The organism is Pantoea eucrina, assembly GCF_001691555.1.
Lineage (GTDB): Bacteria > Pseudomonadota > Gammaproteobacteria > Enterobacterales > Enterobacteriaceae > Pantoea > Pantoea borealis.
The window spans coordinates 1,232,682-1,348,024 of sequence record NZ_MAYN01000008.1; the positions used below are offsets into that span (position 1 = coordinate 1,232,682).

The 115,343-nt window shown below is 60.2% G+C and carries 99 protein-coding genes and 1 pseudogene (1 of these 100 only partly in view); 41 read left to right on the forward strand and 59 right to left on the reverse strand.

Annotated features, from left to right (window positions below; all coding sequences use genetic code 11):
- A pseudogene (locus BBA90_RS11960) lies at nt 1–718 on the forward strand (M20 peptidase family dipeptidase); the annotation flags it as partial.
- Complete coding sequence (locus BBA90_RS11965) at nt 715–1,989, forward strand: MFS transporter (protein ID WP_065649333.1); 1,275 nt, start codon at nt 715–717, stop codon at nt 1,987–1,989. The pseudogene BBA90_RS11960 and the gene BBA90_RS11965, both read left to right, overlap by 4 nt.
- Before the next feature lie 50 nt (nt 1,990–2,039).
- On the opposite strand, the gene BBA90_RS19175 is transcribed toward BBA90_RS11965, so the two are convergent.
- The 5 genes from BBA90_RS19175 to BBA90_RS11985 all read right to left on the reverse strand — a co-directional run bounded on the left by BBA90_RS19175 (nt 2,040) and on the right by BBA90_RS11985 (nt 5,662).
- Entirely contained in the window at nt 2,040–2,138 is a 99-nt protein-coding gene (locus BBA90_RS19175) for a YoaK family small membrane protein (protein ID WP_139074195.1), read from the reverse strand.
- 12 nt (nt 2,139–2,150) lie between these two features.
- Entirely contained in the window at nt 2,151–2,474 is a 324-nt protein-coding gene (locus tag BBA90_RS11970; protein ID WP_065649334.1) for a hypothetical protein, read from the reverse strand.
- A 118-nt stretch (nt 2,475–2,592) separates the two neighbouring features.
- Nucleotides 2,593–3,777, reverse strand: coding sequence for a sugar transporter (locus BBA90_RS11975; RefSeq protein ID WP_065650469.1), 1,185 nt, complete (start codon nt 3,775–3,777; stop codon nt 2,593–2,595).
- A 244-nt stretch (nt 3,778–4,021) separates the two neighbouring features.
- The gene (locus BBA90_RS11980) at nt 4,022–4,273 is read right to left on the reverse strand and encodes a hypothetical protein (protein ID WP_065649335.1); all 252 of its coding nucleotides are present in this window, start codon (nt 4,271–4,273) and stop codon (nt 4,022–4,024) included.
- Between the two features lie 147 nt (nt 4,274–4,420).
- Entirely contained in the window at nt 4,421–5,662 is a 1,242-nt protein-coding gene (locus tag BBA90_RS11985; RefSeq protein ID WP_065649336.1) for an MFS transporter, read from the reverse strand.
- Between the two features lie 92 nt (nt 5,663–5,754).
- On the opposite strand from BBA90_RS11985, the gene BBA90_RS11990 reads away from it, so the two are divergent.
- The 3 genes from BBA90_RS11990 to bioD all read left to right on the forward strand — a co-directional run bounded on the left by BBA90_RS11990 (nt 5,755) and on the right by bioD (nt 8,817).
- Nucleotides 5,755–6,651, forward strand: coding sequence for a LysR family transcriptional regulator (locus BBA90_RS11990; RefSeq protein ID WP_065649337.1), 897 nt, complete (start codon nt 5,755–5,757; stop codon nt 6,649–6,651).
- Nucleotides 6,652–6,786: 135 nt separating this feature from the next.
- Complete coding sequence (mlc, locus tag BBA90_RS11995) at nt 6,787–8,004, forward strand: sugar metabolism global transcriptional regulator Mlc (protein WP_065649338.1); 1,218 nt, start codon at nt 6,787–6,789, stop codon at nt 8,002–8,004.
- 108 nt (nt 8,005–8,112) lie between these two features.
- Nucleotides 8,113–8,817 carry a dethiobiotin synthase gene (gene bioD, locus BBA90_RS12000; RefSeq protein ID WP_065649339.1) on the forward strand — a complete coding sequence of 235 codons (705 nt, stop codon included), beginning with the start codon at nt 8,113–8,115 and terminating at the stop codon, nt 8,815–8,817.
- Between the two features lie 117 nt (nt 8,818–8,934).
- Here bioD and osmV read toward each other — a convergent pair whose 3' ends face one another.
- From osmV to BBA90_RS12020, 4 genes are read right to left on the reverse strand one after another with little or no spacing between them, the layout of a single operon-like run.
- Complete coding sequence (gene osmV, locus BBA90_RS12005; protein ID WP_065649340.1) at nt 8,935–10,071, reverse strand: osmoprotectant ABC transporter ATP-binding protein OsmV; 1,137 nt, start codon at nt 10,069–10,071, stop codon at nt 8,935–8,937.
- Nucleotides 10,068–10,718, reverse strand: coding sequence for an osmoprotectant ABC transporter permease OsmW (gene osmW / locus BBA90_RS12010; RefSeq protein WP_065649341.1), 651 nt, complete (start codon nt 10,716–10,718; stop codon nt 10,068–10,070). The genes osmV and osmW overlap by 4 nt, the downstream gene beginning before the upstream one ends.
- Before the next feature lie 9 nt (nt 10,719–10,727).
- On the reverse strand, nt 10,728–11,654 hold the full coding sequence (locus tag BBA90_RS12015) for a glycine betaine ABC transporter substrate-binding protein (RefSeq protein WP_065649342.1): 927 nt from the start codon (nt 11,652–11,654) through the stop codon (nt 10,728–10,730).
- An 18-nt stretch (nt 11,655–11,672) separates the two neighbouring features.
- Entirely contained in the window at nt 11,673–12,389 is a 717-nt protein-coding gene (locus BBA90_RS12020) for an ABC transporter permease (RefSeq protein ID WP_065649343.1), read from the reverse strand.
- A 364-nt stretch (nt 12,390–12,753) separates the two neighbouring features.
- Here BBA90_RS12020 and BBA90_RS12025 point away from each other — a divergent pair, with 364 nt between their 5' ends.
- Nucleotides 12,754–14,214: an MDR family MFS transporter gene (locus tag BBA90_RS12025; RefSeq protein WP_065649344.1), complete on the forward strand. Its 1,461-nt coding sequence runs from the start codon at nt 12,754–12,756 to the stop codon at nt 14,212–14,214.
- Nucleotides 14,215–14,252: 38 nt separating this feature from the next.
- Here the strand turns inward: BBA90_RS12025 and BBA90_RS12030 are convergent, their stop codons facing one another.
- Nucleotides 14,253–14,549, reverse strand: a complete 297-nt coding sequence (locus tag BBA90_RS12030; protein WP_065649345.1) for a DUF1161 domain-containing protein — start codon at nt 14,547–14,549, stop codon at nt 14,253–14,255.
- Nucleotides 14,550–14,600: 51 nt separating this feature from the next.
- Nucleotides 14,601–14,936 carry a DUF1283 family protein gene (locus tag BBA90_RS12035; RefSeq protein WP_065649346.1) on the reverse strand — a complete coding sequence of 112 codons (336 nt, stop codon included), beginning with the start codon at nt 14,934–14,936 and terminating at the stop codon, nt 14,601–14,603.
- A gap of 127 nt (nt 14,937–15,063) precedes the next feature.
- Here BBA90_RS12035 and BBA90_RS12040 point away from each other — a divergent pair, with 127 nt between their 5' ends.
- A complete protein-coding gene (locus BBA90_RS12040; protein ID WP_075050743.1) occupies nt 15,064–15,393 on the forward strand; it encodes a YnfA family protein in 330 nt (109 codons plus the stop codon).
- Nucleotides 15,394–15,434: 41 nt separating this feature from the next.
- On the opposite strand, the gene ydfG is transcribed toward BBA90_RS12040, so the two are convergent.
- Nucleotides 15,435–16,184: a bifunctional NADP-dependent 3-hydroxy acid dehydrogenase/3-hydroxypropionate dehydrogenase YdfG gene (gene ydfG / locus BBA90_RS12045; protein WP_065649347.1), complete on the reverse strand. Its 750-nt coding sequence runs from the start codon at nt 16,182–16,184 to the stop codon at nt 15,435–15,437.
- Nucleotides 16,185–16,484: 300 nt separating this feature from the next.
- Here ydfG and guaD point away from each other — a divergent pair, with 300 nt between their 5' ends.
- Together guaD and dcp are read left to right on the forward strand one after the other, a co-directional pair.
- Nucleotides 16,485–17,843, forward strand: coding sequence for a guanine deaminase (guaD, locus tag BBA90_RS12055; protein ID WP_065649349.1), 1,359 nt, complete (start codon nt 16,485–16,487; stop codon nt 17,841–17,843).
- 50 nt (nt 17,844–17,893) lie between these two features.
- Nucleotides 17,894–19,945 (forward strand): peptidyl-dipeptidase Dcp, encoded by a 2,052-nt coding sequence (gene dcp / locus BBA90_RS12060; protein ID WP_065649350.1) that lies wholly within the window; start codon nt 17,894–17,896, stop codon nt 19,943–19,945.
- A gap of 18 nt (nt 19,946–19,963) precedes the next feature.
- Here the strand turns inward: dcp and hpxO are convergent, their stop codons facing one another.
- Complete coding sequence (gene hpxO, locus BBA90_RS12065; RefSeq protein WP_065649351.1) at nt 19,964–21,121, reverse strand: FAD-dependent urate hydroxylase HpxO; 1,158 nt, start codon at nt 21,119–21,121, stop codon at nt 19,964–19,966.
- A gap of 228 nt (nt 21,122–21,349) precedes the next feature.
- On the opposite strand from hpxO, the gene BBA90_RS12070 reads away from it, so the two are divergent.
- A complete protein-coding gene (locus tag BBA90_RS12070; protein ID WP_240484891.1) occupies nt 21,350–21,592 on the forward strand; it encodes a hypothetical protein in 243 nt (80 codons plus the stop codon).
- Between the two features lie 3 nt (nt 21,593–21,595).
- Here BBA90_RS12070 and BBA90_RS12075 read toward each other — a convergent pair whose 3' ends face one another.
- Genes BBA90_RS12075 through BBA90_RS12085 form a run of 3 tightly spaced genes read right to left on the reverse strand, consistent with a single transcriptional unit; the run spans nt 21,596 to nt 25,712 of the window.
- Nucleotides 21,596–23,080, reverse strand: coding sequence for an FGGY-family carbohydrate kinase (locus BBA90_RS12075; protein WP_065649352.1), 1,485 nt, complete (start codon nt 23,078–23,080; stop codon nt 21,596–21,598).
- Between the two features lie 51 nt (nt 23,081–23,131).
- Entirely contained in the window at nt 23,132–23,977 is an 846-nt protein-coding gene (locus BBA90_RS12080; RefSeq protein ID WP_065649353.1) for a class I fructose-bisphosphate aldolase, read from the reverse strand.
- Nucleotides 23,961–25,712 (reverse strand): glycerol-3-phosphate dehydrogenase/oxidase, encoded by a 1,752-nt coding sequence (locus BBA90_RS12085; RefSeq protein ID WP_065649354.1) that lies wholly within the window; start codon nt 25,710–25,712, stop codon nt 23,961–23,963. The genes BBA90_RS12080 and BBA90_RS12085 overlap by 17 nt, the downstream gene beginning before the upstream one ends.
- Nucleotides 25,713–25,893: 181 nt before the next feature.
- Here BBA90_RS12085 and ampC point away from each other — a divergent pair, with 181 nt between their 5' ends.
- From ampC to BBA90_RS12105, 4 genes are all read left to right on the forward strand, one after another.
- Complete coding sequence (gene ampC, locus BBA90_RS12090; protein ID WP_065649355.1) at nt 25,894–27,009, forward strand: class C beta-lactamase; 1,116 nt, start codon at nt 25,894–25,896, stop codon at nt 27,007–27,009.
- Nucleotides 27,010–27,018: 9 nt separating this feature from the next.
- Nucleotides 27,019–27,462, forward strand: a complete 444-nt coding sequence (locus tag BBA90_RS12095; protein ID WP_065649356.1) for a GNAT family N-acetyltransferase — start codon at nt 27,019–27,021, stop codon at nt 27,460–27,462.
- A gap of 254 nt (nt 27,463–27,716) precedes the next feature.
- The gene (locus BBA90_RS12100) at nt 27,717–28,982 is read left to right on the forward strand and encodes a YbiU family protein (protein ID WP_065650472.1); all 1,266 of its coding nucleotides are present in this window, start codon (nt 27,717–27,719) and stop codon (nt 28,980–28,982) included.
- A gap of 12 nt (nt 28,983–28,994) precedes the next feature.
- Nucleotides 28,995–29,735, forward strand: coding sequence for a DNA-binding transcriptional regulator YciT (locus BBA90_RS12105; RefSeq protein ID WP_065649357.1), 741 nt, complete (start codon nt 28,995–28,997; stop codon nt 29,733–29,735).
- Nucleotides 29,736–29,775: 40 nt separating this feature from the next.
- Here BBA90_RS12105 and BBA90_RS12110 read toward each other — a convergent pair whose 3' ends face one another.
- The 4 genes from BBA90_RS12110 to BBA90_RS12125 are packed head-to-tail and all read right to left on the reverse strand — an operon-like array spanning nt 29,776 to nt 34,839.
- The gene (locus tag BBA90_RS12110) at nt 29,776–30,726 is read right to left on the reverse strand and encodes a sugar-binding transcriptional regulator (RefSeq protein WP_065650473.1); all 951 of its coding nucleotides are present in this window, start codon (nt 30,724–30,726) and stop codon (nt 29,776–29,778) included.
- 49 nt (nt 30,727–30,775) lie between these two features.
- Entirely contained in the window at nt 30,776–31,738 is a 963-nt protein-coding gene (locus BBA90_RS12115; RefSeq protein WP_065649358.1) for a sugar phosphate isomerase/epimerase family protein, read from the reverse strand.
- A 1-nt stretch (nt 31,739) separates the two neighbouring features.
- Nucleotides 31,740–33,278, reverse strand: coding sequence for a glycerol-3-phosphate dehydrogenase (locus BBA90_RS12120; RefSeq protein ID WP_065649359.1), 1,539 nt, complete (start codon nt 33,276–33,278; stop codon nt 31,740–31,742).
- Nucleotides 33,271–34,839: an FGGY-family carbohydrate kinase gene (locus BBA90_RS12125; protein WP_065649360.1), complete on the reverse strand. Its 1,569-nt coding sequence runs from the start codon at nt 34,837–34,839 to the stop codon at nt 33,271–33,273. The genes BBA90_RS12120 and BBA90_RS12125 overlap by 8 nt, the downstream gene beginning before the upstream one ends.
- Nucleotides 34,840–35,260: 421 nt before the next feature.
- Here BBA90_RS12125 and BBA90_RS12130 point away from each other — a divergent pair, with 421 nt between their 5' ends.
- The 5 genes from BBA90_RS12130 (at nt 35,261) to BBA90_RS12150 (ending at nt 40,519) form a co-directional block, all read left to right on the forward strand.
- A complete protein-coding gene (locus tag BBA90_RS12130; protein WP_065649361.1) occupies nt 35,261–35,911 on the forward strand; it encodes a DUF2291 family protein in 651 nt (216 codons plus the stop codon).
- Nucleotides 35,908–37,446 carry a sugar ABC transporter ATP-binding protein gene (locus tag BBA90_RS12135; RefSeq protein ID WP_065649362.1) on the forward strand — a complete coding sequence of 513 codons (1,539 nt, stop codon included), beginning with the start codon at nt 35,908–35,910 and terminating at the stop codon, nt 37,444–37,446. Before BBA90_RS12130 ends, BBA90_RS12135 begins: the two co-directional genes overlap by 4 nt.
- Nucleotides 37,447–37,468: 22 nt before the next feature.
- Nucleotides 37,469–38,524: an ABC transporter permease gene (locus tag BBA90_RS12140; protein ID WP_065650474.1), complete on the forward strand. Its 1,056-nt coding sequence runs from the start codon at nt 37,469–37,471 to the stop codon at nt 38,522–38,524.
- Between the two features lie 69 nt (nt 38,525–38,593).
- Nucleotides 38,594–39,538 carry a D-ribose ABC transporter substrate-binding protein gene (locus BBA90_RS12145; RefSeq protein ID WP_065649363.1) on the forward strand — a complete coding sequence of 315 codons (945 nt, stop codon included), beginning with the start codon at nt 38,594–38,596 and terminating at the stop codon, nt 39,536–39,538.
- 120 nt (nt 39,539–39,658) lie between these two features.
- A complete protein-coding gene (locus tag BBA90_RS12150) occupies nt 39,659–40,519 on the forward strand; it encodes a DeoR/GlpR family DNA-binding transcription regulator (protein WP_065649364.1) in 861 nt (286 codons plus the stop codon).
- A gap of 11 nt (nt 40,520–40,530) precedes the next feature.
- On the opposite strand, the gene BBA90_RS12155 is transcribed toward BBA90_RS12150, so the two are convergent.
- From BBA90_RS12155 to BBA90_RS12175, 6 genes are all read right to left on the reverse strand, one after another.
- Nucleotides 40,531–41,181 (reverse strand): RES family NAD+ phosphorylase, encoded by a 651-nt coding sequence (locus BBA90_RS12155; RefSeq protein ID WP_065649365.1) that lies wholly within the window; start codon nt 41,179–41,181, stop codon nt 40,531–40,533.
- A complete protein-coding gene (locus BBA90_RS12160; protein ID WP_065649366.1) occupies nt 41,174–41,854 on the reverse strand; it encodes a hypothetical protein in 681 nt (226 codons plus the stop codon). Before BBA90_RS12160 ends, BBA90_RS12155 begins: the two co-directional genes overlap by 8 nt.
- Before the next feature lie 100 nt (nt 41,855–41,954).
- Complete coding sequence (locus BBA90_RS12165) at nt 41,955–43,028, reverse strand: acyltransferase family protein (protein ID WP_065649367.1); 1,074 nt, start codon at nt 43,026–43,028, stop codon at nt 41,955–41,957.
- 208 nt (nt 43,029–43,236) lie between these two features.
- Nucleotides 43,237–44,202 carry a hypothetical protein gene (locus BBA90_RS19440; protein ID WP_065649368.1) on the reverse strand — a complete coding sequence of 322 codons (966 nt, stop codon included), beginning with the start codon at nt 44,200–44,202 and terminating at the stop codon, nt 43,237–43,239.
- Nucleotides 44,203–44,249: 47 nt separating this feature from the next.
- Complete coding sequence (locus BBA90_RS19365) at nt 44,250–44,405, reverse strand: hypothetical protein (RefSeq protein ID WP_167350677.1); 156 nt, start codon at nt 44,403–44,405, stop codon at nt 44,250–44,252.
- A 75-nt stretch (nt 44,406–44,480) separates the two neighbouring features.
- Nucleotides 44,481–45,023, reverse strand: coding sequence for a hypothetical protein (locus tag BBA90_RS12175; RefSeq protein WP_065649369.1), 543 nt, complete (start codon nt 45,021–45,023; stop codon nt 44,481–44,483).
- Between the two features lie 178 nt (nt 45,024–45,201).
- On the opposite strand from BBA90_RS12175, the gene BBA90_RS12180 reads away from it, so the two are divergent.
- Complete coding sequence (locus BBA90_RS12180) at nt 45,202–46,380, forward strand: alpha/beta hydrolase (RefSeq protein WP_084798765.1); 1,179 nt, start codon at nt 45,202–45,204, stop codon at nt 46,378–46,380.
- Here BBA90_RS12180 and BBA90_RS12185 read toward each other — a convergent pair.
- The 5 genes from BBA90_RS12185 to opgC are packed head-to-tail and all read right to left on the reverse strand — an operon-like array spanning nt 46,366 to nt 50,524.
- Nucleotides 46,366–46,800, reverse strand: a complete 435-nt coding sequence (locus BBA90_RS12185) for an ATP-binding protein (protein ID WP_065649371.1) — start codon at nt 46,798–46,800, stop codon at nt 46,366–46,368. The genes BBA90_RS12180 and BBA90_RS12185 overlap by 15 nt on opposite strands.
- A gap of 10 nt (nt 46,801–46,810) precedes the next feature.
- The gene (locus BBA90_RS12190; protein ID WP_065649372.1) at nt 46,811–47,143 is read right to left on the reverse strand and encodes an STAS domain-containing protein; all 333 of its coding nucleotides are present in this window, start codon (nt 47,141–47,143) and stop codon (nt 46,811–46,813) included.
- Nucleotides 47,133–48,371 carry a PP2C family protein-serine/threonine phosphatase gene (locus tag BBA90_RS12195; RefSeq protein WP_065649373.1) on the reverse strand — a complete coding sequence of 413 codons (1,239 nt, stop codon included), beginning with the start codon at nt 48,369–48,371 and terminating at the stop codon, nt 47,133–47,135. The genes BBA90_RS12190 and BBA90_RS12195 overlap by 11 nt, the downstream gene beginning before the upstream one ends.
- 10 nt (nt 48,372–48,381) lie before the next feature.
- Nucleotides 48,382–49,254, reverse strand: coding sequence for a hypothetical protein (locus tag BBA90_RS12200; protein WP_065649374.1), 873 nt, complete (start codon nt 49,252–49,254; stop codon nt 48,382–48,384).
- Between the two features lie 55 nt (nt 49,255–49,309).
- A complete protein-coding gene (gene opgC, locus BBA90_RS12205) occupies nt 49,310–50,524 on the reverse strand; it encodes an OpgC domain-containing protein (protein WP_065649375.1) in 1,215 nt (404 codons plus the stop codon).
- Nucleotides 50,525–50,837: 313 nt separating this feature from the next.
- On the opposite strand from opgC, the gene BBA90_RS12210 reads away from it, so the two are divergent.
- From BBA90_RS12210 to BBA90_RS12235, 6 genes are read left to right on the forward strand one after another with little or no spacing between them, the layout of a single operon-like run.
- Nucleotides 50,838–52,661, forward strand: coding sequence for a glycosyltransferase (locus tag BBA90_RS12210; protein ID WP_065649376.1), 1,824 nt, complete (start codon nt 50,838–50,840; stop codon nt 52,659–52,661).
- Nucleotides 52,651–53,994 (forward strand): DUF3131 domain-containing protein, encoded by a 1,344-nt coding sequence (locus BBA90_RS12215; RefSeq protein ID WP_065649377.1) that lies wholly within the window; start codon nt 52,651–52,653, stop codon nt 53,992–53,994. The genes BBA90_RS12210 and BBA90_RS12215 overlap by 11 nt, the downstream gene beginning before the upstream one ends.
- Nucleotides 53,991–55,541 carry a DUF3131 domain-containing protein gene (locus BBA90_RS12220; RefSeq protein ID WP_065649378.1) on the forward strand — a complete coding sequence of 517 codons (1,551 nt, stop codon included), beginning with the start codon at nt 53,991–53,993 and terminating at the stop codon, nt 55,539–55,541. Before BBA90_RS12215 ends, BBA90_RS12220 begins: the two co-directional genes overlap by 4 nt.
- On the forward strand, nt 55,526–56,923 hold the full coding sequence (locus BBA90_RS12225; protein ID WP_065649379.1) for a DUF3131 domain-containing protein: 1,398 nt from the start codon (nt 55,526–55,528) through the stop codon (nt 56,921–56,923). Before BBA90_RS12220 ends, BBA90_RS12225 begins: the two co-directional genes overlap by 16 nt.
- Nucleotides 56,924–56,933: 10 nt before the next feature.
- On the forward strand, nt 56,934–59,630 hold the full coding sequence (locus BBA90_RS12230) for a response regulator (protein WP_065649380.1): 2,697 nt from the start codon (nt 56,934–56,936) through the stop codon (nt 59,628–59,630).
- Nucleotides 59,630–61,834, forward strand: a complete 2,205-nt coding sequence (locus BBA90_RS12235; RefSeq protein ID WP_065649381.1) for a glycoside hydrolase family 2 protein — start codon at nt 59,630–59,632, stop codon at nt 61,832–61,834. Before BBA90_RS12230 ends, BBA90_RS12235 begins: the two co-directional genes overlap by 1 nt.
- Nucleotides 61,835–61,867: 33 nt before the next feature.
- On the opposite strand, the gene BBA90_RS12240 is transcribed toward BBA90_RS12235, so the two are convergent.
- Nucleotides 61,868–62,419 carry a YbhB/YbcL family Raf kinase inhibitor-like protein gene (locus tag BBA90_RS12240; protein ID WP_065649382.1) on the reverse strand — a complete coding sequence of 184 codons (552 nt, stop codon included), beginning with the start codon at nt 62,417–62,419 and terminating at the stop codon, nt 61,868–61,870.
- 106 nt (nt 62,420–62,525) lie between these two features.
- On the opposite strand from BBA90_RS12240, the gene BBA90_RS12245 reads away from it, so the two are divergent.
- Complete coding sequence (locus BBA90_RS12245) at nt 62,526–66,935, forward strand: ATP-dependent helicase (protein WP_065649383.1); 4,410 nt, start codon at nt 62,526–62,528, stop codon at nt 66,933–66,935.
- A gap of 38 nt (nt 66,936–66,973) precedes the next feature.
- Here BBA90_RS12245 and BBA90_RS12250 read toward each other — a convergent pair whose 3' ends face one another.
- Complete coding sequence (locus BBA90_RS12250; RefSeq protein ID WP_065649384.1) at nt 66,974–69,028, reverse strand: FUSC family protein; 2,055 nt, start codon at nt 69,026–69,028, stop codon at nt 66,974–66,976.
- Nucleotides 69,029–69,330: 302 nt separating this feature from the next.
- The gene (locus BBA90_RS12255; protein WP_065649385.1) at nt 69,331–70,443 is read right to left on the reverse strand and encodes a lactonase family protein; all 1,113 of its coding nucleotides are present in this window, start codon (nt 70,441–70,443) and stop codon (nt 69,331–69,333) included.
- 201 nt (nt 70,444–70,644) lie between these two features.
- Between BBA90_RS12255 and BBA90_RS12260 the strand changes: the two genes are divergently transcribed.
- Both BBA90_RS12260 and BBA90_RS12265 read left to right on the forward strand, forming a co-directional pair.
- On the forward strand, nt 70,645–71,670 hold the full coding sequence (locus BBA90_RS12260; RefSeq protein WP_065649386.1) for an NADP-dependent oxidoreductase: 1,026 nt from the start codon (nt 70,645–70,647) through the stop codon (nt 71,668–71,670).
- Nucleotides 71,671–71,796: 126 nt separating this feature from the next.
- Nucleotides 71,797–72,537, forward strand: coding sequence for a nitroreductase family protein (locus BBA90_RS12265; protein WP_065649387.1), 741 nt, complete (start codon nt 71,797–71,799; stop codon nt 72,535–72,537).
- Nucleotides 72,538–72,577: 40 nt separating this feature from the next.
- Here BBA90_RS12265 and rluF read toward each other — a convergent pair whose 3' ends face one another.
- Complete coding sequence (gene rluF, locus BBA90_RS12270) at nt 72,578–73,459, reverse strand: 23S rRNA pseudouridine(2604) synthase RluF (RefSeq protein ID WP_065649388.1); 882 nt, start codon at nt 73,457–73,459, stop codon at nt 72,578–72,580.
- Nucleotides 73,460–73,624: 165 nt separating this feature from the next.
- Here rluF and BBA90_RS12275 point away from each other — a divergent pair, with 165 nt between their 5' ends.
- A complete protein-coding gene (locus tag BBA90_RS12275) occupies nt 73,625–74,350 on the forward strand; it encodes an HPP family protein (protein WP_065649389.1) in 726 nt (241 codons plus the stop codon).
- An 8-nt stretch (nt 74,351–74,358) separates the two neighbouring features.
- On the opposite strand, the gene BBA90_RS12280 is transcribed toward BBA90_RS12275, so the two are convergent.
- Together BBA90_RS12280 and BBA90_RS12285 are read right to left on the reverse strand one after the other, a co-directional pair.
- Nucleotides 74,359–75,330 (reverse strand): sugar-binding transcriptional regulator, encoded by a 972-nt coding sequence (locus BBA90_RS12280; RefSeq protein WP_039384324.1) that lies wholly within the window; start codon nt 75,328–75,330, stop codon nt 74,359–74,361.
- Between the two features lie 74 nt (nt 75,331–75,404).
- The gene (locus tag BBA90_RS12285; RefSeq protein ID WP_065649390.1) at nt 75,405–76,172 is read right to left on the reverse strand and encodes a triose-phosphate isomerase family protein; all 768 of its coding nucleotides are present in this window, start codon (nt 76,170–76,172) and stop codon (nt 75,405–75,407) included.
- Nucleotides 76,173–76,454: 282 nt separating this feature from the next.
- Between BBA90_RS12285 and BBA90_RS12290 the strand changes: the two genes are divergently transcribed.
- Complete coding sequence (locus BBA90_RS12290) at nt 76,455–76,910, forward strand: RpiB/LacA/LacB family sugar-phosphate isomerase (protein ID WP_065649391.1); 456 nt, start codon at nt 76,455–76,457, stop codon at nt 76,908–76,910.
- Between the two features lie 139 nt (nt 76,911–77,049).
- The gene (locus BBA90_RS12295; protein WP_065649392.1) at nt 77,050–78,516 is read left to right on the forward strand and encodes a catalase; all 1,467 of its coding nucleotides are present in this window, start codon (nt 77,050–77,052) and stop codon (nt 78,514–78,516) included.
- Nucleotides 78,517–78,580: 64 nt separating this feature from the next.
- Here BBA90_RS12295 and BBA90_RS12300 read toward each other — a convergent pair whose 3' ends face one another.
- A complete protein-coding gene (locus tag BBA90_RS12300) occupies nt 78,581–80,935 on the reverse strand; it encodes a membrane-bound PQQ-dependent dehydrogenase, glucose/quinate/shikimate family (RefSeq protein WP_065649393.1) in 2,355 nt (784 codons plus the stop codon).
- A 615-nt stretch (nt 80,936–81,550) separates the two neighbouring features.
- Here BBA90_RS12300 and BBA90_RS12305 point away from each other — a divergent pair.
- Together BBA90_RS12305 and BBA90_RS12310 are read left to right on the forward strand one after the other, a co-directional pair.
- Complete coding sequence (locus BBA90_RS12305; RefSeq protein WP_065649394.1) at nt 81,551–82,519, forward strand: GT-D fold domain-containing glycosyltransferase; 969 nt, start codon at nt 81,551–81,553, stop codon at nt 82,517–82,519.
- Nucleotides 82,520–82,705: 186 nt separating this feature from the next.
- Nucleotides 82,706–84,034, forward strand: a complete 1,329-nt coding sequence (locus tag BBA90_RS12310) for an MFS transporter (RefSeq protein WP_065649395.1) — start codon at nt 82,706–82,708, stop codon at nt 84,032–84,034.
- Between the two features lie 703 nt (nt 84,035–84,737).
- Here BBA90_RS12310 and BBA90_RS12315 read toward each other — a convergent pair.
- The 14 genes from BBA90_RS12315 to BBA90_RS12375 all read right to left on the reverse strand — a co-directional run bounded on the left by BBA90_RS12315 (nt 84,738) and on the right by BBA90_RS12375 (nt 98,096).
- Nucleotides 84,738–86,033, reverse strand: coding sequence for a PQQ-dependent sugar dehydrogenase (locus BBA90_RS12315; RefSeq protein ID WP_065649396.1), 1,296 nt, complete (start codon nt 86,031–86,033; stop codon nt 84,738–84,740).
- The gene (locus BBA90_RS12320) at nt 86,030–86,452 is read right to left on the reverse strand and encodes a DUF2231 domain-containing protein (protein WP_065649397.1); all 423 of its coding nucleotides are present in this window, start codon (nt 86,450–86,452) and stop codon (nt 86,030–86,032) included. Before BBA90_RS12320 ends, BBA90_RS12315 begins: the two co-directional genes overlap by 4 nt.
- Nucleotides 86,453–86,563: 111 nt before the next feature.
- Nucleotides 86,564–87,400, reverse strand: a complete 837-nt coding sequence (locus tag BBA90_RS12325; protein WP_065649398.1) for an MBL fold metallo-hydrolase — start codon at nt 87,398–87,400, stop codon at nt 86,564–86,566.
- Between the two features lie 256 nt (nt 87,401–87,656).
- Entirely contained in the window at nt 87,657–88,163 is a 507-nt protein-coding gene (locus BBA90_RS12330) for a protein disulfide oxidoreductase (protein WP_065649399.1), read from the reverse strand.
- Complete coding sequence (locus BBA90_RS12335) at nt 88,160–88,882, reverse strand: DsbA family protein (RefSeq protein ID WP_065649400.1); 723 nt, start codon at nt 88,880–88,882, stop codon at nt 88,160–88,162. Before BBA90_RS12335 ends, BBA90_RS12330 begins: the two co-directional genes overlap by 4 nt.
- Nucleotides 88,879–90,882, reverse strand: a complete 2,004-nt coding sequence (locus BBA90_RS12340; RefSeq protein WP_084798767.1) for a protein-disulfide reductase DsbD family protein — start codon at nt 90,880–90,882, stop codon at nt 88,879–88,881. The genes BBA90_RS12335 and BBA90_RS12340 overlap by 4 nt, the downstream gene beginning before the upstream one ends.
- A gap of 49 nt (nt 90,883–90,931) precedes the next feature.
- Complete coding sequence (locus BBA90_RS12345) at nt 90,932–91,291, reverse strand: hypothetical protein (protein ID WP_065649401.1); 360 nt, start codon at nt 91,289–91,291, stop codon at nt 90,932–90,934.
- Nucleotides 91,292–91,401: 110 nt separating this feature from the next.
- Nucleotides 91,402–93,720, reverse strand: a complete 2,319-nt coding sequence (gene pqqF / locus BBA90_RS12350) for a pyrroloquinoline quinone biosynthesis protein PqqF (protein WP_065649402.1) — start codon at nt 93,718–93,720, stop codon at nt 91,402–91,404.
- Entirely contained in the window at nt 93,720–94,859 is a 1,140-nt protein-coding gene (pqqE, locus tag BBA90_RS12355) for a pyrroloquinoline quinone biosynthesis protein PqqE (RefSeq protein ID WP_065649403.1), read from the reverse strand. Before pqqE ends, pqqF begins: the two co-directional genes overlap by 1 nt.
- Nucleotides 94,846–95,124: a pyrroloquinoline quinone biosynthesis peptide chaperone PqqD gene (pqqD, locus tag BBA90_RS12360; protein WP_065649404.1), complete on the reverse strand. Its 279-nt coding sequence runs from the start codon at nt 95,122–95,124 to the stop codon at nt 94,846–94,848. Before pqqD ends, pqqE begins: the two co-directional genes overlap by 14 nt.
- A 4-nt stretch (nt 95,125–95,128) precedes the next feature.
- Complete coding sequence (pqqC, locus tag BBA90_RS12365) at nt 95,129–95,884, reverse strand: pyrroloquinoline-quinone synthase PqqC (protein WP_065649405.1); 756 nt, start codon at nt 95,882–95,884, stop codon at nt 95,129–95,131.
- Nucleotides 95,878–96,804: a pyrroloquinoline quinone biosynthesis protein PqqB gene (gene pqqB / locus BBA90_RS12370; RefSeq protein WP_065649406.1), complete on the reverse strand. Its 927-nt coding sequence runs from the start codon at nt 96,802–96,804 to the stop codon at nt 95,878–95,880. The genes pqqC and pqqB overlap by 7 nt, the downstream gene beginning before the upstream one ends.
- Before the next feature lie 55 nt (nt 96,805–96,859).
- Nucleotides 96,860–96,931, reverse strand: a complete 72-nt coding sequence (pqqA, locus tag BBA90_RS18835; RefSeq protein WP_010617686.1) for a pyrroloquinoline quinone precursor peptide PqqA — start codon at nt 96,929–96,931, stop codon at nt 96,860–96,862.
- A gap of 139 nt (nt 96,932–97,070) precedes the next feature.
- The gene (locus BBA90_RS12375) at nt 97,071–98,096 is read right to left on the reverse strand and encodes a dipeptidase (protein WP_065649407.1); all 1,026 of its coding nucleotides are present in this window, start codon (nt 98,094–98,096) and stop codon (nt 97,071–97,073) included.
- A 150-nt stretch (nt 98,097–98,246) separates the two neighbouring features.
- Between BBA90_RS12375 and leuA the strand changes: the two genes are divergently transcribed.
- Nucleotides 98,247–99,959: a 2-isopropylmalate synthase gene (leuA, locus tag BBA90_RS12380; RefSeq protein ID WP_065649408.1), complete on the forward strand. Its 1,713-nt coding sequence runs from the start codon at nt 98,247–98,249 to the stop codon at nt 99,957–99,959.
- Here the strand turns inward: leuA and BBA90_RS12385 are convergent.
- Together BBA90_RS12385 and BBA90_RS12390 are read right to left on the reverse strand one after the other, a co-directional pair.
- The gene (locus BBA90_RS12385; RefSeq protein ID WP_065649409.1) at nt 99,880–100,662 is read right to left on the reverse strand and encodes an AraC family transcriptional regulator; all 783 of its coding nucleotides are present in this window, start codon (nt 100,660–100,662) and stop codon (nt 99,880–99,882) included. The two genes, leuA and BBA90_RS12385, sit on opposite strands and share 80 nt — an antisense overlap.
- Nucleotides 100,655–101,527 carry an NAD(P)-dependent oxidoreductase gene (locus BBA90_RS12390; RefSeq protein WP_065649410.1) on the reverse strand — a complete coding sequence of 291 codons (873 nt, stop codon included), beginning with the start codon at nt 101,525–101,527 and terminating at the stop codon, nt 100,655–100,657. Before BBA90_RS12390 ends, BBA90_RS12385 begins: the two co-directional genes overlap by 8 nt.
- Before the next feature lie 206 nt (nt 101,528–101,733).
- On the opposite strand from BBA90_RS12390, the gene pqqU reads away from it, so the two are divergent.
- Nucleotides 101,734–103,842 (forward strand): TonB-dependent receptor PqqU, encoded by a 2,109-nt coding sequence (gene pqqU / locus BBA90_RS12395; RefSeq protein WP_206099898.1) that lies wholly within the window; start codon nt 101,734–101,736, stop codon nt 103,840–103,842.
- Between the two features lie 37 nt (nt 103,843–103,879).
- Here pqqU and BBA90_RS12400 read toward each other — a convergent pair whose 3' ends face one another.
- Together BBA90_RS12400 and BBA90_RS12405 are read right to left on the reverse strand one after the other, a co-directional pair.
- Complete coding sequence (locus tag BBA90_RS12400) at nt 103,880–104,437, reverse strand: isochorismatase family protein (protein ID WP_065649411.1); 558 nt, start codon at nt 104,435–104,437, stop codon at nt 103,880–103,882.
- Nucleotides 104,418–104,999 carry a helix-turn-helix domain-containing protein gene (locus tag BBA90_RS12405; protein WP_065649412.1) on the reverse strand — a complete coding sequence of 194 codons (582 nt, stop codon included), beginning with the start codon at nt 104,997–104,999 and terminating at the stop codon, nt 104,418–104,420. The genes BBA90_RS12400 and BBA90_RS12405 overlap by 20 nt, the downstream gene beginning before the upstream one ends.
- 95 nt (nt 105,000–105,094) lie before the next feature.
- Between BBA90_RS12405 and BBA90_RS12410 the strand changes: the two genes are divergently transcribed.
- The 4 genes from BBA90_RS12410 to BBA90_RS12425 all read left to right on the forward strand — a co-directional run bounded on the left by BBA90_RS12410 (nt 105,095) and on the right by BBA90_RS12425 (nt 113,069).
- On the forward strand, nt 105,095–106,273 hold the full coding sequence (locus BBA90_RS12410) for a benzoate/H(+) symporter BenE family transporter (protein ID WP_065649413.1): 1,179 nt from the start codon (nt 105,095–105,097) through the stop codon (nt 106,271–106,273).
- A 150-nt stretch (nt 106,274–106,423) separates the two neighbouring features.
- Complete coding sequence (locus BBA90_RS12415; protein WP_065649414.1) at nt 106,424–107,761, forward strand: SrfA family protein; 1,338 nt, start codon at nt 106,424–106,426, stop codon at nt 107,759–107,761.
- Between the two features lie 2 nt (nt 107,762–107,763).
- Nucleotides 107,764–110,709 carry a virulence factor SrfB gene (locus BBA90_RS12420; protein WP_065649415.1) on the forward strand — a complete coding sequence of 982 codons (2,946 nt, stop codon included), beginning with the start codon at nt 107,764–107,766 and terminating at the stop codon, nt 110,707–110,709.
- Nucleotides 110,706–113,069 (forward strand): virulence factor SrfC family protein, encoded by a 2,364-nt coding sequence (locus BBA90_RS12425; protein ID WP_065649416.1) that lies wholly within the window; start codon nt 110,706–110,708, stop codon nt 113,067–113,069. Before BBA90_RS12420 ends, BBA90_RS12425 begins: the two co-directional genes overlap by 4 nt.
- On the opposite strand, the gene BBA90_RS12430 is transcribed toward BBA90_RS12425, so the two are convergent.
- From BBA90_RS12430 to BBA90_RS12440, 3 genes are all read right to left on the reverse strand, one after another.
- Nucleotides 113,070–113,339: a barstar family protein gene (locus tag BBA90_RS12430; protein ID WP_430914190.1), complete on the reverse strand. Its 270-nt coding sequence runs from the start codon at nt 113,337–113,339 to the stop codon at nt 113,070–113,072.
- 2 nt (nt 113,340–113,341) lie between these two features.
- Nucleotides 113,342–113,803 carry a ribonuclease domain-containing protein gene (locus BBA90_RS12435; RefSeq protein ID WP_065649417.1) on the reverse strand — a complete coding sequence of 154 codons (462 nt, stop codon included), beginning with the start codon at nt 113,801–113,803 and terminating at the stop codon, nt 113,342–113,344.
- An 88-nt stretch (nt 113,804–113,891) separates the two neighbouring features.
- Complete coding sequence (locus BBA90_RS12440; protein WP_039384236.1) at nt 113,892–114,239, reverse strand: helix-turn-helix domain-containing protein; 348 nt, start codon at nt 114,237–114,239, stop codon at nt 113,892–113,894.
- A 289-nt stretch (nt 114,240–114,528) separates the two neighbouring features.
- Between BBA90_RS12440 and BBA90_RS12445 the strand changes: the two genes are divergently transcribed.
- Nucleotides 114,529–115,343, forward strand: partial view of an efflux RND transporter periplasmic adaptor subunit gene (locus tag BBA90_RS12445; RefSeq protein WP_065649418.1) — the 5' portion only. Its footprint extends 340 nt past the window's final position; only the first 815 of its 1,155 coding nucleotides appear in the window; its start codon is at nt 114,529–114,531; its stop codon lies off the right edge, out of view.

The following is a 115,343-nucleotide window of genomic DNA, read 5'->3' on the forward strand; positions in this document are numbered from 1 at the left end:
CCGACTGGCCCATGCGATTGCCGCGCTGATCGGCGCCAGAGGCGAGCTGCAGGTCGCCGCGCTGAAGCCTGATTCGCTGACGCCAGAAGTGCGTGCGATCCTGAGCAGCATCCGCGTGGGCGGCATGCCGGGCGATCCGGCGCTGGCGCGCGACTGGGGGGAACCGGGGCTGACGCCTGCCGAGCGCCTCTATGGCTGGAACACGATGGAGGTGCTGACCTTTATCACCGGCAACCCGGCGCGGCCGATGAATGCCATTCCCGCCAGCGCCACTGCGGTGTGCCAGCTACGCTTCGTGGTGGGTACCGACTGGCAGCGGCTGGGGGAGCATGTGACTGCCCATCTCGCCGCCGCCGGATTTACCGACGTTGAGGTTGAGGTGCTGCACGGATCGCCTGCGACCCGGTTTGATCCGACCGATCCGCTGGTGGAGTGGGTGCTGGACACGATGGCGACGCTGTGTGAACAGCCTCCGGCATTGCTGCCGAACCTGGGCGGATCGCTGCCCAATGATGTGTTTGCAGATATTCTGGGTTTGCCGACGCTCTGGGTGCCGCACTCCTATCCGGCCTGCGGACAGCATGGCGTCAATGAGCATCTGCTGACGCCAGTCGCGCGTGAAGGGTTGCAGATCATGACCGCGCTGCTGTGGGATCTGGGCGAGCGGGGCGACGCACTCATCGCCCGGGATCGTGCCAGAGCAGGAGAAGCGCAATGAGCAGCCTGAACCCGGCCGTAACGCTTGCGGAGAGCAAACCTGCGCTGCATAAAACGCTGTTTGCCACCTGCATCGGCAATGCACTGGAGTGGTTTGATATTGCGGTGTATGGATTTTTTGCGAGCTATATCGCCCATACCTTTTTTCCGGTCAGCGATCCGGCGGTTTCGCTGCTGCTGACCTTTGGCAGTTTTGGCGTCTCCTTTCTGATCCGCCCGCTGGGGGCAATCGTGCTGGGTAACTACGCCGATCGTCACGGACGCAAGCGGGCGCTGCTGCTCTCAATTAATCTGATGATGCTGGGCGGGGCGATCATTACTTTTATGCCGGGCTACGCGCACATCGGGTTGCTGGCCCCGCTGCTGATCCTGGCCGCGCGGCTGATTCAGGGATTCTCAGCTGGCGGCGAATTTGGCAGCTCAACGGCCTTTCTGGTTGAGCACTATCCTGAGCGTAAAGCCTTTATCGCCAGCTGGCAGTTCGCAACCCAGGGAGCCAGTACGCTGATGGCCTCGGCGTTTGGTCTGGGTCTGACGCAGCTGCTGACCGAAAGTGAAATGCAGGCGTGGGGCTGGCGTATTCCGTTTGCCTTTGGGCTGCTGATTGGCCCGCTGGGCCTTTATATCCGACGCCATGTGCATGAACCCGCAAGCTTTGCTGACCGCCCGCCGGAGCCCGCACCGCTGAAACGCCTGTTCGGGCGTCAGAAGCAGCTGATGCTGCTGGCCATTGGCCTGATGGTGATCTCAACTGCGGTCAACTACATGCTGAACTATGTGCCGACCTGGGCGACGAAAAATCTGCATCTGTCAGGCACCGTGGCCTTCACCGCTACGCTGCTGGGCGGGGTGATCCTGACGCTGATGACACCGCTGATGGGGCTATGGGCCGAGCGCATTGGCCGGGCGCCGCTGATGTGGGGATCGCTGATACTGTTAATGGTCACTATCTGGCCGGCGTTCCGGCTGTTAGCGAACCATACCACGCCGGTCACGCTGATTCTGCTGGTCTGCTGGATGGCGCTGCTGAAGTCGGTCTACTTCTCTGTGGTGCCCTCGGTGATGGCCGATCTCTTTCCTGCGGGCACGCGCGCCAGCGGTATGGCGATCAGCTATAACATTGCCGTTACGGTTTTTGGCGGCTTCGCGCCACTGATCTGTACTTTGCTGATCAGCTGGACGGGAACCAGCCTGGCACCGGGCTATTATCTGATGGCGATGTCGCTGCTGAGCGGGGCAGCCTTACTCTTCAGCCAGAAGCATATACGTTAACGCCGTTGCCACATTTTTGCCTGGCTTTGCCCGCGGCGCCGCAGTGTCGTTTACGATCCCGGCATGGCTGCGCCGCTGGCGATAAACCAGGCCAGAAACGTTACGCCGGCAACGATAATAGCAATGGGAAACAGTAAACCAATCTTCATAGCCAATCCTTATTAAGCGAGCCTGAGCAGCGCGCGATGCGTTTTCATTATGCTGAACAGTTCAAACTGCGTGGCACCCGCGATCTGCCGCAGGCGATCGCCTTTATAGTAATCGATGTGCTGAATGTGCCCGAGCTGACGCCAGACCACAATCGCAGATGCCAGCAGCGCACAGTTCTCTTCGTTCTGAAGGCAATCAACCGTTGCATAGCGGGTGTCATCCAGCGTATTGATAAAAACGCTCAGCGCAGCGGCTGGCACAATCGCCCGGATATCATCCAGCATGACCTGGCTGACGGCGCGCGACAGAACCAGCGTTAATCGTTTACTGTTCATAACCGTCCCTGCGAAGAGCGTCAGCCCGATTATAAAGGGCAAAACGGACAGGATGCGAGGCGTGATGTATAAAAGCGGGATCCGGCAGCGTGCGTCCCTGCTGCTGCCGGTCAGTCAGCTAGCCATTTGAGCGTAACTGCGGATAGCGGCGGAAAATCGCCACGCACCAGAACAGCGAGAAGAGCCCTATCAGCGCTCCGACGTTGCCCACATCCGAAAGCTGCAGATGCTGGCTGACCTGGTTGCCGAGCAGCGCACCGGCTCCGATACCGATATTATAAATTCCGGAGAAGAGCGACATCGCGACATCAGTGGCGTCCGGGGCCAGTGACAACACGCGAACCTGCATCGCCAGACCGATCATCATCATCGCCATGCCCCAGATAATACAGAGGGTAATAATGGCGGTCGGGCGCACCGCAGCAAAGATCAGCAGCCCCATACACAGCGTGATCAGCGCAATGGCAGCGATTAACAGCGCGGAGGGGAAGCGGTTACCCAGCGTACTGAACAGAATACTGCCGAGAATACCCGCAGAGCCGAACAGCAGCAGCAGCAGGGTGGTAAAATTGGCATCTGCGTTCGCCACGACCTGCATAAAGGGCTCAATATAGCTGTAAGCGGTGTAATGTGCCGTGACCACCAGCGTCACCAGCAGATACATCGTGACCAGCGCCGGACGGCGGAACAGCATTGGCACGCTGCTGAGTGAGCCGGTATGTTCGCTTGGCAGACGCGGTAATACGCGCACCAGCAGGATCATCAGTACCAGTGCCGAGAGGCCAATCATGCCAAATGTTGTGCGCCAGCCGAGGTACTGTCCGATCACGCGCCCGATGGGAACCCCCAGCACCATTGCCAGTGCGGTTCCGGTCGCAAGCATACTGAGCGCCTGCGTTTTCTTACCTGCCGGGGCCACCCGGATGGCAAGCGAGGCGGTGATCGACCAGAACACAGCGTGCGACAGCGCAATGCCGATACGGGAAACCACCAGAGAGCGGAAGTCCCATGCAAATGCAGAAAGCACATGGCTGCCGGTAAAGAGAATAAACAGAACCGCCAGCAGCAGACGCCGCTCAACGTTACGCGTCAGCAGCATCAGCGGCAGCGACAGCAGCGCCACTACCCAAGCATAAATGGTGAGCATGATACCCACATCGGCCGTTTTCATCGAAAAGCTTGCTGCAATATCGGAAAGCAGGCCCACCGGGACAAATTCAGTGGTGTTAAAGACAAACGCCGCAATGGCCAGCAGGACAACGCGTAGCCAGGCTGTTTTACGGGAAACGGTAGAAGTTTGCATGAAGTTTAAATTAGTCAGACAGCAGGTTAACGGGAGCAGAGACGCCTCGAAGGTGATCTGCGTCACAAATTAACTCTATTGTGGCTGATGAACCGGCAGATGGAAACCTGCTAAGGCTTTTTTATTCCTCTGTTTACAACCGGCATCAGCCGCAGGCGGGAAAGTGAGCGTGGCGCAGGGCTGCCAGAGCGACGGCATAACGCTCTTTTCATGGCAGCATCACTTCAGACCAGAATTATCAGAGTCACACCATATGTTTCAGGGCCACGCTATTGCAGTGATTCAGGTTTTTTTTTACGCCCACCGGACAGCACTGCTCGCAGCCCATGGCGCCCGGGTAAAATTTACGCGCCTGCTGAATGGCGGCGTTCGGGGCATAAAAGGTGCCAAGAAAGCGCCGGGCAGGGTCGGCTGGCAGGAACGGGCAGCCTTTTGCGTGCACCACATGATTGTCGTTATAACCGGCATGTTTATCGACATAATAAAAAAGCGCCATTAACCACCTCATTGCTGTAAAAAAAAACGTCTTACTATTATTGGAATAGAAAAGATTATAACGATGAATTGCAGTTTTGTTTCAGGTGGACCTGGAGAAAGGCGGTAAAAACGGAGCCGGGACGCTTCGCCCGGCTATAAAAGCGGATCAGAGACGGCGACGCAACAGCAGATAGCCGGTGAGCAGCGCCAGAAGTAATAGCAGCGTAATAAACAGCGTGACGCCCGGCCAGCCGTAACGATGCCAGAACAGGCCGCCGGCCGTACCGGCCAGACTGGATCCCGCATAGTAGCTGAACAGATAAAGCGAAGAGGCCTGGCCTCTGGCGCGCCGGGCACGCGTGCCCACCCAGCCGCTGGCCACGGCGTGTGCGGCAAAAAAACCGGCGGTAAAGAGCATCATACCAGGAATGATTATCCATAAGGCGGGTGCCAGCGTCAGCAGCAGCCCGGCCAGCATAATGGCGATAGCGCTCAGCATGACCGGCCCGCGCCCAAAGCGGCTGGTCATGGCCCCTGCTTTGGGGGAACTCCAGGAGCCGGTGAGATAAACCAGCGACAGTAATCCCACTACCGCCTGGCTGAGAGCCCACGGTGCTCCCAGCAGCCGGTAGCCAATATAGTTAAACAGGGTGACAAACGCGCCCATCAGCAGAAACGCTTCTGCAAACAGCAGCGGCAGCCCGCCGTCGCGCCAGTGCAGGCGGAAGTTGATCATCAGATGACGCGGACGGAGCGAGGCGGGGCGAAAGTGACGTGAAGCGGGCAGGATTTTCCAGAACATCAGTGCCGCCGCCAGCGAGCAGCAACCCACGACACCAATGGCGATACGCCATGAATAAAAATCGGTGATGACCCCGGTGAGCAGGCGCCCGCTCATGCCGCCAATAGAGTTACCGCTGATATAGAGCCCCATAGAAAAAGCCACCACCCGGGGGTGCATCTCTTCACTGAGGTAAGTCATACCGACGGCGGCCACGCCGCTGAGCGACAGGCCGATCAGCGCACGCATCAGCAGAATGGCGTGCCAGCTGTGCATCATGGCCGATAACAGCGTACATAATGCCCCCAGCATCAGCGCCGTCACCATTACCGGCTTACGACCGATAGCGTCTGAGAGCGGACCGGTAAACAGCAGACCCAGCGCCATTAAACCGGTAGAGAGCGACAGCGAAATACTGCTTTGTGCCGGCGTGATGCCGAATTGCTGAGACAGAACCGGCAGAATAGGCTGAACACAATAGAGCAGCGCAAAGGTGGCCAGGCCGGCAGAAAACAGCGCCAGCGTTACCGGCAGGAACTGCGGTGATTCACGCCCGATGCGGGAGGTGGCGGCGCCGGCAGTGAAATCGGGATTGTCACGCACGAACAGCGAGGTAAGGCGGCTCACAGGGTGTCCTTGTTCAGAGAGAATACCTTACTGTAAGAAGCGGTGAATGAGATGTACAATATATTAATCATCTCAACTGATATGTTAAAAATATGAATATTGAGCTGCGTCACCTGCGTTATTTTATCGCTGTTGCTGAGGAGCTGCATTTTGGCCGCGCGGCACGACGTCTCAATATTTCTCAGCCACCGCTCAGCCAGCAGATCCAGCAGCTGGAGCAGAGCATTCAGGCCCGTCTGCTGGTGCGCACCAATCGCAGCGTACAGCTGACGCCCGCCGGTGCCGCTTTCCTGCAGGATGCGCGCGCTATTCTGCTGCAGGTGAACCAGAGTGCGGACCGGGCTGCACGCATTCATCAGGGCCAGCAGGGCGAGCTGCGCATCGGTTTTACCTCATCCGCGCCTTTTACCGGGCTGGTTTCAGACGCGCTGTTTCGTTTTCGCCAGCGCTGGCCGGAAGTGCATATTCATATGCAGGAGTACAACACCCGCCAGCAGCTGACGCCGCTGCTTGATGGCCAGCTCGATCTTGGTGTGATGCGTAATACGCCGCTGCCGGCAGATCTGCATTACCAGCTGCTGCTGCGCGAGCCATTGTATGCCGTGATGCACCGCGATCATGCGCTGGCGAAACACCGCAGTCTCTCCGTACGCGCCCTGGCCGGGGAGCCGTTTATTTTCTTTGACGCGCAAAGCGGTACGGCGCTCTACGGTGACATTCTGGCGCTGCTGCATCGCTATCACGTCAGCCCGGTTGTTACGCAGGAGGCCGGTGAGGCGATGACAATTCTGGGCCTGGTCGCAACCGGGCTGGGGATCTCTGTCTTGCCCGCCGCTTTTGCCCGGGCCCGTCTGGCCGATCTGGTCTGGATCCCGCTGGAGGAGCATGATGCGCGCTCGGAAGTCTGGCTGGTCTGGCCGGCGCTGCGGGAACCCTCCGCGCAGATGCGCAATATGCAGGCGCTGATGCTGGAAAACGCTGAAATCTGACGCAATGCCGGCAGACTGGTTATGGCAATCTGTGCGACCAGTCACATTTTCAGCCAAATAGTTAACGCTCTCCGGCAAAGTACCTCACCATAGCGAATGTTTATTTAGAAGCGCGAAAATATCCGGGAGCAGGGTGTGAATCGGGAGAGTCAGCCGGGTCATATTGACCACATCAAACAGACTAATGCAGGCGTAGTCTATCGTCTGATTGACCAGTATGGGCCGATATCACGTATTGAACTCTCGAAGCGGGCGCAGCTGGCTCCCGCCAGCATCACCAAAATTGTACGTGAAATGCTGGATGCGCATCTGGTACAGGAAACGGAGTTTCAGGAGCCAGGCAGTCGCGGCCGCCCGGCGATCGGCCTCGTACTGGATACGCTGGCGTGGCACTACCTGGCGATACGCATTCAGCCCGGCGTGGTGACGCTGACGCTGCGCGATTTAAGCAGCCGCGCGCTGGAAGAGGATCGTCTGCCGCTGCCCGTGGTCTCTGACGTGCCGCTGCTGCAGACGCTGCAGACGCTGGTGGATGCGTTCTTTATCCGTCATCAGCAGCGGCTGGAGCGTCTGACGGCTATCGCTATCACTGCCCCTGGTCTGATTAATGCGGCTTCCGGCGTGGTCCATCGCATGCCGGGCTATGACGTACAGGATATGCCGCTTGGTGAAACGCTGGCGCAGCGCTCCGGCCTGCCGGTGTTTGTGCAGCATGACATTTCAGCGTGGACGCTGGCAGAGGCGCTGTTTGGCGCGTCGCGCGGCGCGCAGGATGTCATTCAGATTGTGATTGATGAGACCGTAGGCGCAGGCGTTATCAGCGGCGGTCAGCTGCTGCACAAAAGCGGTCGGGCGCTGGTAGAGATAGGGCATACGCAGATCGATCCGTGGGGCCAGCAGTGCTACTGCGGCAACCACGGCTGTCTGGAGACGGTAGCCAGCACCGCCAGCCTGCTGCAGCTGGTCCGGCAGCGACTCGCTCTGCAGTCTGACAGCCCGCTGCATCAGCAGCCGCTGACGCTGGAAAACCTCTGCCGTGCTGCGCAGCAGGGAGACCGGCTGGCACATGATGCGATTGCCGGCGTCGGCCATCACGTCGGACGCATGCTGGCGATGATGGTGAATATTTTCAACCCGCAAAAAATTCTTATCGGTTCACCACTCAATCAGGCCGCAGATGTCCTTTTTCCTGCTGTAAGCAGCACTATCCGCCAGCAGGCGCTGCCCGCTTACAGCCGCGATCTTGAGCTGGTGCCTGCGTTAATGGACGATCCCGGTACGCTGGGAGCTGCAGCGCTCATCAAAGATGCTCTTTATAACGGTCATCTGCTGATCAAACTGCTGCAGGGATAACTGCAGCTCACCTTAAGTTTGCGCTAACGCAAACTGCCTGCTGCGTCAATTATCTACACTGCCTTCTTCGCAGGCTACCCAGGCTGCTTACTGGAAGGAGTGGAACAGGTGAACACGTTATTTGTCACGGCTACGGATACCGGAGCAGGAAAAACGGTCGTTGCATGCGCGCTGCTGCAATCGCTGGCGCAGGCAAACATCTGCGCCGCAGGTTTTAAACCTGTGGCAAAAGAGGCGCGCGCCACGCCGGAAGGATTGCGTAACCGCGATGCAGAACTGCTGCAGCAGGCGTCAGGGCTGACGCTGAGCTATCCGGCTGTTAATCCGGTTATACTGACGGAAAATGAGGCCGGCGCGGGCATCCTGCAGCCCGTCGACTACGCGTTGCTTGACCGGCGTCTGGCAGAGCTGCAGGCGCAGGCCGGATATGTGATCGTTGAGGGCACAGGCGGCTGGCGCAGCCTGATGAACGATCGGCAGCCACTCGCCAGCTGGGTACAGCAACAGCAGCTGCCGGTCGTGCTGGTCGTAGGGATCAAAACGGGGTGCATCAATCATGCGCTGCTGACGGCGGAGGCGATTGTGCATGACGGGCTGACGCTGGCAGGCTGGGTCGCAAACCGTATTAATCCGGGCCTTGCCCATTACGCTGAGATTGTCAGCGTGCTGAGCGACCGGCTCAAGGCGCCGCTACTGGGAGAGCTGCCTTATCTCCCGCGCGCTGAACAGCGCGATCTGACCCGTTATATCAATCCCGGCGCGTTAATCGGGCCGTCGGTGCACTCAGCCAGTGCACACAGCGCCGCCGTATAAAACAACATGCGTATCCAGCTCTGCAGACTCTCCCTGCTGCGTCTGCTTCTGCCGGCAAATTTGCAGCGGGCAGAAGGGCGGAACAGGGCGCGTGCGCCGGTTCAGGCGCACGCCACGTCAGGGATTAAGGCGGCGGCGGGTCCGGCCTGAACTAAGATAGTCCGCGATATAATCCTGTGAGATTTCGCCGCTGTAGCGGCCATTCTCATCGACAATCGGCATCCAGACGGTGTTATGCTCATACAGTTTTGACAGCACCACGCGCAGGTTCTCTTCAGCTTTGCCGGTGACGCGAAAGTGGTGCAGCCTCTCCCCGCAGTGGCCGGCGGCACCGCGCGCCTCGCGACGCTTCACAAAACCAAGCGGCCTGTCATCCTCATCGACCACGGTGACTGAACGCATATCGTTGTCATCCATGGTGGTAAATGCCTCCATAAGCGGCGTGCTGCGGCGTACGGTAATGGCAGGCTGCTGGTCGGTAACGTCGCCTGCCTGTACCAGCAGCAGGCGTTTAAGGGTGCGATCCTGACCGACAAAGGATCCGACAAAGTCGTTTGCGGGTTTTGCCAGCAGCTCATCCGGGCTGGCGCACTGCACGATTTTTCCCTGACCAAATACCGCAATGCGATCGCCGAGCTTTAACGCTTCATCGATATCGTGGCTGACCAGCATGACCGTTTTTTTCAGCTGGCGCTGCATCTCAAGAAACTCATTCTGGATCGCTTCACGGTTTATCGGGTCGACGGCGCCAAAAGGCTCATCCATCAGCAGCACCGGTGGATCGGCAGCCAGTGCCCGGATAACGCCAATGCGCTGCTGCTGACCGCCGGACATTTCACGCGGGTAGCGATGTAAAAACTTAGTCGGGTCCAGCGCCACCATGCTCATCAGCTCCGTGGCTCTTTCGCGGCAGCGCTTTTTATCCCAGCCCAGCATGCGGGGCACCACCGTAATATTCTCCTCAATCGTCATGTTCGGGAACAAACCAATCTGCTGGATCACATAGCCAATATTACGCCGCAGCGTCACCGTGTCCTGACCGCTGGTATCCTCTCCGTTGATATAAATCCGGCCGCCGCTGGCCGGTATCAGGCGGTTGATCATCTTCAGCGTGGTGGTTTTGCCACAGCCGGAAGGGCCCAGCAGCACGCACATTTCGCCTGCCGGTACGTGCAGGCTGACGTTATCTACCGCATTAAAGGCCGTGCCATTTTTCTGCGTAAAAGTTTTCGTCAGGTTTTCCAGTTTAATCATTCGCGAATCCCCTTTGGGGTCAGGGCCAGCTGCAGCCGGTGCAGCAGCCAGTCAAGAAAGATAGCCAGCAGGCAGATCATCAGCGCGCCGGCAATCAGCATGCGCACATCGCTACCGCCGATGCCATCCAGCAGCTGCAATCCGAGACCACCCGCACCGATAACGGCGGCGATCGCCATGACGCCAACGTTCATGACCACCGCCGTACGGATACCGCCAAAAATCACCGGCAGCGCCATCGGGATCTCTACCCAGCGCAGCCGCTGCCAGAAGGTCATACCGATACCGCGTCCCGCTTCGCGCAGCCCGGAGGGCAGATTTTCCAGCGCCGTGTGGGTATTACGCACAATAGGCAGCAGCGAATAGAGAAACACAGCCGTAATCGCAGGCAGGGCGCCGATGCCCTGGCCGATCAGTGAAAAAAGCGGGATCATTAGCCCGAACAGCGCGATGGTAGGGATAGTCAGCACAATAGTGGCAATGCCCAGCACCGGCGTCGCCAGCCATTTAACGCGTACAATCAAAATGCCCAGCGGCACGCCAGCGAGGATGGCAAAGCCAACCGCCACCAGCACCAGCCAGGTGTGCTGCCACGTCAGGCCCAGCAGCATCTGCCAGTTGTCAGTGATGTAATACAGGGTATCCATGGTGTCTCCTTACAGCATGTTGCGGGACTGGAGAAAATCGCGGGCAACCTGAGCGGGTGACTGATGGTCGATATCCACTCGCTTATTCATTTCTGAGATGGCGTCATCAGTGATTAAGGCTGAAAGCTGATTCAGCGCTTTCTCCAGGCCCGGATGGGCAGCGAGCACCTCTTCACGCACCACGGGCGTGACGTTGTAACTGGGAAAGAAGTGCTTATCATCCTGTAATACCAGCAGGTCAAAGCCCTTCACCCGGCCATCGGTGGTGTAGATCAGACCAGCGTCCACAAACCCGTCACGCACTGCGTTATAGACCAGTCCGGGGTCCATCTGGCGAATTTGCGGACGATCCAGCGGTAGCTGATAAACTTTTTGCAACGGCTTCAGTCCATCGGAGCGGCCCGCAAATTCCAGATCCAGCCCCAGCCGCCAGTTATGCTCCGGATCGTTCCTGCGCACCTGTTCCATTTTGCTGACCAGCTGCGACAGGGTGGTAATACCCTCCTGCTCTGCGCGACATCGCTGCATGGCGAAAGCGTAGGTATTGTTCATGGGTGCCGGTTTAAGCCAGACCAGCCCCTGTTTTGCATCGAGCTTTTTCACTGTCGCCCACGCCTGCTCAGGGGACATGGGCTTACTGATATGGTTAAAAATAATGAGCGAGGTGCCGGTATATTCCCATGTCATATCAATCTGTTTATTGATCATGGCATTACGGCTGATGGTGGTGGCAATATTGGTCTTTGGGATGATCTTAAATCCGTTTTTCTGCAGCCATAAAACGGTCAGGGCAGACAAAATATGTTGTTCAGTAAAGCTTTTGGTGGAGAGCGTAACGGGCGCAGCAGCCATTGCTGACTGAGTCAGCAGCAGCGCAGTGCTCAGCGCCAGCACAGCATTGCGCAGCCAGCGGGAAAGCGGCCTGGTGAGGATCATCAAAACGTGCTCCATGGGTTAAGTTGCAGCGTGTGGCGAAAGAATGCGGCCCAGCGCGGCCAGCAGCATATCCAGGATCAGGGCTATCAGCGCGGTGGCGGCCGCGCCCAGAATCAGCGTCGGGAAATCGTTCAGATAAATTCCGGGGAAAATCAGTTCGCCGTAGCTGCTCGCGCCTATCAAAAAGGCCAGCGGCGCGGTGCCGACGTTAATCGCTGTGGCGATGCGCACCCCGGCCAATATCACCGGCAGCGCGTCCGGCAGCTCAACCTGGCGCAGCCGCTGCAGGCGGGTCATGCCAATGCCTTTTGCCGCTTCAATCAGCGCAGGGGGGACCGCGCACAGGCCGGCATAGGTATTGCGCACAATGGGCAGCAGCGAGGCGAGGAACAGGGCAATCAGCGCCGGCTGTTCACCGATGCCCACAACCACCATGGCCAGCGCCAGCACGGCCAGAGGCGGGAGGGTATTGCCTACGTTGAATATCTGCATAACATATTCAGCCCGGCGTCGTGCAAAAGGACGGCTCAGCACAATCCCGGAAGGGATCCCCACCAGCAGTGCGCAGAGCATGGACCAGAAAACCAGCCAGAGATGCTGCTGACCGAGATAAATCAGATCGGTCTGGCGGGCACGCAGCGTATCCGGACCGAGTCCCCAGACCAGCAGCGCGACGAGTACTAAAAGTGTGAGAAGAGCCAATCCGGTGCGCCGGATCAGCGATGCGTGAGGCATAACCGTTTTCTCCCTGAATAAATACAACAATCAGCTATGATTGCTCTGCTGAGCGGCAGGATAAGGGGCCGCGTTCGATAGCAAAATTTTATGGTTAAAAGGCAGATTGACCGCGCTAAAGCTTCGTAAATTCACATGTAATTAACCGTACGGCTAAAAATCTATAGCAATCTCTGATCGGCAAAGCCAGCATTTAGCGCAAAAAACAGCGGGTAGGGTGCGGGCAAAACGGCATGCAGCCCGCGCGGGATATGGGATGCTATGACAATAAAAAAAACTCATCGAAAAAGGTTACCCTGTCACATAAACGCTGGCTGGCGCATTGTGTGGCTGAACCAAAAGATTAACCGGTATAAGGAGCGTTATGTCAGAGCACGCTGAAGTTTTGCGCAGCCATCGTCCATGGATCCTGTTTGCCTGTATGCTGGCGATGTTTATGGCCGCGATTGAGGTCACTATTGTCGCCACGGCCATGCCCACGATAATTGCCGATCTTGGCGGCTTTGCGCAGTTTGGCTGGGTGTTTTCTATTTATCTGCTGACACAGGCGGTCAGCGTGCCGCTTTATGGGCGTTTAGCCGATATATGGGGACGTAAGCGGCTCTTTTTTGTCGGAGTGTCGCTGTTTTTGTTCGGCTCAGTGCTGTGCGGCTTTGCCCATACCATGACATGGCTCATTCTGTTTCGCGCGTTTCAGGGGCTGGGGGCAGGCGCAATCATGCCGCTGACCACCACTATTGTGGCGGATATCTATTCCCCGCGTGAACGCGCCACTGTGCAGGGCTGGCTCTCCAGCGTCTGGGGCGTGGCGGCGATTATCGGGCCGCTTAGCGGCGCGTGGCTGGTGCAGCATTTCAGCTGGGCGGTGATATTCTGGGTCAATGTACCGGTAGGCCTGATCTCAATGCTGCTGCTGGCGCGCTTCCTTCCCGCACGCCAGGCCTCTGTGTCAGGTGCGCTGAATATCACCGGCAGCTGCTGGCTGATGATCAGCGTCACCGCGCTGCTGGTGGCGCTGCTGCAGGCGGAAGCGCTCGGCTACTGGCTGCTGCTCTTCCTGCTGCTGGCAGGCGTGGCTGGCTGGCGTCTTAAACGGCACGAGCAGCAGACGGCGGCGCCGCTCTTCCCGCTCGCGCTGTGGCGCAGCCGCCTGATTGTGGCGGGCAATGCCGGTAACCTGATTATTGGTGCAACCATGATGGGTATCAGCGCGTTTCTGCCAACCTGGATCCAGGGGATCACCGGCGGCACGCCGCTGCAGGCGGGTAGTGCGCTGGCGATGATGTCAATCGGCTGGCCGATTGCCAGTACGCTGAGCGGTCGCCTGATGCTCGTAACCTCTTACCGCTTTACCGCTCAGCTCGGCGCACTGTTACTGATTGCCGGCAGCGCGTTGCTGCTGCTGCTCCATGCAGACAGCTCCGTACTGCAGGCGGGCTTCACGGCCTTTGTTATCGGCACCGGCATGGGCATGACCAGCACCACATTTCTGGTCTCCGTACAAAACCATGCGCAATATGAGATCCGCGGTATCTGCACTGCTTCCATTATGTTCAGCCGGATGCTGGGTTCGGCGCTGGGAACCGCTCTGATGGGGGCGGTTTTAAATATCAACCTGGCGCAGCGGCTGCCGCAGGCGAACGATCCCATGCAAAAAATCATGTCGCCGGAGAGTCGTGAGGCGCTGCCGGTGGCAGAACTGCAGCTCTGGACAACTGAGATTGCAGCCTCGCTGCACTGGGTATTTATCGTGGCCTTGCTGATTGCGCTGCTGACGGTGTGGATCGCCTGGCTGATGCCGCGTCAGCGGCCGGAGACGGAATAACAGGTGAAAAACCGGGGCAGACGCTGCCCCGGTTGCGGTTACTGCGCTGACATATCCTGCGAGCTGCCGGCGCTGTCGGGCGCGCTGCCGTCTGCATCCCGCATATTCTTTTTATAAACAATTTTTTGCGTATCGTTTTCACAGTGGCCGACCACCTGACCACCCGCCTGATCGGCCTGATCGTTTGGCACGATGTCCAGCGTAAAATCTGACTCCGCCACGCCGTTGCTGACAATTTTTTTGCTGATATCGGCACGAACGCTGTCGCAGGAGGCCTGAGCCATCAGCGGCAGCGTCATAGCACCCAGCAGCAGTACCAGAGAACCCTTTTTCATCGCTAACTCCTTGTTGACTGTCTCTCTGAACACTATAGCAGCACAGCTGCGTTACGGCGCGACCGGGCGACCGGTCCGGCGATCAAGGCAGCGCAGGGTATTCTCTTCCCAGTAAGCGTTAACGTTATAGCTCTTGTCGCAGGCGTCGCGGGTATCAAACGCGCGGTCTGCTTTATCAAACTCTTTCTCTGTCCGGGTATTAATTTTGCTGCGCAGATTGCGGGTATCGTTCCACTGCTCTTTACTCTGGCGCGCGGCTTCGTTGCTGGCCGCACTGTTGCCATCTTCCACAATCAGGCGATCGGTGCGCGCGATGGCAAGGGGAGCGGTCAACAGCACACTGGCCGACAGTAACGCCGTAAACAGAACAGAAGCATAATTTTTCATGGTGTTGTCCTTCAGTCAGACCCGGTCAGCCATAGGAGGCTGTCTCTGTAACAGCCCCTAGTATATCATCGCGCTTTTACTGCTCACCAGCGGTGTGCAGTTTGTTGAGGTAACAGAGAGCAGGGTTATGCTGATCCAGACCACACTATTGTTTTTCATTACGGCGGTTGCAGAGATCACTGGCTGTTTCCTGCCCTGGCTCTGGCTGCGTAAAGGAATGAGCGCATGGCTGCTGCTGCCTGCCACCGCCAGTCTGGCGCTGTTTGTCTGGCTGCTCACGCTGCATCCGGCAGCAAGCGGACGGGTATATGCGGCATACGGAGGCGTCTATGTGTTTACGGCTCTGATCTGGCTGCGGGTGGTAGATGGGGTACGCCTGAGCGCATGGGACTGGACTGGCGCGCTGATAGCGCTGTGCGGCATGCTGATTATGGTGACAGGCTGGGGAAAAGCCTGACAGCGTCACCCGGCAGAGACAAGTGACGCTGTCACATAAAATCAGTGCGCTTTATGCACTTTCAGGCCGGCAGTGGTCTGGCTGACCGGCATGATCTCCAGCGTATTGATGTTCACATGCGCTGGCAGCGTGGTAACCCAGTAAACCGCTTCGGTAACATCTTCCGCGGTTAGTGCTGTCGTGCCTTCATACACGGCGCCGGCGCGATCGTCATCGCCTTTGAAGCGCACGTTAGAAAACTCCGTTCCGCCAACCAGGCCTGGCTCAATATCGGTCACACGCAGCGCGGTGCCGTGCAGATCGGTCCGCAGATTCAGGCTGAACTGACGCACAAATGCTTTGGTTGCGCCATAAACGTTGCCGCCCGCATAGGGCCAGCTGCCGGCAATTGAACCGATGTTCACGATATGTCCGACGTTGCGCTCTACCATGGCGGGCAGCAGCGCCCGGGTCATGTATACCAGGCCTTTTGTATTGGTATCGATCATGTTATCCCAGTCATCGACACTGGCTTTGTGAGCCGGCTCAGTGCCCAGCGCCAGGCCCGCGTTGTTGACCAGTACATCAATAGTGCGCCATTCAGCCGGAAGCGCAGCCACAATGTCATCGATTGCGGCACGATCGCGCACATCAAGCTGAACGGTATAGAGGTTTTCACCCAGCTCATCCTTCAGCGCCTGCAGTCGTTCAGCGCGCCGTCCGCTGGCGATCACTTTATGGCCTGTGGCAATGAAGCGGCGGGTGATACTTTCACCAAAACCCGCAGTAGCACCGGTAACAAAAATAATCATCTCACTGTTCCTTAACTGTTTTCAGGTAGTCCGCGTTAACCATATCACCATCACTTCCTGCCTGCTGAAAAAAAGCAGTCTGCCGCCGGTGTGCATTAACCGGGTGCAGGGCTGCACCGTGATGAGGCGTAACGGGACAGAGTAAGTCGTTGCGCCCGGCATCTGAACACGGTGCAAAGCGGCGTAATCGGTTGCGCATTCGTTTGCTTTTAATGTTTATCTAACCTCATGATTTGGATGAATAATTCAGAGGTGGCACAGCCTTTGCACTATCGGTTTATCTTACTGAGAGGATGAGCTATGAACGCTGACAATGAGACGCTGCTGCGCGCCAGTTTTTTTGATTTTACCCGCACGGTGGACCAGCCGGAGGCGCTGAGTGACGCCGCACGCTATCTTGCTGATGGCGTGCTGACACTGCGTGCAGGAAAAATTGTCAGCCTGCAAAGCTGGAGCAGCGCGGCGCATCAGGTTGACCACAGGCAGGTAACGGATCTGCGCGGTAAGCTGATTGTGCCGGGGTTTATCGATACCCATATTCACTATCCGCAGACGGAAATGATGGGGGCGTTCGGTGAACAGCTGCTGACCTGGCTGAATACCTATACCTTTCCGGTCGAGCAGCAGTATCACTGTGCCACCCATGCGGCAAAGATGTCCGCTTTTTTCCTGCAGCAGCTGCTGGCTAACGGTACCACTACCGCGCTGGTGTTCGGCACGGTGCATCCGCAGTCGGTTGAGGCGCTGTTCAGCGCGGCAGAGCGGCTCAGCATGCGGCTCATTGCCGGTAAAGTGATGATGGATCGCAACGCGCCCGACTACCTTACCGAAACGCCCGAAACGAGTTATCAGCAGACGCGGGCGCTGATAGCGCGCTGGCACCGGCGCGGCCGTCTTGGCTATGCGCTGACGCCACGCTTTGCGCCGACCTCTTCGCCACAGCTGCTGGAACGGGTGCGCCAGCTGCGAACTGAGTTTCCCGATACCTGGCTGCATACGCACCTGAGTGAAAATCCGCAGGAGGTGGCGTGGGTCAGAGAGCTTTTTCCCGAGCGCAACGGCTATCTCGATGTCTATCACCACTACCAGCTCACGGGCGCACGCAGCGTATTTGCCCACTGCCTGCATCTGCAGGATCATGAGTGGCAGTGCCTGCACGACACCGGTTCAGCCATCGCGTTTTGTCCTACTTCAAATCTGTTTCTTGGCAGCGGGCTGTTTGATCTCAAACGCTGCTGGCAGGAGAACGTGCGCATGGGGATCGGTACCGATGTCGGCGCAGGCACCACGTTCAACCTGCTGCAGACGCTGGGCGAAGCGTATAAAGTGGGGCAGCTGCAGCACTATAAGCTGACCGCCTGTGAAGCGCTGTATCGCGCCACGCTTGGCGGAGCGCAGGCGCTGGATCTCGATGAGAAAATCGGCAACTTTACTCCCGGTAAAGAGGCCGATTTTGTCGTGCTGGATCCGGCAGTATCACCGCTGCAGCAGCTGCGTCATGGCAACAGTAAAGATATCTTCGAGCAGCTGTTTGTCCTGATGACGCTTGGCGACGATCGCAACATTGCGCAGACCTGGGTAAACGGCCGGCCGGTGTGGCAAAAAGAGACGACTGACAGCGTGCAGAGTTGTTGCCCGCAAACCGGCGTGCCAGGATAAAGGCTCTCTGCCGCAGGCTTTTGCGGCGTTGCTGATTATCAGGAGCGATAATGAACCGATCCGCCAATCCCTTTTTTACCGCCAGCACGCTGCCGTATCAGGCACCGCCGTTTGATCAGATAAGCGAAGGCGATTTTCTGCCCGCGCTGGAAGCGGGCATCGAAGAGAAACGCCGCGAAGTTGCCGCGATTGTCGCAAACCCGGCACCGCCGGACTTTGCCAATACGTTTGAAGCGCTGGAGCGCAGCGGCCTCTTACTGAGCCGGGTGTGGCAGGTCTTTTCAGCCATGACGGCAGCGAATACGTCGCCGCGGCTGCAGGAGGTGGAAGAGATGATTACGCCGGCACTGGCGGCGCTGCACGATGAGATCTACCTGAACAGCGCGCTCTTTGCCCGGCTGGATGCTGTCTGGCAGCAGCGAGGCACCGCCTGCCCGGACGCGGAGGCCGTGCGGCTCACGGAAGTCACGCGACAGGCATTTCAGCTGGCCGGTGCCGGCCTGAGCGATGACGAAAAACAGCGGCTGCGCGCCATTAATCAGGAGCTGGCGGGTCTCAGCACCCGCTTTGGTAACCGGCTCCTGGCAGCGACGCAGTCGGCGGCCTATACCGTCAGCAGCGCAGAGGCGCTGGCGGGACTCAGCGACGCAGCGCTTGAACAGGCACGCGCCGCGGCGGCCGCGCGCGGTCTTGATAACCAGTGGCTGATCCCGCTGCAAAACACGACGCAGCAGCCGGCGCTGACCCGGTTAACCATCCGCGCCACGCGGGAAGCGCTGTTTGAACAGGCGCTGAGCCGCTGTGAACGCAACGATGAGAATGATACGCGGCAGCTGGTTTCACGCATGGCGCAGCTGCGCGCGAAGCAGGCAGCGCTGCTGGGCTATAGCAGCTATGCGGCGTGGAACCTGCAGGATCAGATGGCGAAAACGCCGGATGCTGCGCTGAGCTTTATGCGCAATATTGTGCCGGCCGCCCGCCAGCGCGCCGGGCGCGAGGCCGACGATATCTCACAGCTGATGGCAGAGCAGCAGCAATCATTTGAACTGCGCGCCTGGGACTGGAATTTCTACGCAGAGCAGGTGCGTCAGGCGAAGTATGACCTGGATGAAGATACCATTCGTCCCTGGTTCGCGCTGGATAACGTACTGGAGCGCGGCGTATTCTGGGCCGCCACGCAGCTTTACGGTTTACGGTTCAGTCAGCGCCACGATCTGCCGGTTTATCATCCGGATGTGTGCGTCTATGAGATTTTCGATGCCGATGAGACGCCGCTGGCGCTGTTTTACACCGACTTTTTTGCCCGCGATAACAAAAGCGGCGGGGCCTGGATGGGCAACTTTGTGGACCAGTCTGCGCTGCTGGATCAGAAACCGGTGATCTACAACGTCTGCAACTATACCAAACCGCAGCCTGGTCAGCCGGCGCTGCTGAGCTGGGATGAGGTTATCACGCTGTTCCACGAATTTGGTCATGCGCTGCATGGTCTGTTTGCAAACCAGCGCTACGCCAGCCTCTCCGGTACGGCCACGCCCCGCGACTTCGTGGAGTTTCCGTCGCAAATCAATGAACACTGGGCCAGTCACGAAGCGGTATTTGCCAGCTATGCGCGTCACTGGGAAACCGGGGAGCCGATGCCCGCTGCACTGCGCGAAAAAATGGTGCAGGCCGCCACCTTTAATAAAGGTTATGACATGACCGAACTGCTGGCGGCGGCGCTGCTGGATCTGCAGTGGCATTCACTTTCCGCGCACGATAAGCCGCAGGATGTGGAACATTTTGAACGTCAGGCGCTGCAGGCAGAAAATATCGCGCTCGCAGCGGTGCCGCCGCGCTATCGCTCCAGCTATTTTCGTCACATCTGGGGAGGAGGGTATGCGGCGGGTTACTACGCCTATATCTGGACGCAGATGCTGGCTGACGATGGCTATCAGGCGTTTACTGAACGTGGCGGCCTGACGCGGGAAAACGGGCAGCGCTTCCGCGAGCAGGTGTTGTCACGCGGAAACAGCAGCGATCTGCAGCATGTCTGGCTGAGCTGGCGCGGTAAAGCGCCAGAGATTGAGCCGATGCTGCGTCATCGCGGGCTGAGTACAGAGTAGGGCAGAGGCGGTGGCCCGTTACCCCATCGGGCCACCGCTAATCGTGTCGCACATCCCAGCCAGCACCCGTTCGCCGCTTTCAGTTTTTAACGCCTCATACCAGGCTGCCGTCAGCGCGGGCTCCTTGCCGTGCGTTATATCGCAGCGCTTGCGTGCTTTTAGCACCAGGTCGCGGGTACGATCCAGCCGGCGCGCCTCATAGCGCAGCAGCGCATCTTCCACGCCCAGTGAGTGTGTTGCCAGCGTCTGGGCCAGCACGACGGCATCTTCCATTGCCGCGCAGCCGCCCTGGCCAATGTCGGGCGTGGTGCTATGGGCTGCATCACCCAGCAGCGCCATGCGTCCGCGTACGAAGCGGGTAAAGGGATCGGTATCGTGGATTTCGACCCGGTTGGTGGTCAGCGGGTCGAGCTGCGCAATCAGCCGCTGCACCGGTTCAGCCCAGCCAGCGAAATAGCCGCTGAGATCGGCGCGCAGCGTGGTGCGATCCTGAGCAAGACCGGCAGGTAACGGCACATCGAAGAAAAAGTAGAAGCGATTTCCGGCGATAGGCATCAGTGACACGCGTTTGCCGTCGCCGACAAAGGTGGTCCACTGATCGGCGGGAGCAATCGCCTCATCTGCGGTAATAAGCCCGTTCCAGTTTACATAGCCCGCATAGCGGCGCGTCACGCGCTCACCCAGAACCGCCTCGCGCAGCACCGAGTGCGTGCCGTCTGCCGCAACCAGCAGGTCGCCTGCGGCTTCGCTGCCGTCGGCAAAAAACGCGGTAACGCCCTGTGACGTCTGTTCAGCATGCGTAACCCGTCTGCCAAAGCGAACGCGCGCCCGGCCATAATTATCAAGCAGCATCGCCTGCAGCCCGGCGCGGGAAACCGGCGCAGGATATTCACCGGTTTGCTGCACCAGCGGGGCAAGGCTGAAACGCGTCAGCGGCGCACCGCTGCGCGCATCGTGATAAGCCATCCAGGCCATATTACCGCTGAGTGCGCGCAGCGGCTGTTTCAGGCCGAGCGAATTAAGACACTTTACCCCGTTTGGCCAGACGGAAATGGCTGCGCCAACCGGTTTCATCTCCGCAACGGCCTCATAGACTTCCGTTTCAAAGCCTGCCCGTTCCAGGGCGATGGCGGCACTCATCCCGCCGATACCGGCGCCAATAATAATTATTTTCATCATAGTCTCCTGTGCTCAGACAGATAGCACTGCAACTTCTGTACCAGATGCGCGACGATCGGCAATCTATTGAATAACCTGATATTTAATAGATTGTACAGGGTGATGAAACGATTGTTGCAGTGCAGTTGCACTTAAGTGGTGCAATTAATTGATCATGAATCTTTTGTTTCATGCGGTATTCTGACCAGATTTTGCGCATACTTAAGGCTTCAGCGTGGAGGGGTAATGATGAAGTGGATAATTGCGTTAATGATGGCGTGCAGCGTAAACGTGATGGCGCAGAGTCACTGGCAGCCACAGCCTAAATCGCCGTCTGTGATGTTTACGCCGGTTGCGTCGAAATGTGATGTGTCGGCCTGTCAGCAAAACTGCTACGTACAGCAATCGCAGTGTAAAAATGACAGCGGCGGCGGATGTGGCTCGCTGGCACAAATCTGCGTACAGAACTGCGCCAGCCAGTGTCGCTGAGTATCAGGGCGTTTCACGCCAGATATCGCGCATCGCCAGCTCCAGTTTTTTAAACTGGCGATAGCGCGCGTCATGAAAGCTGACCCACTCCGGACGCGGCTGCCGCGCGTCTGGCTGCAGCCGGACCGCATGCTGCACCGCGTCCGCTAAATCCCGCCATACGCCCACGCCAACGCCGGCACACAGCGCGGCGCCCAGCGCGCCGGTTTCCGTGCACGCTGCAACCCGCACCGGAATGTTCAGTACGTCGGCAAACATCTGCGGCCAGACTACGCTGCGCGCGGCACCGCCTGAGAGCGTTGCGCGGGTAAAGGGAAGGCCGGCAGCGTGCAGCCGGTCAATATGCGCCCGGTGAGCAAAGGTCACGCCTTCGAACAGGGCAAACAGCATATCTGCGCGGGTATGCCAGCCGCCCAGACCGTAAAATCCGGCCCGGGCCGGTTCCGGTTTGCGGCCGGAATACAGATAGGGATGATAAAACGGCAGGTTCGGATCCTGGCGGATTTGCGCCACACACTCACTGCTCTGCGCCGCACCTTTTCCGCCGCGCCGGTCGTCAAACTCACGCAGAAACCAGTTGAGGTTGGCCGCAGAAGTCGCGCTGGCTTCAATCGCCATAAAGCGATCCCGTTCTATCATTGAACTCATAGAGACCGGGCGAAGATAGTCAGGTTTGTCCACAACAACCTGATTAATGCTCCACGTACCGGCTACGATTGAGGCGTCACCGCAGCTGACCACCCCTGACCCGGCTGCACTGGCCACCACGTCAAACAGGCCAGCCACGACCGGTATACCTGCCGGCAACCCGGTACGCGCCGCTGCCAGCGCGGTGACATAACCGCTGACAGCGCTCGATTCCCGCAGCGGCGGCAGCCATGCTGCTGCGTCTTCGATATCATAAAGCGCCAGCAGCTCAGCGCTGTAATCGCGAACGCGATAGTCAATCAGCCCGGCGCCTGCCGCGTCTGAATAGTCGCTGCTGAGCGCATCGCTGAGGAAATGCACAATCACATCTTTGGCACTCAGTACCGCACCGATCTGCTGCCATATCAGCGGCTGATGCTGTTTTACCCAGCTCAGCAGCACCGGCGTGGAGGCTGGCCACGGCGTCTGCCGGGAGAGGGCATAGATGGCGTGCTGTTTTTCCGCCTGCTCCAGCGCATCGACGATGTCGCCTGCCCGCCGATCGATGGACTGAATGCCGAGCTGCGGCTGCAGCGCCCGGTCCAGCGTATAGAGGCCATTGCCGTGTCCGGCGGCACCTACCGCAATGATATCCTGTGCGGTCGTGCCCGCCTGCAGCAGACAGTGACGTATTGCCTGTTCAGTACCGTGCCGGATGGCGGCTATCGATCGCTCGGCGTAGCCCTCCTGCGGCTGCAGCGTCTCGCCGGTATGCTCAGCCACGGCCAGTATCGTCCCGCTGAGATCAAACAGCACCGCCTTGATCATTGTGTTACCGGCATCAATACCCAGGATTTTCATATCCGGCTCCGTAAAACCGCAGAGGAGATCGCGCACAGAACGCGCGACGGGTCAGGCGTCAGTCTGCTGATAAAGGGCCAGCGCATCTGCGCCGCTGGCACCCTGATGAATAATGGCCATCAGCGCGGCGACGACCCGGGCAGGATGGGCATGCTGATAAACATTGCGGCCATAGACCATGCCGCTGGCACCCTGCGCCATCAGCAGCGCACTCTTGTGCAGTACCGCGCCGATCTCACCTTTGCCGCCGCCGCGCACCAGCGTCGGACAGCGCGCTGCCTCTACCACACGGTGAAAATCAGCCGGATTATCAGTCGGGTCTGCTTTGATGATATCAGCGCCCAGTTCACGCGCCAGTCGCACCAGCGGCACGATCTGCTCTGCATCGCCCAGTGAACCGTAAGCGGCTCCCTGACCGGCCGGTGCCATTACCAGCGGCTCAATCATCAGCGGCATGCCGTAGCGGTCACACGCCTGACGCAGCCGGCCGATATTTTCGATGCACATGCGAAAAATAGCGGGCTCATCCGGGATCAGATAAAGATTCACTACCACGGCGGCCGCATCCAGCTGCAGCGCTGCCAGAATCGGCTCATCAGGATTATGCAGGACTGCCCACATCTCGCGATGCCGTACCGCGTTATATGCATTGCCAACATCGGTACGCAGCACCAGAGCCGGTTTTACTCCCTCCGCGCACTGCAGCAGATCCGCCTGTCCATAATTGACCTGAATCGCGTCGGGCTGTGCGGTGATCAGGCGCTGCATTACCGCTTCAATATCCTCAAGCCCCTGCAAAAAATCGGGTTCGTTAGCGATACCGTGATCGACTGCCACGTCCAGACAGCGGCCGTGGCGGAATAACCGCTTCATACGGACTTTATTGCTCGCTGACATGCCGGGCCTCCTGCTGCATCACGGTGGGATAGAGACCATGCAGGCCGTGAAAGCGCGCCAGTGAAGCGCAGCAGCGCTGCAGCTGCTGTATCCGCTGGTGCTCGCTCCAGTTCAGCGTCTGCGCCATCAGCAGTGAGATCTCCTGGATCAGCGGCGGCGTCAGCTCGCCACCGATCGCCAGTGACGTGCGCCGCACCAGCAAATCTTCCAGCTGGCACACCTGTTCGTGCTCTGTCAGATAGCGCAGCTCCGTTGCGCTGTAATCGGCGTGGTGATGCAGCGGACGGTCGTCATCGCGCAGCAGCGACAGCAGCGGCACGGCGCGGCTGCCGTAACGTTTTACCAGCTGCGTCACGCGCGGCACCGGCAGCGCGTACTGCTGCGCCAGCTGGGCGATCCAGGCGGGCTGTGCCGCCGGAGCAGGGAAGTCGCGTCCGCCGCCGATAGCTAACTCAGTGGTTGAGGTATGGCGCTTTTCGCCCAGCAGCCGCAGAACCCGATCGGCCGCTTCTTCACCAAAGCGGCGGAATGTGGTCCACTTACCGCCTACCAGGCATAGCGTGCTCCAGGCGCGGGTGGGGTCGGGTGGCAGCATGACCAGTGAATGATTACGCGATATCTGCCCGCTGAGTTTTGCATCGCTGGCGGGCAGGGGACGCACGCCGCAGAAGGTATAAACCACGGCGGATTCAGGCACCACGACCTCAGGGAAGACAAAGCGCAGCGATTCAAGAATATACGCTTTCTCTGCAGCCTCGCAGACGACGTTATCGGGATCGTCAACGCGGATATCCGTTGAGCCAGCCAGCACTTTACCCGCCCACGGAAACAGAATGCAGACGCGTCCCTCCTGATTTTCGAAGTAGACCATTTCACCATCCAGCATGCGCAGCAGCTCCGGATGGTCGAGGATCAGATGCGACCCTTTGGTGCCGCCAATCAGTTTCTGTCGGGCGCTTTTGGGCGCAACGTGCTGGTTAAGCTGGTCAATCCATGCGCCGCCGGCATTCACCAGCACATGCGGCTGCAGGCGAAACTGCTCGCCGCTCAGCGTATCTTTCAGCGTAACGGTCTCTCCGTCGCTGCTGATAAGCTGCATATAATTCAGGGCTAGCGCGTCGCTGCAGGCGCGCTCTGCATCCTCCACCAGCTCAAGCCCCAGCCGTTCCGGGGCACTGATCCACGCATCATAGTAGCTGGCGCTGTATTTCACCCATGGCGCAAAGCCTGGCCAGCGATCGCGGGTCGCTGCCTCACTGCGCACCTGATGTTTAGGCATGGAACCATACTGACGCGTATAGAGGTCATACAGGCTGAGGCCGGTTTTGATCAGCAGCGCACCGCGCCGGGCAGGTTTATCACTGAGACGCAGAAACCGTCGGGTGGCGTTGATCATGCCACCGCTGAAATTCTCCACGGGCACCGTGGTCCGCAGAGGAAAGACATAGTGCGACGCGTTCTTCAGCAGCCGGTCGCGCTCGATCACCGACTCTTTCACCAGACCAAACTCACCGGTTTCAAGATAGCGCAGGCCGCCATGGATCATACGCGACAGCGCACCACTTGCCGCCTGACACCAGTCATCGCGCTCTACGATAATCGCCGGGATCCCCTGCAGGGCCAGTTCGCGAAACGTACTGATGCCGTTAATGCCGCCTCCGGCAATCAGGACCGGTGTAATCTGCCGCTGGCGCAGCCTGTCGAGACGCTCATTACGGGTTAATACAGTAGCCATGGCACGCTCCCTGACGGTGAAGGCTTATCCGTCAAAGGTATAGGAGTGTGCAGCCAAAACGGCAAACCCGCTTACTCAGGATGTGACTCTGTTCACTTACACCACCAATGGAGATGTGGGGTGGGCCGGAGGCAGATATACTATGCGCACCGCTTTTGGTTCTGAGGAATAAGGATTATTCATGCGACGCCGCGTTATGGCTCTACTTTTGCTGCTTATCGCCAGCTCCGCTGCTGCCCGGGCGCCGGATGACATTATCGAACCGCTGATGGCCCGCTTTGCGATCCCCGGCATGGCGATCGCCGTGCTGAATAAAGGGCAGACCACCTTTTACAGTTACGGTGTCACTTCAGTGCCGCAGGAAGCGCCTGTAACCTCCCGCACGCTGTTTGAGATTGGCTCGCTCAGCAAAACCTTCACCGCCACGCTTGCCAGCTATGCCGTACAGCAAAACAAAATGCAGCTGCGCGATAGCGCCAGTCAGTGGCTGCCTGCTCTGCAGGGCAGCGCGCTCGATCGCGTGACGCTGCTGAACCTGGCAACGCACACCAGCGGCATGCCGCTGTTTGTGCCAGAGGAGGTGACGGATAACGCACAGCTCATGCAGTGGTACAAATCGTGGCAGCCTGAGGCGGAACCGGGAACACAGCGTGTCTATTCAAACCTGGGTATCGGCCTGCTGGGCATGATCGCGGCGAAGAGCCTGAATATGTCATTTATGCGCGCCATGGAATCGATGCTCCTGCCGGCGATGGGGATGCATCATACTTTTCTTCAGGTACCGCCGCGCGCCATGCCGGATTATGCACAGGGATATGATAAACAGAACCGTCCGGTACGCGTGACGCCCGGGCCGCTGGATGCGGAAGCGTATGGGTTAAAATCAACATCAGAAGATCTGATCCGCTGGCTCGGCATTCAGATGGGAGAGGTTAACGTGGTACCGGCCTGGCGACAGGCGGTGGCTGCCACCCATCAGGGCTACTTCCGCACGGCAGCATTCACGCAGGCAATGATGTGGGAATACTACCCGCTGCCGGTCACGCAGCAGCAGCTGGTGGCGGGGAACAGCAGTAAAATCATCCTCAACGGCATGCGCGCTGTGCCGGTTTCACCCTCTGCACCCGTGCCGCTGCGTGCCTGGTACAATAAAACCGGTTCAACCAACGGCTTTTCAGCTTATGCGGTGTTTATCCCTTCCCAAAGGGTGGGGCTGATTATGCTGGCCAACAAATGGATACCCAATGACGATCGCGTTATTGCTGCAGATGAGATTATCCGTGCGCTGGCAAAGTGAGGAGAGACGATGAGTATACGGGCATTGCGGGCTGAGGATTATGTGGCCTGGCTGCGGTTATGGCAGGGCTACCAGCAGTTTTATCAGACAGAGATTGATGAGGCGACGACCGGCGAAACGTTCCGGCGCATGCTCTCCCGTGCGGAACCGATGTATTGTCTGGTGCTGGAGCAGGGGGGCAGCATGGTGGGGCTGGTGCATTTTCTGACGCATCGCTCCACCTGGACGCGCGGTGACTACTGTTATCTTCAGGATCTGTTTGTGGCAGATACGGCACGCGGCAGCGGAGCGGGTAAGGCACTGGTACTGGCCGTCTATGAGCAGGCCAGGCAGCGCGGCTGTTCACGTGTTTACTGGAACACGCAGGAGGGTAACACCACGGCACGGGCGCTATACGATCGACTGGCAACAAAAACGGAATTTATTCAGTATCGCTATCTGGTAGCACCTTAGTAGTTACAACAAACTAATATTATCTTATTAACCATCAATGAAGCTCCTCTGCAATACCCGTCTGACACCATAAAAAGCCAGCGGGCAGGGCCGCCATATCTGAAGGCTGTCCTGCTGCGCTCTTTCAAATGAAACGTCCTGTTGATTGTGACGGCGGGCGTGCTTCCTCAGTTCCTGACTTGCAGGACACCGAACTCATGTTATGAATGAAATACTATTTACTTTCATTTGAAGCTTAGCGAGAGGTGATCCTGGTGACAACCTTGTTACGTTCAGAACAGCAGCCCGATAATGTCAGACGCAGTATCTGCCAGTTGAAACAGCAGCTGCGTCAGAAGATAGGGGACGTGGACGCGCTATATGCGCAGGTGCGGGAGAGCGTTGTTATGGAGCTTGCCGCAGCCAGATATGAAGAAGCGCAATCGGGGTCAGCCTGGCCACAACTGAGCTGGCAGGCCATCGCCGCGAATGAAATCAGTGAGGCGCAGAAAGCGCATATCCGGCGGCGCGGCTGTGTCGTGATAAAAGGCAACTTCAGCCGCACGCAGGCGCTGGAGTGGGATGCATCGATGATGCGTTATCTGGACGATAACGACTTTATGACCAGCTACCGGGGGCCGGGGGATGATTTCTTTGGCAACCTTGCGGCATCCCGCCCGGAAATCTATCCGATTTACTGGAGTCAGGCGCAAATGTCCGCGCGGCAGAGTGAAGCGATGGCCACGACCCAGCAATTTCTTAATCGCCTGTGGCGGTTTGAATCTCAGGGGAAACGCTGGTTTGATCCCGATGTCAGCATTATCTATCCCGACCGCATCCGGCGGCGGCCGCCCGGCACGACCTCTAACGGACTCGGTGCGCATACCGATTCCGGCGCGCTGGAGCGCTGGCTGCTGCCGGCGTATCAGCAGGTATTCAGGCATATCTTCAATAACCGTTTTGCACAGTATGACCCGTGGGATGCGGCATTCCGGACTGAGGTGAATGAATACCCATCCGGTACCACAACCAAATGTTCGGTGTTCCGCACGTTTCAGGGCTGGACAGCGCTGTCCGACATGCAGCCGGGCCAGGGGCTGCTGCACGTCGTCCCAGCGCCGCAGGCGATGGCGTTATTGCTGCTGCGTCCTCTGCTCAGCGACGTACCGGAAGAGGAGCTATGTGGCGTTGAGCCCGGTAAAGTGCTGCCGGTATCGGAACGCTGGCATCCTGAACTGATTGCCGGTCTCTGCTCGATTCCGGCGCTGGAGGCGGGCGATTCGGTATGGTGGCACTGTGATGTGATCCATTCCGTTGCTCCGGTAGAGGATCAGCAGGGCTGGGGTAATGTCATGTATATTCCGGCCGCACCAATGTGCGATAAAAATCGCACCTATACTCATCAGGTGGCACAGGCGCTGGCAGGTGGCGTATCACCCGGTGATTTCCCGCGTGAAGATTATGAAGTTAACTGGCGCGATCGCTTTACGCCGGCTCACCTTAACGCCCGCGGCCGACAGGCGCTGGGCCTTACTGATTAACCACAGGACATTATGAACGCACGCCATCAGTCAATTATTGAGCTGCTCAGTGAGCGCGGCAGCGTCAGCGTCAGCGAACTGGCGCTGACCACCGGCGTCTCTGAAGTCACGATGCGCCAGGATCTCAACCAGCTGGAAAAAGAGGGGCTGCTGCGCCGGGTGCATGGCTCCGCCGTTGCTGCCGGCGGTGACGACGTGGGCGTCCGGATGCAAACCCGCTTTGCCGTAAAAAAAAGGCTGGCTGATTATGCAGCCTCCCTGGTGAATGAAGGCGAAACGGTGTTTATAGAGGGCGGCAGTACCAATGCGCTGCTGGCACAGGCGCTGAGCGAGCGTCATGACGTCACGCTTGTCACGGTAAGTCACTATATTGCCGGCCTGCTGCGAGAAAAGGGCGGCGACGTGATCATTCTTGGTGGCCTGTTTCAGAAAAGCAGCGAATCCGTGGTCGGGCCGCTGACCCGTCTCTGCATTCAGCAGCTCAACTTTCACAAAGTTTTTATCGGCATTGATGGCTGGGATCGCGCTACCGGCTTTACCGGACGCAACATGCTGCGCTGCGATGTCGTCCACGCGCTGCTGGAAAAGCCCACGCATACCATTGCACTGACCGACTCCTCTAAATTTGGGCAGATCCACCCTTATGCGCTGGCACCGCACCAGCCATTCAGGCAGCTGATTACCGACAGCGAACTTGATCCGGCCGCGCAGGCGCTGCTGTCGGCTCAGGGAACGGAGGTCACACGCATTTAGTCCGGCAGTGCAGAGTGCTATTTTGCTGACCGGTCGCCCTTTATGTCAGCAGTGCCTGTGCCGTTATCTCATCGGTAATCAGCCCGGAGAGCTGGCCGCTGCTCAGTACGGCCCGAAGGGCGGCTACTTTACTCAGGCCGCCGGTCAGCGCCACAATTTCACTGCTATTCTGGCTGAGCGGCACGGAAAGCGTACGGGCCGTCAGCGAATTGTGGATCAGCGTGCCGTCAGCGGCAAAGAAGTGACCCAGCAGCTCGCCCACGGCACCGGCTGCAGAGAGGGCGTTAATCTCCGCCTCTTCGAGCATACCCGCTTCAACCAGCTGGGCCGCCGGCTCAACCGTGCCGATACCGACCAGCTTGACCTCACTGCGCGCGGCCATATCAAAAATCTCGCTGACGCCGCGCTGCGCCAGCAGCACATCGCGATCCTCTTCAGTATTCGCAAAAAACGGCACCGGCATCATGTAAGCCTGCGCGCCGGTTTTAGCGGCGATTCGGTGCATGACATCATGCGGGTTCAGCGCATAGTTACGCGTCAGGCAGCCCAGCAGCGACACAAAACGCGCCTGTGGCGCCTCAAGGCGCGCCAGCTGATGGATCGCCGCTGACAGGGTACGACCATGCCCCAGCCCGAGCGTAATAGAGGGCGCGTTAAGCAGAAGCTGGCGCAGATAATTTGCGCCAGCCATCCCCAGCGCCCGCACCGGCAATCCTGTTTCGCCCAGGTCGGGCGCGACCTGACAAAACCGCAGACCAAAGTGCTGACGCAGCTTATCCTCCAGCGCCACGCAGTCGAGAATATCGCCATCAATAGTGATTTTCACGGCGCCTTCCGCCACCATGCGCGCAATCAGGCGGTGCGTTTTTACCGAGGGCAGCCCCAGTCGTTTGGCGACCTCAGCCTGAGTCAGACCGCCTACGTAGTGCAGCCAGGCCGCCCGCAGCGCCAGAGAGTCATCGCGGTCGGCAGAAGCAGGTGCGGATTTCATGTCTTTTTCCATTCAGAGTAGAAGACGACGCGGGTTCCGGCCCGCGCGTTTAGCGGTGCTGTCCGGCAGGACGGTGCGTCGCCAGGTGCAGGTCCGCTACGCCGGTCTCAATATGGCTGGCCCAGAACGCCACGCTTTCTGCAATCTCCGCCACAGCGCGGCTGTCGGTGGGTTCGCGCTCTTTGAAACTCAGCTCCAGGCAGATTTCATTATCCTGTGCGCCGCCACGCGCCAGCGCGTCCAGCAGCGGCTGCGGCTGAATACGGCCGCCGCTATTGTACTGCATTGTAAACGGACGATGCCCGCCTTTATCCATCATGCTCTGCTTGATATGAATGATCGGTGAACAGCGCGGCACCGCTTCCGCCCAGGCGTAAGGATCGTAATCACGCGGGTCGGCAGAGGTCACATCACCGTGATCGATATCCGCCATCATCCACATCGGCAGGGCGAAATCGCGCTGGCTCAGGCGCTGCTGCAGGGCCAGCGCGGCAGGGATGGTTTCGCCAAACTCGCGCGCCACGCTCATCGGTTCCCAGAAAAGATATGTCAGTCCCGCCGCGCGCGCATGTTCAGCGACCTCCTGCCAGCAGTCAGTGGCGATATCGATAAGCGTTTCACGGCGCTCTGCGTCCCGGAAATCCTGCTGCGTAAAAATGGCAAACTGCGACCCTATGGCAACACCGCCAAGTTCAGCAGTGATATCCGCAAAGGTTTTAAACCAGTCAATATAGTAGCGGCGCACTGCGGCATCGGGATGACCAAAGTGGTTCAGTCGTCCGTAGGGACCGGTCATACCGGAGGTAACGCGGACGCCGGTGGTACGCAGCGCCTGCTGCATGCGACGCGTCATTGCGGTTATCGTGGCGGCAGGCCAGCCCGGATTAATGAACTCATGCGTCAGCTGCAGGTCACGAATGCGGATTTGCTCCGCCACCGTGGTAATTAAATCGTGCGGATCGGCAAAGCGGTTGACCAGCGGATTCGTATTAAGCGAAAGGGTAAGGGCCATATCAGTTCTCCTGTCCGGCACGGGCGCGCAGCGGGATCACGCGCGCGGAAGCCGCTTCAAACCAGGTGATGAACGCGTCGCGCTGCGCCGGGGTAAGGTGCAGCTGATGCTTGGTGCGCCGCCACAGAATATCCTCTGCCTGCTGCGCCCACTCGTGGTCAGCCAGATAGCGTGCTTCGGCCTCATACAGCAGCCCGCCAAAATGACGCCCCAGATCGCTCAGCGCCGTTGCGTCTGCCAGCAGCTGCGCGATGCGCGTCCCATACAGGCGGGCGTAGTGTTTACGCAGCGGCTGCGGCAGCCACGGCCAGCGCGCTTTGCACTGCTCAAGAAAGGTTTCAAAGTCGGCGTCAGCCATATCGCCCCCCGGCAGCGTGGCCGCGCGCGTCCAGTCAGGGCCCATTTGCGGAAAGAAGGGAGCGAGCTTCTGCAGGGCGTGCTCTGCCAGCTTGCGGAACGTGGTGATCTTCCCGCCGAAAACGTGCAGCAGCGGCGCATCCTGCTGGTTATCGAGGTCAAACACATAGTCGCGCGTCACCGCAGAGGGGTTGCCTTTGCCGTCGTCAAACAGCGGGCGCACGCCGGAGAAACGCGTAATGACGTCAGCCGGGCGCAGCTTCACTTTGAAGTAGCGGTTGACCACATCCATCAGATACTGCTGTTCATTATCATCGGCGGTCACCGCTTCCGCTTTGCCTTCCCACGGGATATCTGTTGTGCCAATCAGCGCTTTATCGCCTTCATACGGATTGATGAAAATCACACGCTTATCGGTGTTTTGCACCAGATACGCCTGCTGACCTTCCCAGAATTTTGGCACAATAAGGTGTGAACCTTTTACCAGCCGCACCCGGCGCTGGCTGTGGCTCTGCGTCACATCGCTGACAATATCCAGCACCCAGGGTCCCGCCGCGTTGACGATTGCCCGGGCAAACAGCGTTCGGCGCTCACCGCTGCTGACATCTTCAAGGGTGATTTGCCATTTGCCGGCCAGGCGCTGTGCGGCAACGCAGCGCGTGCGCGGCAGAATGGTTGCGCCGCGTTCAGCGGCATCAAGCGCATTCAGCACCACCAGCCGGGCGTCATCCACCCAGCAGTCGGAGTACTCAAACCCTTTTTTATAGCTGTCGAGTAGCGGAGCGCCCTCGGGATCGCGCATCAGATCCAGTGTGCGGGTACCGGGCAACTTCTTCCGTCCGCCCAGATGGTCATAAAAGAACAGGCCAAGCCGTACCAGCCAGGCAGGGCGATCGGAGGGGCTGTGCGGCAGCACAAAGCGCATCGGCCAGATAATATGCGGCGCGGCGTTCAGCAGCACTTCACGCTCGATCAGCGCCTCGCGCACCAGCCGGAACTCATAATACTCCAGGTAGCGCAGGCCGCCGTGCACCAGCTTGCCGGAGCGGGAGGAGGTGCCCTGCGCCAGATCGTCTTTTTCACACATCGCCACCGACAGGCCCCGGCCCGCGGCGTCACGCGCGATGCCGGCGCCGTTAATGCCACCGCCAATAACAAACAGATCCAGCATAGTGTCACTCATGATTAACTCCGTTACAGGTATTCAGCGCCTGCCAGCAGGCCGGCAGATCGCTGCGGATCTGCTGATAGTGAGGGAACAGCGCGTCATAGCGCTGCATCAGATCGGGATCCGGCGTTTCCGGTGCGCCAAGCAGCGGGCGGACCCAGGTTTCGGCACAGGCGGCCATAGAAGAGAACGCGCCCACCGCCACCGCGGCCATCATTGCCGCGCCGGCCGCACCCGCTTCTTCACGCTGGCTGATACGCACCGGGGCACCGATAGCCGCCGCGAGGATCTGCCGCAGCGGCGCTGAACGCACCGCGCCACCGGTCAGACGGATTTCACCGGGTCGATCCTGTCCCATCGCCTGGTAGCAGTCGCGCGCCGCCATACCAATGCCTTCAACCACGCCGCGCACCATGTCGGCAAAGGTGTGCTGATAATGCAGACCGGTAAAACCGGCACGCGCGCTGGCGTTCACGAAAGGACCGCGTTCACCCGCCAGTGAAATATAGGGATGAAACAGCAGCGTGCCGGGTGTGGTGCGCGTCAGCCAGGCGTCAATCTGTGCCACCAGCCGGGCGTGGTCGGTTTCGCAGCCAAAGCTCTGCAACAGTTCGCTGGCGACATTCAGCAGCCAGTCAAGATTCAGCGTGGAGGCCATATTGGTCTGAACCTGCGTAACATAACCGGGCCACGGCAGGGGGATCACGTAGCCGGTCTGCGCCGGATTGAGCCAGACATCATCAACAGCAACGCTGCGCAGATGGACGCCGGTTGAGCCTACAATCGAACAGGCCGTATTGGCCTCGCCGGTATGTACGCCAGCGCCCAGTGCCGTCATCGCCATATCCACATAGCCCAGCACTACCGGCGTACCGGCACGCAGACCTGTCAGCGTCGCCGCCTCGCGCGTCAGGGGGTGGGTGATCTCTGTGCCCTCAACGATCTCCGGCAGCAGATGCCGCCGGTGCGTCAGCCCCAGCGCGTCAATTACGGTGTCGTCATAGCCGGCATGACGAAAGTTGCCAAAGGTAAAACTCGCTTCAGACGGGTCGGTGGCGCGCACGCCGGTCAGGTTGAGATAGAGCCAGTCTTTGCAGTGCAGCGCGACGTCGGCTTTTGCCAGCAGGTCAGGAAAGTGTCTGTCCATGTGTGCCAGCTGCGCGCCCTGCTGGCAGGTATTCAGTCCGGTGCCGGTGGCGCTGAACCGTGCCTGCGCCAGCGGATGCTGATTCAGCGTTGCCACAGTTGAAGCGGCGCGTGCGTCGAGCCAGATCCAGGCGTCACCTACTGGCCGATCCTCCGCGTCCACCAGCCAGCTGCCGTCACCCTGTGCCGTTACCGCTAACACCGCCACGCGGGCTGGCAGATTGTCGATACGATCGCTGAGCTGACGCAGGGCGCTGGCCGCATCCTGCCAAGTTTGTGACATCGACTGCTGCGCCGCGCCGCCTGCTGCGCGATAATAGCGGTTACGCACCGACGCGCATGCCAGCTGTTTGCCGGTCAAATCAAAGGCCACAGCCTTGACCACCGAGGTGCCTGAATCCAGGCCCACAATGATATCGCCACTCTCCACCGACACCTCCACATAGTGTGTGCTGCGGGCTGCCTGCTATCCCGCCGTATGCCGTGTTAACGGCGTGTGATTATTATGCTGCTGTTAGTGATACTTCTTTTCTCACTTAGATAACATATCTTTCGTATTAAATTTCAGTTTAAGTAAAATATTTCAATCGACTTAGCGAGCAGGATCACGAAATCAGACTGTCTCTGCGCAGCCGTCAGGCCGCGTGCAGGCTGAGATGCCGCTAACATAAGGGAATTTAAACCTTTGCAGTGGCTGCTATCCAAACAGCGATCCAGATCGCTCTCCTGAAAAAATCGCCGCCTGGCTGTTGACATTTTAGTCACAACAGCACAATTCTCATCACATTAGTTATCACATATATAACACAGCCCGCGTTAATTCCGGGCCGTTAACCCGATGAGGTGTCGTTATGTCTGATGTTTCTGTGCTCGCACACCAGCTTGACCGGCAGCGCAGGCGTCGTCTGCTGCTGACCGCCGTGCTGAGCTGCGCCGTCGTGGCAGCGATTGCCCTGGATACCCACGTTGTCAGAACAGATGCTGCCGGGAGCGCGCAGCAGGGCTTTTCACCAGACAGCTGGGCTGAGCAGCACTTTCCTGAGGTGAAGCAGAGCGTGGAGCGTCGTGCCGTTGATGCACAAACGCTGGCAGCCGCGCTGCAGGCAAATCAGCAGGCTGCTGCCGCGCAGTATGGTGTGGGTTCGCCGCTGCCAGTGATCCCGGTCAGGCTGCAGGGCGTGGTGCTGCCTGGAGAGAAAGGTATTTTTCCGCTGCAGATCGCCGGCGTGCCGCAGAGCCTGAAAGTGCGGCTCCAGACCGGTCCAGCCCTGAGCGGAACCGATCTGCGCGACGCCAGCGGCACCATTCAGTTCGGGGACTTCACTAACCAGATTGAGTATCAGAACGCCGGTGCGGCGCTGAACCGCGCTATGAAAAACAGCGTCCTGGAGAAACTTGACCGCGACACGCTGCCGGGTAAGACCGTCCAGGTCACCGGCGTGTTTCGCCTGCTTAATGCCGGTAACTGGCTGATCACACCGGTAAGCCTGGAGGTTAAATGAAAGCCTTTCCTGTTAATCCGGCGCTGTTAAAAGGGGAAGTGGTGCTGCAGGCGCGTAACGTCAGCAAGGTATATGGCTCCACGCATGCGCTGAAGGGCGTGAACTTTGAGATACGCCGTGGCGAAGTCACCACGCTGTTTGGTGAAAACGGCGCCGGCAAATCGACCTTAATGAAAATTTTATCCGGCGTGATTACGCCAACATCCGGGGAAATTCTGCTTAACGGCGAAAGTAAACTGTTTCCCTCCGCCACCGAGGCGCGCAGCTGCGGGATCTCGATTATTCATCAGGAGCTGAACCTCGCGCCCAATATGAATGTCCGTGACAACATCTTTATGGGCCGCGAAATCATGGGTGCTACCGGCGTCGACTACGACGAAGAGGCGCGGCTGACCCGGCATCTGATGGCCGCGCTGGAAGAGGATATCGACCCGCTGACGCCGGTAGAGAACCTGCGACTCGGTCAGCAGCAGATTGTGGAAATTGCCCGGGCGCTGTCGGTCAACTCACAGATCCTGATCATGGATGAACCCACCTCAGCGCTGAGCGCCGCCGAAGTCAGCGTGCTGTTTCAGGTGATCCGCGATCTCACCAGCCAGGGCGTTGCCATCGTCTATATCTCACACCATCTGGAAGAAGCGCTGGAGATCACCGACCGCGCTGTCGTGCTGCGTGACGGCGTGATGACTGCCTGGGCAGAGCGCAGCGATATCGACCTCGAATGGATTGTGCGCAACATGGTGGGTGAACATTTCGATCTCGGCTCTCCGCCGCAGGGTTACGACTTTGGCCCGCCTGCGCTGACGGTTGAGAACCTGACGGTGAAGAGTAAAACCGGCATCCGTCTGGTGGATAACCTTTCACTGACCGTAAAGGCAGGCGAGATCGTCTGTATCTATGGCCTGATGGGAGCAGGGCGCACGGAACTGCTGGAGTGCGTTGCCGGACGTATCGCGCAGAGCAGCGGCGGAATACGCCTGCAGGAGACGGATGTCAGCCGCCTGTCTCTGGCGCAGCGTATCGCTATCGGGCTGGCGCTGGTGCCGGAAGATCGGCAGCGTGACGGACTGGTACAGACCATGAGCGTAGGGGAGAACCTGTCGCTCGCAAGCATCGGTGAGTTTGTCCGCGGGCTGATGCTCTCAGGCCGCCGCGAGAAGCAGCTGGTCAGTGACACCATCCGCAACGTCACGGTGAAAACCGCAGGCGGTGATGCAGCGATTGGGTCGCTCTCTGGCGGTAATCAGCAGAAAGTGGTGATTGGCAAAATGCTGGCAACGCGGCCCAACGTGCTGCTGCTGGATGAGCCAAGCCGCGGCATCGATATTGGTGCCAAAGCAGAAGTGTTTCGCCTGCTGGCAGAGAGTGCGAAGCAGGGGCTGGCGGTGGTTTATACCACCTCCGAGGTCGGTGAATGTCTCAGTATTGCTCACCGCATTGTGGTGATGAGCAAAGGACGTATCTCCGCCATTTTCGACGCCAGCGTAAGTAAAGAGCGCATTATGGCGGCGTCAGGTGAAGCACTGGTGGCATAACATGAAAAACGGAGTGAAAAGTATGACCGATCAAACGCAAACGCTGGCCACATCGCCCGCGGCGAACGCCGCCCGCAGTACAAAACACCTGAACCTGGCACGCCTGCTGCTGGAAGGACGCGCCTTTATTGCGCTGCTGGTGATTATCGCGACGTTTTCGTTTCTGTCGCCCAATTATTTCAGCGGGGCGAATTTCCTGACAATGGCCTCACACGTTGCGATCTTCGGACTGCCCGCCATCGGCATGCTGCTGGTGATCCTGAATGGCGGCATCGATCTCTCTGTAGGCTCTACGCTGGGGCTGGCCGGCGTGATGGCAGGCTTTATGATGCAGGGCATCAGCCTTGAGGCGCTCGGCGTGGTGCTCTATCTGCCGGTGTGGGCCGTGGCGCTCCTCACGCTGGTAGTGGGCGCACTGGTAGGTCTGGTGAATGGTGTGCTGATTGCTGTCTGCCGCGTACCCGCCTTTGTCGCCACGCTTGGCACCATGTATGTGGCGCGCGGCATTGCGCTGCTGATGACCAACGGTCTGACGTATAACAAGCTTTCCGGGAGTGAAACCCTGGGCAATACCGGCTTTGACTGGCTCGGGTTTAACCGGCTGTTCAACATTCCGGTTGGCGTGCTGGTGCTCGGCGCGGTGGCGCTGGCGTGTGGCTTTCTGCTGAGCCGTACTGCATTTGGCCGCTGGCTTTATGCGTCAGGCGGCAATGAACGGGCAGCCGATCTCTCCGGCGTGCCGGTCAAACGCGTGAAAATCAGCGTGTACGTGCTGTCAGGCATCTGTGCTGCGATGGCGGGGCTGGTGCTCTCTTCGCAGCTGACCTCTGCCGGGCCGACGGCAGGCACCACCTATGAGCTGACGGCGATTGCAGCCGTGGTGATTGGGGGCGCGGCCCTGACCGGCGGACGCGGTAACGTGCGCGGTACGCTGCTGGGAGCATTTGTAATCGGTTTTCTCTCTGATGGACTGGTGATTATCGGCGTTTCTGCTTACTGGCAGACGGTGTTTACCGGGGCCGTAATTGTACTGGCCGTATTACTTAATACGCTGCAGTACGGGCGACGCAGTCGCTGAATCGCGTGCGCCGCTGCGGTGCGCGTTTATCCGTAAAAAAACCTGTACCCTGATAATAACGGAGTCACTATGTTTACCAAACGTCTTATTATTGCCGCTACCGTCGCCATCAGCACCTTCGCTGCACCAGGCTGGGCCGATAAGGGCCTGATGACCATTATCGTCAATGACCCCTCTAACCCTTACTGGCTGACAGAAGGCCAGGTCGCACAGAAGGCGGCTGAAAAACTCGGCTACAGCGCCAAAGTCAGCGCCCACAAAGGCGATACCAACACGGAAAGCCAGCTGATTGATACCGCCATTACTAATAAGTCAAAAGCGATCATTCTCGATCCGGCTAACGCCGATGGGTCAATTGGCTCAGTGAAAAAGGCGATTGCCGCCAATATTCCGGTGTTTGTGATCAACGCAGAGCTGAATCAGAGCGGGCTGGCTAAAGCGCAGCTGGTCTCGAACAATGCGCAGGGCGCCGCCACCGGTGCCATGGAGTGGGTGAAGCAGGTGGGTGACAGCGGTAACTATGTTGAGCTGGTAGGGCCACCCTCTGATAACAATGCGGCAACCCGCGCCAACGGGTTTGATACCGTACTGTCGCAATATCCCGATCTGAAAAAGGCGGGGCAGGAAGTGGCGAACTGGGATCGCACCCAGGGCTTTAATAAAATGCAGTCGCTGCTGCAGGCTAATCCGGATATCAAAGGCGTGATCAGCGGCAACGATGAGATGGCGCTGGGGGCTATTGCGGCACTGAAGCAGGCCGGAAAACTGGGTCAGATCAAAGTCGGGGGCTTTGACGGCACGCCGGACGCGGTCGATGCGGTGAAGGCCGGCACGCTGGCTTATACCGTTATGCAGCCGGTAGCGCTGTTTGCACAGAAGGCGATTGAGCAGGCAGATACCTTCCTGAAAACCGGTAAAACCGGCGCGCCGGCTGAAAAACAGCTGTTTGACTGTGTGCTGATCACCAAAGAGAACGCCGGTAACTTTATTTCACCGTTTGTGCTTAAACAGTAATCGCAGACGCCCCGGTCAGCAGCAGATGGCCGGGGCACACGACGTTAGTTATTTGCATTAACGGGTTTAACGCGCTGTAATTACAACTAATCCTGCATTTTACTCCTCTCCGGAATCTATATGGCGCATAACCCACACGACACGCTGCCCGGTGTTTTCACGGCTGACACGCTGCCCGGCGACAGCCGCCAGGCACGCCAGCAGGCGCGCCGCCAGCTGATCGCAGAAGCGGTCATGGCCGAGGGCGCTGTACGCATCGAGGATCTGACCGGGCGGTTTGGTATCAGCCTGATGACCGCACACCGTGATATTGATGAGATGGTCGAGCGCGGCCTGCTGCATAAGTCGCGCGGGGTGGTGTCAGCTACGTCAACCAGCCTCGTGGAATCAAGCGACATTTATCGCGCCACGCGTCAGCTGGAAGAGAAACAGGCGATTGCAGAAGTTGCGGCCAGCTACCTGGAGCCGGGGCAGGCGCTCTTTATGGATGATTCCACCACGGTGTTTCAGCTGGTGCGGCAGCTTTACGCGAAAGCGCCGCTGACGGTGATCACTAACTCCCTGACCTTAATGAACGAGCTGCGTAACGGACGGGATATCACCCTGATGGGGCTGGGCGGGCAGTATCACCCCTGGTGTAATGCTTTTATGGGACGCATGACGCGCGAAGAGATTGCGTCACTGCGCGCGGATATCTTTTTTGTCAGCATGTCAGCGATTGTCGATGACGCGGTATTTCATCAGTCGGCAGAGACGGTAGAGACCAAGCGCGCTATGTTTGAATCGGCGCAGAAGCGTATTTTGCTGATGGATCACACCAAGTTTGGCCGGCGCGCGCTGCATCGCTTTGCCGATCTGCGCGAGTTTGACGTGGTGATCGTGAATCAGGGCACGCCGCTGCCGCTGCTGCGCCGCATGCAGGATAACGGTGTTAACGTGGTGGTCGCCCCGGTCAAGCGCACCGCTGGCAGCCCGGAATAACGCTGGTTCATTTAACATAAGACTAAAGCCATCTCGTCTGCCAGCGCCTCCAGCGCCATTATCAGCTCAGCGGAGCGGGAGGCCGGACAGGAAAGTGCTGCGGGCTCCAGCGCGCCTGCGGGTAAACGGTCGCCGAACAGCATGACAGCCAGGCCACCGTGCTGGCGCGAGGCCCAGCAAATCCCCTGTGCCTGCGGGCAGGCGTGGTAGAGCTGGCCCGCCCAGCGCTGCGTCAGCGGATAAGCGCTGGCACCGCAATGAAGCAACTCTGCTGGTGTGGTGCCCAGCCGTTTTAACAGGCGCGGATTGAGATCGATAAGTGCCAGCGGGGTATGCGGCAGCAGACGGCTATGCATTAGCGGTTCCAGTCGCGTGCAATCAACCGGATAGCCGGCACAGCGCAACGGCAGATCGCGTAACAGTGTCTCCATCAGCGCAACGGCAACACTCTCTCCTGCATAGAGCGTCGGCACGGCAGTGCCATCAACGTTAAACAGCGGACTAAAGCGGGCCTGACCCACGCCGGGATTAAACTGCGCAGCGCCAAATACTGCAGCATGAATACGATCCAGCGGCTGAGCAACGGGCCACGACGTCAGACGCAGCGCGCCCGCAGGGATAGCAAAAGGAATAGCATCAGGCGGGAAGGGCTCCTCAGCCATTTATTGCGCCTTCTGTTTCCGCCTCAGCCGCTTTCAGCACGGCTGCCGGGCGAGACGCCAGCAGGTCGCACGGTCGTTTATCATCCAGCCAGCTATTGGGCGCCTGAAACCAGAACGCCAGCGTCCACGGCGATTTTGTATCGGCAAAGCGTTCAAGGAGTGTTTTCATCACCGGCAGCGGCTCGCCGCCTGCATCCAGCGCCCAGGCAGGGAAATAGTCGCGGCCCGCTTCGGTAATCGCAAAGATTTTACCCGCTTTTTTCCAGCGGTTAGCCTGCGCAGCAGGGTTGCGCGTTACCGCGTTACCCCTGCGTAAGCCGCTGATTTCGCGGGCGGTCAGCCATTCTCCGCCGGAAAAAAGGGTCTGGCGCAGCTGTTCACGCCGCGCGATATTGCGCGCCGCAAAAGCGGTGTGGTCCGCTGCGGAATCGGGCAACGCCGGGGCTGTACGCGCTTTCAGACCGGCCAGCGTCGCGACGGCGCTCTCTACGGCAATCAGCAGTTCAGGTAACACGCTATTGCGCGGCAGGCGAACCACCAGATATTCACTCGCTTCATCGCACGGGATATCCTCAAGCGCAATCGCTGTAGCGGGCAGGGTGTTCATTACCTCATCCACGGAGAACAGGGTAAAACGCCGATGATCCTGACGGGAAGCGCGACGCATTTTCATAGTCTCTCCGGTTACTGGTTAATGTGAGAACATTTTCTGTTCATAATTATACCACATATCACTAATATCATGCATATCACGTTACCCTGCGGCTATTCTGTTAGCTTTTCTGTACAGAAAACCAGCTATAACAGCTATCAGCCAGCTTTTTACCCGCGCGGATTGCGTAACGCTCGACATACCGGAACAGCAGTGCGGCCAGCGCAATACTGCCGCTTACCGACAGCGCAAAAACCAGCAGCTTTGTGCCGGCGCTGGCGTCAGCCGGCAGCTGGTTGAGCAGCACGCGGCGCAGCGGATAGTGCACCAGATAAAGGGAATAAGAGATATTACCGAGGAAATTCAGCACCGGCTGCGGCGCTGACTGCCGCCCGTCGCTGAGCAGAATAACGCAGGTCATGATAATGGCAGCCAGCCAGTAGCCACCATGCAGGCCAAAAGGCTGCGGGCCTGTCAGCAACGCGACACCTGCAGCGGCAGCGAGTATCAGCCAGACAACGCGGCGTCCGCAGGTGCGCAGCGCCGGCATGTTGCCGCTGACAACCAGTTCGGCCAGCAGCATGCCGGTAATGAACTCAAACACAATGGTATTACTGATAAGTTTGATCCACGCCTGCCACCAGGCATTTACCGCCAGGTCCGGAGACGCCTGTGAGGAGAGGGTAACGGTGCCATTGTAAGCCAGCTGAAAACCGACGGAGGCAACGATAAACATCAGGCTGCAAACCAGACTGCGCTGACGATAGCTGATACACATCGCCAGCGTGAACAGCGTATAGAACAGGACTTCATAGGTCAGCGTCCACGGCGGTCCCAGCGCGCTATAACCAAATACCGGTCCGGCGCTGCTGTAATCCTGCAGGCAAAAGTAGAGCACGCAGCCCATCTGCTGGAATCCGCGTTCGTTATACACCAGCGTCCACGCCGCCAGCCAGACAAGAAAAAACACCGGCCAGATGCGAAAGAAACGCTTAATCAGAAAAGGCAGCGGCCGTTCAGCGGATTGGGCCGTGATAAAGGTCATGATAAAGCCGCTGATGATAAAGAAGATATCCACGCCCAGCGCGCCCGGAATATGCGCCGCCATACCATCCGGTAACAGCAAAGCGTTATGCGCAACAACAACCAGCAGCGCGGCAAGTCCACGCAGATACTGAACAGAAAGAATCTTCATTGAATTTCCTTGTGGCTGACCTGAATATCCGGACGTACTTTGTCAGAGAGTACCACGATTACCGGCGGCTATCTAAGTGCACATAATGTATATTATGTTAAATAAGAGAACACATTCACGATGGCGCTCAGGCCTCAGGCATTTGTCAGCCCGTTTTCTCTGTCAACCGCCTCACCTCTTCCGTTCAGCCTGTTATCCTCCTGCCGTCTCAGCGTGACGACTTTTTCTGCTGCAGTCGTCGCTGCTTATCCTGCCGGATACGCCCCACATACTTTTTCATGTCCGCTGCTTTAACCGGTAACTCTTTCTGCCAGAATGCTGCCGGCACATAATAACTCTCCGGCTCTGCGGCAAATATCGCGATCAGCTGTTCAAAGATGCGGTACAGCGCAATATCATGACTGACCTGTGCACGTACCACATCTTCCTGCATGGCAAACGCATACAGCGCATCAGCATAACGCTTCATCGCTCTGAAGCTCACGGGCTGCGCGGCGGTCACCTCATCAGGCGCGCTAACCGCATCAAACTTCTCCAGCAGAAAATAGACGCACGGCAGCATCATGGCGTTAATACGGGCCACCTCAATCAGCGGATCGCGTCGCAGCGTCTGCAGATTGCTGAACCTGGAGCGCAGACAGGCCAGCGGATTAATCACCCTGACCTGCTCGTGATACTCAGGCTCATCCGGATGTTCCTGACTGACATAAAAAGGTTCGGTATTGAGCAGCAGATTCTCACCGGCGAAGTCCTGCCAGGTAAAACCGGAAGGAAAATCGATGACGTCCACCGTATTGGCATGTGCCGGCTGCGCCGGGTCGGCAAAAAATCGTCCTTTTACCGCTTTTATCGTGCGGGTCGCCTCATCAATCAGGAGAAAGCGCGCCAGTGATGGCGGCTGACCGGCATCGTTCAGGTTTGCGTCAACGCCTAATGCGCGGGCAATGGCCGTAATATCATGTCGCCGGGCGGCATAATCCACGTCCATTGAGGTAATCAGACGCGCATCGGGCAACGCATTACGGTACAGCTGATAATAATAAGAGACCCAGTACTGCACCGCCTGACCGCCAATGGTGATCACCGGATCCCTGAACAGATGCGCCCGGGCAATCAGCTGTTTGTTCAGCAGATAAGCCTGTTCATAAGGCGGAATAACCGGATAGTCAGACATAAAAAAACCCTCATCAGCGAGGGCTTATTTTGCATCACCATAGCGAATCAGGTAAAGCTTACGTGATGTTTTGGCTGCAGTTTACACGATTTGCTCTGCGGCGATTTGACCGCTGGCTGATAGCCCGCTTCTCCGCGTAACACCGCCAGGGCCTGAGCGTCATACTGCTTGTGTTGCGCTTTTTTCAGCTGTGCTGGCGACATGGTATAGGACCTTTTTCCGGGTTAAGCCGTAAATTTACGCTATCCCGCCGCAGGCTGCCACTTTTTTACGCGGTTCTAAGCGACTTCTGCTGACGTGTCGATCAACGCCTGAAGGCGCTGGCGATAAGCGGTGTCAAACTGCGCCGGCACGCGCCGGATATAATCAAAAGCGTGTTCAGCCGCTTCACCCTTCAGGCTGGCGAGATGCGCAAGCGCCTCGTCGCAGCTGGGGATCAAGCCCTCCTGATGCTGATAGCGCGGCGGCAGCGCGGTCCAGATCACCGCATCAAGGCGACGATCCTGCGCCCAGGCGCTGAGCATCCCTGGCGTACTCTGCGGATGAAGCAGTATGCCCACACCATCTTCGCGCTCATCGGGAATCGCTTCACGGAGGCGCAGTGCCGCTATGGCTTCCGGCAGCGAAACGTCTGCCAGTCCGGCCCAGTAAACGTTTACCGGCGCCGCGTTCATACAAAGCGCCGTGGCCAGCTCTCCTCCATCGCCAATGCGGCAAAACTCCACCGGCAGCGCCGGACCATCCGCATGCCACTCGCCGGCAACCGGCAGTTCGCCAGGTTTCCAGATCAGCGATCCCCAGGCTAAACAGGCTATTTTCACCGCTGTCTCCCTATTGATGATGTTAATTAATGCGCGATCACTTAAAGGTAGCGCAGTTCGCCGTTCCCGCTACGCCCGGTGCAAATCCCCTGCGGCTTTCACACTTTTCCTGTTAGTTTTCTCTATTTCGGGCGCGCTGTGCCACACTTGCAATACCGTCTATTGGTAAGGAAAACTGATGCGTTACTCACTTATTGCCCTGGTCTGCACTGCACTGTGGAGCGCAGGAACCTGCGCGCAGCCTCTGCCGCAGCGCCCGCCAGATACGCTGATCCCTGAACAGTATCTCTCTGCGGTGAATGCCGATAACAGTATAACCTGGCGGCTGTGGGCGCCCGCTGCAAAAGCGGTGGATGTGGTCACCGGCGCCACGCCTGACCGCTATGTCGCGCATCCCATGACCAGGGATGAGCGGGGTATCTGGCGCTTCACCAGTGAACCGCTTACCCCGAGCCTGTATGAATATTTCTTTAACGTAGATGGCTTTCGCAGCATCGATACCGGGAATCCACTGCCCAAACCACAGCGTCAGGTGAATACCAGCCTGATTCTGGTGCCCGGCAGCCTGCTGGATACGCGTCAGGTCCCGCATGGCGAAATTCATACCCTGACCTGGCACTCCGATGTGCTGAAGCGCGAACGGCAGCTGGCAGTCTGGGTACCGCCGGGCGCGGAGAACACGCCGGATCCCCTGCCCGTGCTCTATTTCTATCACGGCTTCGGTGATACCGCGCTCTCGGCGGTGACGCAGGGACGCATCCCGCAGATCATGGATAACCTGCTGGCGGAAGGTAAAATTGTCCCGATGCTGGTGGTGATCCCGGACACGGAGACGGATATCAGTGATGCCATCCCTGAGGCGTTTGCGCCCGCTTCCCGGCGTGAAACCTTCTATCCGCGTAACGCACAGGCGGCCGACCGCGAATTAACGCAGGAGATTATTCCGCGGATCGCTCAGCGCTACCGCGTGCGCCGCGACGCCAACAGTCAGGCGCTGGCGGGGCTCTCTCAGGGCGGTTACCAGGCGCTGGTCAGCGGCATGCGGCATCTGGATCAGTTTGCCTGGCTTGGCGTCTTCAGCGGCGTCACCACAGAAACCGTGCCTGACTTTCGCGTTGCCGCACAGCTGAAAAAGCCCGCCGCCATTAATCGTCAGCTGCGCCTGTTTTCACTGGCGGCAGGCGGCGACGACATCATCACCGGCCGCGATATGACCGGGCTGCAGGCGCTGCTGGAGCAGCAGAAAATCCGGCATGAGTGGCACAGCTACCCTGGCCTCGGGCATGAAATGGATGTCTGGCGTCCGGCCTATATCGCATTTGTGCAGCAGCTGTTTAAACCTTCAGACACCCGGTAGCGCCCGCCACAGCGTCAGCTGGTTCTCAGCCGGCTGACGCTGATAGCTGACGCGATCCACGCTGGCGTAGATCAGCGGCCAGCCCCGGCCGCCCTCATCCAGCAGACCGATCTCATCAAAACCACCCTGCGCGCTCTTCAGCAGCGTCTCCGGCACCGGCTGCCCGCTATCATACAGCGTGACGGTGACGCCCTGCTCATCGCAGGCAAAATGAACCCGATAGTGCTGCTGCGCATCATCCTGATAACCGTGGCGGATAATATTGCTTGCCGCCTCGCACAGCGCCAGATCGAGCGGATAGATCCAGCTCTCCGCCAGCTGAAGCGGCTGCAGAAAACGGCGCAGCGCGTTACCAAGACGGGTCAGGCTATTTAGCGTGGCGGGCAGCGTCAGCGTCTCTGTGGCAACTGCGTGGTGCATAGGCCCCTCCTTATTGCAGCGTCTGCAGCGCCTCATCGCGATCGGCGCACAGGGTAAAGACCCGATCCATCCGGGTCAGGGTGAACATACTTTTGATATTGCTGTTCAGGGCGCACAGGATCAGCTGGCCACCATTGAGCGATTTCAGAATAGAAATCAGCGCGCCCAGACAGCTGCTGTCGATAAAATCCACGCGTGAAAAGTCGAGGATGAGCGCGCGCGTGCCCTGCCGGATCTCCTCCAGCACCTGCTGCTTAAAGGGCAGCGCCACAGCGGCGTCCAGTCGTCGTACCACCGGTGTCAGAATACGGGTGTTATCCACTGTGTCAGATTCAAACTTCATGTGCAGACTCCTGTTCGTCCGGGTTGAGGCGTTCAATAACCAGCAGTGAAATGTCATCACCTGCCGGTGCGGTACTGTCTGCGGGCAGTTCGCGCCAGCGGTTAAGCTGCTGGTGCAGCGTCTGCAGCAGACTCTCTGCCGGCTGGCAAGCCTGCCCGGCCAGCAGCGCCTGCAGCCGCGCCATACCAAACATCTCCTGCCGGGGATTTTCACATTCGGTAATGCCATCGCTGTAGAGGCAGAGCCGTTCGCCAGGCGCCAGCGTAAAGCTCACCTCTTCCCAGCTCAGATCGTCGAGCAGTCCTACCGGCGCACCCCCCTCACCGGCAATCCGAATTGCGCCATCGCGCGCCACAATCAGCGGCGGAGGATGGCCGGCCTGACAGAGCCGTCCGGCACCGCTCTGACGATCGATGACGCCATACACCATAGTGAAGTAGCTGGTGACATCGCTGCTTTGCGCCACAAAGCGTTCATTCAGTATCGCCACCACCGCGGCGGGCGGCGTAATCGCCTCGCCGCTGTAAAGAAACCGTTCTACCGTACGGCCGTGGAGGAACTGACGCGCTACCGCTACCGACATCATCGCTGCCGATACGCCGTGCCCGGAGACATCGACGCTATAGAAACCGAGCGCCTGCCCGTCCAGCGGAAAAAAATGAAAGATATCGCCGGAGACCCAGGCAGAAGGTATAAACAGCCAGTCAGCAAACCAGCCGGCGTGATGAATGGCGTGCGGCGGCAATATACTGCGCTGCAACGCGGCGGCAGCCTGCAGATCGGTTTCAATCTGCTGCAGCGCCTGCTGCAGACTCTGGTTGCGGCTCTCCAGCGTCGCCTCCAGCTGCAGAATGCGCTCTCCGGCATGCAGCCGCGCCTGCAGCTCAACCCGGTTTACCGGCTTACGCAGAAAATCATCCGCCCCGGCGGCGAAGCCGGCGCGTAAATCGTCGGTGCTTTCGCGCACTGTCAGCAGGATCACATAGATATAACGCTGCCGGAACTGCTCACGTACCTGACGGCACAGGGTCAGCCCGTCCATAACCGGCATCTCCCAGTCGCTAATCAGCAGATTGACCGGATGCTGCTGCAGCAGCGCCAGCGCCTGCTCACCCTCTTCTGCCTCCAGCACGTGATAGCCCCACTGCCGCAGCAGTCCGGCCAGCAGCTTACGCCAGGTAAGCGCATCATCAACAATCAGTACGGATTGTGCGGAAACAGGCTGCATACATACCTTCCTAAAACGGCAAAAACCAAATCAGTGATACCGTCCCCTCACGAAACTTTGCGTTCGCACTGCTCCTGCCAGGAAAGCGGGTACCGCTATAGTTGCTGTACTGCAATGAGAAAGAGCCAGGCGTATAACCGGCATAGCCAAAGCTGTAACTGTAATCTCCGTTCCACGGCTGCTGCTGGCTGGCGTGCGGATACCAGAATGCGGTGGCGCGGACAAAGAAGTGCTGTTTAAAGGTGTAACCGCAGCCGCCCAGCATGACCTGCTTGTTGGCGCGCAGATCGTTATCCGCCAGCGAATAGTAGCGTGGCACCCAGCTGTAGCCGAGCTGGCAGGTCAGCGCATCTCCGTCATTAATCAGCAGATGACGCTCAAGCGGTTTTGGCAGTGAAAATTTATAGGCGAAGGTAAACGCGCCCTGCTCAAAGTAGGTAAAGCGCTTATTACCGGAGGGAAACAGATGGTTATCGCCATAGTTGCTGTAGACCAGGCTGAAGGTGTTGGCATGCCAGTCGTCATAGCCAAAGCTGTAGCGAAAATCAGTCGTGTACCGGTCAAAATCGCTGACTGGCGCGCGCAGGGTAACGTTGGCAAACCAGTAGCTATAAGGTGAATACTGCATGCTCAGGTTCAGCAGCTGATTAATCTTCTTCTTTTGCTGCGCAGATTCAGAGCCGTTCGGGATGGTCAGCCACTGCTCTTTCAGCCCGCTTGAAAAACTCAGCGCGCCGGAGAAAGTATCTTTGTTACCGGAAAAGAGCCGTCCCCAGCGGCTGGTAAACACGCCCGCCTGAATCGGTTCACTGCTCTCTGCCGCGGCCCCCTGATCGGAGCGGATCTCTGCCGCTGAGGCGTTAAGCGTACCTGCCACCAGCATCACCACACCGCACGTTATCCCTGCCCGCTGCCCGTATTCCATCTGATGTCTCCGATCAATTAGGAATAAAACGTCCGCCAATCTCTTTCTTAGCCATCCACCACAGCAGACCCAGTGCGCCCAGATGGATAGCGGTGTTGCGCAGCCACGCCTGCTGCCACAAATCAAAGGTGACGAACTGGCTGACGCCCAGCACCACAAATACGTGCAGGATAAAGGTGTAAAGCGAATGCTGACCGAGCGGGATCAGAAACCAGCCCGCCACCCTGTTAATGGGCCACCAGCAGCGGGTGAGGATCAGATAGACCAGTAAAATCAGGCAAAAGTCGTTGATTACCCGGCACGGGCCCAGCGCATTTTTGGCGGCAAGGTGATGATAGAACCAGTTGAAATCAGCGGGCGGAATGATGTGCAGCAGCAGCGCTGGCGGCATAAACGGATTGGTATGGTTCTGTGCAACGAACATCATCACCAATGCATAAATCACCATAAGCGCGATCGCCGCATAGCCCGCCGGGGTGCGCGCCAGCGAGGTCAGCTCATCTTTGAACCAGCCACAGCACATGCCAAGCACGTAGATCAGCTGCCACGCCAGTAGGGGAAAGGCGAATTCAAATTCGGAGACGGTAAGCCGCAGCGGCCAGCGCTGGTAAGCGAGATAGCCCAGCAGCGACGCGGCGATCAGCCAGCCCGCGCGCCGCGACTGCAGCAGCCAGAGAAACAGCGGGCTGATCAGCAGCAGGCAGATATAGAGGCCGAGGATCTGCGTCTGATGCGGACCAATCTGCAGGTAAAGCACAATGTTAAACCAGGTCTCTTTAATCTGCGGCGTGGCGGGAAACAGCGCCCAGACCGTACCGGAGTAGCGATCGACAAAGTGCGTGACCTCAAAAGTGTTGATAAATGGCAGCGCAGAGAACAGCAAAATCAGCAGCACGATGACGATATTCACCAGATAGATCTTCCCTGCCCGCCGCCATAGCGTCCAGCCAATTGTCAGCAGCACCTCTTTTTGCAGCCGCTGCCGGTTGAGCATACCGAGCATAAAGCCGGAAAGGATGACAAACCCTTCAGCCCCTGTCGTCAGGCCAAATCGCTCCCAGGTAAAGATATTGATCACGGAGAGCAGTTCAGTATGGGCCACGACCATCATCACCAGCGCAATCCCGCGCAGCATATCAATGCGCAGATCGCGCCGGCCAGGCACAGCATAACGCCATGTGTGCGGCACGGTGACAGACGGCGCAGCCGCGACGGCAGATTCGCTCATAACGCATTAGTCCTGCTGATAAAGGATGAGTAAAAACATTAATATAATATATATTTCAGATGTAAGGAAAAGTGTAGCTCCACTGTGTAATAAATCACCTTTTAGCAAATATAGCGCTAAATAAGCTGTTAAAACCGCAGTTTGCCAGCTATATCTTTTCTTATATCGTCATGCTCTGTAAACGTCAGCAACAGAAAGCCAGACGCAAATAATAAATTTTAGTGATCTGTTTTAAAATAATTCATTCATTCAGCTTTTCTTAAAGCGTTCACCAGGTCAGATGCCCTTTTTGCAGGATGTGAGACAGGATGCCATGGACCATTACTTTTCCCGTTTTGAACAGCGTCGCCCCCCTGCGGCGCTGCAGACACCGCGCTGGATCGTTATCTGCTGGCAGGTGCTGGCCGTTGCCGGACTGATTCTGGGCGCAAACTACATTCGCTGGCGCTGGATGTCCTCGCTGAACCCCGATGCGCTCTGGTATGCGGTGCCGCTGGCGCTGGCAGAAACCTGCGCCTGGTTTGGCACGCTGCTGTTCACCATCAATATCTGGCAGGAGAAAGATCCGCCCTGTCCGCCTGCGCCGGAGGAGATTAACCAGTGCCTGCTGCCGGCAGATCAGGCCGCGCCGCGTCCTATCCGGGTTGACCTGTTTATTGCAACCTACTCAGAAGATCCGGAGCTGGTCAGGCTGTCGATTCAGGATGCCTGTAAGGTGCACTATCCCGCCGCTATCGATTACAAGGTGCACGTGCTGGACGATGGTCGTCGCCCGGAGATGCGCGCGGTGTGTGAGCAGGAGGGGGTCAATTACATAACCCGCGACAACAACACCGGGTTCAAGGCGGGCAATATCCGCAACGGCATGGAGCACACTGACGGCGATTTTCTGGTGATCTGCGATGCGGATACCCGTGTTTTCCCGACGCTGCTGGTGCACACGCTGGGCTATTTCCGCGATCCCGACGTCGCCTGGGTGCAGACGCCGCAGTGGTTTTATGACCTGCCTGAAGGTGAGCGCCTGCCGGCATGGCTGCGCCGCCGGACCGGCTGGCCTGGCTGGCTGCTCGGCAGCGTGAGTGAAAAACTGTTCGGCCCGCTTACCGTCGGCAGCGATCCCTTCTTTAACGATCCGCGTATGTTCTACGACGTGATCCTGCGCCGCCGCAATGCGGCCAACGCGGCGTTCTGCTGCGGTGCCGCCTCTGTCCACCGGCGCGAAGCCGTTATGCAGGCCGCCCTGCGCAGCTACGCCTTTAACGTAGAGGAAGAGATTGCGCGCTTTACGCAGGATATCCGCGATGAGGAGACGCGCCAGGCGCTGTCGCAGGCGATGCGTCCGCACGTTATCGCTGACACCGAACTCACGCCTTACAAGTTTCACGTCTCTGAAGATATCTATACCTCCATTGTGCTGCACGGTGACGCCGGTCGCCGCTGGCGTTCGGTGATGCATCCGGGCATTGAATCTAAAATGCTCTCGCCGCAGGATCTGCTGACCTGGATGATCCAGCGCTTTAAGTACGCTGCGGGTTCGCTGGATATTCTGTTTCATGACAAAATTTTCAGCCGCCGCCGCTTTAAACTCAGCGCCGCACAAACGCTGATGTACGGCACGACGTTCTGGTCCTATCTGGCCTGCATCTGGAACACGGTGTTTCTTATTTCGCCGCTGATCTACCTGTTTACCGGTATTCCGCCGGTGGCCGCTTACTCAACGCCCTTCTACCTGCATTTTCTGCCGTTCTTTATCGTCTCCGAGCTCGCCTTTATGTTTGGCACCTGGGGGATCTCCGCCTGGGACGGTCGCGCCTCCTATCTGGCGTTCTTCTCTGTCAACCTGCGGGCATTGGGTACGGTGCTGCGCGGGGAAAAAATCAAGTTTCACGTCACGCCAAAGGAGCGGCAGAGCGGGCGTTTTCTCTACCTGGTGAAGCCGCAGCTGGCCATTGTCGCGCTGACGCTGCTCGGGCTTATCTGGGGCGGCATACAGGTCGCGCGCGGCAACGTGGACGACCCCTCTGGTTACGTCATCAACATTTTCTGGGGGGCCGTCAATATCGCGGCGATGCTGCCCATGATTATGGCTGCGCTCTGGACGCCGCCGGCACAGGAGACGGCAGATCATGAGCCTTAAAGCGGGACTCTACAGCGCACGCAGCTATCTCACCATTCTGATCGGTTTTCTGATTGGCTTTGCCATTGTGCTGTGGGTCGAGCATCAGATGCCCACCCGCACGGAAACCACGGACGGAATTATCCTGAGCGAACGCTTCCCCGCGCTGCCGGAAACGCGTGAGCTGACGTTCGAAGAAGCGGTATGGGCACGCGTGGCGTGGCAATACTTTGTCAACAACACCCAGCCCAACGGGCTGGCGAACGCGGAAGCGGATAATCCCTGGCTGAGCCTGTGGAGCAGCGGCAGCTATCTGCTGGCAACCATTGCCGCCCGCCAGCTGGAGGTGATTGATGCCGCTGAGTTTGACGATCGCATCAGCTCCGCGCTTGAGGCGCTGGGCCGGCTGCCGCTGCAGCCGGATAACCTCCCCGCCGCCTTCTATCAGGCGGACACCCTGACGCCGCTCGATCAGGAGACGGCGCGCCCTGGCTCCGCTATCGATATGGGCCGTCTGCTGATGCCGCTGCAGATCCTGCTGTGGCGCTATCCGCAGCACGCCGTTGCCGTACAGCAGCTGCTGGCGGGCTGGCAGCTGAATGCGCTGCTGCAGAGCAGCGGTCCGCAGGGCGCCAGCCTGCCGGTCAATCGCTGGGTGATCCGCAGCGACGACCCGCGCGGCAGCTACGGCTACCGTCTCTATGCGGGCAGCGTGCTGCGGCTGATCAACAGCACGGCGGGACTGGCGGTCAGCCAGCCGCCGGACGGACTGAAGATGATTGAGATTGAGGGGCACGCGGTGCCTGATGAAGGGATCCGCACGCCGTGGGGCAAGCAGCCGTCGCTTATCAGCTCGCCCTACCTGCTGACCGGGCTGGAGCAGGGCTTTGATGCGCGCAGCGGCGAGATCAGCTGGCGCATTATGCAAATCCTGCAGCAGCGCACCGGCAAACCCGATTCGCGCGGTGACATCAGCGCCGACTATGCCGAACAGGCGCCGGATTTCAACGCGGCGCTGCCGGGCCGTCAGCCGCAGCGCGGGGCACCGCAGCATACCGTTGCCCCGCTGCCCAATCAGGCGCTGCTCTCGGTCCGCACCGCCTTTGCCTGGTATGCCCTGTTCCGTAACAGCTGGAGCGAGGCACTGCGCCAGCAGATGCTGCCGCTGCTGGTGCCGGGCAAAGGCTGGCAGGCGGGCTTTAACCCTGACGGCAGCGTGAACGCTGCCCTGAATGCCGATACCAATGCGATGGTGCTGGAGAGTCTCTCCTATATCGCCCACGGACAGCTGCTCTGCCTGGGCTGCCTGTCTCAGCCCCCCGCAACCGCACGCAACAAGGAGCAAGAACAATGAGAGTGCTATCGCTACGACACGCTGGCCTGGCGGGGCTGACGCTGCTGCTGGCCCTGTGGATGCTGTCGCTGCAGGCGGCTGTCAGCCTGCCCGCATCCGACTATAAAAGCCGCCACGGTGACCTGACGCCGCGGGAGATGCAGGTGGCGCGCAACGCCTGGTCCTATTTTGTCGCTAACTACCAGCCCACCACCGGTCTGGTGAACGCGGTGAATAAATACCCCTCCACCACCATGTGGGACAGCGGCTCTTATCTGGCCGCGCTGACCGCAGCACGCGAGCTGGGGATCATTGACAAGGCGGAGTTTGATCGCCGCTTTCTGCAGTTTATCGCCACGCTGAACAAGCTGGTGCTGTTTCAGAACCAGGTACCCAACAAAGCCTACAACACCATTACCGGTCAGAAGGTGGACTACCTGAACAAACCGGGCGAGATTGGCTTCTCCGCTATCGATATTGGCCGCATGCTGCTCTGGCTGAAGATTATCAAAGAGCGCTATCCGGAGCATGGCAACAGCATTGATAATGTCGTGCTGGGCTGGGACTTTACCCACGTAGTGGATGAGTGCGGCACGCTCTATGGCGCCTACCTCGATAAGCAGAAGCAGCCTCAGTATGTGCAGGAGGGGCGGCTTGGCTATGAGGAGTATGCGGCGGCGGGCTATCAGCTGTGGGGATTCACCACCTGTCAGGCGAGCCGGCCTGAGCCCTATGCGCTGGCGGATATCTACTGCGTGCTGGTGCCCTACGACTCGCGCGATCCGCGGCTGACCAATCAGCATAACTACGTGGTCACCGAATCCTATCTGCTGCATGGCCTGGAGATGGGCTGGGACAACAGCGACGATCGTGAAGCGCGCCCCAACAACCACTCTCATCCGTGGATGAAGAACTTCGCCGATCGGGTCTATCAGGCGCAGGAGAACCGCTACATGATCACCGGTACCCTGACGGCGCGCTCCGAACACCAGCTCGATAAATCCCCCTACTTTGTCTATGACACCGTATTCAGCGACGGCTTCAACTGGAACACCATCACCGATAAAGGCCAGTATGTGCCCAATGTGGCGGCTGTTTCGCTGAAGGCCGCACTCGGCATGTGGGTGCTGTGGAACTCCCCTTATACCGATCGCCTGTTTGACGCGATTGAAAACGCCGATGAGAAAGACAAAGGCTACTACGAAGGGCTCTATGAGAATGGCGACGGCCCGATCAAAGAGTTCACCGCCAACAACAACGGCATCATGCTGGAAGCGCTGCTGTTCAAAAAACAGGGCAAGCTGCTGCGCTTTAACACTAACGATGCGCGCAGCCGCAGCTATGCGCCCTCCCTGTGGGAAAAGCGCCTGGTAGATCTGTTTGAAGAGAACAACACGCGTCGCAACCGGCCTTTCCTGGAGGTGACGCCCGGCATAAAAACCTGGTGCGATCAGAGCGGGACCGCCGTGCGCAGCGCACCGAAGTGCAGCGCCTGCAAATGCGCCCGCTGCGACAGCAGTGCGCCCGTTAAACTTCCGCCGGTAGCGACCTCATGCCTAAAACCCTAGTGCGTATTACCGGGCTGGTCGTGGCTCTGCTGCTGGCGCTCGGAGCCTGGCTGCTGCTGCGTCATGAGGGGGCGGGCTGGCGCTGGCTGGCAAACGGCGGCTGGCACACCACCGCCCGCACCGGCGCGCTGACGTCTGAGGAGCAGCGCTGGGCCACGGTGGCCTGGCGCTATTTTGAGAACAACAGCGAGCCGGGCAGCGGCCTGGTCAGCGGCAGCGACCGGCGACCGGTCGTCAGCCTGTGGCAGATGGGGGATACGCTGATTGCGCTGACCGCGGCGCGTGAGCTGCAGCTTATCGACGATCGCCGTTTTGACCACCAGCTCAGTCAGCTGCTTGGCAGCCTTAATCGCCTCCCCCTCACCCAAAGCGGCGTGCCCAATCTGCTCTATAACAGCCGGACGCTGGCGATGGTAGGCTATAGCAATACGCCACAGGTGATCGGCTGGTCCTCACGCGATATGGCGCGCCTGATGATGGCGCTGCAGGTCGTGGCAACGTTTCACCCGCAGTATGGTGAATACCTGCAGCGCATCATCCTGCGCTGGAACTTCTGTCCGGTGGTGGATAAACAGGGCCAGCTCAGTGCCGGTATGTGGCAGCAGAAGCAGATGCGCATACAGCCGGAGGGACGGCTGGGCGACAGTGAATACAGCGCCGCCGGCTTCGGGCTGTGGGGTTTTGCTAACCAGCAGTCGCTGCAGCCTCCGGCGCAGCATGTCATTATCGACGGGCTGGCGCTGGATATCGACAGCCGCGATCCCCGCACCACCTGGACGCCCGCTGCCATTACCACGCTGCCCTGGGTGCTGAGCGGGCTGGAGTATGGCTGGCAGCTGCCGGGGGCCGACCGCGCCCAAATCCGTCAGCTGCGCCAGCGTGCCAGTCTGGTTTATCAGGTGCAGGAGCGGCGCTGGCAGCGTCAGGGGATCTTAACGGCCCGCAGCGATTTTGCCCTCACCGTCGCGCCGTGGCACGTCAACGACACCATTTTTGCTAACGGCTACGCCTGGAACACGCTGACTGACGACAACAAATGGGTGCCGACGCTGGCGCAGGTCTCTACCCGTGCGGTATTTGGCCTCTGGGCGCTCTGGGACACGCCGTTTACCGATGCGCTGATGCGCACCACCCGGCTGCAGTATGATCCGGCGCGCGGCTGGTATGAGGGGCGCACGGAGGCGACCGGGGACTATAACCGCGCTATCACCCTCTCCACTAACGCGATGGTGCTGGAAGCGCTGCTGTTTAAAACCCGCATGAAACCGCTGATCGACAGCGAAAACCCCGGGAGCCGCCAGTTCTTCCGTCAGCAGCTGGCCGATCCGTTCCGTGTGCCGCAGCGCTGCCTGCCGTTCACCGCCCCGCTGGCCGAAGAATAAGGAGAAACTGATGCCGGAAAGCCTGTTACCCAAAGCGCTGGACTCCCTGCGCGCCGCGGTGCTGATGTATGACGCGCAGGAGCGGCTGGTGGCGTATAACCAGCAGGTGGTCTGTTTCTATCCCGGGATGGAGCAGCGTATCCGCGTCGGCATGACGCTGACCGAGCTGGCGCAGGATTTTATCGCTTCCGCCTACATGACAGAGGATGACCGCAGCCGTCAGGCGATGATCGATAACCTCGTGAGCCGCTGCCGGCTCGACAACCACAGTGAGATGCGGCGCATTGCTAACCGGCAGGTGTTTGTCCAGCATAACCGCACGCCTGAAGGCGGGATAGTCAGTCTGCATATTGACGTCTCAGGCTATACGCTGATTGACGCGTCGCGACGGCAGCTGCACGCTGACTTTGTGCTGGCAGCAGAATCGACCCAGATTGGCATCTGGGACTGGCAGCAGCAGAACGATCTGCTGCAGGTCAATGATGCGCTGCTCAATATGCTGGGCTATCCGCGTGAAACCTGGCACTACAGCGCCACCTTTCTCGATACGCTGCTGCACCCGGACGATCGCGAACCGCTGCAGCAGCTGTTTGCCTCTGCCAGCAATAAACAGCTGCCGGTATTTGAACGTGAAATTCGCCTGCTGCACCGCAGCGGCAACTACCGCTGGATGCTGCTTTCCGGTCAGGTGGCCAGCGTTACGGTCAGCGGCGAAACGGAACGCGTCATTGGCACGCTGCAGGATATTACCAAGCGTAAAGAGGCAGAGCAGCTCTCACTGCAGGCCATTGCCGCTGCACACGCGGCCAACGAAGCCAAAAGCGCGTTTCTGGCAAACATGAGCCATGAGATCCGCACGCCGATGAACGGTATTCTGGGTATGACGCAGCTCTGTCTTGATACCCGGCTGACCGCAGAACAGCGTGAGTACATGACGCTGGTCTATCACTCAGCCCACACCCTGCTGCGTATCATTAACGATATTCTCGACTACTCCAAAATAGAGGCGGGAAAAATTGAGCTGGATGAAGAGCAGTTTGAGATCCGCCCGTTTCTGCACGCCGTGGCCCGGCCGCTGATGCCGGCCGCCAGCGAAAAAGCGCTGGAGCTGCTGATTAACGTCACCCCGGATGTCCCCGCTACCTTTCTCGCTGACACCGTGCGACTGCGCCAGATCCTGACCAACCTCATCAGCAACGCGCTGAAGTTCACCCATCAGGGCGAGGTTGAACTGGCCGTGACGCGCGATGCCACGCACAACCGGCTGCGCTTTCAGGTGCGCGACACCGGCATCGGTATTCCACCGGAGAAGCAGCAGCTGATATTTGAATCCTTCAGCCAAGCAGACACCTCTACCACCCGCAAATATGGCGGCACCGGGCTCGGGCTGACCATCTCTGCCCGGCTGGTGGAGCGGCTGGGCGGTTCGCTCACCGTACAGAGTGAACCGGGGCGCGGCAGTACCTTTACCTTTTCTCTGCCGTTGCCGGCGCAGCACGACAGCGATCCGGTGCGGCACTCACTGCGCCTGACGCCGGTACCGGTGCTGGTTGTGGATGACAACGCCACCAACCGCCATCTGCTGGGCGATATGCTGCGCAATATGGGTCTGCAGCCCAGCCTGGCGGCCAGCGCCGCCGATGCGCTGGCGCTGCTGCAGGCGCAGCCCGACTTTCCGCTGATCCTGCTGGATGCGCAGATGCCCGATCGGGATGGCCTCGACCTGGCGCGGGAGATCCGTGCCAACCCGCAGCTGGCAGCCAGTCAGATTATTATGCTCAGCTCAATGAGCCGGGCGATGGACGCGGAACAGCTGCAGCAGCTTGGCGTGGATAAGTTTCTGGCAAAACCGATCGATCAGCGTGAGCTCTATGATGCGCTGGCGGCCGCATCCGGCCAGCGGCAGCACGCCAGCGGTCCGGAAAGCGCGCCGGCCAGCCCCGTGACCGACCCCGCCACGCAGGCGCTGCGCATTCTGCTCGCCGAAGATAATCTGGTGAATCAGAAGCTTGCTGCCCACTTTCTGACCCGGCTCGGGCATCACTTTGCCATCGCCGGTAACGGCCTGGAGGCGCTGAGGCTGCTGGCGCAGGATAGCTGGGACCTGGTGCTGATGGATCTGCAGATGCCGGAGCTGGACGGTGAAAAAGCGACGCGTCTGATCCGCGAACGCGAAGCCGCCGCGTCGCCGCCCCGCCATCAGCGCATCATCGCCATGACGGCGCACGCGATGAAAGGCGATGAAGAGTACTGTCTGCAGAACGGCTTTGATGGCTACGTGGCCAAGCCGGTGAGCCAGGAGATGCTGCACCAGGAGATCGGCCGCGTTATGGCGCTGCCCGATCCGGCCGCAGACGACATGCCAGCCCCACCCGGCGACGTCGCCGCGCTGGCACAGCAGCTCGGGCTGGACGAGTCGCTGCTGCGTGAACTGCTGCTGCTGTTTGCCGAATCCCTGACGGAGATCGAGACGCAGCTGATGACCGCGCTGAATGAGAGCGACTGGACGAGCGTGTCACGCCACTGTCACAAGCTGCGGGGCGAAGCCGCTATTTTCGGGTTTACGGCGTTAACCCATACGCTGCAAACCGCTGAAACGCACATCCGTCAGGGTGATGTCCTTGACGCAGCGCAGCTGCGCGAAGATCTGACACAACAGAGTACCCGGGTGCGCCAGCAGCTGCGCACGCTGCTGGAGGAGAACTGATGCGAACGTTACTGCCCCTGCTGCTGATCGTCAGCCTGCCCGCTGCGGCGGTCAGTGAGGTACCGGTCAGCTGGTCGCTGGCCGGACAATGGCGCGTGCATGACGCTAATACGCCCGGCTTTGACGGCTGGCGCGGCACGGACAGCGGATGGCCGACGCTGCGCGTCCCCGCCAACTGGTATACTGCCGGACGCGATCATCAGGGCGCGCTCTGGTACCGCCATGAGTTCTCGCTGCCGCCGCTGCAGGCGGATCAGCGGGCGACGCTGGAGTTTGACGGCGTTGATTACCTGGCTGACGTCTGGCTCAACGGTCACCAGCTGGCGCAGCATGAAGGATATTTCCAGCGCTTTGCCGTGGATCTCACCGACAGCCTGCGCCGCTACAACCGGCTGGCCGTGCGGGTCGACAGCCCGCGCGAAGCGACGCCAGGCACCTGGCCGCTGCATAAGAACCTGATGAAAGGGATCCTGAACCAGCACGATACGCGCCCCGGCGGCGCCTGGAGCGATCGCGGTCAGGAGGCGAACTCCGGCGGCATCTGGGCGCCGGTGCGGCTGCGTATCAGCCGCGGCGCAACGATCGATCAGCTGATCCTGCGTCCTGACTGGTCTCAGGGGCTGGCGCAGCCGCAGCTCTCTGCCGAACTGCGCTATCGCGCCCCGGTCGCGGCTGATGCCACGCTGACCCTGCGCGCCGCGCCGGATAACTTCTCCGGCACCGCGTTTCAGCTGCAGCAGCGCGTCCGGCTGGCGGCCACCGGCGACGCGCCGGCGCGCCTGCGGGTGACGCTGCCGATGCCGGCGGCGCGTCTGTGGTGGCCGGTGGATTACGGCAAGCCGCATCTTTATCAGGTCAGCGCCACGCTCCGTGACGATCGCGGCGTCATGGACCGGCGCAGCAGCCGCACCGGTCTGCGCAAGGTGGAGGCGCTGGAAAATAATCAGGGCTGGCGCATCAACGATCGGCGCATCTTTGTTCGCGGTACAAATTACATCGGCTCGCCGTGGCTCAGCAGCATGAATAAAGCGCGCTATCTGCGCGATTTTGCGCTGGTGGAGAAGATGAACGCCAACGCTATCCGCGTGCATGGCCACGTTGCGGGCCGTGCGCTTTATGAGGCGGCTGACGAGCGCGGCCTGCTGATCTGGCAGGATGTGCCGCTGCAGTGGGGCTATAACGACTCTGCCGGATTTGCGGATAACGCGGTGGCGCAGACCCGCGCGATGATCGGGCAGTTTGGCAACTCACCGGCTATCGTGGTCTGGGGCGGCCAGAACGAGCCGCCGTTTAACTCGCCGTGGATGGAAAAGCGTTTTCCCGACTGGCATAAAGATCTCAATCGTACCCTGACCCGGCGGGTAGCCGACGCGCTGGCGGAAGATCGCAGCCGCATCGTGCATCCTTATTCAGCTGTGGAGGAGCACTACTGGGCAGGCTGGTATTTTGGCACGCTGAATAATCTGCTTGAACCGGCAAAAACGGCCACCGTCACGGAGTTTGGTGCACAGGCGCTGCCAGACCTGGCGACGCTGAAAACGATCATTCCGCGCCGCGAATGGTGGCCTGCCTCAACCGAACCTGGCGATCCGCTCTGGACCCGCTGGAAGTATCATAATTTCCAGCCGATCCAGACGTTTAAAAATGCAGGCGTCAGCCGGGGCAAGAACATTCAGGACTTCATCAAAAATACCCAGCGCTATCAGGCGCAGCTGGTCGCCGTTGCCGCTGAAAGCTACCGGCGTCAGCGCTTTCAGCCGGTGACCGCGCTGTTTCAGTTTATGTTTGTTGAGACCTGGCCTTCAATCAACTGGGGCGTGGTGGATTATCGGCGTCAGCCGAAAGCGGGCTATTACGCGCTGCAGCGCGCCTATCAGCCGCTGCTGCCCTCTATCGATCCCCATACGATGAACTGGCAGGCTGCCCGGCCCGGCGCGCTGTCACTCTGGGTCATCAACGACCTGCCGCAGACGTTTCCGGCGCTGACGCTGCGCTGGCGGGCCGGCCAGCAGGGTCACCTGCTCGCCAGCGGCGAACGGCAGGTCACGGCAGCCGCTGACACCGGCCGTAAGGTGCTCGATGTCCCGCTCACCCCCATCAGCGCCGCCCCGCTGCGGGTGCAGACCTGGCTTATCGACGCACAGGGAAAAACGCTGGCAGAAAACCAGCTGGAGCTGGAGGTGGCGCCCGCGGACGCCAGGTAACGACCCGCCCGGCAAGGTCGCGGGCGTGGCGGTTTACTCGTCGTTGGTAAAGCGGCCGACGCGGGTGGCACCAGCCAGCGCATGGCCTTTAAGCTGAGCGATCAGCGCATCATGCGTCAGCCCGGCAGGCAGCGCGTCTGCCGGCAGATCGGTGGCGATAATCACAAAATTGTAGTGATGCATGCCGCTGCCTGCAGGCGGACAGGGTCCGTAGTAGCGCGCCGTGCCGGGGCTGTTGGTGCCGCCGGTATAACCGGCCCCTCTGCTCAGTTCGCCGCGCGCAAACTGCTGCCGTCCGGCCGGAATGTTATACGCCACCATATGCACCACGCCGAGCCCTTTTGCCCCCACCGGATCGGTCATCAGCAGCGCAAAGCTGCGCGTGCCCGGCGGTGCATCATGCCAGCTGAACGCGGGCGACAGGTTCTCGCCGCTGCATGCCGGATTGCCCGGTTTATTACCGGCAAACGCTTTCTGCAGCATACCGCCATCCTGAAAATCAGGCGACTGCAGGGTGAATACCGGTGCGGCCAGCGCGCTGACCGGCAACGCCAGCGCCAGTAACGCCATTTTTACGCTGTTCATCAAAAGCTCCCGTAATAAATCGCTGAGCATCAAGTATATAACCTGTTCAGCCGCGCGCGGACGACTACACTGCTAATCGCGCCCTTTTACCCGCAAGGAGTCCGGGATGTCCGTCCCCCCGCTGTCGCATTTTTTACCCGCCACGCGCAGATGGTTTGCGCAGACGTTCGATCAGGCGACGCCGGTTCAGCAGGCCGCCTGGGACGCCATCGCCCGCGGCAGCCATACGCTGGTGGTGGCGCCGACCGGCTCCGGCAAAACGCTGGCGGCGTTTCTGCACGCTATTGATGCGCTGTTTCGCGAGCGCAGTCGGGAGGCCACCGTCGCGCCCGGTGAAACCACGCGCGTGCTCTATATTTCGCCGGTTAAGGCGCTGGCCGCCGACGTGGCGCGCAACCTGCAGCTGCCGCTGGCGGGCGTCAGCGCCTGTCGTCAGCAGCAGGGCGAACCGGCCATCGCGCTCCGCTGCGGGATCCGCAGCGGCGATACGCCGGCGCGCGAGCGTGCAGCGCTGCGACGCCATCCGCCCGATATTTTAATCACGACGCCGGAGTCGCTCTATCTGCTGCTGACCTCGCAGGGGCGCGACACGCTGCGCGGGGTCACCAGCGTCATCGTTGATGAAATTCACGCGCTGGCGGGTAACAAACGCGGCGCGCATCTGGCGCTGTCGCTGGAGCGGCTTGATGCGCTGCTGGCCCGGCCGGCGCAGCGTATCGGATTATCTGCGACGGTCAACCCGCCGGAGACCGTGGCGCGGTTTCTGGCCGGTCGCCGGCAGGTCACTATCGTTAATCCGCCTATGCCGCGCCCGCTGCAGCTCCGCGTGACGGTCCCGGTACCGGATCTGACGGCTCCCCCGCCGCTGCCGGGGAGCGAAAGCGAAGCCGGCACGCTCTGGCCGCATCTGGAGGCAGGAATACTGGCTGCGGTGCTGCGCCATCACACCACGCTGGTGTTTACCAATTCGCGCGCGCTGGCAGAAAAGCTGACGGCGCGCCTTAACGTCCGCTGGCAGCAGCAGCAGCGCGACGCCTCCGCAGAGATTGCTCGGGCGCACCACGGCTCCGTTGCCCGGGAGCAGCGCCTGCTGATCGAGAGCGCGCTGAAAAGCGGTGCGCTGCGCTGCGTGGTGGCCACCTCCAGCCTGGAGCTGGGGATCGATATGGGCAGCGTCGGACAGGTGATTCAGGTCGGTGCGCCGCCGTCTGTTGCCAGCGCCCTGCAGCGCACCGGACGCGCCGGACACCGGCCGGGCAGTACGCCGCAGGGCGAGTTCTGGCCCCGTTCGCGCAGCGAGCTGCTGCAGACGGCGGTGATCGTCACGGCCATGCAGACGGGAGAGACGGAGCCGCTGATTGTGCCGGAAAACCCGCTGGATATTCTCGCCCAGCAGACCATCGCCGCCGCCGCCATGGCGCCGCTGGACGCCGGCGGCTGGTTTGAGCAGGTCACGCGCAGCGCGCCCTTTCTGACGCTGTCACGGCACGATTACGATGCGGTGCTGGCGATGCTGACGGGACGTGACAACACTGACGCGTTCGCCCTGCTGCGCCCGCGGCTGATCCATGACCTGCAGACGGATAGCATCACGGCCCGGCCCGGCGCAAAGCTGCTGGCGGTTATGCACGCCGGTGCCATCCCCGATCGCGGCAGCGTCAGCGTCATGCTGCCGGAAGGTGAGGCGCAGGCCGGCGCCCGCCGCGTGGGAGAGCTGGATGAGGAGATGGTTTACGGCTCACGCGTCAATGACATCGTGACGCTGGGGGCCACCACCTGGCGTATTCAGCAGATTACGCGCGACCGGGTGATTGTCACACCGGCGCCGGGACGCACCGCACGGCTGCCCTTCTGGCAGGCAGATACGACCGGACGTGCCGCAGCGTCTGGCGCAGCACGCGGTCGCTATCTGCGTGACGCCGCGACCGGCACGGTAAACGATCCGGCGCTGGACGCCGGTGCACGGAATAATCTGCAGGCGCTGCTGCGCGAGCAGCAGGCGGCGACCGGGCAGCTGCCGGATGACCGCACGCTGCTGATTGAGCGCTGTGCGGATGAAAACGGCGACTGGCGCCTGATCCTGCACTCGCCGTGGGGCAGACGCGTACACGCGCCCTGGGCGCTGGCGCTGGCCGATCGGCTCGCTGAACAGTACGGCATTACGGCCGATGTGGTCGCCAGTGACGACGGTATTATGACGCGGCTGCCATCGCCGCTTACCTTTTCACCCGCTGACTGGCTGCAGTTTGCGGCAGATGACTTACAGCAGCGGGTAAGCCGTGCCGTCAGCGGATCGCCGCTGTTTACCGCGCGCTTTCGCGAATGCGCCGCGCGCGCCCTGCTGCTGCCGGGCCAGCGTGCCGGACAGCGCGCGCCCCTCTGGCAGCAGCGGCTGCGTGCCGCAGAGCTGCTTGACGCCGTGCGTCCGTATCCGGACTTTCCGCTGCTGCGGGAAACCGCGCGTGAATGCCTGCAGGATGTATACGATCTGCACGCGCTGCAGCAGCTGATGGCGCAGATCCGCCGCGGTGAGGTGCAGCTGCGCGAGGTAACAACTGACGTTCCCTCGCCCTTCGCCGCCGCGCTGCTGACCGGCCATCTGGCTGACGCCGATCGCCGGACGGTGCCGCAGGCCGAGCAGCGGGCCGCACTGCTGACGCTGGATACATCGCTGCTCAGCGAGCTGCTCGGGCCACTGCCGGCAGCGCAACTGCTGGACACGAACGTCATTGCGCAGACGGAACAGCTGCTGCAGCGCCTGACGCCTGACCGTCAGGCTGATAGCCAGGAAGCGGTAGCGGATCTGCTGCGCGAACTGGGGCCGCTCAGCGCCGGAGAGATAGCAGAACGCTACCGGGGAACCCCGCCGCTGACCGGGGTGCTGGAAACCCTGCAGCAGGCAGGCCGCATCATACCGGTTACGTCCGGTGCGCAGGCCTGTTTTGCGGTGGCGGAAGATGCCGCCCGCCTGCAGGCGCTCTCCGGTGGCGGCAGCGCAGTCCCGGAGAGCGCGGTTCGTCCGCTGCAGGCGCTGATTGGCCGCTATCTGCGCACGCATACGCTGGTGACAGCCGATGAGGTTGCCCGGCGCTTTGACCTTGACGCCGGCATTGCCGGGAAGCTGCTGGCGGAAACGCCGGGTATTATCAGAAGCGAAGCGGCCTCCGGCGTGGTGCAGTGGATCGCCGCGCCGGTATTCCGCCGCCTGCGGCTGGCATCGCTGCAGGCGGCGCGTGAGGCGACCCGGCCCGCCGAGCCGGCGGCCTGGGTGCAGGCGCTGATGGATCATCATGGTCTCACCGCGCCGCTCAGCGGCGCAGAGGGTCTGCGCCGGGTGATCGCGCAGCTGGCCGGGGTTGCCCTGCCTGCCGGCCTGTGGGAGAGCCAGATTTTTCCGGCGCGTGTCGCGGATTATCATCCTGCGCTGCTGGACGGGCTGCTGACGCGTGGCGACGTGCTCTGGCGCGGCAGCCGCGCGCCCGGCACGCGCCAGGAGCGGGTTGAATTCTGCCCGGCTGACGCCGCTGCCGCACTCCTGACACCCCCTGCTGACGCGCAAATCGTGACGTTGTCACCTGTACAGCAGCGGATCGTGGCGTTCCTGCAGCAGCACAGCAGCGCAACGTTCAGGCAGCTGCAGCAGGCAACAGAAAGCGACGCAGACGACAGCACATCGCAGGATACCGCCACGGCGCTGTGGGATCTGGTGTGGCGCGGACGGGTGACGTCCGGCAGCTGGCAGCCGCTGCGGATGCCGCCGCTGCGCAGCAAACCGCGTCCGGCACGCCGTCGCCGCCTGGCCGGCCGGTATGCTGGCATGGCACCCGGCGGTGCCGGGCGTCCGGCACTGGCTGCCAGCGCCCAGCTGCCCGGCAGCTGGACGCTGCTGAACATCAGACCGGCAGCTGATACGGTACGCGCCCTGGCGCTGACCCGTGCCTTGCTGGACCGGACCGGCGTGGTGACGCACGGCGCTGCCCGGAGCAGCGCCGTGCCCGGTGGTTTTCCGGCACTGCAGCCGGTGCTGCGCGCGATGGAGGATGCGGGACGCCTGCTGCGCGGGCGGTTTGTCAGCGGCATGGGTGCCGCGCAGTTCGCTGAACCGGCAATGATTGAGCGTATCCGCCAGCTGCAGCGCGCGCCGTCTGCCGTACCGCTGGCACTGGCCACGCTGGATCCGGCCAACCCGTTCGGCACGCTGCTGCCGTGGCCGCTGACCACATCCGGGACGAAACCGCTGCGCCGCAGCGGCAGCTGGGTGGTGCTGTTCCAGGGCTGGCCGCTGCTCTGGCTGCCGCCCGGCGGCAAACAGCTGCATACGTTTACGGCTGGCGCGTCACCGGACACCCTTCAGCAGGCGCTGGGCGCGCTGACCACCGCCCTCCGGCGCGAGCCGCGCCTGCGCTTTACGCTGGAACAGATTGATGGCTGTCCGGCCAGCCAGTCGCCGCTTACCGCCCTGCTGAAGCCGGCAGGCTTTGCGCGCGCGCCGGGTGGCTACAGCTGGGATGGCTGAGCGCGCAGGCGCAGAGCATGCTGCTGCAGGGCGGCGCGCTAGCCCGCCGTCGCCTCCGGCCACGCCAGCTGCGGGAACAGATAGAGCCGGACGCTGAACAGATGAAACAGCGGTGTAAATAAACGCTCATCGTCCAGCGCCAGCGCTTCCAGCTGCAGCAGCAGCAGATCGAGCGCCTGCTGCAGCTCAGCGTGCGGAACGCTCTGCAGCGATCTCAGCCGCTGTTTCAGAAACCGTCCCAGCTCAAAGAAAAATGTCCCGCTGTCGAGCAGATAATTACCCAGCAGCACCCGATGCCGCGCGTAGTAATCAAAGCTGTTTACGCCAAGCCACACCTCGTTAAGCAGCATACCGGCGCTGCTCATATCTGACTGCGGATCGAGACGCAGGCGCGGCAACACCATGTTGACCTTATCCAGCATCAGGCTGATAAAGCGCTGCCGGGCCGGCAGCGACGATCCGTTGCGCTCTATCTCCTTAATAAAGCGCAGCAGCTCACGCAGGCCGCGTCGTACCGCGCGCCGGGCGCTCCAGGAGGGGCGCTTGTTACGCATAATGGCCGTGGCGATCACCGCAAACAGCACGCCCGTGACCGAGGCGATCGCGTTATTGACCAGCAGCACCAGATCCGGCTTCAGATGGTGACCGAAGCCAATAAATCCCGGGATCTGAATCGCCACGCTCAGGCCAGTCAGGTTGGTTGCCGGCCGGGCGATCGTCAGTGCCAGCGCCACAAGACCCGGCGCCATGCAGATCATCAGCGCCTCAAACGAGGTCGCCTGCGGCAGCAGCAGCGCGACATACACCAGGCTGATGCCAATCGCAATCAGCACGCCGCGCACAAACAGCTTCATTGAGGTAAGCGGCGTATCGAGGCTGGCAAAGAATGAGCTCAGGATCGCCGCCATAACCGGGGCAGACGCGCCGTCGCGCCATCCGCTTGCCATCCACAGCAGGCAGCTGCCAAAGGTGGCGCAAAACGCGGTCAGCGCCGAAAGACGGATAAGCCCCCGATCAAAGAAACGGTGGATACGTTTGCCGCGCGCCAGCGTGGTGTCACCGGACAGATCGCTGACCATGCCGCTGACGCTCTGATACGCCCCGGCAATGCGCACAAAGTCAATCATGCGTTCCAGCAACCCGCTCAGCAGCAGGCAGTGTTCAGTCGGCAGATCGCCGGCGCGCCACGCCGCGTTGACCTGCGCCTGACGATGAGTCAGCTCCAGCTGGATGCCGATCACATCGCCCGGGGCCTCACCGTCGCTGAGCCACTGCAGAAACTGCTGAAATCCCTGCGCCACGTAGTCAGGCAGCAGGATATTGCGCGCGGCCAGACGCTGCAGGCGCAGCTCAATCGCGGTCAGCGTCGGGATAAGATAGGAGAGGTGCTGATACTGTGCGCTGACCAGGCGGATCAGCCGGCGGGCAGCATCCCCCTCATAAACACAGTGGGTGATCAGAATTTCCACCTGCTGCGGTGCGGTGGCCATCTGCGTCAGAATCGCTTCGCGCTCGGGCGAGACGGCGGTAACCGGCCCGGAGAGCAGATCGTGACAGAGCCGGCGGCCGGTGAGATACCACTGCGTTACGCTCTGCTCCAGCAGGCTGCGCATAGAGACCGGGAACAGCAGACCGTGTATCAGGCTGCTGCAGACAATGCCTAAGGTGATCTCTTCAATACGCGACAGCACCGTGCTGGTGATACCCCACGGCGTATAAACCTCCGGGAAGCCCATAATCGCCGCGCTGTAGCCCGCCAGCATAAACACATAGCTTTTTGGCGTCCGGTCATGCAGTGACAGCCAGAGGCAGCCGCTGACCCAGAGCGAAATCACCAGGCTGAACAGCAGCGGATGCGCCACCGTTAGCGGAAAAATCAGAAAGATAAACAGGCCGCCCAGCAGCGTGCCGAGCAGACGAAACAGCGATTTTGAGATGGTGGAAGCGGAATAGAGCTGCGAGGCAACAAATACCGTCGTCAGTGCCCAGGCGGGGCGATCCAGGTTAATTTCCAGCGCCAGCCAGAGCGCCAGAAACGCAGCCAGCGTGGTTTTCACAGCAAAGAACAGAGCGGGTCGGGTAAGCCACGGCATGTTACAGGGACCAGAAGGCACTAAGTGCGGCGTATCCTGCCAGATTGCCGCCTGCGCTCACGCAGATAACTACGACAAATTGTTTCGTCATCAAAATTTATGCTGGATAAGCGGCGCGGTCCGCAGGGTTATTCGTTAACGCAGCTTATCAAAGCTGCCGGTATCGCAGCGGCCAGCGTAGTAACGGTACGGCACCGGAGAGACGGGTCCGGTTAACAGATAAAATGTGTCGGCGATCACATCTCGCTGTTGTGCGGCGGCTCCATAAAATTATTTTGTGCAGACCGCCGCCTGCCATGCCGTCAGTAGTGCACGATCGTCACCCAGTTGGCATCGTTGCCCACCGCTGCTTCACCGGTGCGCGTCAGCGCCCCGCTTTGCGGATCGATCCGGTAACTGCCAATCACCGCGCTCTTCTCGCCGCTGACCACCAGCCCGCCTCCGTCCGGGGTAATGGCAAACCCGCGCGGCTGCTTCTCCACCGGCCAGCTGCCCGCTAACGTCAGCGCCCCGCTCTCTGCGTCTACCCGGTAGCCGCTCAGCGTGCTGCTGGTGCGTTCGCTGACGTAAAGAAAGTGGCCATCGGGCGTGAGATGGATATCGGCGGCCCAGATACGCGGTGTGGGATCGCTGTATCCCGGCGGCCGCTCGCGCCCCTCTGCCAGATGCCAGGAGGCGGCAACGGCGCTGGGGAACTCAGCAACCTTTACCAGCGCCCCGTTCGCTTCGCGCCGGAACTGCGTGATGATCCCGCCCATTTCGCCGATGTTATACAGAAACTGTCCGTCAGCGGACATCACCGAGTGGCGCGGGCCATTGTTTTTTGCGGTAGCGACATAACCGCTGCCGAGCGCGGCCAGAGCGCCGCTGTCGCTCAGCGTCAGCTGCAGCACGCGATCGGTGCCGAGATTGCCGACATACACCGTTTTGCCGGCAGGATCCGCAATCGCCGAATGGGCGGCAGGTCCGGTGGCGTAACGGCTCACCGGCGGTGCATTCAGCTTCCCTCCCGCTGTCAGCCGGTACACGTCAACCACATTGCCATCATAGGAGGCCGCCAGCAGAAAACGCCCCTGCGGCTCGGCGACGATCCAGGGATAGCTGGCGGCGGCGGGCACCTGCTGCTTCTGCGTCAGGTCGCCGCTGTGGCGGTCAATGACCCAGCTCGCCAGCTGCAGCGGCTTGCTGCGGATCGCCGCATAAAGATGGGTTTTATCTGTGCTGAGCGCCAGCGGCATCACTTTGCCGTCCGCCGGGGTGTGCCCCAGCAGATGCAGTGCACCGTGCTGATCCAGACTGTAGCGCGCAATGGTGCCGTCGCCGGCTTCTGAAACATAGACGTAGGTCTGCGCCAGCAGCGGCGTGCTGCCTGTCAGCGTTGCCAGCAGCAGCGCGGCGCGTAACGGGTTTATCATAACGATCTCCGGGGTCAGGAAGCGGCGCATGCGGGGCCGCACGGCCAGGGTTAATTCTGACGATGAGTGACTGTTATATAACACCCTTCAGCGGATCACTGACAAAATGTTGCAGCAGGCCGTTAACGCAATATCCGTTAACAGCGCCTCTCTTATCCTCAGCTACACTTGCCTCACCCGTTTGTCATAAGAGAGGTAACTATGTCGCAACATGCTGTATCAAACCAGGCCTGGCTGCTGGCGTCCCGTCCTGAGGGCGAACCGGTAAAAGAGAACTTCCGGCTGGTGGAACAACCGGTGCCGGAGATCAAAGAGGGTGAGATGCTGCTGCGCACGGTGTGGCTGTCACTGGATCCCTATATGCGCGGCCGCATGGATGACGGTAAGTCTTATGCTCCTCCGGCGGAACTCGATCAGCCGATGGTCGGCGGCACGGTGTGTCAGGTTGAGGCATCAAAGCACAGCGATTTTAACGCAGGCGACTGGGTGCTGGCCCAGAGCGGCTGGCAGACCTATGCGGTTTCTGATGGCGAAGGTGTGGCAAAGCTCGGCGATCTGGCTCACCCCTCCTGGGCACTGGGTATTCTCGGTATGCCCGGTTTTACCGCCTATATGGGGCTGATGGATATTGGTCAGCCTAAAGCGGGCGAGACGCTGGTCGTGGCGGCGGCAACCGGTCCGGTCGGTGCGACCGTTGGCCAGTTAGGCAAGCTCAAAGGCTGCCGCGTCGTGGGCGTCGCCGGGGGTGAAGAGAAGTGTCGCTACGCGATTGAAAAGCTCGGTTTCTCTGCCTGCATTAACCACCACAGTGATGACTTTGCCGACCAGCTGGCTGCCGCCTGCCCGGACGGTATCGATATCTATTACGAGAACGTAGGCGGTAAAGTGTTTGATGCGGTGTTCCCGCTGCTGAACACCGCTGCCCGCGTTCCGGTCTGCGGCCTTGTCTCTGGCTACAGCAGCCGCGACCTGCCGCCGGGGCCCGACCGCACGCCGCTGATCATGGCGGGGATCCTGAAACGCCGCATCCGCATGCAGGGCTTTATTATTTTCCAGGATTACGGCGACCGCTATCCTGAGTTTCTGAAAGCCATGACGCCGCTGGTCGAGCAGGAGAAAGTGCACTACCGCGAGCATGTGATCGAGGGACTGGAGAATGCGCCGCAGGCATTCTTCGATATGCTGAACGGTAAAAACTTCGGTAAAACCGTGGTGAAAGTCAGCTGATAAGCCCCCTCCGGGTGCCGCCACGGCACCCGGTTTTACTTCCATTTTCCTCTGCCTCACGGCAATAACGGTAAAACGTGCCGGTCATCTGCCTGCTACGCTCTCTCTCCCATAACAGGAGGCAGCATGAGTTCCATTATCGATCTTTTCGCTCAGCATAAAAGTGAGCGCAGCTATACCGATCAGCCCGTAGAGGATGCGGTACTTGAGCGAATTATTTCGGCCGCGTACTACGCGCCTACCTCGGTAAACTCCCAGCAGGTATCTGTCGTCGTCACCCGCGACGCCGCGCAGCGCCAGCAGATTGCCACCATCGCCGGCGGCCAGCCGTGGATCGCGAAAGCGCCCGTATTCCTGACTTTTGTGCTGGATATGCATAAGTCGCGGCTGGCGATCGAAGCCAGCGGTCGTGAGCAGATTGCGCAGCAGAGCATTGAAAGCGTGGTATCCGGCGCTACCGATGTGGGCATTGCGCTCGGCTCAGTAATGGCCGCCGCGCGGGCTGAGGGACTGGGTATTGTGCCGATTGGCGGGATCCGCCGCGATCCGGAAGCGATGATCGCCCTGCTGGATCTGCCTGACTATACCTTCCCGGTCGCGGGCGTGGTTATCGGCCATGTCGATCAGCCTGCGCACCAGAAGCCGCGTCTGCCGCTGCCGACTTTCCGCCATGAAGAGCGTTATCAGCAGGCGGATCTGCCGCAGCATATTGCTGATTACAACGCACAGCTGGTACAGCACTGGCAGAACACCGGTCGCAGCGATGGCGAAAGCTGGAGTGACAGCGTCAGCGGCTACTACCAGCACATCTACTTCCCGCATGTGCTGGCGGCGCTGAACAAACAGGGATTTGGTACCGATAAATAGGTCCCAATCCGCCTGCGCGCCGGGCAGATAATACAGGGGCTTAACGCCCCTTTTTTTTGCGGCCAGGCTGGGTAAAGCGTTTGCGGTTCGCGCCCTGACCCCCCGCTTTATCACCCTGCTTTGCTCCCGCAGCCGGCGCTTTTTTCGCCGGTGACGCCGTTTTTTTCTTCGCCTGCGCCTGCCGGGTTTTGTTATCTTCTGAGGACGAATCCTCAATCAGCTTAAACAGGTCGATCAGTTCATCATCCGTCAGATCGCGCCACTCGCCGAGCGGAATACCCTTCAGGCTGACATTCATGATGCGCGTACGCTCCAGCTTCGTCACCTCATAGCCAAAGTGTTTGGTCATGCGGCGGATCTGGCGATTGAGTCCCTGTACCAGAATAATGCGGAATACAAACGTTGACTCTTTTTTAACTTTGCACTTCTTCGTTACCGTGCCCAGCATCGGCACGCCGCCCGCCATGCCCGCGATAAATTCATCGGTGATCGGTTTATCAACCGTTACCACATACTCTTTTTCGTGGTTATTACCGGCGCGCAGAATTTTGTTAACCAGGTCACCGTGGTTGGTGAGAAAAATCAGCCCCTGTGAATCCTTGTCCAGCCGGCCGATAGGAAACACGCGCTTGCTGTGGTTAACAAAGTCGCCAATATTGTCGCGCTCACCCTCTTCCATGGTGGTGACAATGCCGGTGGGCTTGTTAAGCGCAATCAGAACCAGATCGTCGGCGTCACGCGGCTCAATCAGCTGACCATTCACCTTGACCTCATCCCCGGCATAAACCTGGGCCCCGACGGCAGCGCGTTTACCGTTAATAAACACGTTGCCCTGTTCGATATAGCGATCGGCATCGCGGCGCGAGCAGATTCCGCTCTCGCTGATGTATTTGTTCAGGCGGGTAGATAAGTCAGGCAGCATGGTTCCTCCGAAAAAAAACGGACTATACCTTAACTGCCGCCGTTGCGTAAGGCTGTCGCCGCGTCAGCGTGCCGCTTCTAATCCCCTGCAGACTGTCGGGTTGTTTAGCATCAGACGCCAGGCGACAATCCGCAGCCACTGTTTCTGGCTTTTCACGGATTTTTTATGACGCAACCACAACCGGCGAGCCGACTGGCCTCGCTGCGCCTGTTTCTGGCCCGCTTCTGGCCACATCCCCTGCCCGTCGCGCGCAGACAGCGCCTGCTGGCCAGCCTCGGAGCCGGGCTGGGTCTGATGCTGACCAGCCTGATCAGCCACTGGATGCTGGGGGCAGTAAACCTGTGGTTTGTGGCGCCGATGGGCGCGTCTGCGGTACTGCTGTTTGGTCTGCCTAATAGCCCGCTGGCGCAGCCGTGGTCGATTATTGGCGGTAACCTCGTCGCCGGGGTGATTGGCGTGACCACGGCGCTGTTGATCCCGCAGCCGGCACTGGCATGCGGGGTGGCCGCCTGCCTCGCCATTGCGGTGATGTTTCAGCTGCGCTGCCTGCATCCGCCCAGCGGTGCAGTGGCGCTGACGGCGATTCTCGGCGGCGGCAGCGTGGCGCAGCTCGGCTACCACTTTGTGCTGACGCCGGTGATGCTTAACTCTGTCTGTCTCGCACTGCTGGCGATCGTGTTTAATAACCTCGCCGGCCGCCGCTATCCTCATCCGCTGGCCGCCGCCGAGGCGAAACCACAGCCGGTGGCGATGCCGGTTCCGCTCACGCGCGACGATCTGCATCAGGCGCTGGAGGGCGGACCCCTGCTGGATATTGATGAGGATGATCTGCAGCTGCTGCTGCAGCGCGCCGAAGAGATTGCGATCCGGCGCACCGGTCAGGCGCGCTGAAGCGCGCCTCAGCGCGCCTGCACCAGGCTCAGCACCGTGCGGATATTCTGCGCCGAGGTCGCGATGATATCGATGGCCCCGGTGCGCAGCGCCCCGAGTATCGCCATCGCTTTGGTGTTCTCTGCGGCGATCGCTATTACGCACGGGATCCGGCGCAGCTCATCAATGCTCAGCCCGATCACGCGCTCATTCATGACCGTTTCCACCGCTTCGCCGCGGGCGTTGAAAAAGTCATAGCCGGCAATATCACCGGTCACGCCCTGATTAACGCTGGCATCGATAATTTCACGCGGGGTGAACCAGCCCAGCTTTACCATGTAGCTGTTCTCATTCATATCCCCGATCCCCACCAGCGCCACATCCGCTTTACGCGCACGATCCAGCGTCTCTTTTACCGTGCCGTTCTGCATAAAGCTGTCGCGCAGCGCGCGGTTTTCCACGTAGGCGGGGGCATAGAGCGTTTCGCTGCTGCCGCCAAACTTTTTTGCCAGCCGGCGGCTGATGTGATCGGCGTTGATGGCGTCTCCCGGGCGGTGCGTGCCGCCAATACCGCTGATAAACAGGCAGTTTCGATCGGGCACCTGACCCGGATGGTCAGCTACTGCCGCCACGTTCCGTCCCTGTCCGACCGCGACGATGGCGTTATCTTTCAGCGTCTGCGCCAGATGGGCAGACACCAGCGCGGCCACCTGGCGGCGTTGTTCATCACTGTCAGCTGAATCAAGCGCAATCAGCGCCCGCTGCAGACGTGGGAAAGAGCGCTGCAGCTGCTGTTCCAGCCGGGTACTGAAAACCGGATGGTAGCGCACGCTGATTTCAACAATACCCTCTTCACGCGCGCGTTTGAGCAGCCGCCCGACTTTGATACGCGAGATACCAAATTTACGGGCGATCTCCTCCTGCGTGATGGCATCCTGATAGTAGGCGACGGCAATCTCGGTCAGCAGCTCAGCATCCTGACCCGGCGTGGTATTCTCCATCTGTTATCTGTCCTGTGTAACGCGGTCGTAAGCAGCAGCAAGTTATAGCACTGAACGCGCCCGCCCCGCTATGATCAGCGGCCGGCAAGCGCGCTGGCTTCTTCAATAATCTGCGCCAGCGCCTGCGGGTCGTGAGCAAAGCGGCCAAGAAACAGGCCATCCACATCCCGATCCAGCCGCTGGATCAGACCCGGCCCGGCGCTGCCGCCATAAATGACTTTCAGCGTAATACCGGCGGGCAGCGTCAGCGTCCGCAGCCCGGCGCAGACGGCACGAATATAGCGGTCAGGGGCCGGCTGCGGTGCACCGATTGCCCATTGTGGTTCATAGGCAAACAGAATCTCGCCCCGCAGGCCCCGTGCCGCCGTCTGCGCCAGCGCGTCGTTAAGCTGTGCGGCACAGAGCGCAATCGCCGCCTCTGGCGTGCTCTGCTCCGACTCGCCAATACAGAGCACCGGTGTCAGTTCATGCTGTAGCGCCATCGCCACTTTGGCGGCAATCTGCGCCGCATCCTCATGAAAGTGACGCCGCCGCTCCGCATGACCGATTTCTGCCAGCGAACAGCCCAGCTCCTGCAGCATGCTGGCGCTGACCTCACCGGTCCAGGCACCGTTTTCCGCCTGGCAAACATCCTGTGCGCCAACGCGTACCGGCGTTCCCGCGAAGATCTCCGTCACCGCGGGGATCGCCGGATAGGCTGGCAGGATAAACAGGCCGACGCTGCCGCTTCTGATAGCCGGATGATCGGCCAGTCTGGCCACCTCGCGACACCACGCCAGCGTTTGCTGATAGCCAAAGTACATTTTCAGACTGACACCAAGCCAGCGTTGTGGCTGAGACATAAGGCAGCTCCCGGGGTTATACCGCGCTCTGACCGTAATGGTCACTTGTTCATATGAACAGTAAATGAATTAATGAACCTGTTTCAATGCGCCACTGATAAATCTGTGACGCAGCGCAACACCCTGTTTCGCAGAAAAACAGGTTATTTTAGCTGTTCACCGCGATCCCGCTCACATAACCACCATATTACAAATGAACATGCATTGAACAAATGTTTATCGTTATGGCACGCTGTGTCTCACGCCTGTGTGCAGGCCCTTTTTCTTTACCGGAGAACCTTTATGAAAACGATTGCAATCGGTGCTGATGATGCGGCTGTTGATCTGAAAAATATCATCAAAACGCTGCTGGAAACGCAGGGCTATGCCGTGACAGATTTTACCAATGATGCCGGTAACGCCCGCCCTATGTATCCGGATGTCGCCTGGGCGCTGGCCACCGCCATTCAGCGTCAGGAATTTGAACGCGGCATTCTGCTCTGCGGAACCGGTATTGGCGTGGCTATTGTGGCGAATAAAGTACCCGGCGTGCGGGCAGCGCAGTGCCACGACACCTTCTCTGCTGAGCGGGCGCGTAAAAGCAATAACGCCCAGATCATGACGCTGGGCGCGCGCGTGGTGGGCCCGGAGCTGGCTAAAAATATCGTTAACGCCTGGCTGGCAGCGGAGTTTGAGGGTGGTGGTTCTCTGGCAAAAGTTGAAAAGATAGATTTTTACGAGCATGCGGCACAGCGCTGATCGCCCCTTCTGCCCGGCAGGCAGCTGCTCCGGAGAGGCTGGCAGCGGATCGCCACAGATTGTGTAACTAATCAGGCAAGCGCAGCGCGTGCTGCTACGCTTAAAGGCTGAGATTATCCTTACAAAATCTGGAGATATTATGAGCAGTGACAATCGCAAACCGACCACCACGGATGCGGGCATTCCGGTAGCCAGCGATGAACACTCCCTGTCAGTCGGGCCTGATGGTCCGCTGGTGCTGCACGATCACTATCTGATTGAACAGATGGCCAACTTTAACCGCGAGCGTATTCCGGAGCGCCAGCCGCATGCAAAAGGCAGCGGCGCGTTTGGCCATTTTGAAGTGACAGAAGATGTCAGCCGCTATACCAAAGCCGCTGTTTTCCAGCCCGGTACCCGTACTGATGTGGTCATGCGCTTCTCAACCGTCGCCGGCGAGCGCGGCAGCCCGGACACCTGGCGCGATCCGCGCGGCTTCTCCATCAAGTTTTATACCACCGAAGGCAACTACGACATGGTGGGCAATAACACGCCGGTGTTTTTTATCCGCGACCCGATGAAGTTCCAGCACTTTATTCGCTCGCAGAAGCGTCGTGCGGATAATAACCTGCGGGATAATGATATGCAGTGGGATTTCTGGACGCTGTCACCGGAATCGGCGCACCAGGTCACCTGGCTGATGGGCGATCGCGGTATTCCCAGGAGCTGGCGCCACATGAATGGCTACTCCAGCCATACCTATATGTGGGTCAACGCCGACGGTGAAAAATTCTGGGTGAAATATCACTTTAAAACCGATCAGGGCATTGAGTTTCTGACACAGGAAAACGCCGACACGCTGGCCGGTCAGGATGGCGACTACCACACGCGCGATCTGTTTAACGCGATTAAAGAAGGCCATTTTCCGAGCTGGACGCTCTATATGCAGATCATGCCGTTCGCCGAAGCGGACAGCTATCGCTACAACCCGTTTGATCTGACCAAAGTCTGGCCGCACGACGACTATCCGCTGATTAAAGTCGGAAAGCTGACGCTGGATCGCAACCCTACCGATAACCATGCCCAGATTGAACAGGCGGCATTTGAGCCGAATAACCTGGTCCCCGGTATCGGTCTGAGCCCGGATAAGATGCTGATGGGCCGTATTTTCGCCTATGCGGATGCGCACCGTGCGCGCCTTGGCGTTAACTACAAGCAGATCCCGGTAAACGCTCCGCAGGCGCCGGTCAACAGCTACAGTAAAGATGGTGCAATGCGTATGAATCCGGTTTCCGATCCGGTCTATGCACCTAACTCCAAAGGGGGTCCGGTGGCAGATGGCGAGCGCTATCCTACTGATTCCACCTGGCAGTCGCAGGGCGATATGGTGCGTTCACCTTATACGCTGCGCAAAGATGATGACGATTTCGGTCAGGCGAATCAGCTGATCAATAAAGTGATGGATGATGCTGCACGCGATCGCCTGGTAAACAACGTGGCCGGTCACCTGCTTAACGGTGTGGAAGAGCCGGTGCTCTCTCGTGCTTTCACCTACTGGCGTAATATCGACAAAACTATCGGCGACCGTATTGCACAGAAAGTGCAGAGCGAACGCGCGAAAGCGTAATGCCTGATGCAGCGTCCCGCCGGGCGGCGGGACGCTGCTGAACTATGTTGTAATAAGCCTCTCTTTACTTCAGACGGAACGCCACCACGCTGTCACCCGCTTTGGTGCCGAGCGATCCGTGCCCCCCCGCCGCAATGACGACATACTGTTTGCCATCTTTGCCCATATAGGTTGACGGCGTAGCCTGTGCGCCAGCGCTGAGTTCGGTCTGCCATAACAGCTCACCGGTAGTGCTGTCGTAGGCGCGGAAAAAGTTGTCTGCCGTCGCACCGTGGAACACCAGATCGCCTGCGGTCAGCAGCGGCCCGCCGTGTGCCACCATTCCCATCGGGAATCCCAGCGGGAAACGGCCTGGCAGGAAAGTGGTTTTCAGGTTCTTCGTGGTGCCGATGCGGCGCAGCCATTGCGTTTTTCCGGTTTTCAGATCAACCCCCACCAGGCGGCCCCACGGCGGCGCAATGCAGGGAATGCCCAGACCGGACGCAAGCTGCTGGATGTGGATAGCATAGTCACCGTGAAAGTTTTCATTCCAGTAAGGCTGGCCATCTTTGGTGAACAGACGTTCGGTTGCCGTCTGCGGCGTGCGCTTGATCAGATTATATTTATACGCCAGGCGTACCGGCGCGGCGATCAGCATCTGACGCTCCGGATCAACAGCGACTGAGCCCCAGTTAAAGACGCCAATATTGCCCGGGAACACCAGCGTGCCCGCCTCGGTGGCCGGCGTCCACGGATTACCATCATAGCGCAGACGATGGAAATCGATCCGGCAGGCAATCTGGTCAAACGGCGTGATGCCCCACATCGACTTTTCCGTCAGCGCCTGCGGAATAAAGTTCAGGCTGGAGACGGGCTGCGTGGCGGCAAATTTTTCGCCGGGAACGCCGCCTTCAGTAGAGACCTTCACCTCGTTAATCGGGTAAACCGGCTGGCCGGTCAGACGATTCAGCACAAACAGGTTGCCGGTTTTGGTCGGCAGGATCACCACCGGCTGCTTCTGGCCCTGATAATCGATATCCAGCAGCGAAGGCTGCGACGGGTTATCGCGATCCCACAGGTCGTGATGCGAACTCTGATAGCGCCATTTAAACGCACCGGTCTGCAGATCCAGCGCCACCAGCGTGTCGCGGAACTTCTCAGTGTTGCTGTTAGCGTCGCGTTCAATTCCCACTTCATCAGGTGACGCGTTGCCAAACGGTACGTAGACCAGACCATTTTTAACATCGGCACTCAGCGTGGCCCAGGCGACCGGCGTATCCTGCGGATAGCGCTTATCGGCGGCAATCGGCGTGGTCGCATCCGGCGTGGCCGGGTCGAAATTCCACACCAGACGGCCGCTCTGCGCGTCATAAGCACGGATGACGCCGGAAGGGTTGCCTTTCTCAAAGCCGTTATCCATGACCGATCCGCCCACGATCACCAGATTACCGGCCACCAGCGGAGCAGAGGTCTGCATCAGCGCGTGCGGGCGAACCTCACCCATGTTTGCGTGCAGATCCACCACGCCATCCCGGCCAAAATCAGGGCAGCGTTTGCCGGTGTCGGCATCCAGCGCGATCAGACGCGCGTCGGTGGTAGCGTTGAAGATACGCTTACGGCAAAGCGCAGGCGCATCGCTGCTGGCTGGCGCAGCCGGTGCGGCATAGTAGCTGACGCCGCGGCAGGTCTGATGCTGCTGAAGATAAGAGCGGTTTTTCTCCGGGGTATATTTCCATTTCACCGCCCCGCTTTCAGGATCGAGCGCGTGTACCTCATTATGCGGCGTGCAGAGATAGAGCATATCGTTGGCTTTCAGCGGCGTCGCCTCAAACGTATACTCGGTGGCATCGCTATCCTGACGCATATCGCCGGTATGATACTCCCAGGCGACTTCAAGGTTACTGACGTTCGCGTTGCTGATTTGCTTCAGCGCTGAGAAGCGCTGGCCCGCTGGCGTACCGCCATAGGCGACCCAGTCGCTTTCTGCCCCTGGCTGGCTCACCGGCTCGCGCGAGTTAGTGATGGTGCCTGCCTGCGGCAGCGGATCGTAAAAGCAGAGGCCAATCACCATCAGCACCATAATAACCACGGTGCCGCCCAGCAGCGGATGAAAACGGCGTTCGCCACGGCTAAGTGGTTTGACAATCCACGGCATCGCCAGCCACAGGCCAATCACGCCAAACAGATCGCCCCGCGGGATCCACTGCCACTTATCCAGCCCTGCTTCCCAAATGATCCACGCCAGCGTGATCCACATCAGTACCGCATAGAGCGTCAGCGCACTGCGCTGTTTGCGGAACAGTAAAACAGCCGTCAGCAGCAATCCCGCGCCCATTGCGGCGTAAAACGCGCTGCCGCCATTGAGTAACAGCTGACCACCCATATAGAGCAGCGCTATCGCCAGAATCGCCATCACGATACTGGTGAGTTTTGTTATCATGCCAATCCCTCAGTTTTGTTCATTAATTTATGCCGTTACGACATCGCAGCAATTCCAACAAAATATTAACTTATGTAAGCGCTATGTAAAAACCCGTGAGTTTATGTGTTGTCAGATCCGCTAATGAATCAAGCGCAGCTTAAGACTCTCCCCCAGCCTCAGGCTCATCATGTGACTGAAATCACGTTTAATTTTGATGGATTTAATTAATCATTGCCGCAGCGATTGCGCACCTTTTGCTAAGTCACTGGCGTAACAGATGGCGCGAACGCTCGTGCGGCAGCCGATTCAGCGTCATAAAAAAGATTACTGTCAGGTACATCGCATGGCGAAAATAACGTGCATCAGTGCCCGTCCCACGCTTTGATGAAATAGATTAACGGGTCAGCATAGCCTGTGTGAGAATTATCCTGGTGCAAAGCGTCCGGAGTCATTTAATTTGCCGCTACGCCTGACAATTCCGGCCATAATCTTTATGTTGAGCTGCAGTTTAATGATTAAATATCGCAGCGTAATTTCAGTTTGGGAATTTCCTCAGCCTCTGTTTTTTCAGGAAGAGTGATATAAATCATCTGACTGCTCTGTAGCAGATCCGCAGATAAAAAGAAGGTTATTATGATCAGCGCAGATTCCCTTTATCGGAAAATACGGTTTCCGTTTAAATTTACTCACGCAGCATTAAAATTCCCGATTGCCCATGCACATGCACGGCAATATCAGGTTATGTCGCCTGAACAGACAATCGATTTACTGCTCAGTAACGACAGGTTATCCGTATGCCGGTATGGGGATGGAGAACTGGAAATGACACTGTTTAAAAATATCGGTTTTCAGTCATTTGATGAGCGTCTTTCTATCAGACTGAAAGAGATCATGCGGCGCGGTACGCGTGAAGATAACCCTTGTCTGGTTTGCATGCCGGATGCCTTTCGCTCAACCCGCAATATGCGTTTAGGTTCGGCCCTGTTCTGGTTTTTTCATAAAGCCTTTTTCTTTCGCCGCTACGAGCCTTTATTAAAAAAAACGTATCAGTATGGAAATACGTCGGTGACACGCCCTTATCATGATTATATTGATAAACAGCAGGCGACCCGCGTATTTGCAAAATTTAAGCAGCTTTTTTACGATAAAAAAATATTAATTGTTGAAGGCAGCGGCACCCGGCTGGGTATCGGCAACGACTTAATGGATGGCGCACGCGAAATTAAGCGCATTACTACGCTTAACCGTAATGCCTTTTCAGTCTATAACCAGCTCTATGCTAATGTGCTGGCGCATGCCCGCGAATATGACCTGGTGCTGATTTCTCTAGGTCCGACGGCGACCGTGCTGGCTTACGACCTCAGTCAGCAGGGGATCCGCTGTATCGACACCGGGCATATCGATATTGAATATGAGTGGATGCGCAGCGCAGCGCGTACTAAAACGGAAATTGCGGGTAAGAATGTGAATGAAGCGGGCGTGTTGCTCAATGACGAACAGCACGATACCGATGAGCACTATCGCAGTCAGGTTTTACTGCATGTCGGATTACCTCAGGAGCCGATGGTAAATGGTGTGATCCTGCAGCAGCCGGTTGTGTAATCCTGCACCCTCAACGCACGCTTAAGCATCCAGTCTGGTGCAGGACAGTAACCTTTACGTTTCCCCAAGCATAAAGCCCCTGCTGCCCTGCCCGGATCTCTTGCCCTCACGCTGATATGGCGCAATTTATAGATTCTGGCATTACCTTTGCTTACTCATTCCTGTGTTCTTCACAGGAGTTATGCCATGAAAGCCTCTGCTGTCCGCTATCGCATCTTTTCGTTATTGTTTCTTATCGCGCTGATTAACTACGTTGACCGCGGTGCTCTCTCCTTCGCCGCGCAGGCCATTTCGCAGCAGTTCCATTTCAGCAAGGTCGAACTGGGTGCCGTACTGGGCTACTTTGGTTTTGGCTATCTGTTTGGCTCGCTCTGCGGTGGCTTTCTCGCCGATCGGTTCGGCACGCGCAAAGTGTGGCTGATGGCTGGCGTGCTCTGGTCGCTGCTGGAGATCGCCACGGCCTGGGCAGGTGAAATTGGCGTGGCGCTGTTTGGCGGCTCCGCCATCATGGGATTCGCCGCGCTGCGCGTGCTGTTTGGCTTTGCCGAGGGGCCTGCCTACGCGCTGATGAACAAGACAATTGCGCACTGGGCGCCGGATAATGAGCGCGGCATGGCGCTGGGTATCGGCCTGCTGAGTACGCAGGTCGGATCGCTGCTGACCGCGCCTATCGCGGTCGGCCTGCTGCTGCTGACTAACGACTGGCGCATGATGTTTATCCTGCTTGGCGTGTTTTCGCTGCTGGCGATGCTGCTGTTTGCCCGCTACTTCGCCGATACGCCGCAGCGGCATCCGGCGGCGAACGACGCTGAACGCGCGCTGATCGTGCAGGGACAGCGTGACGAAGCGCATGATGAGCGCCCGTTACCCTGGTGGCGTTTTTTCACCAGCCGCACGCTGGTATGTAATGCGCTGGGCTACTTCAGTTTTCTCTATATCACCTTTACGCTGGTCACCTGGCTGCCAAAATATCTGCAGGATAATTTTCATTATGACCTGCACTCGCTCTGGTATATCGCCATGATCCCGTGGAGCGGCGCCTGTCTGACGGTGCTGCTTGGCGGACGCCTGGCCGATCGCCTGCTGGCGCGGACCGGTAATCTGCGGCTGGCCCGCAATGGCTTTGCGGCGATAACGCTCTGCGCCACCGCCTGCTGCTTTATGGCCATCCCGTTTGCCGGTTCGGCGGCCGCAATCATCGCCCTGATGACGCTGGGCAACGCGCTCAACGCGCTGGTCAATAATGTTTACTGGTCGGTGGTGATAGACGTTACGCCAAAGGCGTCGGTGGGTGCTTTCAGCGGCATGACGCTGGCAATCGCGAATCTGGCTGCGATTATCTCACCCATGCTGTGCGGCTGGCTGGCGGAGTATTATGGCTATAACGCCATGTTCACCGTGACTGCCGTTATCGCCTTTGTCAGCATGCTGGCCATGACATTGCTGCAGCCAGAGAAACGCCTGCAGCCAGCCAGCACGGTTGCGCCAGCGCCGGAAGCCAGGATCATGTTGTAGGGGCGTCATTTATGGCGCTCTGGCCCGGGATAGACATCTGCCTCCATGGGCCGCATGAATGCGGCCCCTGCGGAGATACTACGTCATTCCGCAGGGGCGCCATTTATGGCGCTCTGGTTGCATGTAAAATCCGGTGTTAAATGGATACGCCAGGGCCGCATGCAGACAGCCTGAGCGGCCACGAAAAAAGGCGGAGGGGTGAGCTCCGCCTTGTTTCAAGTTCCGGTCAGTGCGCCTGACCGGTCAGTTGCAAAAGGGCAACGATGATTTGCAGGATAATCCGGACAATGTCCAGGAGCAATCGCACAAGTTCCATCACTTTCCTTCTCCTCTGACAGGAGCGCGCGCCATTCAGCGGCCGGGACCCTGACCCTACCCGCCGGCCGCCTGAGCACATCTGTGAGGAGCGCTGAGCGGCACTCATTGCTAAAGCCACAGGCCAGCACCACCTGAAACCTGCCGGGATTTGACTATCCGCGCCCCTGAGAGTCATCAGAAAGCAACGATACTCCGCCCGCACTCAACACTGTATAACCATACAGTAATTTCCTGAAACTTGAAATATTTCCCGTCACATTTTATGATTCGCTGTGTGAGGAGTGCTGAGCACCCCGTTCGCCGCGCGGTTACCCGCCGCTTAAGCGAACCAAAAAAAAGGATTTGGCTGACCAGCCAAATCCTTTTCTATTTTTACCGGTAAAAACTACTGCGCCGCGCTGATGCGCCAGATCGCATCACCCGCATCGTCCGCGATTAGTACCCCGCCCTGATTATCCGTTGCCAGCCCCACCGGCAAACCGCGCACGTTTTTCTGATCGTCCGTGAGGAATCCGGTGACCACCGGCTGTGGTTCACCCACCGGCATGCCGTTTTCAAATTTAACCCACACCACTTTGTAGCCATTAAGCGGCGTCCGGTTCCAGCTGCCGTGCTCGCTGATAAACGCACCACCGCGATATTGCGGCATATTGTCTGCGCCGTAGAACAGCAATCCGAGCGGTGCAACATGCGAACTCAGGGCGTAGTCCGGCTTGATCGCTTTCGCTACCAGATCAGGCCGCTGCGGGCGGACCCGATCATCCACGTGCTGGCCAAAATAGCTCCAGGGCCAGCCGTAGAAGCCGTTGTCCTGCACTGAGGTCAGATAGTCAGGAACCAGATCGGAACCAATTTCATCGCGCTCATTTGCAATGGCCCACAGCTTACCGCTCTGCGGCTCCCACTGCAGCCCGGTGGGATTGCGGATGCCGCTGGCGTAGATGCGGCTCGCGCCGCTGGCTGCATCCACTTCCCAGACCGCCGCACGCTGATACTCGGCACCCAGTCCATTTTCGGTGATATTGCTGTTAGAGCCGACACCGACATAGAGTTTACTGCCGTCCTGGCTGGCAAGCAGTGCTTTGGTCCAGTGGTGGTTGAGCTCACCCCCCGGCAGCGCCGTTACCTCTTCCGGCGCGGTGCGGATTTCCGTTTGCCCGGTCTGATAAGGGAACTTCACCAGGCTGTCGGCATTAGCCACGTAAAGCGTGTTGCCAATCAGCTGCATACCAAAAGGCGCGTTCAGGTTTTCGATAAAGAGATGCTGCTCCCATTTACCGTTGACGTTACGCAGCAGCGAGATACGGTTGCCGCCCGGCGCACCTTTGCCTGAGGATTTCTGCACAATGCCCATGATGAGCTGCTTCGGGGCCGTTACCGGATTTTTCACCCCGTTGGCCTCGGCCACCAGCACATCGCCGTTTGGCAAAACATAGAGCTGGCGCGGGTGCATCAGCTTCGCCGGGATCCGCTCTATCTTCAGACCGTCCGCCACTTTTGGCGTTTCACCGGTTTTCCACGGCGTCCCCTCCGGCACCTGCATAGGCGGCATGAAAAAATTCTGCGCTTTTGGCAGCTCGGGATTCGGTCCGATCTGTTTTTGCGGATCGAGAGAGGATCCGCTGTCGCAGGCGCTCAGCAGCGCAGCAAGACTGACAGCACTCAGAATGCGCAGTTTCATGGACGACCTCCCGGGATACGACGCGCGCGCAGCGCCAGCTGTACGTTGGCGATCAGCAGCAGCGCCACCACTATGGTCGACAGCGTAACGCCCACAGGTACCACCGCATACGCATCACGGCTATGAATAAAGGCGTTAACAATGGCCACCAGTATGGCCAGCAGCGAGAGCCAGAAGTGGGTTTTCTCACCGGCGGTGACGCCGCGAAACAGATGAATCAGGCTGATAATTCGCGGCAGAATAGCCAGCAGCAGACCAAACACAATCAGCCAGCTGGCGGCTTTTGTCCACATCACCACGAAGGTCTGCAGATAGAGGATATCAAACAGCCAGGCGGCAAAAAAAAAGCCCAGCGGCAGTGGCTCCAGCAAGGCATACAGCGTAATGCCGAACGCCGACTTTCCCGAGGTATGAAACATGGCACGCTCCCTTTAGAGTTTTCAGACGGCGGCGAGCCGACAGGCTTCGCCACGCCGCCAGAGAAATATTAGTAAAGATAAAGGGTAATGCGCAGAAAACCGGCAAAAAAGCTAGCAGTGCGGCCGGTAGTGGGCCAGTTCGCGCGCATCGTGGCTGCAAAACAGCGCAACGCCGCTCTGGGGCTGCAGCGAAAGTTCACGCAGCCGCTGCTGATTGATGCGCCACGCCTCGCGATCGCTGCACATGAGGCGCTGATAAGCGCGCAGACCCGGCGTGCAGTGGCGTCGGGTGTGATGCATCTCTCCACGATAGAACCAGGCATCGCCGCCATGCAGCAGCCAGCCATCGCCGTGGCGGATCGCCACGCCTGCGTGTCCGGCGGTGTGTCCCGGCAGCGGCACCAGCAGGATCTCATCGCTGAGATCGTCTATGGCTCTGACCGCATCAAACCCGAACCAGCGTTCACCCTCACTGGCGTAGCCGCGCCAGCCATCGTGCGCGGTCCACTGCTGTGGCCGGAAGCGCTGACGCGCCAGCCAGCTCTGCTCACGTCCGCTGCGTACCGTATCAAGCTCGCGCTGCAGGAGATGGATCCGCGCCGCCGGAAAATCACTGATGCCGCCTGCATGATCAAAATCGAGATGGGTCAGAATAATATGCCGGACATCTTCGGCCTGAAAACCCAGCAGCTGAATTTGTCTCAGTGCACTCATCCGTTCACTGTAATGAATATTATTCAGCAGACGAAAAAAACCGGAAAGCCGGCGTTCCGGATAGCGCATATCATTAATTCCCAGTCCGGTATCCACCAGAATCAGGCCATGCCGATCGCTTTCAATTAACAGACAATGACACACCAGTTCAGCAAAGGGGCCACGGCTGAAGCCATCAAACAGCGCCCCGCCCAGCGGGCACATGCAACCACAGTTCAGATGATGAATACGCATCCTCTCTCTCCCTGCGGCGCATAAAAATATTCCGCCGCTATAATCAGAAATTAGTCTGTTATTCAGGTATGCATCAGTTGCGGCATTATTGCAAAAAAAATTAATGACTGAATTAAATAAGCCAGTTGCAAATAAAAAAATAACCGCAGCGCGTAGTGAGTTTGCCGGATAATTATAAATGATTTCTTTTGGAGATTATTAAACAAGTAAAATTGAGCCACGTATTATTAAAAAAGGCGCCCGCAGGCGCCCGTTATTATCCGCTGAACTGTGCAGCCCACCATAAACGCAGCATCAGTCCCCAGCGGCTGCTCCAGCCGCTGGTGGTACTGGTCACCCGGCCCTGATAAAGCACGATAAAGGTTGGCGTAGCCGCAATGTGCCAGCGCTGCCCCAGCTCACCGCGCGCGTCATTAACGGCTATGCCCTGCAGCCCTTTTTTTGCCAGCTGTTGTGTCACCTGCGCATCTGAACCCGATCGCAGCGCCACGCTTACCACCGGCACGCCCTGCTGGCTGAGTCTCGCCACAACCGGCGTGGTCAGTTTGCAAACGCCGCACCAGCTGGCCCAGACGTAAACCAGCACCGGTTTTGATGCGCTCAGCCCGGCCAGGCTCTGCTCACCCTGCAGCGTGGTGAGCGGCTGCTGTGCCAGATCGGCAGGCAGCTGCGGCGCGCGCAGCCAGTCAGCCGCCAGCATAATCAGCACGCCTGCCAGCAGCAGCCAGAGCGCTTCACGCAGCCAGCGCTTCAGCCGGCTCACGGTGCCGCCTTCAGCGCATCTTTCACCGCCGCCTCCAGCTGTGCATACGGCACCGCACCGCTGATCAGCTGATTACCCACCAGCGTGGCCGGGGTGCCCTGCACGCCCAGCTGCTGCGCCAGGGTCAGGTTGTGATTAATGGTATCCAGGCTCGCTTTATCCGGTGCAGCCAGGGTAATACCGGTTTTTTTCAGCGCGGCGCTGATGCTGGCCTCATCGTGATTGCCTTTTTTGGTCATCAGCATTTCATGCAGCTTCAGGAAGTTTTTCGGCTGCTGATTCCAGACCGTCAGCGCCAGTCGCGCTGAACTCAGCGAGCTTTCGGCACGATAAGGCAGCGGTTTAATCACCACCGCCACCTGCGGATACGCTTTCAGCAGCGTCGTAATATCGGCCTCAAATTTTTTGCAAAATACGCAGTTGTAATCGGTGAAATAGACCAGCGTCAGCGCCGGCTTTTCAGCGCCGATACGCGGCGATCCGGCATCGCTGAACAGCATATCACGGTTTTTTTCAACCATTTGCGCCACCACATTCTGCTGCTGTCGCGCAGCTTCCTTATCAAAGGCATCGGCGGCCTCAGCCAGTATGGCGGGGTTTTGTACCAGCGTTTCGCGGATCAGCACTTTGATACGCGCCTCCTGCTCCGGCGTAAAAGGGGTAGCAGCCAGTACCGGTGCGCTCAGCAGCAGCACAGCAAACAGGAAATTTTTCATCATTTTTTTGCCTTATTCAGTGTGGAGAGCACCGCGTCACGGTTCAGCAGCGGTGACAAAATCTGACCCTGCGGCAGCGCCGGGCCATAAATCTGATTAAACGGAATGGCCGCCCGATCGCGCTGGCGCAGGAAGTCGCCAATGGCGGGATCCGGCTGTGTCCAGTCGCCGCGCAGCAGCACGACGTCCTCTGCACTCAGCGCGGCGCGAACGTCAGGCTGATTCAGCACCCGGGACTTATTAACCTTGCAGGTAATGCACCAGTCAGCGGTGATATCGACAAACACACGCCGGTTCTGCTGCAGCGCCGCGGCGATGGCGTGCTCTGACAGCGGCTGCCAGCGGAGTTCACCGGCATCCTCTGCCGGACGCGTCAGCAGGAACAGTGCCCCTGCTACCATCAGCACGATAGCCACCGCACCCGCCTGCTGCAGCGCGCGACGGCGCAGCAGCCAGATCAGCAGCATCAGCAGCAGCGCGGCGGCCAGCAGGCCTGCTGCGCGACTGCCCCAGTGCGGGATCAGCAGCGTAACCAGCCAGAGCGCTGCCAGCAGCATCAGTATGCCCAGCAGCGTGCGCAGATGAACCATCCAGCGTCCCGGACGCGGCAGCCAGCGCGCAACGCCCGGCAGCGCGGCCACCAGCAGCCACGGCACGCTCATGCCGATACCGAGCGCCGTAAACAGCAGCCAGAGCTGGGGCAGCGGCGCGGTCAGCGCATAGGCCACCGCCGTGCCGAGAAACGGCGCGCTGCACGGCGTTGCCAGCAGTGTGGCAAACGCGCCCTGCGCAAAGTGTCCCGCCAGTCCGTTCCCCTGATGCGTGGCCAGCCGGGTGTTAAAGGCTGAGGGCAGACGGAAATGCAGCAGATCAAACAGACTGGCGCTGAACAGAAACATGACGCCGGTCATCAGCAGCAGGAATCCGCTGTTCTGGAACTGTATGCCCCAGCCCAGCGCCTGACCGCTCAGGCGCAGCACGCTCATCAGGAGGGCCAGCAGCAGAAAGGAGAAGAGGATCCCGGCGCTGGATGCCAGAAACTGCAGGCGCGTCTGGTGACGGTTCTGTACCTGCTGCTGCACCAGACCGCTCAGCTTGAGCGCCATAACCGGCAGCACACAGGGCATCAGATTCAGCACCAGACCGCCAAGCAGCGCCAGCAGCAGCACCGACCATAGCGTACTGCGCGCCTCGCTGCTCAGCAGCGGCGCCGCCTCAATCGTCACCTGGCTCTGCTGCGCCAGCCCGTTATCGCTGATCACCAGCGACAGCTGGCGGCCGCGCAGGTCGGGTGCCGCATCGCCCCATTCATCGGTCACGGCCACGCGTGCGCTGAGCGTGCTGCCCTGCACGCTGATCGCCGGTGCTGCCAGCATGCTGCCCGCCGGATAGTCAAAGAAGAGTTCGGGCGTGCGCCAGCCCGCCTGGCGTACCGCGCGGATCTGCAGCTCACCGTTCACAAAGCTGGCGTTCAGCTCATCAGTCAGCCCGGCACCGGGCGGAACCAGCCCCATCGCACGGGCAAAATCGCGATCAAATTCCGCCGCTGGCGGCCGGGCCAGATCGAGGCTGAACGGAAAATCCGTCAGGATACAGACGTCGCTGCACGTAGACAGCGTCAGCGTGCCGGTAAGTGTACCGCTGCCCGGCTGACGCTGCAGTGCGATCGGCAGCGTGACATTTCCCTTATAGCCCTGCGTGGTCAGTCCGCTGACATCAAAGCGTGCCGGTACAGGCCAGAACCACTGAGCGCTGATGCCGGGCGTCTGCCAGGCGATGGCCGGTGCCACGCCGCCTTCTCCCGGCGTGCGCCAGTAGGTTTTCCAGCCTGGCTGCAGATGAATATCAAGCAGCAGCCGGGTGTCGCCCGCCTGCTGCGCGGCGCGCAGGCGCACCTCAGCGTGGCTGTTTTGCGCGTTGCGCAGCCAGCCGGTATCCGCAGCCTGCGCACTCAGTACGCAGCCTGCCAGCAGGAGCAGCAGGCTCCTGAGTAAAACAGTCATGATAAATTCTCCGGTAAATAACAGGGGATACGCGAAACAGCGCGAAGTGTTATTCCCGGAAGACGCAGAGCGTAAGATGTCGCCGTCGCAGCGGCGGACGATGCGTTTTATGACGCCAGAAGAAACAGAGACGTTGCGGGGCAGCAAGCGCTGATAGCAGTGCCATAACAAGCATCAGCAGCGGCAGCACGGCATCAAACACCGGTGTACTGCCGCTGAGGGATTTAGCGCTCAGTGCACAGGGTTTATCACTGCTGGCGGACGCATCGTGCGCAACGATCTCAGCGAAAACAGCAGAGGTGGTCACCGGCTGGGCGGGCAAATTGAAGCTGCGCTGTACAAGGCAAAACGCCAGCACCAGACAAGCGAGTGCCAGGATCCACGTTGCGCGTTGGGGCGATATCATCATGCCGCAGCCTCAGAGAAAAGTGCGGGCATTTTATGTAACGCCGCCGCAAACGCCAAGTTTTGCCGTGTAAACTTTTGTCGGGTGAGGCAGCGGCGCACGTTTGTGCCGGTTCAGGGCCGGTTAATCAGCACCCGCCAGCGCCGCCGCTGGCGCACCAGCTGCCGGAAAAGCTGCAGCATATGCGGCAGCGTCAGGGCGGCGACCGCCTCAGGCGTCAGACACGGCCCGCCCGCTTCGCGCCGCAGCAGATCCTGCGCCACCTGCCGGTTAGCGTGCGGCTGGCAGCGTTCCTGCAGCGTCTGCTGCCACGCGCGCAGCGTTTCGTCGTTACTCTGGCTCAGCACCGTCTGCATATCCAGCAGAAAGCGCCGGCAGTGGATCAGCAGGCGTACCCAGGAAATATCCGGCGACTGCAGCGCAAACAGCAGCCCGTCCACATCGGCGCAGCGCTCATAGCGGGCCGTGACCACGTAGCCTGTCTGTTGCTCTACGCGCAGCCGCTGAAAAAAGCGCGGTGACAGAAACAGCCCCAGCGCCTGCAGTGCCGCCAGGCTGATGTCATCCGGTGCCATCAGGGGAATAAACAGCAGCAGCGCCTGGTCGCGGCCCTGACAGGCAACGGGCATAATGCCACGCCGCAGCGGAGGCGATGCAGCCGGCGTAGTCTGCCGCCTGAGCCTCGCCAGGCTCTGCGCGGCGTAGTGATTCAGATGCCGGTCATGCCCGCACCACGCCGCCTGCCAGCGCCGGGCTGACGCCGGATACAGCAGCTGAGACGGCAGCGTCTGCAGCAGCTGGCGGATAACAATGGCTGCGGGCTCAGGCGGGTCGCCCGCCTCATCCGCTGCGCTCAGCTGCGCCGTGATGGCCGGCAGCAGCTGCCAGGCCACGGCGGCGTCTGCCGGAATATCCAGCAGCAGCTGCCAGATCCCCTGCTGCTGCTGCCAGACGCCACGGCCACCCAGATGGCGCAGCTCTGCCAGCAGCGGCCGCAGACGCCGCTGGTACGCCATGCCGGCGCGGTCGGCAAGCGGCTGATAGCACGCCGGGCGCAGCAGCAGCGTCTCAGCTGGTTCAACCGGCAGCGCCTGAGGTAATGCGGCAGCGGTGCCGCCGGAGCCTGTGGCATCAGCCCGTATCGCACGCGGCGGAAACTGCCAGCGGACAGCTGCCGCCGGTACGTCTGCGGAAAACGCCCCGCGGCTGCAGCGCAGCGTAAATCCCTGCGTGATGCAGGTCAGGGCGTTGCTCAGCGGCTGCCGGGTCAGCAGGCGCATCCGCCCGGCCTGCGTCAGCTGCAGGATAGCCGATGCAAGGTCCGATGGCAGATGCGCTGCAGGCGCCTCTGCCGCTGCCCGCAGCCGCAGCTGACGCAGCGGCTTCTCCGCGCGGAAGTCGCGCTGCGCCAGCTGCAGGTAGTGCTGCTGCTGGCGCAGCGTAGTGTGCTGCACAGCCTGCAGGTGCTGCCAGACACGCTGCTCTATACGCCAGGCCTGCGCGGATGAGATCGCCGGCGCGCTGAAGCGCAGCGCAAGTAATGCGTGCCGGGTATCCTGCCACAGCCAGCTGACCTGCAGGGTGTCACACAGCTCCTCGCCGCGCAGCTGATGCAGCAGACCGCCTTCGGCCTCATCCAGCCAGTAGCTGCGCAGCAGAGTGACACTGTCACTAAAATTGTGAGAGTAAGGCGTCAGCAGCGTCAGCCAGAAAGCGTTATCACCCGGCAGCTCCAGCAGCGTGATCGCATCGTCGTCGGGCTGCTGTGGCACAACCGGCAGCGCCGGAACGCTGTCGCCCGGCAGGCCGCTGAACGCTGCGGCCAGACTCTCCAGTTCGTCCAGCGACTGCGGTCCGGAAAGCCAGAGCTGCATTGCAGGTGCCGTAAAGCGGGTCTGGTGAAACCGGCGCAGCGCGCGCTGCAAATCAGTGACGTTGTCACCAAAAGCCGCCCTGCTGCCGACGCGGAAACGCCTGAAGCGTTCTCCCAGCGGATGCAGCAGCGCCGCCTCGCTCAGCGCTTCGCTGTAGCACTGCAGCAGCTGATACTCCGCATCGATAACGGCGCACTCCTGGCGAATGGCGTCAGGCGTGAGCTTCGGAGCGAGCAGCATGTCCGCCAGCCGCGTGACGCCGCCTTCCAGCGCCGGGGCCGGCAGCTGAAAAAACCACGCGCTGCGGCTGAGCCGGGTGGTGGCGTTGACCTCGCCGCCCTGCTGCTGTACCCACGGCATCAGACGCTGGCTGCCACTGAAGCGCGCACTGTCGCAGAACAGCAGATGCTCGAGCAGATGTGCCAGTCCCGGCCAGCGATCGGGCTCATGCAGGCTGCCGGCCCCGACCTGCATCAGCGCCGCAGCTTCGCGGGCGTCAGGCTGGTGATACAGGTGGCAGCGCAGGCCGCTGGCCAGCGTCAGGGTACGCTGCATCATCAGAGACGCTGTTTGACAATCAGCGTGGAGTTGGCCCGGTTACGGAACTGCAGCTGGGCAATTTTGATATCGCTGCAGTTTGCCTCGCGCCGCGCCTCCAGGATCTGCCCGTGATGCGGTGATTTACTGCAGACCGGATCGGTATTGTCAGCATTACCGGTCAGCATATATGCCTGACAGCGGCAGCCGCCAAAATCTTTCTCTTTTTCATCGCAGGAGCGGCACGGCTCCGGCATCCAGTCAAAGCCGCGATAGCGGTTAAAACCAAAGGAGTCATACCAGATTGACTGCAGGCTCTGCGTCAGCACGGAAGGAAATTCAACCGGCAGCTGGCGCGCGCTGTGACAGGGTAACGCGGTGCCTTCCGGGGTTACGCTGAGGAAGATGGAGCCCCACCCACCCATACAGGGTTTAGGACGCTCTTCATAATAATCCGGCGTCACAAACAGCAGATTGGTCAGGTTGCCGCTCTCGCTCATGCGAGCCCGGTAGCGTGCCACCGTCTCTTCAGCGCGGGCGATCTGCTCCCGCGTGGGCAGCAGCCCCTCGCGGTTCAGGTGTGCCCAGCCGTAAAACTGGCAGGTTGCCAGCTCAACATCATCGGCATCCAGCTCAATGCAGAGATCGATAATTTTATCGATCTGATCGATGTTGTGGCGATGCAGCACAAAGTTCAGCACCATCGGGTAGCCATGCTTTTTCACTGCCCGCGCCATCTCAAGCTTTTGCTGAAACGCTTTTTGCGAGCCAGCCAGCGCGGCGTTGAGCGTCTCATCGCTGGCCTGAAAGCTGATCTGGATATGGTCCAGACCGGCGTCCGCAAAGGCGTCGAGCTTTTTCCCGGTCAGGCCAATGCCGGAGGTGATCAGGTTGGTGTAAAAGCCGAGATCGCGTGCGGCGCGGATCAGCTCAGGCAGATCTTTGCGTACCAGCGGCTCGCCGCCGGAGAAGCCGAGCTGTACGCTACCCATAGCGCGCGCCTGCCGGAAGACCTCAATCCACTGTTCGGTGGTCAGCTCTTTCTCCTGCTGCGCAAAATCGAGCGGATTAGAGCAGTACGGGCACTGCAGCGGGCAGCGATAGGTCAGCTCAGCCAGCAGCCAGAGCGGCGCATTAACGGCGGGTTTATTCGGGTTCACGACACTGGATCCATTTCTGTTCAACGGCTGACTGCAGGAAATCTTTCACGTCGTCACCGACGCCGCCGGCTTCGGGAAAACGGGCGTCAAGCGTGCGGACGATCGCTGCCACATCCTGCTTACCGGTCACCAGCTCCAGAATGGCCGCGGCTGTTTCATTCAGTTTCGCCATGCCTTCCGGGTAGAGCACGACGTGACTCTCCTGCGCGGCTTCCCACTGCAGACGATAGCCGCGCCGGAACGCGGGGATCAGGGTATCTTTCATGCGCTTACACCAGTCTTGTTGTATGCCAGGCCGCCCGATCGGTGACCGTATGATAAGGCGGACGCTGCAGCACGTAAGCCATTGTCATGGCGTCCAGCATTGTCCAGAGAATGTCGAGTTTAAACTGCAGGATCTCCAGCATGCGGTTCTGCTGTTCCGCGGTGGTAAAGACCTCCAGCGCCAGCGCCAGCCCGTGCTCAACGTCGCGGTTTGCCTGGCTCAGTCGGCTGCGGAAGTAAAAGTACCCTTCCTCTTTGATCCACGGATAGTGCTGCGGCCAGCTGTCGAGGCGTGACTGATGGATCTGCGGCGCAAACAGCTCGGTCAGCGAACTGCACGCCGCTTCCTGCCAGTTAGCGCGGCGGGCAAAATTGACATAGGCGTCAACGGCAAACCGCACGCCGGGCAGCACGTGCTGTTCCGACAGCAGCGCCTCGCGCGTCAGGCCCACCGCCTCACCCAGCTGCAGCCAGGCTTCAATGCCGCCCTCGCGATCGTGGCTGCCGTCGTGATCGAGAATACGCTGCACCCACTTGCGCCGCGTGGCCGGATCGGGGCAGTTGGCCATGATCGCGGCATCTTTCAGCGGAATGGTGGTCTGGTAATAGAAACGGTTCGCGACCCAGCCCTGGATCTGCTCGCGCGTTGCCTCACCGTTATGCATCGCTTTATGGTAAGGGTGATGAATATGGTAGTAAGCGCCTTTGGCGCGCAGCGCCTGTTCAAACGCCTCGGGGGTCAGAGCGTCGGTGATCACGATGCGGACTCCTGCAGATGGATCGCCATCCCGTCCTGGCTCACTTCAATGCCCTGCTGCGTCAGAAACTGGCGCTGCGGCGAGTGTTCGTCAAGGATCGGATTGGTGTTATTAATATGAATAAGGATTTTGCGCTTTGCCGGCAGCGCGGCCAGCAGCGCCATCAGACCCTGCTCTTCGGCCAGCGCCAGATGGCCCATTGCCCGTCCGGTATTTTTGCCAACGCCGGTGGTCAGCAGTTCATCATCCTGCCAGACGGTGCCGTCAATCAGCAGGCAGTCCGCTTTCTGCAGCCACGGCATGATCACCGCATCCGGCTCGCCCAGACCCGGCGCGTAGAGAAGCGTCTGTCCGCTGGCGCGATTTTCAATAAACAGCGCCACGTTGTGCCCTGGCAGTGGCCGGTCGCGGTACGGGGAATAAGGGGGAGCGTTGCTGAGGATCGGGATCGCGGTAAACTGCAGATCGGGACACACCGCCACGCTGAACGGCTCAAGCGGCGTCACTCCGTGATGCGTCAGGCCGCCGTTCCAGTGCTGCAGCATCGTAAAAACAGGAAAACCGCTGGTGAGATCGGCATGAACTTCAGGCGTGCACCAGACCTGATGCGGGCAGCCTTCACGCAGGCTGAGTAGCCCGGTGGTGTGGTCAATCTGGCTGTCCGTCAGAATAATACTGCCGATAGCGGTGCCGCGCAGCACCCCTTTTTTCACCAGCTCAGGTGTCTGCGCAATCTGCTGGCTGATGTCGGGAGAGGCGTTGCATAGCACCCACTCTTCCCCGTCATCACTGACAATAATAGAGGACTGGGTGCGCGCCTGCGCCTGGATTGTGCCGTTACGCAGGCCGCTGCAGTTGGCGCAGTTACAGTTCCACTGCGGAAAGCCACCGCCTGCCGCTGAACCGAGAACTTTAATAAACATGTGAAAGACCGAAGCAGAAAAAGAGAATGCCCGCACGAGCGGCGGGCAGAGAGTCTTAGCGGTTGGAGATGTACAGAGTCACTTCCAGGCCCAGACGCAGGTCAACAAACTCAGGTTTTTTCCACATAGTGTTCTTCCTCATCGATGAAAACGCAGAGCAGGCTCTGCCATAAATGCCGCTGGCGACTGCGGGCAGTACACCAGGCGCGGCGATGTTGCGCCAATGTCGCGCGGAGATCAACCCTGATTCATCAGGGAAACGCGGTTCAGGCCTGCCAGATCTGGCGCAGCACGCGCTGCCAGTTGCCCCACGCGAGCTGTTCAGTCAATGCCTGATCATAGCCGAGACTTTGCAATAGCGCATAGAGCCGCGGTAATCCGGTGACATCTTTTAACGCCGCCGGTACGCTGATGCCGTCAAAATCCGATCCCAGCGCCACATGATCGCGGCCCATAATAGCGATCAGATGCGCGGCGTGTTTAACAATTTCCGTCAGAGCCGTGCTGTCATCGCGCTTTCCGTCACCGCGCAGGAAGGCGTTACCGAAATTTATCCCCACCACGCCGCCGCTGTCGCGAATGGCGCGCAGCTGATCGTCGGTCAGATTACGCGGCTGCGCGCAGAGCGCGTGCGCGTTAGAGTGCGTGGCCACCAGCGGCAGCGTGCTGAGCCGCGCCGTCTGCCAGAACGCTTTTTCATTCATGTGCGAGACATCAATGACCATGCGCTGCTCACAGGCCAGCGCAATCAGCTGCCGGCCCTCTTCCGTCAGTCCGTCGCCGCTGTCGGGCGAACCGGGAAACGCGCCGGTAACGCCGTGACCAAAGCGGTTAGCGAGGTTCCAGAATGGCCCGATGCTGCGCACGCCGGCCTGATAAAACGCCTGCAGATCCGCTCCGGCGCCGTCGAAACCGTCGGCCCCTTCGATGTGAGCTACCAGCGCCAGCACGCCGTCGCGACGGCAGGCGGCGATCTCCTCCGCGTTCAGGCAGAGCCGGGCGCGCCCGGCGGATTCCGCCGCCAGCGTTTTCAGGATCGCAAGCTGCTGCCAGAGAATGGTGAGCGGCGGAAGCTGTTCCCGCGCACGCTCAGGTGCCACCTCGCTGAGATAGCCTGCCGGCGGCACAAACAGCGCAAACAGCCCGCCGCCAAAGCCGCCCTGCTGCATGCGCGGAAAGTCGAGATGCCCGGTTTCTGTACCGGAAAAAAACGCGCGCGCCGGATCGTCGCGATGGTGCAGCCAGAGCCGCAGTAACAGGTCGTTGTGACCGTCGAACGTAAGAAATGACATAGTCTGCCTGAACCGGAAAGTGTGGCGCTATGCTACGCGTCCGTACCGCTTTCGCCAACCTGTCCGTTTCGCACCCGTGGTTGTCCGCTACGCGCAGGCAGACGGCCGTTTGCCTGCGCCACACTACAGGCTCTGCCAAAGGAGACGACTATGCTGACTTACCCTGCTGATAAATATTACCCTGCCGCCGTGCTGCCGCTGGCCGATCGCCAGTGGCCGTCGCGCCAGCTCACTCACGCGCCGCGCTGGCTCTCAACAGACCTGCGCGACGGCAACCAGGCGCTGGCGGTGCCGATGGACAGCGCCCGCAAGCTGGCGTTCTGGCAGCTGCTGCTGCGCTGCGGCTTCAGTGAAATTGAAGTGGCCTTTCCCGCTGCGTCGCAGACCGACTATGCGTTTGTGCGGGAGCTGATCGAGGAAGATCGCATTCCGCCCCACGTCACCATTCAGGTGCTCACCCAGGCGCGCAGCGATCTGATCGATCGCACGTTTGAGGCGCTGACGGGGGTCCGGCAGGCGATTGTTCATCTTTACAACGCCACCGCCCCGCTGTTTCGCGAGCGCGTGTTCTGTCAGAGCAAAGCGGAAATTGTCGCCCTGGCGTGCAGCGCCGCCCGCCAGATCCGCGATCGCTGTGCCGCGCAGCCTGACACGGCGTGGACATTTCAGTATTCGCCGGAAACGTTCTGCTTTACCGAGCCGGACTTTGCGCTGGAAATCTGCGAAGCGGTGGCGGCGATCTGGCAGCCTGGCCCGCAGCGACCGATGATCATCAATCTGCCTGCCACGGTGGAGGTCAATACCCCCAACGTCTATGCCGATCAGATTGAATACTTCTGTCGCCACTTCAGCCAGCGTGCAGCGGTGACGATCAGCGTACATCCGCACAACGACCGTGGCACCGGCACCGCCTGCGCCGAGCTGGCGCTGCTGGCGGGCGCCGATCGCGTCGAGGGCTGCCTGTTTGGCAACGGCGAACGCACCGGCAACGTTGACCTGGTGACGCTGGCGCTGAATCTCTATACCCAGGGCGTGGCGCCGGGGCTTGATTTCAGCGACATGCAGCAGGTAGTGGAGACGGTAACGACCTGCAATCAGCTGCCGCTGCATCCGCGTCATCCTTATGCCGGTGAGCTGGTTTTCACCGCTTTTTCAGGCTCCCATCAGGACGCCATCCGCAAAGGCTTTGCCGAACGCACGGCGCGACAGGAAACCCGCTGGCAGATCCCCTACCTGCCGCTCGATCCGCGCGACATCGGCTGCAGCTATGAGGCGGTGATCCGGGTCAACAGCCAGTCGGGTAAAGGCGGCAGCGCCTGGCTGCTGGAGCAGAATCACGGGCTGCAGCTGCCGCGCGCGCTGCAGCAGAATTTCAGTCAGCGGGTGCAGCAGCAGACCGATACGCAAGGCGGCGAGATGACGCATCACGCGCTCTGGCAGCTGTTTTGCCACCACTACGGCCTGACGCAGCCGGCGCGCCAGCTTGAAACGGCAGAGAGCCAGAGCGATGAACGGGCAACGCGTCTCCGCCTGCAGTTTACGACAGCATCAGGTACACGCACGCTGAATGGCAGCGGCAACGGTCTGCTTTCGGCCGCCGTCAGCGCGCTGCAGCAGCACTACGGACGCGCGCTCGCCATTGAGGATTACCACGAACACACGCTGGGCAAACGCAGCGACAGCCGCTCGGTCGCCTATATCTGCTGTACCGACGCAAACGGCGGACGCGCCTGGGGTGTGGGAATCGACAGCGACGTGACGCGCGCCTCGCTGCAGGCGCTGCTTAATGCGGCGGACGCCTTTCTGCCGGCGGAAAGTAGCCCGCCGGTGAGACGCCCAGCACGCGACGAAACATCGCGCTGAACGCGCCCGGACTCTCATAGCCGAGGTCAAGCGCCACCCGCAATACGCTTTCGCCCTGCGCCAGCCGCATCAGCGCCTGGCTCAGCCGGGCGCGCCGCAGCCAGTCGCCAAAGCGCAGTCCGGTTTCGCGGCTGAAATGACGCGAGAGCGTGCGTTCCGCCACGCAGAGTTCGGCCGCCGCCTGCGCCAGCGTCCACGGCTCTCCTGCGCTCTGCCGGATGCGGGTACAGAGCGCCAGCAGGCGCGGACTTTGCGGCATCGGCAGGTCAAACGGCAGCACATTCATTACCCTGATCTCATCAAGGATCAGCTCATAAATGCGTTCGCTGCGGCTGCCGGGGGAGTAGTCGTCCGGCAGCGACAGCGCGCTTACGATCAGCTCACGCAGCAGCGCGGAGATCTGCACCACCTGACAGCTGGCCGGCAGGTCAGCGCGCGCCAGCGGATCGATAAACAGCGTGCGTGCAGCGACCTGACCGCCCGTCTGCAGCGCGTGCTGCGTGCCGGCGGGCAGCCAGACCCCGCGGCTGGGCGGCACCATCCAGCTGCCGTGCGCCGTCTCAACCCGTATCACGCCGCTCAGGGTGTGGATCAGCTGCGCACAGGTGTGATGGTGCCACGGCTCGCGGGCGCCGTGTGCGTAATCGTGCGCAAACGGTATCAGCGGGCGCCGGGAAAAATCGAAGCTTATCTGTTTACTCATCCCCGCGTTTCAGCCAGGCGTAGACAGAGGCCAGATCCTGCTCGCCGTAGCCCTCCTCCACCGCCTGCTGCCAGAGCTGCGCAATGTTCTCCAGCGCCGGCAGCCGGGTCTCTCCCGCCGCCTCCAGCGCCAGTTTTGCATCCTTCAGCGCCCAGGTAAGCTGCATCTGCGGGGTGTAGTCCTCGCTGGCAATGGCACCAAGCTTGACCTTAGCGTAAGGCGCCGCCAGCGGACCGCCCTCCAGCACCTGCCACAGATCGTCCGTGCTGAAACCAAACTGCTCTGCCAGTCGCGTGCTCTCTGCCAGGCTCTGCATCAGGCCAATCAGCCAGCTGTTCACCACCAGCTTCATGCGCGAGCTGGCACCCGCCTCGCCCAGCCACTGCGTGCCTTTGCCGATTGCGGCAAAGACCTGTTCGGCGTTCTCAGCCCGCGCGCGGTCGCCACTGGCCAGCACCAGAATCTGGGCGTTTTCTGCCGGCGCTTTGGTGCCGGAGACCGGCGCATCGATAACGTTGATATCAGGACGCGCCGCGGCGATCTGCGCGATCAGCGCGTCGGTCGCGGCCACGCCGATGGTGCCCATCTGTACCAGACTGGCATGCTGTTTCAGCACCGGCGCAATGCGCGCTGCCACGTCGCAGGTGGTATCCCCATCGGCCAGCATGGTAATGACCACATCCGCCTGCGCTGCGGCGTCTTCCGCGCTGTCGCTCAGCTGCAGGCCCGCCGCCTCCAGATCTTCCCCTTTAGCCCGGGTGCGGTTCCAGCCCTGCACGCGAAACCCTTTTTTCAGTAAGCTGGCGGCGAACGCGTGGCCCATCGCCCCCAGACCCAGTACGGCTACAACCGGTTGCTGATGCATTTTCTCTCCTGATGATGTGAGCACTGTTCTTTACAGTGACAGAAAGCGTAGTACGCCACCAGGGGTGTGGTGCAATGCGGTAACGTTTTCATCCTGCCGGCAACGGTCCGCACTATTTTTTACGCTTTTCAATCAAATGACATAACCGGTAACATACCTGCCACTGAGATCCTTTTGGTTCATTCCTTTTTCTGACGGTTTTCATTATGAACATTGCTTTACTGCGCCGGGCACTGCTGCTGCCGGCGCTGCTGCCGCTGCCGCTGCTCGCCGCAGAGGATGCAGCGCGTACGCTGGTGGTCAGCGCGGCACCCGCGGCCAGCGGCCTCTCTGAACTCGATACGCCCGCTGCGGTAAGCGTTGTCAGCGGCGAAGCTATGCGCTATGCCGCCCCGCGCGTCAACCTGTCGGAGAATCTTGCCGGCGTGCCTGGCCTGCAGATACTCAACCGGCAGAACTACGCCCAGGATCTGCAGCTCTCTGTACGCGGCTTTGGCTCGCGCTCAACGTTTGGCGTACGCGGCGTGCGCCTTTACGTCGACGGTATTCCCGCCACCATGCCCGACGGCCAGGGGCAGACATCCAATATCGATATCGGCTCGGTGGCGCACGTTGACGTCCTGCGCGGCCCTTTCTCGGCGCTGTATGGCAATGCATCAGGCGGCGTGATTAACGTTGAAACCGCCAGCGGTGAACAGCCTCCCGTACTGGAGGCGGGCAGCTGGTACGGCAGCTTTGGCAGCTGGCGCAACAGTGTAAAAGCCAGCGGCGCAACGGGCGACGGCACGCAGCCGGGCGATGTCAGCTACACCCTTTCCGCTTCGCGGTTTACCACCCACGGTTATCGCGACCACAGCGCCGCACAGAAAAATCTCGGTAACGCAAAGCTCGGCGTGCGCATTGATGAGGTGAGCACCCTGACGCTGCTGTTTAACAGCGTGCATCTGGAGGCGCAGGATCCGGGCGGCCTGACGGCCGCGCAGTGGCGCGATAATCCGCGTCAGGTCGCCAGCAACGTCTCTCTCTATAACGCCCGTAAAAGCGTGGATCAGACCCAGGCGGGCGTGCGCTATCAGCGCGAGATGGGCGAGCATGACGATCTGAGCCTGATGCTCTGGGCCGGCGAGCGTGAAACCACGCAGTATCAGTCCATTCCGGTTGTGGCGCAGAACAGAGCCGGCCATCCCGGCGGCGTGATTGCGCTGACGCGCCACTATCAGGGCATCGATACGCGCTGGACCCATCGCGACGCGCTGTTCAGCGTGCCGGTGACGCTGACCGGCGGTCTCGACTACGAGACCATGACGGAAAAACGCAAGGGCTACCGCAACTTTACCCCGGATGGCGCCCTGGGCGTGCAGGGTGAGCGGCGCCGTGATGAACGCAACCGGATCTGGAACCTCGATCCCTATCTGCAGAGCGCCTGGCAGCTGACGGACGCGTGGTCGCTGGATGCGGGCGTGCGCTTCAGCACGGTGAACTTTACCTCGGACGATCGCTACGTTACCGCCAGCGATCCGGACGACAGCGGCAGCCGTCGCTATCATCGCTGGCTGCCGGCCGCCGCGCTGAATTACGCTATCGATCCGGGCTGGAACGCTTACCTCTCCGCCGGCCGCGGCTTCGAGACCCCTACGCTGAATGAGCTCTCTTACCGCACCCGCGGCACAAGCGGCCTGAACCTGGGTCTGCAGCCCGCCACCAGCGAGACGCTGGAACTCGGCACGAAAAAGCGCCTCGGCAACGGCCTGCTCAGCGCCGCGCTGTTTCAGACTGACACCCGCAATGAGATTGTTTCAGCCGGCAGCTATGAAGGACGCTCAACCTATAAAAACGCCGGTGAGACGCGCCGCCGCGGCCTGGAGCTGGCGTTCGACCAGCAGATTGGCTATGACTGGCAGCTGAAAGCGGCATGGACGCTGCTGGACGCCCGTTACCGCACTAACGCCTGCGGTGACGAGAGCTGTCGCGGCCATCGTATTCCGGGGATTGCGCGTAACATGGCCTATGCGGGCGTGGCGTATGCGCCGGAACAGGGCTTTTACGCCGGCGCCGATGTGCGGTATCTGAGCGATATTGCGGCCAATGACGAGAACAGCGTGCGGGCGCCCGCTTACACGCTGGCGGGCCTGAACAGCGGTTACAAGTGGCAGATCAGCAACTGGACGCTGGATCTGTTTGGCCGCGTAGATAACCTGCTGGATCGCCACTATATTGGCTCGGTGATTGTGAACGAAAGTAACGGCCGCTACTACGAACCGGCGCCGGGCCGTAACTACAGCGCCGGCCTTAACGTGAGCTACGCCTTTAACTGACCGCCCGGTGCCTGACCCAATCAGGCACCGGCAGGCCTTACTGCGCCAGCAGCGCCAGCACCTCCGCGGTGCTGCCGGTTTCACCCAGCCGCGGGAAAATGCGCGCGACGCTGTTTTCATGCGTGTGCGCATCAAGGCAGGTCATGGCGTCGGTGGCCAGCGTCACGTTATAGCCGAGCGCATACGCCTCGCGCGCGGTCGACTCCACGCCAATACTGGTAGCAATGCCGCACACCACGACCTGCGTGACGCCGCGCTGCTGCAGCTGAGCGTGCAGATCGGTCTGATGAAATGCACCCCAGGTTTTTTTCGTAATGCAGATATCATCCGTTTCCGGCTGCATCTCCGGCACCAGATCTGCCCAGTCAGCGGGCAGTTCACCGTCGTGGCGCGGCATCTCATTGCGCCCCGGCGCACCGCCCGCGACGTTAACCCGTACGACCGGCAGATGGCGCGCGTGAAATGCGGTGACCAGTTCGCTGGCGCGCGCAATCACGTCGTCAGCGCTCAGCGGTGCCACCGGCAGACGGACAATGCCGTGCTGCAGGTCAATGACGATCAGGGCGGTGTGTGCATCAAGCGTGGTTAGTGCCATGGGGACTCCTCATAAATTCGTTAGCAGAGAGATAGTGTATCAGACTGTGGAAACGCAGCGGCGTGGCGAGCGGATTGCAGTAACTGTGCGGTTTATCGGCGGCAAACTGATACGCCTCGCCCGCCCGCAGCCGCTGCGCGCCCTGCTCCAGACCCAGCAGCAGCTCGCCCTCCAGCACCACCACCTGTTCAATGACCCCTGCCTCATGGGCAGAGGAGTGGCTCCGGGCGCCGCCGGCGAGCGTTACCTCAAGCAGATCAACACCCACCCGGGTATCAAACGGCAGCAGCGGGCGGACCTGCATCTGCGCGCTGGCCTCGCTGAATACCGTGGTGCTGGCTGAATGGGGCACGCTGCCGTGGATAAAGCGGGAGAAAGGCACGTTAAAGCCGGTCACGATCTTCCACAGCGTAGCCACCGTAGGGCTCGATTCACCGCGCTCAATCTGTCCCAGCATCGCTTTACTGACGCCGGTACGGGCGGCCGCCAGCGTCAGGCTCCAGCCGCGCTCCTGACGCAGCTGCTTCAGCGTCTGGCCTAACTCGTGTTGCAGATTATCCATATCGTCTCCTGAAAGCGTACCCTCCAGTGTATCACTTGTCGCAGCGGGACACGCGTGCCACAATGTGCGTTATAACGCACAACAGGACGTTTTCTATGCATCCGGCCGACACCCGCTCTCTCCCGTTTATTCCGCTGCTGGTCGCAGGATTTGTCGCCGTTCTGGTCGGCTACAGCAGCAGCGCCGCCATTATCTGGCAGGCGGCACAGGCGGCGGGAGCCACACCGGCGCAGATCGGCGGCTGGTTTACCATGCTGGGGCTGGCGATGGGGGTGGCCACGCTGACGCTGTCGCTGCGTACCCGCCTGCCGGTGATTGCGGCCTGGTCAACGCCGGGCGCGGCGCTGCTGGCGACCAGCGTGGAGGGGCTGAGTCTGAATGAGGTCACGGGCGTGTTTGTGGCGGTTAACCTGCTGATCCTGCTGAGCGGCGTGACCGGGGTGTTTGCCCGGCTGATGCGCTTTATTCCGCCCTCGCTCGCGGCAGCGATGCTGGCGGGCATTTTACTGCGCTACGGTATCGGCACGTTTACCGGTCTGGAGGGCAACGCCGCACTGTGCGGCACCATGTGCCTGGTCTGGCTGCTCTGTCGCCGCTGGCTGCCGCGCTACGCCATCATTCTGGCGCTGAGCGCCGGGACAGGCGTGACGCTGCTTCAGCAGAGCGTGACCCTGCCGCCGGACGCCTTCAGCTTCACCCTGCCGGCATTTGTGATGCCGCACTTTACGCTTGCCGCCCTGACCGGCGTGGCGCTGCCCTGTTTTCTCATTACCATGGCCTCGCAGAATGCGCCCGGTATTGCCACGCTGCAGGCGCACGGCTATCAGCCGCCGGTCTCGATGCTGACCAGCTGGACCGGTGCCATCGCGCTGCTCTGCTCGCCGTTTGGCGGCTTTTCGGTCTGCGTGGGCGCGATCTCAGCGGCTATCTGTATGAGCGATGAAGCTGACCCGGATCCGGCGCGTCGCTGGATCGCCGCCGTCTGTGCCGGGGGGTTCTACCTGCTGGCCGGGCTGTGCGGCGCGCTGATTGCGGCGCTGCTCGGCGCGCTGCCCGCCGTACTGATTGCGACGCTGGCGGGGCTTGCGCTGCTCACTACCCTCGCCGGCAGTTTGCAGCGCGCGCTGCAGGAGCCGGACCAGCGCGACAGCGCCATCATCACCGTGATGATCACCGCCAGCGGTATCTCCCTGGCCGGTATCGGCTCCGCCTTCTGGGGCATGGCGGGCGGCGTGCTGGCCCATCTCCTGCTGACCGCCCGTCGCCACGGTTAATTAGTAACCACTTTGTACAGGAGCCGGGGAAAAACAGCCCGTTTACCCCCTCTTTTCGCGCCTTTGATTTTCCGTATTTGGCTTAAGATCACTTTTACGCCATTAATACACGATATTTTGCACGTGACCTCCATCGATAAGGGCCAACGAGTGGCAAAAACTTTTCTGCGCAGCGGCAAGCTGGATTCGGTACTGGCTCTGGGTGAGAGCGGCCAGCCGGTGTGGATCTCCGCGCTGCAAATTCGCGAAACGCTGCGGCTGCGTCGTCAGGATGCGCTCGCCAGCTGTCTCGCTATTCCGCAAGCCAGCGACAGCGGCGATCGCCTTGACTGGTACGCCCCGCACGCGGGTAAAGTCAAATCCTGGCTCGCCGCCAGCGACAGCGAGCGCCGCCGGGCGCTGGAGCTGCTGACGCAGTATCAGCAGGCGCTGCAGGCGCTGAGCGAACGCGCGCGCGCGGCGGACAAGCCGGCGCTGCGCCTGTTTGGTGCGCTGCTGAGCAAAAGCTTTCAGTTTCCCGATCAGCAATATGTCTATCTGGTTGACGCTAAACCGGTGATCACCTTCTGGGGCTTTGTTGATCCGCAGGCGCGCACGCGCGATGACGCGCTTGCCTGCCTGCGCGACACGCTGGAGCTGACGCTGCCGGCGCTGGTCGCGGAACCTGAACTGCCCGTCACGCCGCCGCCGGCGGCTGAACCGGTTGCTGAGCCTGAGCCCGAGCCCGACACTAAACCTGAACCTGAAGCCGTTGCGGCGTCTGAGCCGGTATCGCCTGAAGCACCGCCGGTGCCAGAACCGGCAGCGGCTGTCCCGGCCCGCCGCCCGTCACGGCTGCGTCCGCTCGCCCTGCTGCTGCCGGCTGCAGCGGTGGCAGCCGGGGTAACGCTGTGGATGCAGCGCAGCGAAACGCCTGCGCCCGCGGCTGACCTGACTGCAGCCGTGGCCCCTGCGCCGGTTAGCGCACCGGTTCTGCCCGGCGTGCTGGTCAAAGCCGCGACGCTCTCCGCGACGCTGCCACAGCACGCCGCTGCGGCCATACCGGCACCAGCACCGGCGAACGCCGCTCCGCCTGAGATTGTGGCGGAACATACTGAAGCGGCAAAGGCGGACGACCTGATCATGACCACGGACGATGCCCGCCTCGGATCGGTGAAATTTATCGACGGCACCTGGCGCGTGACGCTGCGCCAGACCAACCTGCCCACCGGCAAACCACCCAGCCTGCGTTATAAAATCCGCAACGGCAAAGGCACCGCCTGGATCAGCCAGGGCGATAATATTCGCTGTAAAGCTGACATCACCGCCGCGATGACCAGCGCCGGAACCATGGTGGTGCGCAGCCGCTATACGGCCAGCTGCAGCGATAAGTCGCGCTATCGTATGCCGGAGCTGATATGTAAAGCGGGCGACGGCATTGCCAGCTGTAATGCACAGTATGGGGCCGAACAGGCCTTTCCGTTGACGATTAAGCGTGAGAGTAAGTAACCATGTTGGCTCCTCTGATTGATGACAAACAGAAAATCACGCTGATTGAAGCGAGCGGCGTACAGTTTCTCGACTTTGGCCTGCGTCTGCCCTCTGCACAGGCACGTCGCCAGTTTGTGCGCCAGACCGCTAATGGCCCGCTGCTGCGTCTGCACGTGGACGGCAATAACGGTAAATTCCTGCTCTACCCGGAAGAGGGAGGCGCGGCTGAAGTGGTGCGCCCGGAATCGGATGTCGCCCTCGCCGACTCCCTTGCCCTGCTGGCTAACCAGTGGCTGCCGCTGCCGGTACTGCGCTGCACCAGCGGCCGTCGCTTTATCGGCGGCCCCGACAACTGGGCGCGCGTCTGCCTCGCGCCGCTCAGCGAGCCGGATGCGGCTGGCCATACGCACCGTATTACCCTGGCTTTTGACACCCGACTGGTGCCGGAAGCTGAAGGTGGTGAACAGCTCGGACTGAGCGCGGCCGATGCGCAGAACGGCGTGAGTTTTGCACTGGCGTGGCACAACTATGAGCTGGGCGAGTTCCTCGACCTTACCTGGGTTGATGGCTGGCTGCGTGAAACTTTTGTGCAGCAGGCGATCGCGCTGGAGTCACGCGGGGAGCTGGCACTGACGCAGGCGCTGCGTGAATTTGAGTATCAGGCGCACTACCTCAATCTGCTGGAGCTGCTGGGTGAGCAGCTCGATCTGGCTGAGATCGCTATTCAGGCGGTGTCGCTGCAAACCCCGGCGGTGAATGTCGATATCATTCTCGACGTCGGCAACTCGCATACCTGCGGCATTCTGGTGGAAGATCACCCGGAAGAGAGCAACGGTCTGCGTCAGACCTATGAGATGCAGCTGCGCGATTTATCACAGCCGCACCGCGTTTATAATGAGCTGTTCGACAGCCGGCTGGAGTTCGCTGAGGCGCGCTTTGGTAAAGCGAGTTTCTCACTGCAGAGCGGGCGCGATAACGCATTTATGTGGCCCTCGCTGACCCGCGTGGGGCGCGAGGCGAGCCGTCTGGCGCTGCAGCGCGCCGGCACGGAAGGCAGCACCGGTATCTCCAGCCCGCGTCGCTATCTGTGGGATGAGGCGCGCTATCAGCCAGGCTGGCGCTTTAACGCGGGCGGTCAGAGCGAAGAGGCGCAGGCTATTGCGCTGCCCTTTACGCTGCTGATCAACGATGAGGGAGAGCCGCTGCAGTCGCTGCCGGAAGAGGATCGCCTGCCGGTGTTTTCTGCCAGCTACAGCCGCAGCGCGCTGATGACCTTTATGCTCTGCGAGCTGCTGGCGCAGGCGATGATGCAGATGAACAGCGTCGCACAGCGCCAGCGCATGCCGCAGAGCCAGGCGCCGCGCCAGCTGCGGCATGTGATCCTGACGCTGCCTTCTGCCATGCCAAAGCCGGAGCGGGAAATTTTCCGCCGCCGTATGCAGGAAGCGATCGCCCTGGTATGGCAGGCAGAGGGCTGGCATGCCGCCGCGCCCGCGCCGCGCCCGCTGCCGGATGTGCAGATGGAGTGGGACGAAGCCACCTGCGGCCAGATGGTGTGGCTGTTCAATGAAACGCAGGTGAATTTTGCCGGACGCGCAGAAGATTTCTTCAGCAGTATGGCGCGCCCCGATCGCCCGCGTGAGAGCGATGAACTGCCGGGCAAAAGCCTGCGCATCGCCTCGATCGATATCGGCGGCGGCACCACCGACCTCGCGATTACCCAGTACCGGCTGGATGATGGCCAGGGCAATAATGTGAAAATTACGCCGCGCCTGCTGTTTCGCGAAGGCTTTAAGGTTGCCGGCGATGACATTCTGCTGGATGTGATCCAGCTCTGGATCCTGCCGGCGCTGCAGCAGAGCCTGCAGAAAGCAGGCGTCACCCTGCCCGAACCGCTGATGCAGAAACTGTTTGGCCACGACAGCCGGATGGATGGACAGGCGACGCTGCGCCAGCAGGTCACGCTGCAGCTGTTTATCCCGCTGGCGCAGGCGGTGCTGGAGCGGTATGAGAACTGGGATCCGCTCGACAGCCACAGCGAAATCAACGCGCTGTTTGGCGAACTGGTGCCGCAGCAGCCGGCAGGCCCGGTGCTGGCGTTCGTCAATGGCGAAATTCAGCGCACGCTGGGCAGCGACAGCCGGTTTGATCTGCTGCAGGTGCCGCTGGTTGTCAGTATGGCGCAGCTGCACGGCGAATTTCTGCAGCACCGTATGGCTATCATTCCGGCGCTGCGCGCCATGTGCGAAGTGGTGTCACTCTATCAGTGTGATGTGCTGCTGCTTACCGGCCGGCCGTCGCGTTTCCCCGGCATTCAGGCGCTGGTGCGTCATCTGCAGCCGCTGCCGGGCAGTCGTATTCTGTCGCTGGAGGGGTATCACACCAGCGACTGGTATCCGTTTAATAAACAGGGCCGCATCGATAATCCGAAATCAACCGCGGCGGTGGGCGCGATGCTCTGCCTGCTGGCGCTCGATCTGCGTCTCAGCAGCTTCTGGTTCCGCGCCGGTGATTTTGAGCCCTATTCCACCATTCGCTATCTTGGCGTACTGGATGAAAATGCGACGCTCACCGATGATAATCTCTGTTACAGCGATATCGATCTCGATAGCAGCAGTTTTGCACTGGATCGCAAAAGCAGCTTTCGCATTCGCGGCAACGTCTGCCTGGGTTTTCGTCAGCTGGAGAACGACCGCTGGCCGGCGTCGCCGCTCTATAGCCTGAGCATCACCGACCCGCAGCTGGCGCGCAAAGTCGCGGGTGAAAGCGTGCTGCGTATCAAGCTGGCGGTACAGCCGGGACCGGACAATAACGGGCCGGAGCGGCTGATCCTCAGTGACGCGCGGCTGGATGATGGCACGCGGGTGCCGCCGGAGCAGCTGAGCCTGAAACTCAATACCCTTTCCGGCAGCGGCAATGCCAACGCGCAATACTGGATCGACAGCGGGAGCGTCTGTAAACGATGAGAACCACCAGAAAAACCACCGCCACCCCGGCTAAGCGCCTGAGCCTGCTGCGGGAAACGCTGGACAGCGCGCTCGGCTGGATCGATACCCATCAGCCGCATTCGCCGCGTCTTGCGCTGGAAGCCGATACGCTGCGCCTGCAGCTGCGCCGCGCGCGCGCTGAGAGCCACGCGCTGGCGCTGCAGCTGGCGCGCCCGGTTACGCTGGCGCTGTTTGGTCAGTCACAGGCGGGTAAAGTCTGGCTGCTGAGTGAAATGGTGGGCGACGCGCAGGGTCAGCTGATGACCCGGCTCAGCGACAAAGTGCTCAACTATTTTCAGCATATCAATCCCGGCAATCTCGATTTCGCTGCGGCCACGCGCTTCAGTCACCAGCGCGAAGCGCCCTCCGGCGCGTGGCCGGTAGAACTGACGCTGCTGAATGAAGCGGAGCTGATCCGCCTGCTGCTCGCCAGCGCCCGCATTGACAGTGATGCCGCGGATACCCGCGTCATTGAGACCACGCTGCAGCGCCTGCAGCGTCACCGGCAGAGCGAGCCACAGCCTGGCGCAGAGAGTGACGCGCTCATCACCCTGTGGGGGTGGAGCCGCCGTCATCATCGTCACGCGGAAGCGCTGGATCGCCATTTCTGGCCCCAGGCGGCCGAGCTGGCACCCTGGCTGAACGTCGATGACCGCGTGCAGCTTTATGCCCTGCTCTGGCCCAATCAGCCTGCCCTTAGCGACACGCTGCGTCCGCTGCTGCACCTGCTTCAGCAGCTGCGCCACGCGCCACGCGTGCTGGCTCCGCTTTCGCTGCTGGTGGATGATGCGCAGCTGCCAGCCGAAAAGCTCATCAGTCACGACGCCGATCTGCAGGAGATGATTGAGGTGTGCCCGGTCGTGGCCAACCGCAGCGGTAAGCCACAGCGGGTCGCGCTTGGTGAACTGGCGCTGCTGACGCTGGAGCTGACCATACCGCTGAGCTCCACGCCGCGTCAGGCGCTCTATGATGAGGCGGATATGCTGGATCTGCCTGCTCCCGGTACGCTCCCCGATCGCCAGCTGCAGGAGGAGCAGGCGCAACTGCGTCTGCGCAACCCGCTGCGTGCGCAACTGCTGGAGCAGAAGCGCGCCCTGCTGCCCGGTTTTTACGCCACGCGCCAGGGTATTGACCTGATGCTGATCTGTACCGCCGCCAGCCAGCGGCACGATGCGAATCCCGCGGCCAGCGCGCTGCGTGAATGGCAGATGCAGCAGAGCGTCACAGGCGGCAGTGAGAAGCCGCGCCTGATCTGGGCCATAACCCCTTATGACGCGCGCTATCAGGCGCAGCAAATCAATGTCGACGAGGCGGTACAGCGTCAGATCGGCCAGCCGGGTCAGAGCTGGGGTTCCATGCTGGCGCAGGATCGCGCCGGCGTCGATCGCATGAGCAGCTGGCTGCAGGAAGAGATGCAGCCCGAGGCGCGTCGCGACCGTCTGGCGCTGCAGACCGGGGCGCTGCAGCAGAAAGTTGCGGCCCGGCTACAGCCGTGGACAGAAGCCAGCGCCTCGCCCGAGCAGGCGCTGCGTAAACAGACCATCGCCGATACCCTGCTGAAATGTCTGCAGCACCGCACGGGTCTGCACGGCGAGCTGCTGGAGCGGCTGCAGCCGTCGCGCGATGCCGTGCGCCAGCTCTGGCTGAGTCAGAGCAGCGGCGCGGTAACGGCGCACAGCGGCAAACCCGCTGCAGAGCAAAGTTATTTCGGTATTGGCTTTGAATTTGATCTGTTCAGCGACGAGCCCGCGCCCGCCGGCGAACCGCAGCATACCAGCGTCCGCAGCGATCAGCAGTTCCCGCAGCAGGTCCTGACGCTGTGGCTGGCGCATCTGCGCCAGCTGCCCGAGAACCGCAGTCTGCTGACGCTGCTGAACGTCGACAAACCCGCTATGGAGCTGCTGACCGAGGAGCTGATTGTGGCCAGTTTCCGTCTTAAGCTGCTGACAAGGCTGCAGGCGGCGCTGAATGAGCCGGACAGCAGCACCCATGAAGCACGCACCGATCGTCAGGTTTCACGCGCCATGACGGTGCTGGGTGATTTTGTCGCCTGGCTCGGTTTTTTACAGCGCCCGGAGAGCGAGCGGCCTGAGAGTCGCGTGAATCGTGGCCAGACGATTTTTTCCCGCCCACCTGCGCCAAGCGTCAGCTTCTCGCCAGGCCAGCGCCTGACGCGCCTGACGGCTGCGCCCGCTAACCATACGGCGTTCTATATCTATGACTGGCTGGTCGGACTTAACCAGCTGATTGTGGAGAATAACGGCTACACGGGCGGCAGCGATCTGCCCTCCGGCGCGCGGCAGACGCTGTCGGTGCTGCTGCTGCCGCTGCACGCCTGATCAGCGCCAGACCAGGCGCAGCTCGCCATCCAGCAGCTGCGCCGCCTCCTCCAGCAGCGCCAGCACCGGCGCAAACTCCGCCTGCTGTGTAGCCTGCTCTGCATGCAACAGACAGAGCGTAGCCGGCAGCGCCATGCCGCCGGTCAGCCAGTCCCACAGCGCATCCAGGTTGGTGCCCGCGGCTGCGGGCGCACCGCTCTGCGCATTCAGCGCCTGATAAAACGCGGCGCGATCGCGCAGCGTGGCGAAATCGATATGCATAGTCAGCACGTTCAGTGCACCTTACTGAAACTGCGATAGTGATCGCGGGTGAGATAGATCAGTCCGTCGGATGAGTAGATCAGACGGTCAGCGCCGCGCCGCCCGCAGCGGTAATTGACGTCCGCCTCATACCACTGCCGTCCTGCCTGGCGCGGCAGCTGCTGTTCACGATTGCTGAAGCGGTCACCGCCGATGGCGTGCCCCGGCAGAACCTCGCACAGATTGCCTTTATCCGGTACCCAGCCCTGACGGCGCGCGGCCGCTTTGGTCAGGTAAAAATCAGGCAGACGCTGATGCTGCACCAGCCAGTCCGCAACGCGTTCGGCCTGCGTCAGTGCATCAATGGTGGCAGAGGAGGAAGGCGTGGAGTGGCCCGTCGTGGGACTGGCAGGGGGAGCGCTGAAGTGTGGCCGCAGCCCGGTCCAGCAAAAAATAACGATCAGCAGCAGGCCGATCCAGCGTAATGTTGCCATAGCGACGTTCCTGAAAAAAAGGAGGTCAGCATAGCAGATTCAGGCGGGAAATTGACGCGGGCCAGCGTGGCTGGCCCTGGCGGAAAACTTACTGCATGGCACCGGGTGCATGTGAAGCGTGACGACGCCACGCGCCAGGCGCTACGCCATACTGGCGCTTAAAGCTGCGGTTAAATGACTGCTGTGAATCAAACCCCAGCGAAATCGCTACGTTCAGGATAGGCTCATTGGTCGTGGTCAGCCGGTCCGCTGATTTTTTCAGCTTTTTGGCCCGGATATACTCACCCAGCGGATAACCGGTGTGCTCTTTAAACATACGCTGCAGGTGCCACTTAGAGTAGCCCGCCCGGTCAGCCACGGTATCCAGATCCAGCCGTGCTTCGATATTGTTATCGATCCAGTCAATCAGATCGTGCATAAACGCGTCGCTCATCATCCCATTCTCTCCCGTCGCCGTTACGAACAGTATCAGTATCAGTTGCAGTTACACTTTAAGGGTGACTGACTATCGCACTTAATGCAAGTTTTATTATTACATTAAATGCCGCACTCACAGCAGGGTTTTTCTGTCTGCGCTGAGGCCCCCGCCAGACCGCACATAAAGTGTATCAGATATTCTTGCAGATGCACTTCGCTGAGACCTACACTCCTCCCGATTAATGCAATCGACAAAGTTGCATATTTTTACGTCGTCTTTCGTTCTTCATTAACGTGGAATAACAATAATGCCCGAAAAAAATAACAGGGTTCGTCAGGCTATTGGCCTGGCTGGCGCGGCGCTGCTGGCAAGTCTGCTGGCGGGCTGCGATCGCGGCGTGGCGCAAAACGCCCCGCCGCCACCGCCGGAGGTAAGTGCCGCACAGGTGATCCGGCAGCAGGTCAGCGAGTGGGATACCTTTAATGGCCGGATCGAAGCGGTTGAAAGCGTTCAGCTGCGCCCGCGCGTCTCCGGCTATATTGACCAGGTAAACTATCGCGAAGGCGATGAAGTTAAAAAAGGTCAGGTGCTGTTTACCATTGATGACCGCAGCTACCGTGCCGCACTGGCGCAGGCTGAGGCGCAGCTCGCCGGTGCACGCACGCAGGCGGCGCTGGCGCGCAGTGAATCGGATCGTACCGATAAGCTGGTTAACAGCCAGGTGGTGTCCCGCGAGATCTGGCAGCAGCGCCGTTCCGCTACGCAGCAGGCGCAGGCGAGCGTGCTGGCCGCGCAGGCGGCGGTTGATATGGCCCGCCTCAACCTGAGTTTTACCCGCGTGACCGCTCCGATTGATGGCCGTGCAAGCCGCGCGCTGATCACCGCCGGTAATCTGGTCACCGCAGGCGACAGCGCCAGCGTGCTGACCACGCTGGTTTCTCAGGATCGGATGTACGTCTGGTTTGATGTCGACGAAGCGACCTTCCTGCACTATCAGCAGCTGGCACGCCAGGGCGAACAGCGCGGCGCCCTGCCGCTGCAGGTTGCCCTGACCGGCGAGCACGGCTACCCGCATCAAGGCACGGTAGATTTTCTGGATAACCAGCTCACTGCCAGTACCGG

Coding starts and splice junctions, on each gene's coding strand:
- BBA90_RS11965 (WP_065649333.1), top strand. CDS start 715: ATGAGCAGCCTGAACCCGGCCGTAACGCTTGCGGAGAGCAAACCTGCG.
- BBA90_RS19175 (WP_139074195.1), bottom strand. CDS start 2,138: ATGAAGATTGGTTTACTGTTTCCCATTGCTATTATCGTTGCCGGCGTA.
- BBA90_RS11970 (WP_065649334.1), bottom strand. CDS start 2,474: ATGAACAGTAAACGATTAACGCTGGTTCTGTCGCGCGCCGTCAGCCAG.
- BBA90_RS11975 (WP_065650469.1), bottom strand. CDS start 3,777: ATGCAAACTTCTACCGTTTCCCGTAAAACAGCCTGGCTACGCGTTGTC.
- BBA90_RS11980 (WP_065649335.1), bottom strand. CDS start 4,273: ATGGCGCTTTTTTATTATGTCGATAAACATGCCGGTTATAACGACAAT.
- BBA90_RS11990 (WP_065649337.1), top strand. CDS start 5,755: ATGAATATTGAGCTGCGTCACCTGCGTTATTTTATCGCTGTTGCTGAG.
- osmV (WP_065649340.1), bottom strand. CDS start 10,071: ATGATTAAACTGGAAAACCTGACGAAAACTTTTACGCAGAAAAATGGC.
- osmW (WP_065649341.1), bottom strand. CDS start 10,718: ATGGATACCCTGTATTACATCACTGACAACTGGCAGATGCTGCTGGGC.
- BBA90_RS12015 (WP_065649342.1), bottom strand. CDS start 11,654: ATGATCCTCACCAGGCCGCTTTCCCGCTGGCTGCGCAATGCTGTGCTG.
- BBA90_RS12020 (WP_065649343.1), bottom strand. CDS start 12,389: ATGCCTCACGCATCGCTGATCCGGCGCACCGGATTGGCTCTTCTCACA.
- BBA90_RS12025 (WP_065649344.1), top strand. CDS start 12,754: ATGTCAGAGCACGCTGAAGTTTTGCGCAGCCATCGTCCATGGATCCTG.
- BBA90_RS12030 (WP_065649345.1), bottom strand. CDS start 14,549: ATGAAAAAGGGTTCTCTGGTACTGCTGCTGGGTGCTATGACGCTGCCG.
- BBA90_RS12035 (WP_065649346.1), bottom strand. CDS start 14,936: ATGAAAAATTATGCTTCTGTTCTGTTTACGGCGTTACTGTCGGCCAGT.
- BBA90_RS12040 (WP_075050743.1), top strand. CDS start 15,064: ATGCTGATCCAGACCACACTATTGTTTTTCATTACGGCGGTTGCAGAG.
- ydfG (WP_065649347.1), bottom strand. CDS start 16,184: ATGATTATTTTTGTTACCGGTGCTACTGCGGGTTTTGGTGAAAGTATC.
- guaD (WP_065649349.1), top strand. CDS start 16,485: ATGAACGCTGACAATGAGACGCTGCTGCGCGCCAGTTTTTTTGATTTT.
- dcp (WP_065649350.1), top strand. CDS start 17,894: ATGAACCGATCCGCCAATCCCTTTTTTACCGCCAGCACGCTGCCGTAT.
- hpxO (WP_065649351.1), bottom strand. CDS start 21,121: ATGAAAATAATTATTATTGGCGCCGGTATCGGCGGGATGAGTGCCGCC.
- BBA90_RS12070 (WP_240484891.1), top strand. CDS start 21,350: ATGATGAAGTGGATAATTGCGTTAATGATGGCGTGCAGCGTAAACGTG.
- BBA90_RS12075 (WP_065649352.1), bottom strand. CDS start 23,080: ATGAAAATCCTGGGTATTGATGCCGGTAACACAATGATCAAGGCGGTG.
- BBA90_RS12080 (WP_065649353.1), bottom strand. CDS start 23,977: ATGTCAGCGAGCAATAAAGTCCGTATGAAGCGGTTATTCCGCCACGGC.
- BBA90_RS12085 (WP_065649354.1), bottom strand. CDS start 25,712: ATGGCTACTGTATTAACCCGTAATGAGCGTCTCGACAGGCTGCGCCAG.
- ampC (WP_065649355.1), top strand. CDS start 25,894: ATGCGACGCCGCGTTATGGCTCTACTTTTGCTGCTTATCGCCAGCTCC.
- BBA90_RS12095 (WP_065649356.1), top strand. CDS start 27,019: ATGAGTATACGGGCATTGCGGGCTGAGGATTATGTGGCCTGGCTGCGG.
- BBA90_RS12105 (WP_065649357.1), top strand. CDS start 28,995: ATGAACGCACGCCATCAGTCAATTATTGAGCTGCTCAGTGAGCGCGGC.
- BBA90_RS12110 (WP_065650473.1), bottom strand. CDS start 30,726: ATGAAATCCGCACCTGCTTCTGCCGACCGCGATGACTCTCTGGCGCTG.
- BBA90_RS12115 (WP_065649358.1), bottom strand. CDS start 31,738: ATGGCCCTTACCCTTTCGCTTAATACGAATCCGCTGGTCAACCGCTTT.
- BBA90_RS12120 (WP_065649359.1), bottom strand. CDS start 33,278: ATGAGTGACACTATGCTGGATCTGTTTGTTATTGGCGGTGGCATTAAC.
- BBA90_RS12130 (WP_065649361.1), top strand. CDS start 35,261: ATGTCTGATGTTTCTGTGCTCGCACACCAGCTTGACCGGCAGCGCAGG.
- BBA90_RS12135 (WP_065649362.1), top strand. CDS start 35,908: ATGAAAGCCTTTCCTGTTAATCCGGCGCTGTTAAAAGGGGAAGTGGTG.
- BBA90_RS12140 (WP_065650474.1), top strand. CDS start 37,469: ATGACCGATCAAACGCAAACGCTGGCCACATCGCCCGCGGCGAACGCC.
- BBA90_RS12145 (WP_065649363.1), top strand. CDS start 38,594: ATGTTTACCAAACGTCTTATTATTGCCGCTACCGTCGCCATCAGCACC.
- BBA90_RS12150 (WP_065649364.1), top strand. CDS start 39,659: ATGGCGCATAACCCACACGACACGCTGCCCGGTGTTTTCACGGCTGAC.
- BBA90_RS12155 (WP_065649365.1), bottom strand. CDS start 41,181: ATGGCTGAGGAGCCCTTCCCGCCTGATGCTATTCCTTTTGCTATCCCT.
- BBA90_RS12160 (WP_065649366.1), bottom strand. CDS start 41,854: ATGAAAATGCGTCGCGCTTCCCGTCAGGATCATCGGCGTTTTACCCTG.
- BBA90_RS12165 (WP_065649367.1), bottom strand. CDS start 43,028: ATGAAGATTCTTTCTGTTCAGTATCTGCGTGGACTTGCCGCGCTGCTG.
- BBA90_RS19440 (WP_065649368.1), bottom strand. CDS start 44,202: ATGTCTGACTATCCGGTTATTCCGCCTTATGAACAGGCTTATCTGCTG.
- BBA90_RS19365 (WP_167350677.1), bottom strand. CDS start 44,405: ATGTCGCCAGCACAGCTGAAAAAAGCGCAACACAAGCAGTATGACGCT.
- BBA90_RS12180 (WP_084798765.1), top strand. CDS start 45,202: ATGCGTTACTCACTTATTGCCCTGGTCTGCACTGCACTGTGGAGCGCA.
- BBA90_RS12185 (WP_065649371.1), bottom strand. CDS start 46,800: ATGCACCACGCAGTTGCCACAGAGACGCTGACGCTGCCCGCCACGCTA.
- BBA90_RS12190 (WP_065649372.1), bottom strand. CDS start 47,143: ATGAAGTTTGAATCTGACACAGTGGATAACACCCGTATTCTGACACCG.
- BBA90_RS12195 (WP_065649373.1), bottom strand. CDS start 48,371: ATGCAGCCTGTTTCCGCACAATCCGTACTGATTGTTGATGATGCGCTT.
- BBA90_RS12200 (WP_065649374.1), bottom strand. CDS start 49,254: ATGCTGGTGGCAGGTACGCTTAACGCCTCAGCGGCAGAGATCCGCTCC.
- opgC (WP_065649375.1), bottom strand. CDS start 50,524: ATGAGCGAATCTGCCGTCGCGGCTGCGCCGTCTGTCACCGTGCCGCAC.
- BBA90_RS12210 (WP_065649376.1), top strand. CDS start 50,838: ATGGACCATTACTTTTCCCGTTTTGAACAGCGTCGCCCCCCTGCGGCG.
- BBA90_RS12215 (WP_065649377.1), top strand. CDS start 52,651: ATGAGCCTTAAAGCGGGACTCTACAGCGCACGCAGCTATCTCACCATT.
- BBA90_RS12220 (WP_065649378.1), top strand. CDS start 53,991: ATGAGAGTGCTATCGCTACGACACGCTGGCCTGGCGGGGCTGACGCTG.
- BBA90_RS12225 (WP_065649379.1), top strand. CDS start 55,526: ATGCCTAAAACCCTAGTGCGTATTACCGGGCTGGTCGTGGCTCTGCTG.
- BBA90_RS12230 (WP_065649380.1), top strand. CDS start 56,934: ATGCCGGAAAGCCTGTTACCCAAAGCGCTGGACTCCCTGCGCGCCGCG.
- BBA90_RS12235 (WP_065649381.1), top strand. CDS start 59,630: ATGCGAACGTTACTGCCCCTGCTGCTGATCGTCAGCCTGCCCGCTGCG.
- BBA90_RS12240 (WP_065649382.1), bottom strand. CDS start 62,419: ATGAACAGCGTAAAAATGGCGTTACTGGCGCTGGCGTTGCCGGTCAGC.
- BBA90_RS12245 (WP_065649383.1), top strand. CDS start 62,526: ATGTCCGTCCCCCCGCTGTCGCATTTTTTACCCGCCACGCGCAGATGG.
- BBA90_RS12250 (WP_065649384.1), bottom strand. CDS start 69,028: ATGCCGTGGCTTACCCGACCCGCTCTGTTCTTTGCTGTGAAAACCACG.
- BBA90_RS12255 (WP_065649385.1), bottom strand. CDS start 70,443: ATGATAAACCCGTTACGCGCCGCGCTGCTGCTGGCAACGCTGACAGGC.
- BBA90_RS12260 (WP_065649386.1), top strand. CDS start 70,645: ATGTCGCAACATGCTGTATCAAACCAGGCCTGGCTGCTGGCGTCCCGT.
- BBA90_RS12265 (WP_065649387.1), top strand. CDS start 71,797: ATGAGTTCCATTATCGATCTTTTCGCTCAGCATAAAAGTGAGCGCAGC.
- rluF (WP_065649388.1), bottom strand. CDS start 73,459: ATGCTGCCTGACTTATCTACCCGCCTGAACAAATACATCAGCGAGAGC.
- BBA90_RS12275 (WP_065649389.1), top strand. CDS start 73,625: ATGACGCAACCACAACCGGCGAGCCGACTGGCCTCGCTGCGCCTGTTT.
- BBA90_RS12280 (WP_039384324.1), bottom strand. CDS start 75,330: ATGGAGAATACCACGCCGGGTCAGGATGCTGAGCTGCTGACCGAGATT.
- BBA90_RS12285 (WP_065649390.1), bottom strand. CDS start 76,172: ATGTCTCAGCCACAACGCTGGCTTGGTGTCAGTCTGAAAATGTACTTT.
- BBA90_RS12290 (WP_065649391.1), top strand. CDS start 76,455: ATGAAAACGATTGCAATCGGTGCTGATGATGCGGCTGTTGATCTGAAA.
- BBA90_RS12295 (WP_065649392.1), top strand. CDS start 77,050: ATGAGCAGTGACAATCGCAAACCGACCACCACGGATGCGGGCATTCCG.
- BBA90_RS12300 (WP_065649393.1), bottom strand. CDS start 80,935: ATGATAACAAAACTCACCAGTATCGTGATGGCGATTCTGGCGATAGCG.
- BBA90_RS12305 (WP_065649394.1), top strand. CDS start 81,551: ATGATCAGCGCAGATTCCCTTTATCGGAAAATACGGTTTCCGTTTAAA.
- BBA90_RS12310 (WP_065649395.1), top strand. CDS start 82,706: ATGAAAGCCTCTGCTGTCCGCTATCGCATCTTTTCGTTATTGTTTCTT.
- BBA90_RS12315 (WP_065649396.1), bottom strand. CDS start 86,033: ATGAAACTGCGCATTCTGAGTGCTGTCAGTCTTGCTGCGCTGCTGAGC.
- BBA90_RS12320 (WP_065649397.1), bottom strand. CDS start 86,452: ATGTTTCATACCTCGGGAAAGTCGGCGTTCGGCATTACGCTGTATGCC.
- BBA90_RS12325 (WP_065649398.1), bottom strand. CDS start 87,400: ATGCGTATTCATCATCTGAACTGTGGTTGCATGTGCCCGCTGGGCGGG.
- BBA90_RS12335 (WP_065649400.1), bottom strand. CDS start 88,882: ATGATGAAAAATTTCCTGTTTGCTGTGCTGCTGCTGAGCGCACCGGTA.
- BBA90_RS12340 (WP_084798767.1), bottom strand. CDS start 90,882: ATGACTGTTTTACTCAGGAGCCTGCTGCTCCTGCTGGCAGGCTGCGTA.
- BBA90_RS12345 (WP_065649401.1), bottom strand. CDS start 91,291: ATGATGATATCGCCCCAACGCGCAACGTGGATCCTGGCACTCGCTTGT.
- pqqF (WP_065649402.1), bottom strand. CDS start 93,720: ATGATGCAGCGTACCCTGACGCTGGCCAGCGGCCTGCGCTGCCACCTG.
- pqqD (WP_065649404.1), bottom strand. CDS start 95,124: ATGAAAGATACCCTGATCCCCGCGTTCCGGCGCGGCTATCGTCTGCAG.
- pqqB (WP_065649406.1), bottom strand. CDS start 96,804: ATGTTTATTAAAGTTCTCGGTTCAGCGGCAGGCGGTGGCTTTCCGCAG.
- BBA90_RS12375 (WP_065649407.1), bottom strand. CDS start 98,096: ATGTCATTTCTTACGTTCGACGGTCACAACGACCTGTTACTGCGGCTC.
- leuA (WP_065649408.1), top strand. CDS start 98,247: ATGCTGACTTACCCTGCTGATAAATATTACCCTGCCGCCGTGCTGCCG.
- BBA90_RS12385 (WP_065649409.1), bottom strand. CDS start 100,662: ATGAGTAAACAGATAAGCTTCGATTTTTCCCGGCGCCCGCTGATACCG.
- BBA90_RS12390 (WP_065649410.1), bottom strand. CDS start 101,527: ATGCATCAGCAACCGGTTGTAGCCGTACTGGGTCTGGGGGCGATGGGC.
- pqqU (WP_206099898.1), top strand. CDS start 101,734: ATGAACATTGCTTTACTGCGCCGGGCACTGCTGCTGCCGGCGCTGCTG.
- BBA90_RS12400 (WP_065649411.1), bottom strand. CDS start 104,437: ATGGCACTAACCACGCTTGATGCACACACCGCCCTGATCGTCATTGAC.
- BBA90_RS12405 (WP_065649412.1), bottom strand. CDS start 104,999: ATGGATAATCTGCAACACGAGTTAGGCCAGACGCTGAAGCAGCTGCGT.
- BBA90_RS12410 (WP_065649413.1), top strand. CDS start 105,095: ATGCATCCGGCCGACACCCGCTCTCTCCCGTTTATTCCGCTGCTGGTC.
- BBA90_RS12420 (WP_065649415.1), top strand. CDS start 107,764: ATGTTGGCTCCTCTGATTGATGACAAACAGAAAATCACGCTGATTGAA.
- BBA90_RS12425 (WP_065649416.1), top strand. CDS start 110,706: ATGAGAACCACCAGAAAAACCACCGCCACCCCGGCTAAGCGCCTGAGC.
- BBA90_RS12435 (WP_065649417.1), bottom strand. CDS start 113,803: ATGGCAACATTACGCTGGATCGGCCTGCTGCTGATCGTTATTTTTTGC.
- BBA90_RS12440 (WP_039384236.1), bottom strand. CDS start 114,239: ATGATGAGCGACGCGTTTATGCACGATCTGATTGACTGGATCGATAAC.